Consider the following 115,343-nt stretch of genomic DNA (forward strand, 5'->3'; position numbering starts at 1 on the left):
GGGGTGACGCTATCAATAAACGGCAGTGATTGCAGCGCTTGGGCATCTTCTGCGGTTAACGTTCGAATTCGCCCTGAACGCCGATCGCCAAAGCCAGATCCGGGCATAATATCAATCGTATTGGTGCCCATGGCGGCAATGCTCTCTAAAATCGACTTTTGTGAGCCATTACCGAGCGCTACAACGGAAACTACCGAAGCAATTCCAATGATGATGCCGAGCATAGTCAAGAAGGTTCTTAATCGATGGTTTGACATGGCTAACAGTGCCATTTTTAACGCTTCCCAACAATTGTCGAGCCACTTTTGGTTACGACCGAGAGTTGAGGCTTTGAATGGCGGAGTATGATGGGCATGTGGCTGAAGTGCCGTGTCACTGGTCGAGTGGTTGATACGATCACTGAGAATTTCACCATCTTTGATCTCTATAATGCGATCGGCATACTGAGCTACATGCATATCGTGGGTGACGATAATGATGGTGTGCCCAAGGCTATGTAGCTCTTGCAGCAGTTGCATCATTTCTGAACCACTTTTACTGTCCAGTGCGCCCGTCGGTTCATCGGCAAGAATGACATCGCCGCCATTAACGAGGGCTCGAGCCACAGAAACACGTTGTTGTTGACCGCCGCTTAGTTGGTTGGGCTTATGATCCAGTCGATCGGCTAGTCCTAATCGTTCAAGCAGTTTGCGTGCTCGTTCATGGCGAGTCTGTTTATCGTAACCAGCATAAATAGCTGGGATTTCGACATTTCCTAAGGCGTCTAAATCCCCTAATAGGTGGTAGCGTTGAAAGATAAAGCCGAAATATTCACGGCGTAGCTCAGCCAGTTGATCAGAATTCAGTTGTGAGGTGTTTTGTCCATTCACCCAATATTCACCACAACTTGGTGTATCTAAGCAACCTAAGATATTCATTAAAGTCGATTTACCTGAACCAGAAGCGCCAACTATGGCAACCATTTCACCTCGTTCGATAGTTAGATCGATCTCTTTTAAGACAGTGAGCGTCTCATCGCCAGAAGTAAAGTGGCGGGAAACATTGACTATGTTTAATAAAGCTTCTGACATTAGAAACGCATCCCCGGTGGGCTCATACGACGGCTCGTGTTGTTATTGAGTGTATTTGGCATGCCTAAAATCAGTGTGTCGCCTTCATTAAGTCCCTCAAGAATTTCCACATTGACTTTATTATTGAGGCCGATTTTGACATCACGAAATACGGCTTGGTCATTTTCTAATACAGGAACTTGGTAGCGAGGCTTTGGTCCTGGCTGTCTGATCAGCACTTGAGCGGGGATCAATAGTGCGTTTTCTGAGCGGTGTAAAACAATGGTGACTTGAGCCGTCATACCGATGCGTAATAGCCCATCCGGGTTATCAATATCAAACAAACCATGATAGTAAATGGCCTCATCATTACTGATAGAAAGGTTACTGTCATTGCCAGTCATTAATGTTGGGCCGGGTTCAATAGCACGCAATGTACTGGAATAACGTTTATTCGGTTGACCTAGAATAGTGAAATAGATCGGTAATCCCGGAGTGACTTTAATGATGTCGGCTTCGGATATTTGAGCTTTTACGGTCATGGTATCGAGTACTGCTAGCTCAATAATTGTCGGGGTAGTTTGATTGGCATTGACGGTTTGGCCTTCTTCAACGGCACTGTAAACCACCGTCCCATCCATTGGCGCTCGGATGGTGGTGTAATTGAGGTCGAGGTTGGCGCTATCTACGCTAATTTTTGCTTGTTCTTGCTGAGCTTTGAGTTGTTTAAGTTCTGCAATATACACAGCAAGCGATGTCTGAGCGGCTTCGTAATCCGCTTGTGAGCTAGCGTTTTCTGCCAGCATGGCTTTTTGTCGGTTAAACTCAGCTTGAGCTTGACGAATCAATGCCTGTTTGGCTTGGTATTGGGCATTTAAACTGTTCAATGATGCTTGGGCTTCTTTGAGTTTATTCTGTTGGGTCAGGTTGTCGATTTGAGCCACTAAATCACCTTGTCGAATAGGGTCCCCTAAATTGACCGCCAGTGTCTCAATTTGACCTGATACCTGCGCGCCAACCGCCACTAGCTTTGAAGCTTGTAGCATTCCGGTAGCAAGTACGGTTTCTTCGATGTTACCGCGCTGAACGGTGTCGGTAACGTAGGTTGTCGCATTTTTTTTGGGGTACAAGATATAACCCACTGCGATAAGAATAAGAATGACGATCAAAAACGTAAGCGTCGTTTTTTTAGTAATAGAGAATGACATGGTAAAAATGAACCAGCATATAAAAGAGAATGATTATCACCATTTATAACGTTATCTGGAGATAAAACAAGCGGCGGTTCGGTAAAGCTAAGTAAAGATGGAGAAAGGGAAAATAAAAAGCCTGATGCATAAGTATCAGGCTTGGGAAGATCAATCGTTGAGGAAGATTAGCAGATCACTTTAATCGCTAATCCACCTTGGGAGGTTTCGCGATATTTAGCATTCATATCTTTACCTGTTTCAAGCATTGTTTCGATCACTTTGTCTAAAGAGACTCGGGGAGCCGATGAACGACGCATCGCCATACGAGTGGAGTTAATCGCTTTCACGGCAGCAATCCCGTTACGTTCGATACAAGGTACTTGAACTTGCCCTGCAACCGGGTCGCAGGTAAGACCTAGGTTATGCTCCATAGCAATCTCTGCGGCCATACACACTTGCTCAGGACTGCCCCCGAGGAGCTCAGCTAAACCAGCCGCTGCCATTGAGCATGCTACGCCCACTTCACCTTGACAACCCACTTCAGCTCCAGAGATAGAAGCATTACGTTTGTACAAACCACCAATAGCGCCTGAGGTCGCAAAGTAACGAATGTAATCTTTCTCGGTTACGGTTTGGATAAATTTGTCATAGTACGCTAATACCGCTGGAATAATGCCACAAGCCCCATTAGTTGGTGCTGTTACCACGCGACCGCCTGCTGCGTTTTCTTCATTAACGGCAAAGGCGTACATATTAACCCAATCGACGACCGCCATCGGATCATTGGTGGTTTTTTCAGAGGTTAATAATTGCTGGCGTAGTGCAGCGGCACGGCGCGGAACACGCAAAGGCCCCGGCAAAATGCCTTCAGTATTGAGACCACGTTCCATACACTCACGCATGGTGCGCCAGATATTGGCGAAATAAGTACGAACCTCTTCGTCTGAATGAAGGGTTTTCTCATTAGCCATCACTAAAGTGCTGATAGAAAGGCCATGCTCTTGGCATTGAGCAAGAAGTTGTTCGGCACTCGTGAATGGATAGGGAACTTGGACTGGAGATTCAATCTCTTTACCAAAATTTTCTTCATCGACAATAAACCCGCCACCAATAGAGTAGTAGGTTTTTGAGTAGACAGGATTATCATCAACCCAAGCGTGAATTTGCATGCCATTTTCATGTAATGACAAATTACTTTTATGAAAATTCATGCCGCCTTCACGAGGAAAATCAACGGTATGGCAGTGCATGCCAACAGGAAGGCGCTCCGTTTCAGTAACGCGAGCAATAAAGCTTGGAATCGCATCGATATCGACTTTTTCTGGGGTATTACCCGCTAAGCCCATAATAATGGCGATATCCGTGTGGTGACCTTTCCCTGTCAGTGATAATGATCCATAAACATCCACGGTGATTTTAGTGATGTCGCGCAACTTTCCCATTGCTCGTAAATCATCAATAAATTGTTTACCCGCTTTCATTGGGCCAACCGTGTGTGAGCTCGACGGTCCGACACCAATTTTATAGATATCAAATACACTAATCATATTGATTGCCTCAAAAGTAAGCCCCCCTTAGTGAAGGGAGGCTTTTATTGTTATATTTTACCTGTCTAGTTTGAGGTTACCGCGTGGTTGATCACGCTATTCTTCAAGCTTCAGGTATCTTTTCACTCATACGCGGATGTAGAGATTAAAGAGCGCCGTAGATTACAGAACTAATCGCGGCAAAACCACAAATAACTGTGAATATTTGTACGGGTAGTTTAGTTTTAAACTTGGCCATCGCTGGCACTTTCTGCATCGCAAAAACCGGTAAAATGAATAGGATAGCAGCAATCATTGGTGCGCCCATGGTTTCTATCATACCTAGGATGCTTGGGTTAACGATTGCAACAATCCAAGTGGTCAGCACGATGAACACGAGCGAGATTTTATCGATTTTACCAACAGACATTTGACTGCGTGATTTTACCAATCCCACTAAACCTTCATGAGCACCTAAGAAGTGACCAAAGTAGCTTGAAGTGATCGCCGCAAGTGCCACAATAGGACCAAGATAAGAAATCAGTGGTGATTCATGCACATTGGCTATGTATGAAAGCACACTGATGTTTTGCTCTTGTGCCATGGTTAACTGCTCAGGTGTTAAAGACAACACGACTGAGAAGACGAAAAACATCACAAATCCCATTAACATCATTGCTGCGCCAGCAGTGATCATATCGGTTTTCACGACCGCATGCTCACCGTGCTCTTGACGTTGTGATTTAGTAAATTGGCTGATGATTGGACTGTGGTTAAAAGAGAACACGATGATAGGAATAGCTAACCAGACAATCAGCGGAACGGTAGACCAATCTGGAGAGGTTTCGATCATGGAAGTGTTCCAATCAGGAATAAGGAACACAGATAAAGCCAGTAGAATAAATACCAGAGGATAAACCATCGCTGAAGTGGCTTTGAGCATTAACTCTTTACCAAAAACAACGCCAGCGGTCATTAATGAAATTAACGCGCCAGAGAGTAACCAGCGAGGAATGGATTCCATACCAAATTGGTGAACGAGGAAAGAGTCGACGGTATTAGTAATCCCGACGCCGTAAATCAGAACAATAGGGTAGATGGCGAAAAAGTAAGCAAAAGTGATAAGGTTGGCGCCAGTTTTACCAAAGTGTTCTTCGACGGTATCGGTGATGTCAGAGTCAGTGTTACTTGCAGAAAGAACAAAGCGAGCGAGACCTTTATGGGCAAACCAAGTCATTGGTGCTGCGATAAGCGCAAGAATGACAAGCGGCCAAAAGCCACCCGCACCAGCTTTGATTGGCAGAAAAAGAACGCCAGCACCGACGGCGGTACCAAAAAGGGAAAGCGACCATACAAAATCTTTATAGGTCCACTTGCCAGTGGATTGTGTGGCTGATGTAACCGTTGTGGTTGTATTCATGTTTAATTTACTCATTTTGGGAACAGGAAATAAGTCGAGCGCAATTTTGCAGGTTTTTTTACAATAAAAAATAGATCTAAATCATGAATTGTTTGCGCTTGTTGAATGATATGTCAAAAACCCCTGATTGATCACGAAAAAACTGTGCCACATGTGGGAATTGTTAATGGTTGGGTTGGTTAAGGTTATTTGAAGGTGTCATTTTATGATAAACTAGCAAGGCAAACGATTGCTTTTTTGGGTAAAAATAGGTCAGTGATAATATGAGGTGTACGTAAATTAATCATTTCAAAGGCTATCTATCACTATTAATGTGTTTTTGCAGCGCTTGGATGATTTGTGCTGTCATACCCCATATAAAATGATGTTTATATGGTAAGGCGAAGACTTTATGCAGGGAGTTTTTTATTAAAAAGGTATTACTGAGTAAATGTTTTTGATCGAAAAGATAAGCGGCTGGAACCTCGAAGACTTCTTCGACTTCGTTAGTATCAATTGACATTTCATAACGGGGATCAATGAATGCAATCACTGGTGTCACCGCAAACTGGCTGATGGTCACAAGCTCAGGCAATTGACCGAGGATCTTAATGTATTTGGCTTCTAATCCGATCTCTTCGTGCGCTTCTCTTTTGGCCGTTTGATAAAGTGTGCCATCGCTCGCTTCATATTTTCCACCTGGGAAGCTAATTTGTCCAGGATGATGCTTAAGATGGGCGGCGCGTTTAGTTAAAACAACACTGAGCCCTTGTGGCCGTTCGACAAACCCGACCAATACCGAGGCCTTTCTTAATGAGGCTGACTGTAAGTGAGCTGCACGGTTGAGTGACTGGGCATGGTAACCAACGGGGGTTTTGAGTAAAAAATCTTGCATCAGTTGTTGTTTACTGATCATGCCTCGTTCTCCTTAGGTAAAAGGTGTCCGATGGAATCATCCACCCTCATCGGTTTGCTTAATCATCATGTTCATTTACGACTTGAAGTGATAGTCGTGTTAGCGTCCGAATCACAGCGTAGTTCAATGCTGAGAGTAATCGATGGATTGGCCGCTTAGCTGCAACTCCAAGTCGTTTGATATCTCTTATAAATTTAGCCTATTGTTCAAGAATTGGCAGAATACGGCTGAGTTTATCTAACGTTTCTTGATATTCGGCTTGCCATTGACTGTCGGCGACGATACCACCACCGGCCCAAGCGTAAATTTTGTGTTGATGCGCAACCAAAGTCCGGATGGTAATACTGGTATCCATTTTGCCATGACGGCTGATATAACCAATTGAACCGCAATAAGCGCTACGTCGATGTGGTTCCAATTCTTCAATAATCTGCATCGCTCGGACTTTTGGCGCACCAGTAATCGATCCACCGGGAAAGCTTGCACGCAGTAAGTCCGTCGCTTGATATTGCTCATCAAGTTGGGCGCGAATCGTACTGACCAAATGGTGCACTGCAGGAAAACTCTCGATTTCAAAGAGCTTAGGTACATGAACACTACCTGGTTTAGCGACACGACCAATATCATTACGCAGCAGATCGACAATCATTAAATTCTCAGCTTGATCTTTGGCGGCTTGCGCGAGCTCATTAGCTTGTGCTTTATCTTGTTGAGGATCTTGATGGCGTGGTCGAGTGCCTTTAATCGGTTTAGTTTCAATCACTCGTTGATTCACTTGCAAAAAACGCTCAGGAGAGACACTAAGAATCGCGCCTTGTTCTAAGCGAATGAAAGCAGAAAAGGGCGCAAGATTGCTCTGTTCTAGTCGTTGATAGGCAAGCCATTCACTACCTTGATAATCCGCGCTAAAGCGTTGCGCTAGATTAATTTGATAGCAATCACCGGAAAGTAAGTACGCTTCGATTTGATTGAATTTCTGCTGATATTGTTGGGCGGTCATGTTCGATGACCAAGCACTGGTGAGCTGAAATAGCGGCTGAGAGAGAGGCTCGAACGAGGCAAACCAAGCCTGAGCTTGCTCAATATTGATGCCAGCCCAGCAAGCAGTTTGTTGTTGGTGATCGACGATCAATGCCCATTCATAAAGACCAATCGCCATATCTGGCATAGCAATGTCGTGTTGTGCTTGTTCTGCTAATGGTTCTATCCGACGCCCTAAATCATAGCCGAAATAGCCCAGCGCGCCGCCGACAAAAGGCAACTCACTGTGATAAACCTCAGCGGGTAAATAGCGTTCTTGCAGCTCGGCTAGCAGCGTAAAAGGGTCTTGTTGTGATGATGTCGCACCACTCGGTTGCTGAATGGTGGTATCGTTACCGACAGTGACTAGGGTCGCAATGGGATTGGCGACCAAAATATCAAATCGGCTATCGATATGTTGGGTCGAAGCAGAGCGAAGTAGCATTGCCCATGGTCGCTGCTCAATGCGATTAAAAAACTGTTGAGCGAGATCGGTTTGGTAAGTGATGGGCTGCACTTGAATAAGTTTTTTTTCTTCAACGTTCATTTGTGTAATTTGTGACAATGGGTCACTTCACTGCGTAGCACATAGAGGAAAGCAAGAGTATCATAAAAGCCTGAAAGAAAGCTGTTTCTTGATCGTAGCGCTTAATTCAGTCGTTTGTTGCCCTTTGGCTTTACTGACTTTACCTTGTGCTTTCGGTTTCAGCTAGTGAACACATAACAATAATGAGGCATGCAATGACGGTAATTCGCCAACAAGATGTGATCAGCAGTGTCGCTGACGCATTACAATACATCTCTTACTACCATCCCCTTGATTTTGTCCAAGCGCTAGAACAAGCCTACCATCGTGAAGAGAGCCAAGCCGCTAAAGATGCGATTGCGCAAATCTTAATTAACTCGCGTATGTCAGCAGAGGGTCACCGTCCTATTTGTCAAGATACCGGTATCGTCACTTGTTTCGTTAATATCGGTATGGCTGTGCAATGGGATTCTACCGATATGACCGTACAGCAGATGGTGGACGAGGGGGTTCGTCAAGCTTACACCAACCCAGATAACCCTTTACGAGCGTCAGTACTGATGGATCCTGCGGGCAAACGGATCAATACCAAGGACAATACCCCTGCCGTAGTGCACATTAATATGGTCCCCGGTGATAAAGTAGAAATCCAAATTGCCGCCAAAGGGGGCGGCAGTGAAAACAAAACCAAAATGGCAATGCTTAACCCTTCTGATGATATTGCAGAGTGGGTGGAAAAAACGTTACCGACCATGGGAGCCGGCTGGTGCCCACCGGGTATGCTCGGCATTGGTATTGGTGGCACGGCAGAAAAAGCGGCAGTGCTGGCCAAAGAATCTTTGATGGAACATATTGATATTCAAGATCTTATTGCGCGTGGCCCACAAAATGCTGAAGAAGAGCTACGTTTAGATATCTTCAATCGAGTCAATAAACTCGGTATCGGTGCTCAAGGGTTAGGCGGTTTAACTACGGTGGTTGATGTGAAAATTAAGTCGGCACCGACCCACGCGGCTTCTAAGCCAGTGTGTTTGATCCCTAACTGCGCAGCAACTCGCCATGTGCATTTTACATTAGATGGCCGTGGCCCTGCAGAACTCACCCCACCTAAGCTTGAAGATTGGCCACAAATTACTTGGGAAGCGGGCGCGAATACCCGTCGAGTGAATTTAGATACGGTGACTCGTGAAGAGACTCAGCAATGGAAAACCGGTGAAACCGTATTGCTGTCGGGTAAAATTTTAACCGGACGTGATGCGGCGCATAAACGCCTACAAACTATGCTACAAAACGGAGAGAAACTTCCTGAAGGCGTTGATTTAAGAGATAAATTCATCTACTACGTTGGCCCTGTTGATGCGGTTGGCGATGAAGTCGTAGGGCCTGCGGGACCGACAACCTCAACTCGCATGGATAAATTTACCGATATGATGCTTGAAGAGGTGGGCGTGATGGGCATGATTGGTAAAGCCGAACGTGGCCCAGCGACCGTTGAATCGATAAAGAAAAATAAAGCAGTCTATTTAATGGCCGTTGGCGGCGCGGCGTATCTTGTTGCTAAAGCGATTAAGAAAGCGCGCGTTGTCGCTTTTGAAGATCTCGGTATGGAAGCTATCTATGAGTTTGAAGTGGAAGATATGCCAGTCACGGTTGCAGTGGATTCGACCGGAGCCAACGCTCATCAGATTGGTCCGGATACTTGGCGAGTCAAAATTGCTGAAGCTACTCAGCAGAGCTAAATAAATGTGTGAGCAAATTGAGCTCAAGTGACTATTAGGTGTAGCATAACGCTACACCTTTTCTTTATCTGGTCTATGCATATCTTGTTGTGACTATCGAGGAACAATCGCCATTGACAAACGGACTATCAGTGCGATTTAAAAAGTAGTTCAGGATGAGAAATAACCGATAACCAGTATTGTTAATAGAGTTTCAGAGGAGAAACCATGCCACGTTTTATTCGATTGCTACAAATCGTCGTTGCTATCGTATTAGCCGCGTTATTAAGTTATGACCTGATTTTTCATGGTCTTTCTATTTTTTACAGTAAATATGTTATTACTAGTTGTGTTCTGTTTGTTTTGCTACAAATAAGCTTATTTGTCATTTACAAACTGATTGAAGACGATTAATTATCTTGATCTAAAATGGCAACATTTACTGAGGGAACCCACAAGCTATGCAGCGAATCAGTCAAGAGATGAGTGCACTTCTGCACCGAGGTTTAGACGCCCATGTTCGTCTTGCGGTCACTGGTTTATCGCGAGCAGGTAAAACTGCGTTCATTAGTTCGTTAGTGAATCAACTGCTGCATACGGCCACGCATGATCAGTTACCTTTGTTAGCCGCGGCGCGTGATAAACGGATTATTGGTGCTAAGCGTATCCCACAACGTAATCTTATGGTGCCTCGTTTCAGTTACGATCAGGCGATGGAGCAGCTTCATGCTGATCCGCCAAACTGGCCAGTACCTACCCGCGATGTCAGTGAAATTCGTTTAGCGATTAAATATCGCCCGCATAAACGCAGTAAAAAATTACTGGGCAGCACGGCAACCTTGTATCTGGATATTATTGATTACCCTGGTGAATGGTTGTTGGATTTACCACTGTTAAATTTGGATTTTTATACTTGGTCGGCTCAGCAGTTTAATGCGTTACATGGTCAACGTGCAGAGTTAGCGAAACCTTGGTTAAACGCGATAGATAAGCTTGATCTTGAACAAGAAGCGAATGAAGCGCAATTGGCCGAGATTGCTGCGCTTTATACTGATTATCTTCATCAATGCAAGTTGCATGGTTTGCATTGGGTTCAACCGGGACGTTTTGTATTACCAGGAGAACTTGCGGGAGCGCCGGTGTTGCAGTTTTTTCCTTGTCGTCATGTTGATCCACAAAATAAACCTGCAAAAAACTCGATGTTAGGATTACTGCTCTCACGCTATCAAGAGTATCAAAATAAGGTCGTTAAGGCGTTTTATAAACAACACTTTGCTACGTTTGATCGGCAAATTGTTTTGGTCGATTGTTTATCGCCTTTAAATGCGGGTCATGAAGCGTTTTTGGATATGCGTTGTGCGCTAGAACAGATTATGCACAGTTTTCGTTATGGTCGCAGTGGCTTACTCAGCCGTTTATTTTCACCGAAGATCGATAAAGTGCTTTTTGCGGCCACCAAAGCCGATCATGTGACGCCTGATCAGCATCCGAATATGGTGTCATTGCTGCAGCAGATGATTCATCCGGCTTGGCAACATGCCGCTTACGAAAATATTGAGATGCGTTGTATCAGTCTTGCGTCGATTCGAGCGACTCAATCGGGCTATGTTGAGAGTCATCATCAAAAAATTTCGGCTATTCAAGGGATCGATGTGCAAGGGCAACCGATCACTCTATACCCCGGAGATGTCCCGAAAAAACTGCCTCATCCTGACTATTGGCAGCATCATAAGTTTAAGTTTATTGCTTTTCGTCCTATGCCGAGTCTCGATGATCAACCTTGTCAGCACATTCGGATGGATAAAGCATTAGAGATCTTGATTGGGGATAAATTGACATGACGGATTTAAAAAATCAGCAAATTTTTAATCAACCACTCAAGCAAACCGAGCCTGAACCAGTCATCGCTGCATCTGCGACCTTTAATGATCAGCAGCGGTTTATTACCGAGTCAAGCATAGCGCCGGAAACCGAATTAGAGAGCCAGCTTGAACAAGTCATTCGTCCTAAGCGGAAGAAAAAATGGATGGTAGTGAGTCTATTGATTGCTTTTTCTACCTTACTCGGTTGGCAAGCAATAGAGAGTATTTATACCGCGATCCAATCGGCTAACTGGCTTGATCTGGCTTGGGTTATTTTGTTGATGCTCTTAGCGAGCTTGGGTATTGGGCGTTTAGGGAAGGAGCTGTGGACACTGCGTCGCTTACGTCAGCATTTTTCTGTGCAAGAGCAAGCCGAGCAATTGATCCAGCAAGATGGGCTAGGGCAAGGACAAGCTTTTTGTACGATGCTAGCCAATAAAAGTCACACTAATTTGCATAGTAGTGCTTATCAACGCTGGTTGAAGAGTATTGATAATAGCCACAGCGATGCTGAAATCATCGAGTTATATGATGCGATGGTGGTCAATGAACAAGATAAACAGGCCACTCAAATCGTCTCACGCTATGCCACTGAAGCCGCCGTATTGGTGGCGATCAGTCCTTTAGCCTTAGTGGATATGTTATTGATCGCTTGGCGTAATTTTACGATGATTGATCGTTTAGCAGACGTGTATGGCATTGAGCTTGGTTATTGGTCTCGTTTACAGCTATTTAAAGCCGTATTAGTCAACATGGCGGTCGCAGGAGCGAGTGAATTGGCCATTGATGCCAGTATGGATCTGTTATCGATGGATCTGACTAAAAAACTCTCTGCTCGTGCAGGTCAAGGGCTCGGAGTTGGGCTACTGACCGCTCGTTTAGGTCTAAAAGCCATTTCGCTACTTAGGCCATTACCGTGGCAAAAGAATCGAGTGGTTAAGTTGAGTGCAATACGTAAACAAATCGTGGCAAAAATTACTGCTTTGGTAAGCCAATAATTCGCTTTATGAAGCGCATTGTTGGCTTGGTTACAGAAAGTATTGGGGCAAGCCAGAGGATTTAACGAGAATCACTTGACGCTGTGCTGAGGTTGATAGAAACTACTGTCAACTTTTCGTGACACTTTCTGCTTAGGATAACATTCAGTGCGTCTAGAAGTCATTTGTGAAGATAGACTCGGCTTAACCCGAGAGCTTCTTGAGATCCTCGCTTCAAAAAAAATCGATTTGCGAGGTATCGAAATTGATGTGATAGGCATTATTTATCTTAATTGCCCAGATATTGATTTTGATACTTTCAGTGAATTAATGGCGGAAATTCGCCGTATTTCTGGCGTCAAAGATGTTCGTAAAATTCAGTTTATGCCGATGGAACGTCATAATACTGAACTGATTTCCTTGCTCAATAATCTACCCGATGCCGTATTAGCGATTGATTTAAAAGGCTTTGTCGATATGGCCAATCAAAGTGCCTTAGCACTCTTGAATAAGCCCAGTGAGGAAGTGATCGGAACGCCCATTTCTCAAGTGTTACCGCTGTTTAATTTTTCACGTTGGGTCGATGGCAGTAAAGCGCCGATTCGTGAAGCGGTTGTGATTGACGGGCTAGACTATACCATGGAGCTAATGCCAGTTTATATTGGTAATTCAGCCCATGATGCCACGTTAGCGAGCTCGATGATGATCTTACGTTCTAAGGTCACCACAGTACATGGCCACGATCGATTATCGATACACAATTCACTAGGTTTTGAGCATTTTGTTGGTGTATCTAATCGCCATAAGGCATTGATAAATCATGCTAAAAAATTAGCTATGCTCGATCAGCCGTTATTAATTGAAGGTGAAACGGGGACCGGAAAAGAGATGCTCGCTCGAGCTTGTCATCACCGTTCTCACCGCTCTACCGCTCCCTTTTTAGTGTTAAGCTGTGCCTCTATGCCGGATGATGTCGCAGAAACGGAGCTTTTTGGGCATGCTCCGGGCTCTTTTAATCATCAACAAGGGCATAAAGGGATTTTTGAACAAGCGAACGGTGGTACGGTATTTTTAGATGAAATTGGCGAAATGAGCCCTCATCTACAGATCAAATTGTTGCGCTTCTTACAAGACGGAACCTTTCGTCGAGTTGGCGAAGAGCATGAAATTCATATCGATGTCCGAGTGATTGCCTCTACTCGCCATAATTTGGCCGAATTGGCTGATTCAGGCACGTTCCGGGAAGATCTGTTCTATCGACTGAATGTATTAACCTTGCGTATTCCAGCACTGCGCGAGCGTCCTAGCGATATTCAACCGCTTTTGGAGCTCTTTGTAACCAAACACAGCCATAAATTAGGCATGGTGAAGCCGCAATACGCCGAAGGTTTAGTGGATCAGTTAATGCAATATCCATGGCCAGGTAACATACGCCAGTTAGACAATATGGTGTTGCGTGCGTTGACAGAAATGGATGGCGAACAATTGCAGGTCGATTATTTCCATTTGCCAGCGGTAGACAGTAGCGGCTTGAGTTTATCGACGGTAAACCTTGATGGCTCGCTTGATGACATTATGAAAGACTATGAATCACAAATTTTAGACAAGCTTTACCAGTCGTTTCCATCCAGTCGAAAACTCGCTAAACGTTTGAATGTTTCACATACCTCAATAGCCAATAAGTTACGTGATTATGGGATTAGGAAACGTTAATGGCTAAGGGAACAACAGCGATGTTGGTCAGTGATGGGGAGATTCTTGTACGCAGTGCTCAATTAGCGGATGCTAAAGCACTGGCTGATTATTTTGTGACTAATCGTGATTATTTAAAACCGTGGGAGCCTCAACGCGAAGCGGCTTTTTTTGAAGTTACCGGTTGGCAGCAGAGATTAATCAAACTGGAAGAGTTGCATCGTTTAGCTCTCGGATACTATTGCTTAATCATTGAGGTGAATAGTCAACAAATTGTTGGCACGATTTCGTTCAGTAACGTCACGCGTTTTCCCTTTTATGCTTGTCACGTTGGCTACTCGTTAGCCGAGTCTGCCCAAGGGCGTTATATTATGACTCGGGCACTTCATATGGCCTGTGAATCTTTGTTTAAACAACAAAATATGCATCGTATTATGGCGGCTTATATGCCAACGAATCATCGCAGTGCTGCGGTACTTGAGCGAGTTGGCTTTATCCGAGAAGGGTTAGCCAAAGATTATTTATTAATTAATGGTCAATGGCAGGATCATGTGCTGGTTTCGTTGATTAATCCAAACTGGCAAGCCAGTACTTCAATCAATCGATAAGTCACTTTTCATTCGCCGTTTATTTAGGTATCTCATTTTATTTATTACCAGCATGCGCTGGTTTAACGTCTAAGGACATCTCATGTCGTATTTGCCTTTGGAACAGTATTCAAGAAAATGGATTTTCACGCATCAATCAATGCCCGTGTCCGAGAGTGATCAAGCACAGATAAAACCGATGAGCCCGTCACGCTCAGCTCAGTTTTGGAAAGAAAACATCAGTGCGCAAAGTCCAGATGCTGAGCGTTTTAGCTCGCAAGACTGGCCCAAGAAAGCCGCGAGTTGGCAGCAAGACATCTCATGGATGGAAGCATGGGAAAGTGATGATCCTGCTTTACCAGCAGCGATACTGGAACACATTGATTGGCAAGATGATGTAACGGTTTATTTTTGTTATGAGAAATACAATGTGATTGAAACCAAATGGTCGGTGTTTAAAAACCATTGGAAGAACTTTTTATTCTACGACGATGGTCCGATTTTAATTGGCCGCCGTCGTGCGCAAGCATTATGGTTTCAAACTAACGGCTCAGTAAAAATTGGTCAGCGTTTGTAGACTCTGTTGAGTTCGTTTTGAGTTTCAAAAAAGGAGAGAGTGTATTAACAAAATAAATACGCTCTCTCTTTGTTGAGGGGTTACGAAGTGACGGTCTTCCTACGTTGAGCACTTAAGGTGCTGCCCATTGATGCACTGATGATCATACCGATAGCGAACCATTGTGATAGCGCTAATCTTTCATCTAAAATCATAAATCCTGCCATGGCGGCGACGGCGGGTTCTAGACTCATTAGTACACTGAAATGCTGGGTAGATAGGCGGTTTAACGCCATCATTTCCAAACTGTAAGGCAATGCACTAGATAGAATCGCGACGGTAATCGCCATCGGTAGTATTGACCAAGTAAAGATCGTGGATGATGCGCTATAAGCGCCAATCGGGAAAATAAACAGCGCCGCGACGGTCATACCGATAGCGACTGTCATGCCACCGGAACCAACCGTACCAGCTCGTTGCCCAAACCAAATATACCCAGCCCAGCAACCGCCAGCAGCCAATGCGAGCGCAACCCCAATGGGATCGAGGGCATCAACTCCCCGCATATCGGGCAGTAACAACGCCATACCAGATATCGCCAAAGCAACCCAAACCAAATCGAGCTTACGTTTTGAAGAAAATAGCGCGAGGAGTAGTGGGCCAGTAAATTCTAAAGCGACACCAATCCCTAATGGAATACGTTCGATAGCAAAGTAAAATAAGATTTGCATTCCGCCTAAACTTGCTCCGTAGATGATCATCGATCGCCACTGCGCAAGGCTTAACGATAATCGCCACGGGCGAAAAATGAGCAATAAAATACAAGCAGAGATACTCACGCGCAGGGCAACCGTTCCACCAGGACCGACGATAGGAAACAGTTGTTTAGCGATTGAGGAGCCTGATTGTATAGCCATCATTGCGATCAGTAGGCAACCTACCGCAAAAAGAACGGGTGATTTCTGGGTCATATACTCTTTTACTTGAAGTGGGTAATCTAAAAGGTTTCCCAGCGATATATTGGACAGACAGTCCGTTATTGCTGGAATTCGCTAGGATAGCGTGAGGCGATCGAGGTCAGCCTAAAGAAGGGTTATTCTGCCTGAAATAAAACAAATGGCAATGGTAACAGGATATGAATTTTCTTTTGCTACAAACGTCTAAACAACATTTGTTGGCAAGTTTCATCATGGTCGCTGAGCGTAATCGTCCCCTTATCGATAGAAATAAGGGGACTGGTAGTTGAGTGAATCTAGAAAAGGATCAACGCCTCAAAGACTCACTGGCCTGACAAGTAGATAAGATAGGTTTAACTCCACTACTTAACGTAAAAACGCGGATTAGCCGTGCCCCATATGGTGTAAAGCTCAGGGAAGATAAGATCGCTATGCGTTTCAATATCGTCGACACTGATTTGTTTTTTGCCTTGAGCTCCAAACAGTACTACCTCTTGTCCAGGTTTAACGCCTTTAATAGTAGAGACGTCAACCATGGTGGTATTCATTGAGGTAACTCCGACTACGTTTGCCCACTGACCATTGATCAGCACTTGCGCTTTATTGCCCATTTTTCGTGGATAGCCATCAGAATAACCCACTGGCAAATTGGCCAATACGGTGTCACTGTCGGTGATATGAGTGCTGTCATAACCTACGGTTTTACCTGTTGGTAGGTGATGCAGTGACGCGATGCGAGTTTTAAATGAGACAATAGGGAGGTATTCTGGATTGGTTGGTAAATCGCCATACAACACGCCACCAGGACGAACCATGTCCAATTGAGCTTCGGGTACATTGAGCGCCGTATATGAGTTAGCAACGTGAAACTGAACCTCTTCGCGTTTCAATGGCCCTTGCTCAACCAGCCAATTAGCATGTTGGTTAAAGGTGGCTAATTTGGCACGAATATCATCCGGATTATAATTGGGAAAATGTGTCATGATCCCAACAATTTGTAAGCCTTTTTGCTGAGTAATGCTGAGCGCTTCCTGTTTCCCTTTTTCATGGCTCATATCAACGCCATTACGGCCCATACCACCATCATTTAACGCTAAATGCGCTTTGATAGGCGTACCTAAACGCTGACCTAATTGAGCAAGATCCATCGCTTGTTGTTTGGTGCCGATCAACTCTTCAATGTTCAGCTCGGCGACAGCGGCAATTTCGTTAATGGTTGCAGAACGAACACGCATCAGTTGACCTTGAAAGCCACTTTCGCGTACCGCGCGGGCTTCAGCATTACTGGTGATGGCGACACAAGGAATGCTTTGTTCGATGATCGTCGGCATTAAACCACGGATGCCATTACCGTAAGCGTCAGCTTTCATCACTGCACAAATTTTACTGCTTGGGTTAATGTGTGATTTAAATAGTTCAATGTTGGTTTTAAATTGACCTAGGTTGATTTCGAGCCAAGCATTGGATTGCGCGATTTGCTCAGCAGAAGGGACGGTAGTATCAAGCGCTAATGGAGCAGAATGGCTGAGAAAAGAAGGTAAGGTGCTCGCCAAAGCGATAGAAAGTAGCGTAGCTTTAAAATGCATAATGTCTCCAAATCGGGGGGCATAAAATTTAAAAATCGAATTTCGCTTAACTTCATATGACAATCAGTATAGCGAGAATCTCAGAGTGTTTTGATAAGGCGTTAGAATAGGCGTTTAATCTGTGATGGGCGTTTGAAAAAACAAACGGAAGGGAAGTCCGCGAAGATAAACGACGCCCCAACAACACAAACGCCTACTGTCTGTTTAGAGAGTAGGCGTTTTATAGAGTATTCTAAACGGTTGTTAGAATAACGTATTTTACTGAAGTTTGAAACGCATCATCGAATTTTGTAATGATACCGATAGTTGTGCCAATTCGGTACACGCTTGTGCAGTTTGATTGGCACCTTGAGCCACTTCTTGAGAGGCGTGGTGAATATTTTCTATATTACGCGTTAACTCATCGGCCACCGAGTCTTGTTGGCTACAAGCGCTGGCAATTTGCGCCCCCATATCGGCCACTTGAGCAATAGATTGCTCGATAGAGTGCATGAGTTGTTGTGAATGGTTACCTTGTTCAACGCAGTTATCAATACTTGAACATGAGCGATCAGTACCTTCTTTGGCCTGTTTGGCCATGTTTTGCAGTTTTTCGATAATAGAGGTAATTTCACCCGTCGAATCTTGTGTACGTCCGGCAAGAGTACGAACCTCATCGGCCACCACGGCAAAGCCTCGACCAGATTCACCAGCGCGGGCCGCTTCAATGGCTGCATTGAGTGCAAGTAAGTTGGTTTGATCGGCAATACCACGAATAACATCGACAATCATATTGATTTGATTGGATTGTTGTTCAAGTTCAGAAACCGTTTGACCCGTTTGAGTAATGATTTCTGCGACTTGGCCGATAGCGTTAACCATCAGTTTATTGTCGCGCGCGCCTTCTTGAACTTGTTTATTGGTGGTATCAATTTCTTGCGCCGAGTTTTCGGTATTACTGGCAACATCAGCGACAGCCGCCTTCATCTCACTCATGGCCGTTGCCACTTGTGTGATTTGATCTTGCTGCTCTTGCATACCCTGAGCTGCTTGAGAGGAAATTTGTGACATTTCTTCTACTGCGCTGCTCAGTTGGGTCACTGCTGAAATGGTCTCTTCAATTAATTGACGAAGATTGTCTTGCATAACCATCGAGGCATCGGCCAACTCACCGAGCTCGTCATTGCCAATCGCTTGTCGATTGAGTTTTTGTGATAAATCACCTTTGGCAATTGCATTCGATTGTGCGACCACTAACTTTAATGGCCCGCAAATGATCTGCGTTATAAAATAGGTAACCAGCGCCATAATAACTAAGATCGCGATATTGATGATACTCGAACTCACATCAATCCGATTGACGGCTTTAAGGATGTAGTCTTTATTGCCGTCCATAGCCTGATTAAGGATAGCGCCGAGTTTTTCTATATTGGCTTCAATTTGACGAAAATCTTGATTAGAACGGTTTAAAATATCCAAGGCTTTAATCTGCTCGTTGGCTGCTAATGCCTGATTGAATTCAACCATGGTTTGATTGTAGCTTTGCCAATGACGCATCAGTTGACTGAAGATACGTTCTTCTTCACCGGGCCAAATATCTTGCCCGTATTTCTTTAACTCCGCCTCGATTTCTTGTTGAAATTGACGGCTTTGATTGAGTCGATTGGTAATATCGCTGCGATCGCTAGAAAGTAATGAAGCAAATTGAGTGCGACGCCAATAAGACAGTTTATCACCAATATTATCGACCGCTTCAAAAGCGGGGAAGGTGTCTTCGGTAAAGTTAATGAGTTGATTTTTAATCTCACGGTGTTCTGTATGTAAAAACCAAGCAAATAAAATGTTGATAAGAGCAATGAGCCCAAATCCGCTGGCTAATTTTTTGCTAATCGACATATTTTTTAAAAACATGAATAAGCTACCTTACATTGGGTGGATTGGATTGGCACCAAACACAACTCCCTTGCGCACTTATTATCCAACGATGATTTGTTAGATATCCATAATCTGTGACTTTGGTTCAATTAATCGTGTATTTTATCACTATTTTTATTACCTGTGTTGCTAGTTATAAAAATAGTCAATAAATCATCAAAAAGAGAGCTGGTGACTAAAAAATTTTTCCTCACAAGATGAGATCAGGACGAGGTTTTGCTGATTTTCCGCGCTAGTGATTGAAACTAATAGATATTCGTTGATCTACCCCTAAGTATTTCTTTCAGGTATAGGCATAATTCATGGTGGCTTCGAACTGTAACTATTTGTAATAGTTATTAACTTACAAGAGTTATTAACTAACAAAAGTTATTAACTAACAATAGTTATCAACGGGTCGTGGATAAGCGATCTGGCCATTATTCGTGGTTTTTATGCACATTGTCTCAGGAAGAGTAACTATGATACGCCCCTATATTAAGTACATTGTCCCGTTAGCGATTCCCTTATTGATCCTCCTTTTACCCCTCTCTGCGTTTCCTTTTGAGGGGCTGACCATTATTCAACAGCGAGTGATTGCGATTTTCCTGTTAGCGGCCTTATTGTGGGTATTTGAACCGATCCCGATTTATGCCACTTCAGTGGTGATCATTGTTTTAGAACTACTGATGTTATCGGATAAAGGCTTGTGGCTATTTAAAAGTAACCAGCATCTTCCGGAATTTGGTGGGTTATTAAAACATAGTGACATCATGGCGACTTTTGCTAGTCCGATCATTATGTTATTTCTCGGCGGGTTTTTCTTAGCCATGGCGGCGACTAAGTACCGTTTAGACGTCAACTTGGCAAGGGTATTACTCAAGCCTTTCGGTCAAAATCCTAAATTTGTGATGTTAGGTTTGATGCTGATCACCGGTATTTTCTCAATGTTTATGTCCAATACCGCAACCACCGCCATGATGCTCTCGATTTTAACGCCGGTTATCGCCGTTTTTGGCCCGAAGGATCCGGGCAGAATTGCTTTCGCCTTATCGATTCCGGTTGCCGCTAATATAGGTGGCATTGGAACACCCATTGGAACGCCGCCGAACGCAATTGCCTTAAAATATTTGGTGGGCGATAACTTAATCACGTTTGGTGAATGGATGGCTTTTGGTGTGCCTTTTGTGATCGTATTAATGGCGCTGGCTTGGGTGCTGATTGGATTTATGTATCGAGCAGAACAAAAAACCATTGAATTAAGTATTAAAGGTAAATTTCTTAAAACGCCGAAAGCGATGGTGGTTTATCTCACCTTCACACTGACCATTTTATTATGGTTAATGGGATCGACGCATGGCATGGACTCTTATACCGTGGCGTTAATTCCGGTTGCGGTGTTCTCGGTGACAGGGATCATCAATAAAGAAGATTTGAAAAAAATCTCCTGGGATGTGTTGTGGTTAGTCTCTGGTGGTATAGCGCTGGGTTTAGCGCTTGATAAAACAGGATTAGCGGAATTAGTGGTTAATAGCATTCCTTTTGATCATTACTCGCCTTATGTCGTGTTATTTGGTGCGGCGTTCTTATGTTTATTGATGGCGAATTTTATGTCGCACACCGCGACAGCAAACTTATTGATGCCAATTATGGCGGCATTGGGTACCTCTATGGTATCGCTTACCCCATTGGGCGGTGAGTTAACTTTAATTCTCGTCGTTACTTTTGCAGCTTCGCTAGGGATGTCACTGCCGATCAGTACTCCGCCTAATGCTCTCGCTCATGCGACCGGTCATGTACAAAGTCATCAAATGGCACGAGTTGGCGTTATCCTTGGTATTGTTGGTGTGTTGATGAGTTTTGTGATGATTTGGTTTTTACACTTTATTGGACACATTGGTTAATTAATGATGCTGGAAAACATGGATCCGCAGATGCAGGTATTAGTTGAGCGTTATTTTACTCATGCTCAGCGCTGCATCTGTTTACCCAGTGGCTCGATAATTCTTAAGCAAAATGGCTATAACGATCGCCTCTATTACGTAAAATCAGGTGAGCTACTCGGTCAATTTAGAGAAAAAGAGGGGAAGGCGATTCCGATTTTTTCGGCCTCAGCGGGTGCCTTTATCGGTGTACACAGTTTTTTTTCTGGTCATTGGATAGCGTCTTCCACAGTGATTGCGCAAACTGATGTTGAGCTCGGTTGGATTGACCGACATACGCCAGTGATTGATCCACAACAGTTCGGTCCGCTGAGTACCCAGTTTATGCCCGTGATTGTGGCTGAGCTTTCGCGTCGTCAACGACGCGCAATGCAAGAAGCGGTTGCCAAAGAAAAGGCGCTTGAGCGGTTACATATGGCGGAACAAATGACGACCTTAGGTCAGTTAGCCGCTGGTATTTCTCATGAATTGAACAACGCAATTGGCGTGGTAAGCAGTAAAACAGAACGGTTAGAAAGCTTATTTATCGAGTTGTTGCATGAAGTGCATCCCGAAGCCAGTCAGTTTTTTGATTTTGGTTTGCTGTATGGGCAAAAAGTGTCGTCGAGTGAAGCGCGCGAACGTGGCGCACACTTTGCGCAGCGCTATCAATTGCCGAAAAATCTCGCTCGTGAATTAGCTCGGGCAGTACCGGAGGAGACACTGTCCGCTCATTGGCTGGCCAATCCACATTTAGCGATTCGCTATTGGCAAATGGGGCGTGATTTACACGATTTACGTGTTGCCTCGAAACATGTGGTTGGGATCGTTAAATCGGTTAAACAATTAGGGCGTAGCGAGATCCATTTTGATGAGCAGTTGGATCTGAATGACACACTAAATCGGGCATTAGCATTATTGCAAAGTGATTTACGTCGAGTCTCGGTGCGGATGCGTCCCGGCGGATTACCAATCTTAAAGGGGTCGCAGACCGAATGGGTACAAGTATGGGTGAATATCATTAAAAATGCTTGTGATGCGATGCTCCAAACCGAGCATCCGGAAATAGATATCCATACTCGTTATGATAAACAACGCATTTTGATCACCATTGCCAATAATGGGCCAGAAATTGATGAAGCCACGCGGCGGAGAATATTTCAGCCCAGTTTTACCACTAAAAAAGAGGGGTTGTCGTTTGGTCTTGGGTTAGGGTTGGCGATTGTTAAGCGTATCGTGACCAGTTATGGCGGAACTACGGTTGTCAAAAGCAATCATGAGAAAACGATTTTCAGGATAAAACTACCAGTCGAGGATGGATATGGAGAAGCTTAATATTATTTGTGTCGATGACCAAAGGGAAGTGCTCAGTGCGGTGTTGCAAGACTTGCAACCGTTAGCGAGTTGGTTGCAGATAGAAGATTGTGAATCAGCAAATGAAGTACTGCAATTGATGGACGAATTAGACGCTGAAGGTGAGTTTATTGCTCTGATTATTTCCGATCATGTGATGCCAGGAAAAACGGGGATTGAACTACTCAGCGAGATCACACAAGATCCTCGTTTTATCGGCACGAAAAAGGTCTTACTCACTGGACAAGCGACCCACTCTGATACGATTAATGCGATAAACACCGCAGGCATCAACCGTTATTTTGATAAACCATGGAGTGCAGAAGCGTTGATCGCCTGTGTTAGACAACTAGTGACAGAATTTATTTTTGACAAAGGGTTGGATTACACGCAGTGGCATCAAGAGTTGGATCAAAACGTGGTGCTAACTCGCGTACGCTAAATTTAACCTCAACTCAGCGTGATGATTAGCTCACGCTGAGTTTGCTATTTTTGCTATTTCAGCTCGTCGGTTTGAGTCGATTTAGTGTGATCTTGACACGGTGTCTTACAATTACAGACTTTATCAATATCAACCTTTGCTAGACCGCCACAACTACCTTGAATCGGTTTTCGCCGAGCCATCACGCCAATGCTCATTAAGAGCACCATCAATAGAAAAACGCCAAAAGCGATCAAGTACACCATGTTTATGACTCCTTTTGTGTTTCGTATGGGTTAGCGGTGAATCGTAAAAATACGCTGTAACTTTTTTAACGTTGTTGGGTTGAGTTTAGTCCTTGCCTGCGAAGAATGACAACCTTGCTTTGTTTGGCAGGATTTCTGATTTTTATGAATCGAAGGACGAGCGTAAGCCAGCTCAGTGATTTCCTGAAGTTCAGTAAGAGTTAGCTGAGCCAATGAGCGGCGAGCTGGATAGGCGAAGACTTTGATACCTAGCTTAAATAGCGTCGATAGCATCGCCTGACCGATATTTTTTACGATTACAGCATCGACTTTATGTTGCCGTAACAGCTCAAGCAGCGCCGCTTTTTGAGCGCAGCGTTGAGCTGGGTCATGAGGTTCAGTGATGACAACACTTTGCTGCTCGGTCACAGAGTTAATCAATAAAAATTCGGATGCTTTGGAAAAATGGGGACTGAGTTTTTGACCTTGGCTGGGAATGGCATAGATCATATCAATATTCCTATTGTGGTGAGAGAAGAGTGAGAAGTGAATATTGTGCGCTAGTAATTAGCATATGCCAATTGCTTTTTGTATTTTCCCTGTTTGCTGATCTAAGAAATCGTGGGTTCATCTTTAAGTATGACTCATTGATTGTCGACAATGTTTCATTGGGATAAATCGACAATGCGATGTAATAATCAATAACAGTTAACTTCCCCTTAAAATAAGAGGTTTTTATTCGATTTTTTGATTGTTATTGCGATGTTTTTTTGTGCGACCTTAGTCTAAATTGTCGTCGATTTACTTGATTGTCGACAATTGGTTGTTTATGGTAAGCGGTATCAGCAAGTTGAGGTTGTTCGTATTAACCACCCATAAGCTTGATGAGCTCAGCGTAATGACTTATGCAAGGTAGAAGAGCCAAGTGAATAAACACGCAGATAACGAAAAAGAACATACTAAATCGGAAAGTTTAACTGAGTTTTTGATAGAGGCGATTGTCTCTGGCGACATTGCTCCTGGAAGTAAAATCTCTGAGCCTGAGTTAGCTAAACATTTTCAGGTCAGTCGAGGGCCTTTACGTGAAGCGCTGATGCGGATTGAAGGCTTAGGTTTAATCGAGCGTATTCCTCATGTTGGGGCCAGAGTGATTAAGCTTTGTCAAGAAAAGCTGGTGGATCTGTACGGCGTAAGAGAAGCGTTGGAAGGAATGGCGGCTCGTTTAGCGGCGCGTCATATTACCGAAGACGAATTGTCTAGCTTAGAGCAACTACTTATCACGCATTCTCGTCATATCGAACAAGTCGATGGGGCGGGCTATTTTCATCAATACGGTGATTTTGACTTTCACTATCGAATCATTCAAGCCAGTCGTAACCCACAATTGATTCGGTTGCTGTGCGATGAGCTTTACCATTTGCTGCGTATGTATCGATATCAATCGCCTCGTTCTCATTCTCGACCGATTGCCGCCCTTGAAGAGCATAAATTTATTCTGCAGGCGATACGTCACCGTGATGAAGAGTTGGCGGAGATGTTGATGCGTAGACATATTGCTTACCGCCGGCGTTTAATTGAACAGCAAATTCAGCTCGACAGCCATACTAAGGAGTGTTTATGAGCATCAGTCCGGGAGCTAAATTTAAGCTTGCCCTTCACCAGCAGCAACCTTTGCCCATTGTCGGTACGATTAATGCGTATTGCGCGATGATGGCTAAACAGATCGGCCATCAGGCTATTTATCTATCCGGCGCAGGCGTCGCCAATGCATCCTATGGATTGCCGGATCTTGGCATCACCGCATTAAATGACGTACTGATCGATGTTGAGCGGATCACGAATGCTTGTGATTTACCCTTATTGGTGGATATTGATACCGGATTTGGCGGCGCGTTTTCGATTGCTCGGACGATCAAGCTAATGGAAAAAGCAGGGGCGGCGGCGGTTCATTTGGAAGATCAAGTGGCTCAAAAACGTTGTGGCCATCGTCCAAATAAAGCCATTGTTAGCCAACAGGAGATGGTTGACCGACTCAAAGCTGCGGTCGATGCTCGTCACGATGATGATTTTGTGATCATGGCGCGTACTGATGCACTGGCCAACGAGGGTATGGACAAAGCCATTGAAAGAGCGATTGCTTATGTTGAGGCGGGGGCCGATATGTTGTTTCCCGAAGCGATGACGCAATTGGATCAATATCAACAGCTCGCTTTGGCATTACAATCGGCAACCGGAAAAAACGTACCGATTCTTGCCAATATGACCGAGTTCGGGCAAACCCCACTGTATAGCAAAGCGCAATTGGCGGAAGTTAACGTTGCCATGGCCTTGTATCCTCTCAGTGCGTTTCGTGCCATGAACCACGCTGCAGAAACCGTTTACCGCCACCTATTGGACAACGAGCATCAACAGGCGTTATTAGACGGGATGCAAACCCGTCAGGAGCTTTACCACTATCTCGATTATCACGCCTATGAGCAAACGCTGGATACGCTATTTTCAAAAGGCAAATCTTAAGCTTTTCTACGCTGGAATGATAAGCACAATGAGGTGGTTTATCGCGACAAGAGGATTGTCGCTTTAACCTCCAACCTTGAATCAACCAAACTTAATGCGAAAAGGAGTTCATCATTATGTCTTGTCCCTCATCCGCAGGCGCGGGATTACGTGGTCAAAGTGCTGGCAGCACGGCACTGTGTACGGTGGGTAAAACCGGTACTGGTTTGACCTACCGCGGTTATGACATTACCGATTTAGCCAACCATGCTCAATTTGAAGAAGTGGCTCACTTATTATTGATTGGGCACTTACCGACTCAGCGTGAGTTAGACAACTTTAAAGCGCGTTTGATGGATTTACGAAGTTTACCTCCCGCGCTCACCGAGGTCTTAGAGCGGATCCCCGCGACGGCTCATCCGATGGATGTCTTACGCACTGGCTGCTCGATGTTGGGTAATATCGAACCAGAGCAAGAGTTTGCTCAGCAGTTAGCCAGTGCCGAGCGAATGTTAGCTCTCTTTCCTGCCATCATTGCTTATTGGTATCGTTTCAGTCATCACGGAGTCAGGGTTGATACTCAGCAATACGATGAAGATTCTATCGGTGGCTATTTTTTGGCAATGCTCAGCGATCAAGCGCCGAGTGAGTTGTTTAAACAAGTTATGCATTGTTCCCTAATTTTATACGCTGAGCATGAGTTTAATGCGTCAACCTTTACTGCTCGCGTGTGCGCGTCGACCTTGTCTGATCTGCATTCTTGTATCACGGCCGCGATTGGTTCATTGCGTGGGCCACTACACGGTGGAGCCAATGAAGCGGCAATGGCGATGATAGAGCCGTGGACGACGGCAGAGCAAGCCGAGCAACATCTGCTGTGGATGTTGGCGGAGAAGCAGACCATCATGGGCTTTGGGCATGCGATTTACCGTGAATGCGATCCACGTAATGCCTTGATCAAGCAGTGGGCTAAGCGCTTATCCGAGCAGGTGGGCGATAGCCATCTTTATGCGGTTTCTGAACGAGTGGAAGCTGTGATGCAGCGCGAGAAAAATTTATTTTGTAATGCCGATTTTTTCCACGCTTCGGCCTATCACTTTATGGGAATTCCAACCAAACTCTTTACCCCAATTTTTGTGCTGAGCCGTTTAACGGGTTGGGCTGCACATGTATTTGAGCAGCGGGCTAATAATCGGATTATTCGTCCAAGCGCAGACTATATTGGGCCCGAGCCTCAAGACTGGGTTCCTATAGACCAGCGTGGCTAATCGTGACACTGTCACTCGCTGTAATGGATTATTGAGGATCAAAGAAAGAGAATGAAGAGTCGTTTTAGACAAACCTTACCCGGAACCGAGATAGATTACTTTGACGCTCGCGCAGCGATTAACGCCATCAAGCCTGATGCGTATCAGAGGCTGCCTTATACCTCGCGGATACTGGCCGAAAATCTGGTGCGCTGTTGTCCTGGTGAGCAACTTACGTCAGCATTAACACAGTTGATTGAGCGTAAGCAAGATCGGGATTTTCCTTGGTATCCTGCGCGTGTAGTGTGCCATGATATTTTAGGTCAAACCGCTTTGGTTGATTTAGCCGGACTACGTGATGCGATTGCTGAGCAAGGCGGCGATCCAGCGCAAGTCAACCCCATCGTCGAAACGCAATTGATTGTTGACCATTCATTAGCGGTCGAGCACGCTGGTTTTGACGCCGATGCTTTAGCAAAAAATCGTGCGATTGAAGACCGACGCAATGAAGACCGTTTTCATTTCATTGAATGGTGCAAACACGCGTTTAAAAATGTCAGCGTGATCCCCGCTGGCAATGGCATTATGCATCAAATCAATTTAGAAAAAATGTCGCCAGTCATCCAACTGAAGCAAGGCGTTGCCTTCCCTGATACTTGTGTGGGGACCGATAGCCATACCCCTCATATTAATGCTCTTGGGGTTATTGCCATTGGTGTTGGCGGCTTAGAAGCGGAAACCGTCATGCTCGGCCGACCATCGATGATGCGTTTACCGGATATTGTCGGGGTAAAGCTTATCGGCCAGCGCCAAGCTGGAATTACCGCGACCGATATTGTATTAGCATTAACCGAGTTTTTGCGTACGCAGCGAGTGGTCTCAGCCTATTTAGAATTTTTTGGTGAAGGAGCCCATCAACTGACGATTGGCGATCGCGCCACCATCGCCAACATGACGCCAGAATATGGTGCTAGCGCGGGTTTGTTCTATATCGATCAGCAAACGCTACGTTATCTTCAGCTCACGGGCCGCGAACCAGATCAAATCGCGTTAGTTGAGCAGTACGCTAAACAGACTGGCTTATGGGCTGATGAGTTGCTCGAGGTGCAGTATGAAAGAGTCTTAACCTTTGATCTCTCTCAAGTCGAACGCACCATGGCTGGGCCTTCTCAACCCCATCGCTGTTTACCTACCTCACAATTGGTTGAGCGCGGTATCGCCCATACGCTAAGACAAGAGAGTACTCAATTCGGCTTACCTGATGGGGCGGTGATCATCGCAGCGATCACCTCATGCACCAATACCAGTAATCCGCGCAATTTGGTCGCGGCGGGATTACTTGCTAAAAAAGCCAATCAGCGTGGCTTGATACGTCAGCCTTGGGTGAAAAGCTCCTTTGCGCCCGGCTCTAAAGTCGCCAAACTGTACTTAGAAGAAGCCAACTTATTAACCGAACTTGAAACGCTAGGATTTGGGATTGTTGGCTACGCTTGTACAACCTGTAATGGAATGAGCGGTGCGTTGGATCCGGCCATTGAGCGAGAAATTCTTGCCCGTGATCTCTATACCACTGCAGTCTTATCTGGTAATCGTAACTTTGATGGGCGGATTCATCCTCATGCCAAACACGCTTTTTTAGCGTCACCACCGCTGGTCGTCGCCTACGCGATTGCTGGCAGCATTCGCTTTGATATTGAGCGAGATGCGCTTGGTGTGGACAGTCAGGGCAACCCGATTTACTTAGCGGATATCTGGCCGAGTGATGAAGAGATTGATGCCGTGGTCGAGAGCTGCGTTAAGCCGCAGCAATATCAGCACGTGTATATTCAAATGTTTCAGCTACAGGATTCGACTCAGCCAACGTCCCCGCTTTATGATTGGCGTCCTCACAGTACTTATATTCGACGCCCTCCTTACTGGCAAGGTGCGCTGGCTGGCAAGCCGAGTTTAACTGCCATGCGTCCGTTAGCGATTTTAGGTGACAATGTCACAACTGATCACCTTTCTCCCTCGAATGCGATTTTAGCGAATAGTGCAGCCGGAGAGTATTTAGCCAGCATGGGCGTTCCCGAAGCGGACTTTAACTCTTATGCGACTCATCGCGGCGATCATTTAACAGCGCAACGCGCCACGCTTGCTAATCCCAAACTATTGAATGAAATGGTCAAAGAGAACGGCGAAGTGATACAAGGCTCGCTAGCGCGGATTGAGCCAGAAGGGCGAGTCACTCGACTATGGGAAGCAATAGAAACCTATCTAGAACGCCAACAACCGTTAATCATTATTGCTGGTGCCGATTATGGCCAAGGCTCATCTCGTGATTGGGCGGCGAAAGGGGTACGTTTAGCTGGCGTTGAGGCGATTGTTGCCGAAGGCTTTGAGCGCATTCATCGCACCAATTTAGTTGGTATGGGAGTATTGCCGCTGCAATTTATGACAGGGATGAACCGTTTAACCCTTGATTTAGACGGCAGCGAGTTATTTGATGTCCGCGGAGTGATCCAGCCAAATGCGAGACTCACGTTGACCATCACTCGCCGAGATCAGTCTTCTTTCTCTGTTTCAGTGATTTGCCGCCTTGAAACCGAAGATGAACTCGACGTTTATCAAGCGGGTGGGGTATTACCTCGTTTTGCCGAACAATTTTTAACTAAAGAGAAGCCGTTATGAGTCATGTTCATTCTATAGTCTCTACTGCCTCAGACAGTACCGTTGGTTCAGTGCGGCAAATAAAAATTCCCGCCACCTATTTAAGAGGTGGCACCAGTAACGGCGTGTTTTTTAAGCTCTCCGATCTCCCTCTTGATGCCCAATTATCTGGCGAGTATCGCGATAGACTGTTATTGAGAGTGATAGGTAGTCCTGATGCCTATGGCAAGCAGATCGATGGTATGGGAGGGGGAAGTTCGAGTACCAGTAAAGTTGCGCTGATTTCGAAAAGTCAGCAAGCGGATCACGATATCGATTATCTGTTTGGCCAAGTCGCTATCGACCAACCGCAGATTGATTGGAGTGGTAATTGCGGTAACCTTTCTGCGGCAGTCGGTCCTTTTGCGATAGAGGCGGGGTTGATTGACCCTGCTCGTATCCCTGAACAGGGCGTGGTGGAGGTAAAAGTATGGCAAACCAACATTCAAAAAACGCTGATCATTCATGTACCCATCGTCAACGGTCAAGTTCAAGAAATCGGTGATTTTCAGCTTGATGGCGTCGCGTTTCCTGCGCCTGAAATTCAGGTTGAATTTATAGAACCTGCTGAGGGGCAAGGCGCGATATTTCCGACGGGTAATCTACGTGACTGCTTATCCATCCCCGGTCTTGGTGATATTGAGGTGACGTTGATTAATGCAGGGATTGCGACCATTTTTCTTGATGCTCACCGACTGGGTTATCAAGGCGATGAAGGCCAAGAGGCGGTCAATACCGATCTTGAAATGCTCGCTAAGTTAGAAATGATCCGTGCGCATGGCGCGTTAAAAATGGGCTTGATTGAGCATTTAGAACAAGCTAAAGCGCGTCAACATACGCCTAAAATTGCTTTTGTCGCGCCATCGAAAGCCTACCTCACCGCTAGCGGAAAACAGATTGAGAGTGCTGAAGTTGATCTCCTTGTACGTGCACTGTCAATGGGGAAATTACACCATGCGATGATGGGAACCGCTGCCGTTGCCATTGCCGCAGCGGCGTGCGTTCCCGGCACGGTCGTCAATCAAGCCGCGGGAGGCGGTCAACGAAGTCAAGTTACTTTGGGGCATCCTTCTGGCCTATTAACGGTCGGCGCTACGATTGAGTCGACCGTTATTGAAGAAGACACACCACCTATTTGGCGGATCACTAAAGCGGTGATGAGTCGCAGTGCTCGGATATTAATGGAAGGCTCGGTGAGAGTTCCAGCGCCATAATCATTTTTTGGAGATAGCGTTCAGCTATCTCCATGGCCATACTAAGTGCAACAATTGATTTGATTGTCAAAAGGAGCCGTTGAGCGAAGATAAGTCGCATGACTCATTGAGCATTGACTGCAACTGAATGTCCTTTGGCGCTGAAATTTTATATTTTCTATATATCTCTCGTCTTGTTTTATACATTTTCTTTAAATCCATCTGATTAGTATGGGGATCTCTATTCAGATAGGATGCGCTGAAAGCGCAATAGGAAAATGAAACCATCACAAAAAAGTACGTCTTCGCTTGCTCTATTGGCTGTCGGTATTGTTTATGGTGATATTGGAACTAGCCCTTTATACGCATTGAAAGAAGTGTTTTTTAGCCATCATCCCCTTATTATTAATCCAACCAATGTATTGGGAATACTCTCGTTAGTCTTTTGGGCATTTATTATCATCGTGTCGGTAAAGTATTTATTGTTCATCACCCAAGCGGATCAAAATGGTGAAGGCGGTATCTTAACCTTAGCGAGTATTGCCAAAACTCATTGTCCTCATTCATTCAAACCCGTGGTTCTGCTATTGGGTTTATTAGCCGCAGGGTTCTTTTTTGGTGAAGCGGTGATTACACCAGCGATGTCGGTGCTCTCTGCGGTTGAAGGGATAGCCGTGGCTAAAGCCAGCTTAGCGCCTTATGTCTTGCCAATTGCCTTAGCGATCATCTGCGCGTTATTTGCTATTCAAGTATTGGGAACAGAGTTGATTGGCCGTTTTTTTGCGCCCATTATGTTGCTCTGGTTTATCACACTGGGCGTTTTAGGTTTCATCGCTATCATCAAGCAACCACAGGTTTTGGCTGCAGTAAATCCATATTATGCTTGGCATTTTATTGCTACTCACGGCGCTTATAGCTTAATTATACTCGGTGTTGTCGTACTGTCGGTGACTGGCGTTGAAGCGTTATACGCCGATATGGGCCATATTGGGATTACACCGATTCGATGGGCTTGGTTTACTATTGTTTTACCCAGTTTGCTATTTAACTACTTTGGGCAAGGTGCGTATTTACTTCAAACACAAGGCATAGAAAGGCAAACTTTCTATGGATTAGTCCCCCATTCGTTACTGTGGCCGTTGATTATTTTGGCAACGTTAGCGGCGATCATCGCTTCTCAAGCGGTGATCTCTGGTATTTTCTCATTGACTCGTCAAGCGATGAACTATGGTTATCTGCCACCATTAAAAATTACTCATACTTCAGCGCACTCTCAAGGACAAATTTATGTGCCAGCAGCGAATCTATTACTATTCGCTTCAGTGATGATGGTGATGGCGAGTTTTAAATCCTCGGCAAATTTAGCCGCCGCTTATGGGATTGCGGTAACTGCGATCATGACCATCTCTTCATTATTAATCTTGGTGGTGATGCGTTATGGCTGGCATTGGCGGTTACGTTACGTCATTGTCATGGGCGCTATTTTCATCTCTTTGGACGTATTATTACTGATCTCGACATCGACTAAATTTAGTCATGGTGGCTGGCTACCAATCGTGCTTGGTGGTGGTGTATTCCTTATTATGTATATCTGGCAGCAACAGAAACAGCGTTTATTGGAACAATCCGGGAGTGATTTATCGTTACCGGCAATGATCACATCACTCGAAGGGGAAACCTTTCAACGTACCCAACGTACCGCTGTGTATTTTTCTCGTTCGAGCGCTCATGTGCCTCGGTCACTGATCCATAACTTAAAATACAATAAGGTGTTGCATGAGCGTAATGTCTTGATGACTTTTCAAAGTGAATCGCAGCCTTATGTTCATCCCTGTCGTCGAGCGGAGATAACCCAACTGTCAGAGACGTTTTGGCAGGTGATCATTCATACGGGATATCAAGAAACCTTAGAAATAGACCAAGTGATGCACTCTTGTGCTTTAAAGGGGCTATTTCTCCATCCTAATGAAACGATTTTTTTCCTTTCTGCTGAGCATATCCAAGCACAAAAAATCGGCTTATGGCATGACTTTAAGGCCAAGCTATTTATTTTGCTGAGCAAGCATGCATTACGAACGTCTGAGCGGTTGAATATTCCCTCGGATCGATTAATTGAGATGGGCGTTTATCGGGAAATTTAACCTCTGTCATTAAGGTTACGAAAAAAGTAAAAGGCCAAGTAACTGTGTTTACATGGCCTTTTTTGATAATAGAGAATGAAAGCTTATTAATTTGATTCGCGATGAATAGGCGATATTTTTTGCTGAGCACGTCGGCGGACAGACCAACCAATGAGTAGGCTTACGACACCAATCAACAACGTCATCAACGGGGCGAGAATCAAAATATGATTGGCAATTTTCGATAAGTTATCAGGTAGTAATGACACGCCATAACCTGAAAAGACCAGAAAAAGAACCCATGCGATGGCACTCAAGGGGGTAACCAATAAAAAACGCGTTGGAGATATCGCATTTCTCAGGCCCATGACCATCGGCAATAAAGAGCGCACAACCGGTAAGAAACGCGCCATAAACATCGCCAGCATGCCGTATTTATGAATTAAACGATCTGTTGTATCCCATTGTTTAGCCGGAACTTTCCCTAACCAAGAAGCCACCATACGCCATTCTTTCAATTGATGACCTTGGTAAAATGCCATTGCTCCTCCTAACCATCCGGCGATGATCAGCACGCCAATCACGGCGTATAAATTCAAAATGCCGACAGCAGCAAGGCTACCACACAAGATAACGATGCTATCACACGGTAAAGGCGCAGCAGGCAGGAAAGCACTCTCAACAAAAATCAGTAACCCGATGCAGAGATACAATAACGAAAGATCGATGTGCTGTAATGCAATCAGATCTTGATGCCATAAGGCAGAAAAAATAGACAATAGCGTATTCACAATACCTTTCCTCAATCAAAAAAATAATAACGAACGGTTTGATTGAAAAAAGCTAAGCGTGAGCGAAACGTGAATAGAGGTTGGAAAATCGCAGAGCTTTGCGGATAAAAAACAGCGTGGATTGACTAAAGTAAAACCACAATATGATCGCCGCGACACTCAGTGCAAGAGCAAGATAAAAGGGAGCGTCTTTCTTTAGCTCGATATCGTCATTATCATCAGAGATTAGGCGAATGGGTGTTGCGCGGTTTGGCTCACTGCGTGCGATCACCGCGAGTGAATATTGTTCAGGATGCGCTTGTTCGCTAGCCAAGTGGTGATGAGTCTGAGTGGATACCGCCAGCGGTTTCTCTTGAATAGCATTTAAGTTAAGCCAGTCAGGAAAACTGACCAGAGCGATAAACAATGCAAACAGAGCAGACTGGATCATAAGACGATTGTGGGTAACTTGAAATTACCGAGAGTATGCGGTGTGTCAGCCATATCTGTAAAGCGTTTTTAACCGCCCGAGTGAGTGAGGACCGTAAATCATTCATTAATGACTGAGTAACCATTCTCATCGGTCACGGGTTGATGATGTTTTTTGAATTTTTTGACTTGATACATAGACTGATCAGCCAATTCGATAAGAGAATGTGCCGTAGGATTGTGTGAGGCATCTCGTTTGGGGGTATTCTGATGAATATAAACACCAGCAGATACCGTAACGTGGAAAGGCGTATTATCTACCCAAGTGAAAGGTGAACCTGACAATCTTTGCTCAAGGGCCGTACACCATCGTTGGGCTTTAATATCATCATATCCTGGTAACAACGCTACGAACTCATCACCGCCAAATCGAGCGATATCGTGATCGTCATTGCTTATTTCTTTGAGAATACGCCCGATGTGAGCTAAGGCTCTATCGCCAATCGCATGCCCAAACTGATCATTAATCATCTTTAAGTTATCTAAATCGATAAACACAATGGCAAGTGGCGATGTAGATTGACTTTGTAACCATTGTTCAAGGATTAACATGCCATATTCACGAGTATTTAAACCAGTTAAACCATCATGATTGAGCTGATATTCTAATCTGGCAATTTTAGCAAGCAGTTGCTGATTTTCTTTGATTAATGCCTGCATCGTGTGTTCAGCATGACGGTAAGCTTGATGATTAATCATAGGTTCGGATGTCTGACCCGTTACACAAGTCATTTTAGGTTCTAGATTTACCGTATCAGATAACACTTTGCTCATACTCGCTATTCCTTACTGGATATTCACGATTTAAATGCTTTTTAATAGCGATAGCTTAGCGAGTCTTGCGGCGTAATGTGTCGTAGCTAAGCGATATCTTCTTCTTGATTAAAAAGTAAGCAAGGATAGTGCCAGTATATATATCGTTGCCTTATTGATGTTTATTGACCGAGTTTAAAACAGTCATGGTGTTCAATAAGAGGTGGTCGAGTAAAGGTGGCACAGTAGCTAACTGATTGATTGCTATTTATACAATGTGCTGCGACGCAATTTGTCTTAGCTCACGTTATTCTTAATTCACCACTAAATGCACACTGGATTGCTTAACTTCTGTTTGCATATTGGGTATAACCAACATCAATGCAACAGAGGCAATATAAGGCCGCTATGATGATTGACCGTGCTTCGTTCTGCTTGCTTGGTTTGCAGTGTCAGCATCAATTTTGGAAATCCTATCCTCGGGTACTGTTTTGCCTCTTGGATTCAAGTACGAAGTGCTGCTCACTGAAAGTGATCAAACATTACCAAATCGTTAAATAACCCCTTAGTAAAGTGATACCAGCATGGCGAAACGAGCATCGACCCAAGAATCCTTACATATTGCGTTTGAAATTTTGAAGCGCATTCCAAAAACAGGCCAAGTGACCGCCAGTGAGATTCATCAGCAGTTACTGGGTTTAGACATTCAACGTGATTTGCGCAGTGTCCAGCGCACGTTAGATATGTTATCGCAACATTTTGATATTGAGCGGGATGAACGCAGCAAGCCTTATGGTTACCGATGGTGCAAGCACAGCCATGGTTTTCATTTACCGAAACTTTCGCCTAGTGAGGCGCTGCTGCTTAACTTAGCGGAAGATTATTTAGCCAATTTATTACCGGCCAATTTAGCTCTCTCATTAGAAAGTTTTTTCCGCGAAGCAAAACATACGTTAGCGCCGACGGCCAGCAGCCAAAAGGAGCGGGAATGGCTAAAAAAAGTGCGGGTAGTCAGTGAAACTCAGCCGTTATTGCCACCAACCATTAATAACCACGTCTTTCAGGCGGTGAGTGAAGCGCTGTTTCATGATCGCTTGCTGGATATTGAGTATCACAATGCCAAACAAGAACAAAAAAGCGCCACGGTCATGCCCCTTGGCCTCGCTCAGCAAGGTAATCGCTTGTATTTAGTGTGTCGCTTTAATGGCTATGCTAACGAGCGCAGTTTAGCTCTGCATCGGATTAATAAAGCGCTGGTGTCGACCTTTACTTTCTTGCGACCGGCAGAGTTTCGATTAAGCCAATACGACGGCGATGGTCGCTTTGGGTTTGGCGAAGGCCAGCACTGCCAAGTGCAATTTAACATCAGTAAAGTGGCGGGCTTTCATTTGCTGGAAACCCCTCTCGCCAGCGATCAGCAGGTCGAAGAATACGAAAACCACTACCAGATCCGCGCCACGGTGATTCACTCAAAACAGCTCGAACGCTGGCTAAATAGCTTTGGCGAGCAAGTGTGGGCGGTGGAGATAAGCAGCCAGCCACAAAAGCAATTAACAGCACAGGTATAAAATAGATATGGATACGCGTTTTAAATTGAAAGAATAAAGCTTAAATATAGATATATGCCAAACCATTCGGTGTTGTAGGTGGTAGCAAGCGAGTAGCACATCACACCAACGGATACACTGGCTCGCCCCACATGGCTTGTTTATTGTTCATCATAATGGTGATTAAGGTGGGGACAAGGTGTTGCAGTAGGCTGGTGCAATCGCGTAGTTGTTGGCGGTTAGCGGAACTGCCAAAGGTTGCGCCACCGTGAATCATTTGGTTTCTTAAGGTGTAAAGGCGAGCGAATACAATCGATAATACTGAAGCCGTATCATTTTGGCTCAGTGCTTGGTTAGCGGCGATTTTAGCTTTGCTGCACGCTTGTTTCCAACTTTCTTGGTCAATCCGGCCGGCTTGATAATCCCAATAAGCTTGTAAAATAAATTCATTGTCTAAAATGCAGCGAATAGGTCCAGAGTATTGCTCCCAGACAATCGCGCTTAATTGCTGCTGTTTATCTAACTCAACTAATTTGCTTAAAAACTCTTGAAATAAGCCGCGCTCACCAAAGCTACTTTTTTGTTCAAAATCTTGGGCGTAGGCAGAATTAAACGCTATCCATAAAAACAGAAAGGCGGAATCGTCATCGTTGCACTGTTCGGCTTTATTCAGCCAGCTGAGCGCGCGATGGACACGAATGGATAGGGCGCTAGGGTATTGATCTCGCTCTGCACGGTGACGCTGCTTTAAAGTATTAAATGTTAGCATTGGTTACCTTCCTTACCGAGTGTTAAAGTCCTTGATTATTGAATGCTAACCATAAAAATCACCTCACAGAGATACCTACTTTTAAGCATTCAGTTGATTATGTTGAGTATGCCGTTATTAACTAACAAGCTGCAAACAGATTGGCAAGGAAGTGTGAATCATTGACGGATTTGCTTAGTGCATATCATTTCTGTTGGATTTTTGCTAAGGTGCGCGGTTTGATTTTTCGTCGGGGAAAGTAATGAAGTTACTGTATTGGCTTAATGAAGCTTTATCGCTTTCTCATCCGGCGTTGCAGGCTAGGTTACCTTTTACAGGCTCGAACCTAATTGATGATGTATTTGTCCGTTACCAGCTTGTGGATATCGACCAGCCATTACTATTTCTATTTTCACCTTCGGGCAGTGATGTTCGTCAGCAAGAGTTGCATGCTGATTATGTTCCTTGGGGTTATGATTTCGCTCAGCAGCAACAGGTTAATGTGATTGCTTTTCAGCACCTAGGAATGACGAACTGGTTTCGAAGCCCGAGTTTGATTGAGTTCCTTGAGCAACTTGCGCCATTACTGGCCCGGTTTCCCCTGCGCTTAGGTTATGGCTTAAGTCGGGGTGGGTTTGCGATTGGGGCGTTTGCCAATTTACTGCAGCTTAATCATGTGCTGCTGTTTTACCCTGTGAGTACCAAAAATAAACAGTTGGTGCCGTGGGATACACGTGTCAGTACCGAAGCAGCCCAAAAATTTGATTGGCAGGGGAAATACCATGATAAAGATCTTGGCGCAGCCCAAGGCTATATTATTTACGACCCTAACGATCCCATTGATGCCCTGCATGCTCAACGTTACCCAGAGCTAATTCAAGTGCCGATATCAGGCATGGGGCATGGTATTCGTTCAAATGATACTGAAAAGTTAAGTTTTTATAACCATATCGCTGAGCAGTTTATTCATCAACAAAAGATAGCTGTTGATGATTGTTATCAACAAGCTCGGCAGTGGTTTTTCGAGAGGAAAGAGCCCGAATAAGCGGGGAAATTCACGGTATTTTTAAACACAATTGCGTAATGCAATTTAGATGGAGGATAAATGAAGTTACTGTATTGGCTGGATGAATGGGCGTCTCTTTCCAAAGACGAACAACAGGCCAAGTTACCGATGTCTGGTGAGGATTTACTTGATGACATTTTTGTGAAATATCAATTTGTTGATTTAAATAAACCCTTGTTATTTACCTTCTCACCAGCAGGAACGAATTTACAGGAACAGGACTTAGATTCGAATTTTTCGCCTTGGGGCTATCGTCTTGCCCAAAAGCAAGAGGTTAATATTATTGCTTTTCAGCATTTAGGGAAAAGTAATTGGTTTCGTAGTCGCAACTTAATTTTCTTTTTAGAGCAATTATCAACCTTATTGAGCCCGTTTAAGTCGCGGTTAGGTTATGGGCTGAGTCGTGGTGGCTTTGCGGTGGGCGCGTTCGCTAATTTACTAAAGCTAAATCAAGTTTTGCTTTTTTATCCGGTGAGCACCAAAAACCAACAAATTGTCCCTTGGGACGACCGATCCAGCACTCAGCTGGCGCAGCAATATGATTGGCAGGGTGATTATCACGATCTCGATTTAGGGGATGCGAAGGGGTACATCATTTACGACCCGACGAATCACATCGACCGACTGCATGCCAAACGCTACCCGCAATTAACTCACTTAAGGGTATTTGGTATGGGGCATGGCACTCATGCTAATTATCTCAATCAATTTGGCTTTTACAAACAGGTGGCGGTAGATTTTATTCGTCATCAACATATTGATATCGCTCAGTTTCGTAATCAAACCAGAGCGTTGCGTTTTAAAGAAGACTATTATCAGTGTCTGAATAAAGCCAATGCCAATTCTAGGCATCGTTTAGGGTTACTCAGTACCGCGCATCATGTATTGATGGCTGAGAAAAATGCGCATATTAAACAGCATCAAACCAATATTGATATCCAGCCTTTGGTGGATATTGCTATTAAGCATCAGCATGAAAACCCGCAGGATGCGGTGCAGTTATTAGAATTTGCTCAACAGATTGTCCCCGGCGATCCGATGGTTGAATATAAATTGCAGCAACTGCTTTGTTAAATACCTAGTTAGTTGATAGCAATTAGTTGACAGAAAAAAGCGCCAACGGCGCTTTTTATGATCTGGATGTCACGAAAGTTAACGGCAAGCTTAAACCGCCATCAAGCCATTCGTTTTTGAGCGTCAATATTTGCTGCGATTTGATCGCCCATATTGATTAACTTATCTAAAATTCGCTCACCATCGGCGCGAAGTCCGTTGTGTTCATACTCATTGGTGATCCACGCTGTTGAGTTGGCAATTTGCTTAAGGGTCGCGCGGCTAATATCCATATCAACAAACATATCATCAGCGTAAACCGCGCAACTGACCGGCACCTTATTTTGCGCCAGCACCTGCGGATGATACAGTGCAGGCCAATCACTTTTGGCGGCTAGCTGCTGTGCTGCCGCTTGCAGTGGTTTTAAGCAGGTGTATTGTTCAAACATCCAAGGGAAAACCATCTCTCCGGTAAATAAGAAAGTCTGATCAGGCTGATACTCAAAGACTTGATACTCTTGGCGAATACGTTGTGCGGACCAATTCGAAGCGCTGTGCTGACAGTAAATCGATTCATGCAAAATGGCGTAGATAGGGTTGGTTTGAAATGCTTGTTGCATGAGCATCTGATGAAGAAACTCATAGCTCAAGGTCTCTTGCCCATCGACCGTGATCAAGGCGTTTTCCAGTAGATAATAAGTAGGCAGAAAACTGTCACTTATACCAAAGTTGATGCCGATCTGCTGAAACTGCTCAACGGTAAACACTTGACCATTAGGCAAGCTGACACGGTTTTTTATTAGATGGTTGGCTATGCGCTGGCATAAGGTTTGCGCTTGGGGGAACTGGGCAAAAAAGGCGTGGTTTTTTTCTAAAGTACGAGCAAACGTCGCGCGGTAGACTTCATCAGCATGGGCGGTTAACGATGGCACGCCACCGGTAATATATGCGCGAGATAAGCTATCAGGAAACAAGGATAAGTAAGTCAGTGAGCAAAAGCCACCGAAGCTTTGGCCTAAAATCGCCCATTGCTTAACCCCGAGCGCTTCACGAATGGCTTCCGCGTCGCGTACGATATTATCAGCGCGGAAATGGCTTAAATATTCTGCTTGCTGATTGGCGTTCATGCTCGATAAGGTTTGGTGGGAGATCACCGTGCTATTTCCGGTGCCGCGTTGATCAAGCAGCAAGACTTGATAATCTTGTAGCGCGCGTTTTAACCAGCCGGATAAGCCATTAGGACGCGGCGCCGCAAAGCCCGGACCACCTTGAAAATAGACTAACCAGGGTTTTTGTTGCTCGCCATCAGAGACTAAGCGAATCGCCCGTGCAAAAACCGTAATAGTGCTTGAGTTCGGGTCGTTGTAGTTTAAGGGCAGGGAAAAAGAGTGCGGAGTGTAGTGTACTCCATTGTTAATAAAAGCAGTCAGGTGTTGCTGCATCACTATTCCTTGTTGATTATGGTTATTTTAAATGACAGTGTCACTTTTAACGAATGATTCAATCCATCAGCAAGGGTATAGCAGTTTACTGCTCGGTTCAAAGCGTCCGCAGCAGTCAGCCTGATCTTAATCACGCAGAAAATAAAAAAGCCAGTCGCAAAGGGCGGCTGGCTAAAAATGTGAACAAAATCTATTCACTAACAACGTCAGTTGGCTAGGTGATCCTCGGCTTAAAAGGATCAATCTATACAAAGCATTTAGCGTGCCAACTTTTCAATGCTACGAATGTCCATAAAATCAGTGCTTGTTTGAGTTTAATATCATTTAGTTTCATACTTTGCCTTGCAAAGTGCAATTTATTTTGCGTTTTGCGAATTTTAGTGGTGTGAGGGATAACTTAAGTCAGAGTCTGGTCATCACTTCACAGAGTGTGGGCGGCGTCCTTGCATGGTTCTTATGATCTGTTTATATCGGGGATTATCCCTGATAGAAAGAGAGTCCTTACCTTATGAATGAATTTGAAAAAATGACCTTAGGTTTAGCGCATGATTCTGATAGCCCTGAATTTGGTATGCTAAGAAACCAAGCATTTGATCTACTTAAAGAGATAAATTCTCGTCAGTTTGCCGCGGCTCAGCCTTATCTCGCGAGACTATTCAAACAGGTTGGTGAGAATACGGTGGTTTGCCCGCCGTTCTTTTGTGAGTACGGGAAAACGATTTCGATTGGCAGCGATACTTACATCAATATGGGAGTGACGATGTTGGATAATGCGCCGATCATCATTGGAAACAATGTGTTAATTGGCCCCAATAGCCAATTCTATACACCCACTCATTCGCTCGATTATCAGCAGCGACGTGGTTGGACCTTTCAATGTGCGCCAATTGTGATTGAAGACGATGTTTGGATTGGGGGAAATGCTGTTATTTGCCAAGGCGTGACGATTGGCGCTCGTTCGGTGGTGGCTGCCGGAGCCGTTGTGACCAAAGATGTTGCTCCTGATACCTTGGTTGGTGGTGTGCCAGCTAAATGGATCAAGGCATTAAATCAAGTTGAAGAATAAAAACAGGGAGACGAAAAGTCTCCCGTTTGGATCTGTCTTTTTCCTATCGGAAGCGACAGCGGTGTTAGCTACGTTGATTAATTAACCCAAATAACGCGACACTAAATGTGCCTTGAAGTGTACGGGGTTAAGCACTTCACCCGTCGCTTGTTTCACCAATTCGTCAGTCGTCAGCAGGCTGCCTTGACTCCAGATATTATCACTCAACCAAGTAAAGATCGGGCTGAGATCTTTACGAGCAATCGCTGCTTCTACATCAACACTGTGCTTCATGGTGGCCATAAATTGCGCGGCATACATAGCGCCAAGGGTATAGGAAGGGAAATAGCCAAAGCTGCCGTCTGTCCAGTGAATATCTTGCATACAGCCATTTTGATAGTTGCCAGCGGTGGAAAGGCCAAGATAAGCGCCCATTTTTTCATTCCATAACTCTGGTACATCAGTGTGTTTGATGTGGCCGTTCATTAGATCACGTTCAATCTCATAACGTAAGATAACGTGAGCTGGGTAAGTAAGTTCATCGGCATCAACGCGAATAAAGCCTTTTTCCACACGGGTGTAGAGTTTTTGGAAGTTATCAGCGGCGAACACGGCACTTTCATTCGCTGAGAAATGTTGCTGAGCTAGGGTGGCTAAATGTTCGATGAACGGTGCGCTGCGGCCCAATTGCATTTCAAAAAATAGCGATTGAGATTCATGAATCCCCATTGAGCGAGCATGACCAACTGGATTACCAGCAAAGGCTTTTGGCAAGCCTTGTTCATAACGCGCATGACCGGTTTCATGGACAATACCCATTAACGATTGAGTAAACTCGGCTTCGTTATAACGAGTGGTGATCCGTACATCACTGGGTACGCCACCGCAGAATGGGTGCGTACTTTGATCCAGTCGACCGTGATTAAAGTCGAACTGCAGTAGCTTCATTACCTCTAAACCAAGGGCTTTTTGCTCGTCTGCCGGATAATGAGCCGTCGGTAAAATGATCGGTTCGTGGCTTTGCTTTTCTAGAACCTGATCAATTAAAGAAGGTAACCAAGTTTTTACTTCATTAAATACCTTGTCCAGCGCTTGGCTGTTTGTCCCTGGTTCATAGAGATCAAGCATGGCATCGTAGCGACTAAGACCGGTGATATCAGAGCGAATTTGCGCTTCTTCTTGAGACAGTTTGACCACTTCGGCCCAATTTTTTTCAAAACCAGTCCAGTCGTTATTTTTACGTTGACTGCGCCAAGCATGCTCACACTGAGATCCTGCTAGGGATTGCGCTTTAACCAAAGATTCTGGCAGCGCATTGGCCAGTTGCCATTGACGATGCATTTCTCGCCAAGTCGCTTTTTGTTGTGCGGTTTCGAGCTGCTCTTGGCTGCGAGCGAACCACTCGGCCAGTTGTGGCTCAGTCAGTAACTGATGAATATGAACGGATAATTGTGCCATCGCTTCGGAGCGAGCTTGAGCTCCGCCCGCGGGCATAACCGCAGCTTGATCCCAACCACAAATCGAGCTGAGATGTTCAAAGTGGGCAACTTTTTTAAAATGTTCAATCAGAGCGGTAAAAGCCATGTTGATTTCCTTATTCGATGATGCGTTGGCTCACGATGGTGAATAGGTAGAGCCTTGATTGGCAGTGCTAGAAAACAGAGTCTATAGAATAGGGGATTCTGACTGTGCTGGCTAATCGTTGTTGTTTAGGCTCAATTAATGAGCCTGATACGCGCTAAATTTCTATCCCTAGTTGATGATCCGTCACTGTCCTTTATATGATGGAGTCTTGATTTGCACCCGTTATCTATTATTTTCTTTATCCACTTTTGCATAGGCTGCATGGAAGATCTTAAGGTTAATGCGAAAAAATTAACTGAGAAGTGGCTCACTAATAGTACAAATAGGTTGCGAAGATGTTCAAATTTGTTGTGTTTTTATTTCTGAGGTGAATGTAAAGGTATTACTATCTTTTCGTGCATAACAATAATGAACGCTACAGTGGAGGTAGACATGAATGCAATATTCCTGATGCTAATGGGCTTAGGCGCCATGGCGCTGGGTTACATTTTTTATTCGAAATTTATTTGTGAAAAAATCTTTAAAGTCGACCCGCATTTTCGAACCCCCGCTCATGAAATGAATGATGGAATTGATTATGTACCAACCAATAAGTATGTCTTGTGGGGGCATCACTTTACGTCGGTTGCTGGGGCAGCGCCGATTATTGGTCCTGCGATTGCTGTGATTTGGGGCTGGGTTCCAGCCTTTATCTGGGTTGTTTTTGGCACGATTTTCTTTGCTGGGGTACACGATGCTGGAGCGATTTGGGCCAGTAACCGTAATAAAGCTAAATCGGTTGGTGCGTTAACTGGCGACATTATCGGTCCTCGTGCACGCAGTCTATTTATGATCGTTATCTTTCTTGTACTACTGATGGTGAATGCGGTATTCGCTGTGGTCATTGCCCGTCAGTTAATCAGCTTTCCCAGTGCTACTATCCCTGTGTGGGGAGCGATTTTGGTGGCTTTGGTGATTGGTCAGTTGATTTATCGTCGTTATATCGGGCTTGCGATGGTCTCGCTATTAGGGGTTATTGCTCTGTACGCAATGATTTATGTTGGCCCTATGATGCCGCTTTCTTTGCCCGATACTTTGATGGGATTGAATCCTACACAGAGCTGGATCATCATTCTGTTTGCCTATGCAGCTATCGCTTCTTTATTACCGGTTTGGATGCTGCTGCAGCCAAGGGATTATATTAACGGCATTCAATTATTCATTGGTTTGTTTTTAGTTTACGGTGCGGTCTTATTCGCCGGTCCTGATGTGGTGGCTCCAGCGTTTAACACTAATTTACCAGAGGGAACGCCATCACTGATCCCATTGCTGTTTGTGACGATTGCTTGTGGTGCGATTTCTGGTTTCCACGGTTTAGTGGCGAGTGGTACCACGTCTAAACAGTTAGATAAAGAACCGGATGTCCGCTTTGTTGGTTACTTTGGTGCAATTGGTGAAGGCTCTTTAGCGTTAGCGGCGATTATTGCGGCAACGGCAGGTTTTGCGACCTTAGCTGATTGGCAGGCGGTTTATCATGGCTTTGGTCAAGGCGGCGTTGGTGCGTTTATTAATGGTGGTGCCAACATACTTCAGCAAGGTTTGGGGTTAGATACTACGCTGTCACAAACGTTATTAACCGTAATGGTTGTTCTTTTTGCAGGGACAACGATGGATACGGGGCTTCGTTTGCAGCGCTATATTTTCCAAGAGTGGGGGAATATTTATAACATTAGTTGGATGCAAAAAGCACTACCCGCGACGCTCTTAGCGGTTGGATCTTGTGTTTTGTTAGCGTTTGGTGCTGGTGGCGATGGTTCGGGTGGTCTACTGATTTGGCCGTTATTTGGTACCACTAACCAGTTATTGGCAGGATTAACCTTGCTTGTTATTACGGTGATGTTAGTACGTTTAGGGCGGCCAATGTATTACACCTTAGTACCGCTAGTGTTTTTATTAATTATGACTACCTTAGGTTTATTGATTCAGTTGAAAAGCTTTTACGATAAGCAAGATTGGTTCTTATTTACGCTCGATATTATCGTACTGATTGCTGCTATTTTGATCACCTTAGAGTGCGCTTCCGCCTTGAATAAATTGATTAAAAGTAAGAAGGAGGCGGTGTTGAATGAAACTGAGTAAGATCCGAGCTTGTTTTAAGCTCGCTAATCATTACGCAGAAGAAATTTATAACGCGCCATATCGTTCGGCCATTGCTCGCGCTAAGCGCGAGCAAGACGATTTGTTTATGTTGCTGATCTTCTCCGAGATGATGGGGGTACCTAATCCGGCGAGTTATTACACACTGGAGTTACAACCTCTATTAATGGAGCGTTTTCATGATTGGCATCTGCGCATGGGGATGGCTCATTCACCGCTCGATCAATTTAGATGTTGTTAAACACAAAAGCGGCCAGACATTCACAGAGAGGAGAGAGCGGTGGCGTTATTACTGAATAATCAACGAGTGATTTTAGTTGGCGGAAAAGGTGGGGTAGGTAAAACCACCACTTCAGCAACGTTAGCCTTGTTAGCAGCAGAAAGAGGTCGGAGAGTATTAGTGGTTTCCACCGATCCTGCGCACAGCTTAGCCGATGCCTTTGACCGACCGATCGGCGATAAAATCACCCGAGTTGCCCCGAATCTTGACGGTTTAGAAATTGACCCAGATGAAGAAGTGGTTCGTCATCTTGAGCAAGTCAGCCGCCAGTTAAAACGGTTTACTCGTCCTGAGCTTTATGGTGCCGTTGAGCGGCAAATTCGTTTAACGGGGCAATCTCCCGGCGCACAAGAAGCGGCGTTATTGGAGTGTATTGCACGTACATTAGAGCATGGTCTACAGCACTATGATTTAGTGATTTTTGATACCGCGCCCACCGGCCACACTTTACGTTTACTCGCTCTTCCAGAAGCGATGGCGGCTTGGACACAAGGATTGCTGAAAAGTAACCAACAATCGGACAAGTTTGCCAAGGTGCTTGATCACTTAACGCCAAATAGTGGTAAAGATATTGATAACCCACTGAGCAGTCCAGAAGAGCATGCTACCAGTGGTCTTGATGAACGACACAAAGCAATTGCGGAAATTTTACTTAATCGACAACGGTTATTACAGCGAACGCGAGAAACGTTTTTGGATGGTTCACAAACGGCGATTTTATTTGTATTAACCCCAGAAAAACTGCCAATTTTGGAAACCACGCGAGCGGTACGCTCACTGACCGATGAAAAGTTACCTGTCGCCGGGATTGTGATTAACCGCATTTTACCGACTCATGCGGATGGCGAATTTTTAGCCTTGCGGCGTCAACAGGAAAAACAACATTTACAGGAAATTGATCAGCAGTTTTCCCATCTCAAGCGTTATCCGATCCCTTTACAAGCGACTGATATTCAGGGGACCGACCAATTAATGGCGCTAGGAACGCAGTTTACCCAAGCTGGTTTCTAAGCCAAAGAAAATTGCTCAAAAGGTAAAAAAATATTACAGACAAGTGATTGACTCTCAGGTATAACGATTTTGTGATCTGAATCGTTATATCATTCAGAGCCGCAACAACCGCTAGGGAAGGCAGTGCAAAGAGGGCTTAGTCTGTTCTTTGTAAACTGTCTCTACGCAATTTGGTGTCAGTGACTTGTGTGAGAGATTATGTATATTCAGAATTTTGAAGCGTTTTTAATTGCGATAACTATTTTAACCTTAACGCCGGGTTTAGATACCGCGTTAGTGATCCGTAATACGTCCCGAGCGGGCATGGCTGATGGCTGTATCACCAGTTTGGGTATTTGTATTGGTCTATTTGTCCATGCCACGTTTTCAGCGATCGGTATTTCGGCGATTTTAACTCAATCGGCTGAGTTGTTTCAGGTGATGAAGATGATCGGTGCGGCTTATTTGATTTGGCTGGGCTTGTCTAGTTTACGTACTTTAATGAAGTCACCGAGCGGGATCGATATTGTTACCCTGCAACATACACAACTAAATCCTCGCCGTTCGCTACGAGAAGGTTTCTTATCTAACGTACTTAACCCGAAAACCGCGGTATTTTACTTGGCTTTTTTGCCGCAGTTTATCAATCCTGAATATTCTCCTTTGCTACAGTCGTTATTAATGGCTGCGATTCATTTTGTGATTGCAATGCTTTGGCAGTGTGGGTTGGCTGGAACGTTGAGTTCGGCAAAAAATTTGCTGAAAAATAGCGCATTTATGCGTTGGATGGAAGGGACGACCGGGGTGGTGTTGGTCGGATTAGGCTTTAAATTAATGACTGATGACACTGAATAGCTTTCAATTTTCGAATAGAAAAGGGCTTGAGAAATATCTCAAGCCCTTTGTTTTTTATTTTTAAAGTCAATAGTAGCAGTAAAAACAGTAAACTAGGCTTTGGCTTTAATGGTTTTTAAGGCTGGTAATTGTGCTTCAAAATAAAGCTTAGTCTCTTTGATGACGACATGACGTAAAGCGATTAAGCCGATCAGGTTAGGAATCGCCATTAATCCGTTAACGATATCGGCAATAATCCAAATCAGATCGAGATGAAGAAAAGCACCAGAGGCGACTAAGCCGATAAAAATCACTTTATAAGGCAGAACGGCCTTGGTTCCCCATAGGAACACTACGCAGCGTTCTCCATAATAGTTCCAACCTAAAATCGTGGTAAAAGCGAAAAAAATCAGCCCTACAGAAACCAGCAATGGTCCAAGGGTTTGGGCATTAAGGCCCGTGGCAAAGGCATGGGTCGTCATCGCCGCCCCAGCAAAATCGCTTTGCCATGCACCTGTCAAAATCAAGGCCAATCCGGTCATGGTACAAATGATGATCGTATCAAAGAAGGTGCCCGTCATTGAAATCAGGCCTTGTTTCACACAAGAGTCGGTTTTTGCTGCAGCGGCAGCCATCGGTGCACTGCCTAAACCAGACTCATTGGAAAAGACACCACGGGCAATACCCGATTGAATCGCCAACATGATACTTGCGCCTAAAAATCCGCCACTGGCTGCGGTTGGTGTAAAGGCGGAAACCAACACCAATTGAATCGCATCGAGTAGTTTATCCCCATTACTGATGATCACACTCAAACAAGCAACGACGTAAAAAAGCGCCATAATAGGCACAACTTTACCTGCGACTTTGGCGATGGATTGAATACCACCGACAGTGACAAAAGCGACTAGGATGGTCAGCACAACAGCGGACATCTCTCGGGGTACACCGAAAGAAATTTGAGTCGCGTCTAAAATGGCATTAACTTGTGGGAAAGTACCGATCCCAAAACAGGCAACGCCTAGGGCAAAAACCGCAAATAAAATCGCTAACGTGTTTGACCCAACACCATCGCGCAGATAATACATCGGTCCGCCGACCATTTGTCCTTTATCATCGACTTTACGGTATTTCACCGCGAGTAAGCATTCCGCGTATTTCGTTGCCATACCAAATAAAGCTGCCAGCCACATCCAAAATAATGCGCCTGGGCCGCCCAGTTTAATGGCAGTGGCAACCCCAACAATATTTCCAGTGCCAATGGTAGCGGAAAGCGCGGTGCAAAGTGCTGCGAAGCTTGATACATCACCTTGTTTATCGCCGGGTTCTTTACTAAATACCATTTTTATCGCAGAGGGTAGGTAACGAAACTGCAGTAAGCCTAAACGAAAGGTAAAGTAGATCCCGGTTCCTACGAGTAGGATCAGTAGTGGTGGGCCCCAAATAAAGTGGTCAATAGTTTGTAGCAGTGTTTGTAGGTTGGTCATTATTTCCCCTTAATAGTGTCAACATAAGGAGAAGAGGAAAGGGGCTGAATAATATATTCAGTCAAACTCACCGCGATAAAACAACACACAAAGAAAACCGTGCCACGATACCTGTGGTACAAAGTCACTGTCAGCGTTGTTTGCGTAAAGTGAGTAAAGCCATAAGGCTTAGAATCATAGAACCTTTCACTCCTCTGTCCTTTTGCCTGAGAGTTTCACTGTGCTGATATGATCAGCACAGCTTGCTCCTTCGGCGACCGATTGAACGGTTCTCTCCAGAGGTTCCTCCAACAACAGTCCTCGCTTTTCTCTTCAAAAAGAATAAAGCACCTGAAAGATTTACTTCTTCGGCGGGTATAGTTAACTAAGTGTTAGAATTTAGTTAATAACCACTCTCCTGCTGTCTTCAACGGAACAATTATCTAGTGTTACAATAATTTGCTTGGCGATATTACCCAAAATAAAGTGTGATGTCATCTGCAAATTTAGTGGTAAATGACTGGAATCAACAAGGGAGCGCAGTGCACGAGTCAGCGTAAAAAATCAGCGCTGTTTGAAAAAACGTCACTTTCAAAGTGAACTCAGTTAAATTATTGACATAACAGCAGGTTAATCCATTTTTCTTTGACCTATTTGGTGCGATAAATGGTATAAAATAGCAAGCAGCAACAGGCTTGAGAGCTACACTTGTCTTACCGAATGTCATTGAAGTAGGCAAAATAAAACCGGAGCATACTATGACCAGATTGATTTTTATTGGGGTATTGATTGTTCTCGCTTTTCTTTTAATCCGTTATGGAACTAATGAGAAACTTCAAAAGTGGGTAGTGATTGTTTTATTATCGGCTTTTGCTCTTTATACCGCTTCGCTTGTGGTCACTGAATTAATTCGCTGATGCTAAATTGGGAGTCAATGTGAATCAAAAAAAGGCAGATGAACACCAAGATGTTGTTGTCATTGAACAACGTGACAAACGCAGTTACCTCTATATTGGGTTAGCGGCAGCATTAGGGTTGGCATTAGGGGGATTAGTCGGTTCGTCAGTGACGGAGACTAAATGGCAAACCGCTTATGCTGGTTTGCAGGTCAATGTTCAAGCGTTACAAGAAAATGCGAAGGCATTAAATGAACGAACGGCTCAGCAGGCAGAGCGACAAGAGCAAGAGTGGCAAGTGAAACTGCAAGAGCATCTTGAGCAGCAAAAAACACAACATCAAGAGCAGTTGGATCAATTAGAACAACAGATTGCAGAATTAGAAAAAGTTAACTTATCGTTGGATCAGCAATTAGCAAAGCAAAACAACGCATTACAAAGTGCTGATGAGAAAAATGCACGATTACATCGTCAAGCGGACATGCAATCGATACTTTTTGAACGTTCACGAGAGTTATTTCAAAAAGAGCTAAAGATTAAGCAAGAAGTTGAACAGCTACAAAAAGAGCAAAAGCAGTTGAATGATGCTTTACCTATCTTGAAAAAAGAGTGTGATGTTTATTTAAAAGGCCAATCTTGGGATGCAAAATCGGATGCTTGTGATAAGCAAGATGCGGCGAGTTCAAGATTAAGCCAAGTAGAACAAATGTTGCGCGTTCATCAACTAGATTTACAAGAAATTAAATCATTATCAGCGGAAATAGGTTTATAGCACCACGCGGTTAAGCATCGAAAAATCCAGCCTCTAGAGCAATAGAGACTGGATTTTTTGTTATTCGCGAAAGTTATTATATTGGAAAGGTTGTTCTAGGTTACTTTCTTTTAAAAAGGCGATTACCGTCTGTAAATCATCGCGTTTTTTACCACTGACTCGAATTTTATCGCCTTGAATAGAGGCTTGTACTTTGAGCTTGGCATCTTTGATCATCTTAACCACTTTTTTGGCCAGTAATGATTCGATCCCTTGCTTAAATACAATATCCTTGTACCAGTTTTTACCTGAATGGACGGAGTCTTTTAGCTCCATAGCTCGCGCATCAACACCGCGCTTGGCTAAATTGCCACGCAGGATATCCAACATTTGATTAAGTTGAAAATCATCTTCAGCAGCTAATTTTACTGTCTCATCTTTGAGCTCGAAACTGGCGTCGACATTACGAAAATCAAAGCGTGTGGCGAGTTCACGATTAGAGTTATCTACGGCATTACGCAGTTCTACGGTATCAACTTCTGAAACAATATCAAAAGAAGGCATAACTTAAATTCCTTATTTTATTGAGTACGTCGAGTGGTTATCGCTTGCGCAAGGCGAGTGAGCATTGTTGCGGTATCATCCCAGCTTAAACAAGGATCCGTGATCGACTGGCCATAGGTTAAATTATTCAAGTCACACATGGATTGATTGCCTTCAATAAGAAAACTTTCAGCCATAATACCCGCGACCTTATGGCTACCGGATTCAATTTGACGACCAATCTCTTCAGCAACTTCAAGCTGTTTGCGATGCTGTTTTTGACAATTGGCATGGCTAAAATCAACCACTAATCGTTCAGGTAAATTAAATTCAGCCAGTTGAGCGCAAGCGCTATTAATTGAATCTACATCAAAGTTTGGGCCACTTTCCCCACCACGTAAAATGACGTGTCCGTAGGGGTTACCGCTGGTGCGATAGACGGTCATGCGCCCATTTTTATCAGGCGAATAAAAGTAGTGTGAGGCATGAGCGGCACGAATGGCATCAATCGCAATTTTGACATTGCCATTCGTGCCATTTTTAAAACCGACAGGGCAAGAAAGTGCCGAGGCCATTTCTCGGTGAATTTGCGACTCTGTAGTACGCGCACCAATCGCTCCCCAACTGATCAGGTCTGCAATGTATTGCCCCGTGATCATGTCGAGAAATTCGGTTGCCGTTGCTAGTCCGAGTTTATTGATATCGAGTAACAATTGGCGTGCTTTGTTTAAGCCAGCTTCTAACGCATAGGAGCCATCTAAATTAGGATCAGTGATCAGACCTTTCCAGCCAACCACGGTGCGTGGTTTTTCAAAATAGGTACGCATGACAATGAACAGTTGGTCACGATACTGATCTTGTATCTCACTTAATCGGCGTGCGTACTCAAGTGCGGCATGGGTATCATGGACAGAGCAGGGGCCGACAATGACCAATAAGCGGTCATCTTGACCCGATAGGATTTGTTCAATTTGTTGACGTGAGTGAGCAATGCGTTCGGCAACCTCATGGGTCACCGGATGAGCAAGGCTTAATTCAGCCGGCGTTGGCATTGGGCCAAGGGCTTGGGTTCTTAATTCATCAGTTTTTAATGGCATCATATTGCCTATTTTTTTATTGCGAAGCGCTAAAGATAACGAATTTAACTCAGAGAATAAACCACTTAGCATAAATGCAAGTGATGAAAACTGTAAACTTGATATTTTATTCACTTTAAATGAATTAATATTGATATTTGCCCTTGTGTTTGGTCAATGAACTCGGTATTTTCACCCTATACCAATCAAGAACAGATGGAGCCGTTATGAGTGTTGTATCACCCTCTTCAATAAATAAGCCGTTTGAGCAAGGGAATACCTTACCTCAATGGTCCCAACAAACATTGAGTTCGACGCTATTTGTTGTCATTTCAGAGTTGATCGCAGATAGCATTTTTTATCATCCTAGTTTGGTCACCGATCTGACTCAGCTATCTGAACGAGAGAAAAGCTCGCTGAATGCACTATTAAACGACCAGTCCATCGCTGAGCATTTTGTTGATACGTTAGTGGAGCGCATTGAACAAGCGATTAAACCCCATCACCAAAGCGTTCGTGTCTGTTTAAGTAATGAAGATAGTGCACAGAGTCGTGCTTTGCTTGGCGGAGAAAAAGTCACAGTTGAACCAAATCCGGCGCTTGGAGTGCGAGGTGTAGCTCGATTAACGGACAGTGAATACGCTGATGCATTTGAGTTGGAGTGCAACGTGATCAAAAGGCTGATCAGTAAAGGGCATCCTATTGAAATCGTCGTGCCTTTTGTTCGCTCGCTGAGTGATGCCGCTGGAATTATTGACGGCCTAGCTGAGCAAGGCTTGCCACGCGGTTTACATGGATTACAAGTGTCGTTTGTTTGCCAAGTTCCTTCCGCCGCGCTATTAGCTGAACGTTTATTGGCTTATTTTGATGGGATGCTGTTAGATTGGGACTCCCTTGCCCAGTTTACCTTAGCGACGGATAATACGGTAGAAAGTCTTGTTGAACGTTATCAGCCGACCGACAACGATGCCGTGTTTCAGTTAGCAGAAATGGCGATCAAAGCCGTTCATCAAACCTCTAAGCCGTTAAGTATATTAGTTAGTGAGCAGAGTGTGTCGACTAAAATTCAGCGCTTTTTGTCTGAGATTGCCCAACCAGACTCGGTTTACTATTACTGAGTCTTATCTTTAAGAAGCCAAGCAAAAATCGCTTGGCTTCTTATTTTCTGTAACATTCCGTTGACATTTTCTTGGCTATCGAGTGAACTGGTCTGACGAGATCACAAGGAAGTCTTAACTATGTTTTCTGCTTTGACTAAAGCTAATTTCTATCTTAATTATTTCGGTATTTTTAAAGTTCCGCTGATTTGGTATTGTCGCCCTAAAATTTTGCTGTTGAATGAGCAAGCGGTTGAAGTACGTATTCCGCTGAAAAAGAGGAATAAAAATCATCTGAATAGTATGTATTTTGGCGTACTTGCCGTAGGAGCGGATGTAGCTGGTGGATTTATGGCCATGCATAAGGCTCAGCAGCGTGGGGAAGTGATTTCTTTAGCGTTTAAAGCCGTTAAAGCGGAATTTTTAAAAAGACCCGAAGGGGATGTCCACTTTCACTGTGTTGATGGTGCTGCGATTGATGCCATGTTGGATGAAACCATTGCGACTGGTCAACGCGTCAATCACGAGGTCAAAATCGTCGCCACTTGCCCATCACAGCATGGTGATGAGCCAATGGCAGAATTTTGGTTAACGCTGTCTGTTAAAGCGGTGAAATCAAAATAATCAGAGTAAAGAGAGTGACTTAATCTAACTCAATGACTTCAATGTCGACAATTTTGCTTCGGTTAATCACGATTTTCCAACGGTAATAACGCGGTGTCTGTTGATGATCGTCTTCTTTAATGATCAAGTTAATTAAGTGACGTTTTTCGACAGATTCTCGGCTGACTTGACCATTGCTAAGCTGATAAATTCGAGTCGAGCTTTTATCAATTAAGCGTGTTAACGGGCGTAAATCGATCATCATCGCTTCACGGGTTTCTTCATAACCGCTCATAAAGCGTGATGTTGACATCTCAACTTCAGATCGGTAATGAAGGATTTGTTCTTCACGTTGAACAATTCGCTTTTTACGGATAGCTTGAATTTTTTCTGGTAACTGGGATAACGATTGGTAATCCAACCATTCATCTTTTTGTCCAACTTGAGTTCCGGTACTGGGATCAAAGTAGCGGCGACGCCATTTAGGTTTGCCTTTACGGATCCAACGCCACATCATGTCGCGCAAATCATCTTTAAAAATTTCGCGTAGCGCGTAAATAAATGACATCGCAATAATAAATGAAGCGGTAATCTCTCCCCAATAGTCACGTGCCACAATCGCGGTTAGCGTAACCACGACCATGACTAACCCCGTTGCGACCCCCTTAACCATCCGTTTGATGTTATTACCCAAAGAAGTCACTTTCTCGTTAAGAATGATCGGGTGTTCAATTAAACGACGTAATAAACGCATTTTATTACTCAGACGGGTCATGTCGGTTCCCGCTTTGGCTGAGTTGTAATGGTTTAAGGCACGATGCGCTTGTTCTTTTTCAACTAAGGTGATGAGGCGTTCTTTAATGGTTTTATAGTCACTGTCACGGGTGAGATGAGCGACAATCGATAAAAATTTTTGTTCGGTATACCAAGAGAGATAGTTATCAATATTGGCATAATAGCGCTTAAGGCTTTCATCGTAAGGGATGGTTCTGCGTAATCGTTTTAGAATATCGAGCGATAGCTCGATCACCGTATCGACCTCATCAGCTGTGACGGTGTCACTAGTCGCGTTGAGCTGATTAACGGCTCTATCTAAGGCGATCACATATTGATAAGCAAACAAACTCAAGCTTACCCGATACTGTGTTGATGACAGGCGACCTCGTTGTGCTAATCGGCTATGGACAAGAGGCAGGAGAATTTTATCACTATAATAGGAGCGCTTTTGATGAATGGAGCTATAAAAAAACTCCGACTCTGAAATGACTTCTGGGCTAAGGCCTAATTCTCCAGGAATAAAAAGATAAACATCCAAATCCAGTTTCTTACTGCCTGACATTTGAGTGGCAATCCTCAACGTGACAGCATCATATTTATCTACCGTGATCAACGAAAGCTCCTGAAAAAATTGCTGAATTTTATCGATACAATTGCGAGAAAGCATAGCAGAGATCACGTATAATCTCTGCAAATTTGCTGTGAGACAATTTTACATGATTAACATTGGCCAAATTAATAGCTTAGAAGTGGTAAAAATCACTGATTTCGGCGTTTTTTTAGATGCGGGAGAGTTCGGTACCACTTTGCTGCCTAAGCGTTACGCACCTCAAGGCGTCGAACTGGGGCAATTTATCGATGTGTTTCTGTTCTTTGATTCAGAGAATCAATTAGCAGCGACAACGGAGACACCGATTGCTCAAGTGGGAGAGTGGGGATTAATGAAAGTCGTTGGTGTGAATAACACCGGAGCTTTTGTTGATTGGGGCATTAAAGATAAAGACTTACTGATCCCCTACAGTGAGCAGCGTGCGCGTTTTAACGAGGGGCAGACAATTTTAGTTTATGTCTATACCGATAAAGCCTCGGGTCGTATTGTGGGTACCACCAAATTTAATAAATGGTTAGATAAAACACCAGCGCATTATACGATAAACCAACCTGTTGATTTGATTATTGCTGAGCGTTCAGAGCTTGGTTTTAAAGCGATCATTAACGGAGCGCATTGGGGGATGATTTTTCCCTCGGATGTGTTCGGAAAACTGTTTATCGGCAAAAAAATCAAAGGTTATATCAAAAGTATTCGTCCTGATGGCAAAATCGATCTGGCTCTTCAAAAAGTCGGTGTCGAAAAAATGGATGAGTTAAGTAGTAAAATCTTAGCCATGTTAGAGAAAAAACAAGGCTTTTTACCGCTGAGTGATAAATCGACCCCAGAAGAGATCTTTGCCACTTTCCGTACCAGTAAGGGCACGTTTAAAAAAACCATTGGTGGTTTATTTAAGCAAGGAAAAATTGTGATTGAAAAAGACGGCATTCGTCTTGTTTAAGCTAGGTTGAGTACTGTCAGCTCAAAAAATGGCCCAAAACAGCGTTAGGTTTTGGGCCTTGGGAAACGCGCCAGAAGGGGAGTTGAGCGCGATTTACGGCTATCCCCTTGGTTTGGCTATTATATGGGGATATTGATAAAGTATAGACTAGTGTCCACTGTTTGATACTTATCATTCCTTAACGCGCAGCAATGCTTTTAAATCCGTCTATTAATATCATCAGTGTGGAATGTTCATTGGTTTTAAAATAGATTTTTATCGCGCACTAAATCTCGTGGTAAGCCATTTTTGATCCGATTACCGACCCATTTCCCTAGACCGATGACATCGCCTTGATAACAAACAATCACCTCACCTTGGCCAGATAGGTTTTCTGGCCTGACATCACGTCCCATAAACCACTCACGAGCTTGAACCTTATCTAATTCGACCGATTGTGGCTCTTGTCCGGTTGCCAGTGTTGTAGCGACTTGATGTTGCCAACGGTAGCCCCGTTTATGTTGCTCAGCAATTTTTATCCCCATCCGAGAAAAACGGAGTTCGCTGAGTAACGGCTCTAAAGCTGAGGGAAAGAGCCAGATGTCATTATCCCGTGACCACACTTGGCTGTCTTCTGGTAAGCGAATGTTCAGTGCATGATATAATTGTTGCTCAATCTCAAGGCGTTGTGCAGGGTCGACTTTAGTGAATGGGAATTTGCCCAAGCGTTTTTTTACAGCGGGCGTTTTCACCGATGCCTGTTTGGTGATTTTGGCGACAAAAAATCCTTCACAGTCATAAACTTGTGGAAATATATGCAAAAAACCCTCTTCAGTAATGGCCTGTTCTGCACTCGGGAAAAGTTGATCAAGACGGGTGAATGTGACCGCGTCACCATAAGTCTGTTTCAAGTGCCAGCAGACGTCTTGGTTCTCTTCACGACTTAACGTGCAGGTTGAATACACCAAAACACCACCAACCTTGAGCGCCTGAAAAGCACTTTCAATCAACGATTTCTGAGTTTGCGCGATACTCATTACCGAAGCTTTGCTCCAGTTTTTCATCGCATCAGGATCTTTACGTACCGTGCCTTCTCCTGAGCAGGGAGCATCAAGTAATACGGCATCAAACTGCTCAGGCAGCCAACCACCAAAAATTTGGCCATCGAAATTGGTCAGAGCGCTATTACGAATACCACAACGTTCAATATTGGCGTGTAAAATTTTGACCCGACTGGCGGAATACTCGTTAGCGACTAATACGCCTTGATTATCCATTAAGGCCGCGATTTGTGTGGTCTTAGAGCCTGGTGCGGCGGCCATGTCTAATACATGTTCAAAAGGCGCTCCAGATTGCATAAATAGGGCAGAGACGGGCATCATGGAACTGGCTTCTTGGATATAGAATAAGCCCGCCATATGTTCTGCAGTATTGCCCAAAGGAACTTGTTCTTCATCTGCGGTAATCCAAAAGCCGCTCTCGCACCAGGGGATAGGTTCTAAGTACCAACCTTTGTCTGTGGCTCGGGTTTGAAAGTCAGCGACGGATATTTTTAAGGTGTTAACACGAATACTTTTTCTGAGTGGTCGTTGGCATGCAGCAATAAAGTCATTCAGATTGAGTGTTGAGGGCAATATTTCAGCGATGGTAGCGAGGAACTCTTCGGGTAGTGCGACAGTGGAATGCAAAACAGTGTCTCGATAAGCGGATTCTGGCCGCGATTATATACACATCGCGGCCAGACTTGAAGTTTATCTCAAGGTCTAGGTATCGCTGTTCGCCAGCGTTTCCATTCTTCTTGTGGTTTGGAGTGAAGATAAAAAGATTGGCCAGCTTGAGCAGGAGGAGCAAGCTGCTTTTGTTCTGGCGTTGCAAAAGTAATCCCACCGCGAACTATACTTTCCAGTGTTCCTGACTTGATATTCGCTCCAGTCAATCCAATTGAGACATCTACGCCCGACGTGTTCCAAAATAGGCTATTACGGCGAACTAAATAAGCATAGTCGGGATTAATATCGATTGTTGAGATAACCCGATCAGCAAGAGCGCCCAGTTGGATATCAATCACTCTGCCAACTTCAATATCACGGTAAAAGACAGGAGTTCCGACATTAATTGAACCACGGTATTCGGTTTGGAGTGTAAACCTGACACCACTCGGTGAGTAAGGCGCAGAAGCGAGGTGAAAAGTATGTTGCTTAGCACCTTGACCGGGATAGACTTCGATATTCGGTGAGACAAGATTCTCTAAATTAGTGATGCCTTGTAAACTGACATTGGCTTTGGCTACCCAAAACACGCTCGTTGCACGAGCAATAAAAGGGGCGTATTCGGGATGAATACGAGCAGAAAAAGTCACTTGTGATTGACTAAAACTCGGTGAAACGGCGATAACTTCACCGACTTGTACGCCTTGATATTTGATTGGAGTGCCTCGGTTGACTCCTTCATTGCTCTTTGCCAATAACGTAATGGCTTCACCAAACTGTTGTGCTTGTTGATAGTTGGCGTAAAGCTTCCAACGCCCATCGAGTTTATTTTCTACACCGGGTAAGGTATCAAAGGCAATACCACCTTGGAGCAGGCTTTGTAACGGTGCCGCTTGGATACGCAGACCATCGGTTAAAGAGGCATTTACTTCAATACCAGAATGATTCCAGAATACAGTTTGTTCATTAATTAAATGTTGGTATTGGTTATCAATACTGACTTCCACCTCAACACCTTCTTTTTGTAACTTAAATTGGGTGACATGACCAACGGGTAAATGACGAAATAGTAGCGGGCTACCAATTTGTACCGGAGGCAAGGTATCTGCACTGAGTCGCAAGGCGCGAGAACCCGATTGTTGATACGCCGCCAGCTCTGCCAGTGATGGGTTAGCATACAGAGAATAGCGTTCAAGTACGGTTTCTTCTCCTTCACTAATAAAGCTGATAGCCCCACTCAGTAGTTGCTTCACAGGAGGAAGTGAGAGATTAATGCCGGCGCGGCCAAGCTCGGCACGCATTGAACCATCAACATAAAAACGGTTTTTGGAACGAATTAATGATTGGTATTGTTGTTCAATAACGGCATGAAACTCGACTTGATCCGCGCTGAGTTGAACATCTTTGATGATGCCAATTCGTACTCCGCGATACAAAATCTCAGCCCCTGACGTCAAACCATAAGCATGTTCAGCGGTAAGGGTAATGGAGAAAGTATGTGATTGAGATTGTTGATACTCAATTTTTCTTAGCGCTGTAAATTGTCGAGTACGTTCACCTTCACCCGGTTGTAAAGTAAGGTAATTACCTTTGATTAAGTTCGATAAATTTTCTAAGCCAGATAGTGAAACTTTTGCTTCTTGTAAAATGAACTGGCTGCCTGTTGTGAGTAGTTCATTTAATGACGGTTGAATCGCGGCATGAGCAATAATTTGTGTCTTATCCTCATTCAGTTGTAGATGGGTGATCTGTCCTATCTCCAATCCTCGGTACATAATGGGCGCTCCCGAAGCATTAATGCCGCTGTCATCAGGCAGTGTAATCGTGATAGGGATCCCGCGTCCGGCTGTTTTGAGATCTCTGTAGAGACGAAATTCGCTGAATTGAGCTGCGGGTTCACCGCCATCGGGAGAGTCGACGGCAATCGCTCCGCCAATTAAGGCGCTTAAACTTTCTAAACGAACGTCAATTCCATCAAAGCCTAATGAGGTACCTATGCCGCTGACGTTCCAAAAACGACTGTCTTTGGTAATCAAGTGACGGTATTCAGATTCAATCGAGACTTGTAAAACAATCGATTGTGCATCTTTAGCAAGCTGATAGCTAAACACTTCACCAATCGGGATTTTTTTATAAACAATCGGTGAGCCAATAGAAATACCGCCAAGATCGTTGGCTCGCAAGGTGATTTGTAGCCCACCATTGGAAACCAAGTCAGATGGGGCGCGATCTAAGGCATGATATATCTGTGGATGATTTTCTTGTCCAGGACCACCTGGATGCAAGGCGATATAATTACCAGAGACCAAAGCATCCAATCCTGAAACACCAGACAAACTTGCGGTAGGTTTCACTAACCAAAATCGAGTAGCATCGGAAAGCAATTGAGTTGCTTCGGGATAGATATCTGCTTCGACATAGATACTGTCTAATTCGGGAGCAAGTTTTATTTCCCGCACCATACCGACTTCTAAACCCTGATAACGAATGGTGGTTCTGCCTGCGACGAGCCCCTGTGCATCAGAAAAATGAATTTGGATACGTTCACCAGCATCATGTATCGCTTTACCGACCAGCCAACCCGCGAGCAATAAAGTGAGTATCGGTAATATCCACAATGGGGAAATCCCTTTATTGGATTTGATTTGCGGAGAATAAGACGCTTGCGTTATTGTTGGTTTATTCATTACACGACTCGCTGTGTTTTGTCTCTTGCTGATAATTATCCCACAATAGACGGGGATCAAGGCTTTCTGCTGCTAACATGGTTAATACGACCACAAAGCCAAAGGCTAGGGCACCATCACCAGGGATAAAATTAAGTAACTGGCCCCGATCGACCAAGGTCAACATAATGGCAATCACAAATAAGTCGAGAACTGACCATTTTCCAACCCATTTTATCGCATAGAAAATACTCATTCGCTGCCGATGATAACGGCTGCGTCGATATTGAATCGCCAACAATAAATAGATAAGGCCTAAAATTTTAATCACAGGAACGACAATACTGGCTACAAAGATGATCGCTGCAATGCCATACATTCCTGAATTCATCAGCGAAGCAACACCCGATAAGATAGTATCTTCCAGACGTTGCCCATTGGTGATTAATATGGAGATCGGTAGCAGATTGGCGGGAATGATGGCGATACTCGCGGCGATAACATAGGCCCAAGTCCGTTCGATAGAACGTGGTTTTCGATGATAAAGTGGGTGATGGCAGCGAATACAACGGGCGTTTTCGTGTTGCGATAAGTGGCAATGATGGCAATGGACTTGTTTATCGGTTTGAGCAGGGTAATCTTGCTCGGGTTTCCACGCTTCCCAATAGCGGCGAATGCTAATTCGGCTGAGTAATAAAACAGTAAAAATTTGCAAGAGCACCAAACTAAATAGCGCCGGGCCAACAAAAATATCGGCGTAATCGCTTAATTTAAAGCTTGAAACGGCAACGCTGACCAAAAAGACATCAATCATTGCCCATGCTTTTAACAGCTGCATGACCCAGACCGAATAGCGTAAACCAATAAACCAACGATAACGTAGTGCTAGATGGGCGGTAATGATGGAAGCAAAGACCAGAAAAGGAGCTAGGGAGCTGCAAAAAAACACCAGCAAAGCCAGAATCACATAGCCCTCATTGGCGAGAGCGATAATCCCTCCAGATAAGGATGCAGGGATCATCACACCAATTAAGCGGATAGTTAAAAAGTCAAAGGCATGCGCCGGAAAAAACAGCAGTAAACAGGTGACCGCAATCGCTAAATTACCCGATAACGATGGGCTGCCACCTCGATAAAGTTGGGTCCCGCAGCGAGGGCAATGGGCACTTTTACCGCGCGGCACATCGACAACATCAACGGGCAATTCACATCCCTGACACAAACGAAGGTGGTTCGTGTTGGATGTATGTTGAGTGAGTGGCGTGCTAGACATCAGCGGTCACTCAATATTCGGTGACGATGTCACCGAATGGGTACATGAATTGCAGCTAATGACTGCCATAAGGCAAACGGAACTATGACTGAATAGCGCCATATAATGTTTGATAAAGTCCTTGCTGTTCAAGTAACTCTCCATGTGTACCAATTTGACTCACTCGCCCATCTTCTAATACATAAATCAAATCGGCTTGTTTCACGGCCGACAGCCGATGGGCAACAATCAGCGTAGTTCGTCCTTTTAAAAATCCACTTAATGCACGATGCAGTGCCGCTTCGGTTGCCGTATCGAGCGCGGACGTCGCCTCATCTAAAATTACCAATTTAGGATCACTTAATACCATTCTAGCAATAGCTAAACGTTGACGCTGGCCACCAGAAAGACGGATACCGTTACGACCAATGGGAGTATCCAATCCTTGACTGAGTTGGTGGGTGACATCTTGCAGTTGCGCGACTTCTAATGCATGCCAAAGCGAGGCGTCATCATAATCACCACCGAGGGTTAAATTATGCCTTAAAGTGTCGTTGAAAAGTATAGGTTGTTGTAACACCACCGCAATTTGACTGCGGATAATCTCAAAACCAATATCATCACACCGTTCGCCATTAAAATAAATTTCACCTGAATCTGCTCGATATGCTCCGAGTAGTAATTGAATCAACGTTGATTTTCCGCCACCACTGGCCCCGACTAAAGCGACTTTTTTGCCCGCGGGTATGGATAAAGATAGCTCATCAAGCACCTTTTTCTCGCCATCATAAGAAAAGTTAACTTGTGAGAGTGTCACCGCTACGGGTTGATGCTGAGTAAATGGGTTAACTTTACTGATCGGACGATACTCTTCTTCAAGCTGCAATAAGGTATTAATTCGTGTCAGTGCTGCTTTCGCGCTATACCAAGAAAATTGAATACCCAGCAGCTCTTGTACTGGTCCTAACATAAACCATAAGTAGCCAAAAACCGCAAAAATTTGTCCGATAGTCAGGTCGCTAAATAGCACCATTAACATTGCGACCGCGCGAAACAGCTCAAAGCCCAGTAGAAAGAGTAAAAAGGAGAGTCGCCCCGCCGCTTCAGCTTGCCAAGCGTATTTATCGGCATTGGCTCTCACTTCATTGGCATTGATTTTGAGTTGAGTTAAAAATTCCCGCTCTTTGTTGGCGGCCCTAAGCTGATAGATACCATCTAAGGTTTCGACTAAGCGATTTTGAAATTTCTCAAATGCTTGATTCTCGCGTTTTTTGAGATGTTTGACTTGACTGCCGAGTAGGCGAGAAAAATAGATAACAATTGGGTTAACCAATAGGATAAATAATCCTAATCGCCAATCAAGCCACAGTAGCACTAAGGCTGTGCCTAACACCGTCAGTAAACTGATTAAAAATTTACTCAATGTTGAGCCAATAAATTGATCGATGGTTTCAATGTCGGTCACTAAATGGGCATTAATTCCGCCACTGCCGCGCGTTTCGTACTGACGAATGCTGATTCGGCCTAGCTTATCAATCATCTTACAGCGCATTTGATAGGTAACCGTCTTCGATACCCGTGTAAATTGCCGACTTTGTACAATATTCAGCAGTTGGCTACCAGTGCGCATGAGCACCACCAGTAATAAAGTGAATAGGATATATCCAGTGGGTGTTTGCCAATCAGTTGGCAGGAGAGTATCCATTAAGGCTAGACCACCAGCGGGTTGATTAAGTAATACTTCATCGACCATCAATGGCATCAACAAGGGAATAGGCACACTGATTAAAGTAGCAACGATGGCAATAAAATTGGCATAAAGCAGCGGACGTTGATGTTTTTTTACTTGAGTTATCAACCAAGAACGGCTAATAGTGTCATGATTATTGGTCATTATAATGAGAATGCATCCTATTTAGTTAGATAGGTATTGTACGAAGAACAATAAGTGAAGTCTTTAATTTTATTGGGAATGAATATGAACTTAGCAGATTACCAACGTTTAACGAAGCAAGCCGTCGCTTTACTCGAATCTGAAACCGACTTAGTGGCTAACTTAGCGAATTTAAGCGCTCTATTAAATATGGAATTGAGCGACCTAAACTGGGTTGGGTTTTATCTCTTACAGAATGATGAATTAGTGTTAGGCCCTTTTCAAGGTAAACCCGCTTGTGTTCGTATTCCGGTAGGACGTGGAGTATGTGGGACGGCTGTTGCCACCAATACTGTACAACGTGTAGATGATGTGCATGCTTTTGTTGGTCATATTGCTTGTGATGCCGCCAGTAACTCGGAATTGGTGATCCCGTTCACCATCTGCGAGCAATTGGTCGGTGTGTTAGATATTGATAGCCCAACTATTGCTCGCTTTTCAGAAATTGACCAGCAAGGACTGGTATTTTTAATGACGGAAGTAGAAAAGGTGCTTAATTCACACGCGAACAAGGCATAAATTCGCCTTTGCCAGTGGTTTTTCGTACTCAGGTCACTATAATACCGAACATATTTTATTATTTATGCCCCGCGGACCAGCCGCATCAACCAGGAATCCTCATGGAAAACACTGAAAAGTTAAAAAACAGCAAAGAAGTGATTGCGTATATTGCTGAATGTTTCCCTAACTGCTTTACTTTAGAAGGTGAGGCTAAGCCTCTTAAAATTGGTATTTTTCAAGATCTTGCTCAGCGTCTTAATGAAGATCCTAAAGTAAGCAAAACTCAACTTCGTGCAGCACTAAGACAGTACACTTCGTCATGGCGTTATCTGCATGGTGTTAAAGCTGGTGCGGTTCGTGTTGATCTTGATGGTAATGCTTGTGGTGAACTTGAACAGCAACATGTCGATCATGCTCAAGCTGCGTTAGCAGAAAGCAAAGCTCGCGTTGATGCGCGCCGTAAAGAGCAAGCGAAGAAAGTGCGTGAAGAGGCCAATAAAGCCAAGCCAAAAGCGAAAAAACCTCAACCACGTCGTGCACAAGCAACCGATGTGACAGCAAAAACAGAGAAAAAACCAGTTGAAACGCGCGTGTTACAAGCTGACGAAATGAAAGTTGGCAAAGAAGTCAATGTGAACATGGGCAAAGGCAACATGGCTGCGACCATCGTTGAAATTAATAAGGAAGATGTGCGTGTTCAACTCGGTAACGGCCTGCAAATGGTTGTGAAGACGGAGCACTTGCGCGCTTAAAGGAGATATTCCTAAGCATGAAATGCCGTTCAAAATTAACATCAATTGCTGCTGGCCTATGGCTGGCAGCTTTTTCTGTTCAGGCGATAGAAGCCAATCTCAAGATAGAGGATCTTCCTCTTCTTACTCCACAAGCTCAACATGAAACCGCCAGTAAACGAGTAACGTCACGTTTTACTCGTTCTCACTATAAACACTTCTCTTTAGATGATGCGTTTTCTCAAGCTATTTTTGATCGTTATGTTGGCATGTTGGATTACAATCGTAATCTCTTTACTCAGGCCGATATTGACGCTTTTAAACCCTGGTCAACCCAGTTAGATGATCAGTTAAAAGCAGGCAATAATCAGATAGCATTTGAATTGTATAATCTTTCAATGCGTAAACGTTTTGAGCGTTTCCAATACGCGTTGTCGCTCCTTGACCATGAAATGACCTTTGATAACGACGAGTTTATTGAACGCGATCGCTCCAAAGCCGCATGGCCGAAAGATCAAGCGGAAGTCGATGAGCTATGGCGTCAGCGTGTTAAATTTGATGCATTAAACTTGAAATTAACGGGTAAAACATGGCCAGAAATTCAAGAAACGCTGGCTAAACGTTATAACAATGCGATCAAACGTTTAACTCAGACCAATAGCGAAGATGTTTTTCAAGTCTATATGAATGCCTTTGCTCGGCAGATCGACCCTCACACCAGCTATTTATCTCCTCGCAATGCTGCTCAATTTCAATCGGAGATGAATTTATCTCTTGAAGGGATTGGCGCGGTATTACAGATGACGGACGATTATACGGTGATTCGCTCATTAGTCGTTGGTGGCCCTGCGGCGACCAGTCGACAGTTGAGTGAAGGGGATCGCATTATCGGTGTCGGTCAAGAGAAAGGCGATATTGTTGATGTGATTGGCTGGCGTCTCGATGATGTCGTGCAGTTAATTAAAGGGCCGAAAGGCACTAAAGTGCAACTGCAGGTATTACCGGAAGGTAATGACGCAAAAAGTCACATTGTCACTATTGTCCGAGATAAAATTCGTCTTGAAGACCGAGCGGTGAAGTCTAAGGTCATTGAACAAGACGGCAAAAAAATCGGTGTCCTTGAAGTGCCTAGTTTTTATGTAGGCTTAGCACAAGATACCGATAAGTTACTGACGGAGCTAAAAGCCAGCGGAGTCGACGGTATCATCATCGATTTACGTAATAATGGTGGTGGCGCATTAACGGAAGCCACGGCACTTTCTGGTTTATTTATTACCAGTGGTCCTATTGTTCAGGTACGCGATAGTTATGGCCGAGTGAATGTTAATAGCGATACTGACGGCAAAATCAGTTATCAAGGTCCAATGACGGTTTTGATTAATCGATTTAGTGCTTCTGCGTCAGAGATTTTTGCCGCGGCCATGCAAGACTATGGTCGAGCGATTATTCTTGGTGAAAACTCATTTGGTAAAGGTACGGTTCAGCAGCATCGCTCTTTAAATCATATCTATGATTTATTTGAACAAGAGCTTGGTTATGTGCAATACACGATTCAGAAGTTTTATCGAATTGATGGTGGCAGTACCCAAAATCGCGGTGTGATCCCTGATATCGTTTTCCCGAGTGCTATTGATGCGAGTGAAACAGGGGAAAGTGTTGAAGAGAATGCACTACCTTGGGACCGGATTGATCCGGTTAAATACCAAGTATTGCATGACTTTAGTGCGACGATTGCTAAGCTCGATCAGCGTCATCAAACTCGGATCCTAGCGGATCAAGAGTTTGGCTTTATCTTGCAGGATATTGAAAAATATCAAGCAGAAAAAGACGATAACTTATTGTCTTTAAATGAAAAGCAACGCAAGCAAGAGATGGAACAAGCGGATAAACAGCGATTGGATAGAATTAATCTTCGCCAAGCATCCCTTGGTAAAGAACCTTTTGCGGCCTTGAGTGATGTTCCCAAAGACTATGAAACTCCTGATGCTTATTTGAATGAATCGGTATCAATCATGGTGGACATGCTCAAGATTTGAGCTTTTCTATCTTGAAGAGTGAAAGCGAGCCAATGGGCTCGCTTTTTTATAACTGTTTGTTTTATCGTTGTTAATTTGAAATAAGTGTGCAGATAAGAAGAATTTATAATGTGATTTTCATCGAAATTTCGCATTATAAATTGAAACCGCCTAAGCTTAAAATAAAAGCATTAGGGGGCACGATGAAATGGATTGCACTATTTATTGCTTGCTTCAGCTTAACGGCAACGAGCCCACAGTTAGAAGCGCGTTATCACTCAAGACAAGATCTGACTCAGTTTGACGTGCCTTTCTTGCTTGGCGATTGGTTTTTGTTTAACTCTGCACCAGAGGCATCGAAAGAAAACTTTCTCGTCGTTCGCTTAACCCTCAAGTCGGATTATTCATTTTTAATCGATATACAAAAGAAAGACTACAGTATTGATCACTGGCAAGGGCAATATTCGCTCAATCAAGATAGCTTGATCCTTGGTATCGATAGCAGCAAACCACAGCACTATTTTTATCAAGCGAATCATAATCAATTAATGCTTAATGGCGTTATTTTTACCAAGATGTTAACTAGCCCGTTAGCGGGAACTTGGTCAGGAGACTCATTGGCTGGCAGCGATCAATCGCTTCTCAATTTACAAAGCCTCGATTTGATTTTACAGCCCGATTTCATCTTCTTTTTTCGTGCAACGGGTCAAAATGGTAATCAAACCGTACAACAAGGGGTGTTTTATACCGAAGATGAACAATTGGTCCTGTTGTACCCCCATGGTGAACATAATACGCGCTTTCAACTCAACCAAAATCGCTTAACGTTAGACATTGAGCAGGGCATGCTTTATGCCGAATTAAAGCGAATTCGCTAGTCGCTTTTTTCTTCATCATTCCATCATATTGCAGATTGACGATTTTCTTTGTTCTTTAGCGCTGTCAGCGTGACGCTTTATCGTTTTAATACCTTTATTTTTGACCTTATCGTTAAAATCCCATATCGCGTATCTGGGATACATCGGGCGAAAATCTCTCATTTTTTCGGTCTAGGGGTTGTTATTGGTGAAAACAAGATTAAGATCAGTTGATTAACATCAAGGTTTCTCAACCTTGCTCTTCATCTGTTTACGTCAAAAAGGATTCCGACCATGGCGACAAGCCCATTAGCCAAGTATCGTAAAGATTATCAGGCTCCCTCTCATTATATTGATCGTATTGATCTAACCTTTGATTTGCACGATCACGCGACTGTCGTTACGGCGGTTTCTCACGTTGAGCAACAGGCTGACAGTTCAACACTATTGCTGGATGGTGAAGGGCTAGTATTAACATCATTAAAAATTAATGGTGAAGAGTGGCAACACTTTACCAAGTCAGAGGCTCATTTAGAAATAACTCAACTACCTCAGCAGTTTGAGTTAACCATTGTGACGGAAATCGATCCTCAAAGTAATACTGCATTAGAGGGACTCTATAAGTCCGGTGGCGCTTTCTGTACTCAGTGTGAAGCGGAAGGGTTTCGTCGCATCACTTATTTCCTTGACCGTCCAGATGTCTTAGCCAAATACACCAGTACCGTGATTGCCGACAAAGCCTTATACCCATACTTGCTAAGTAATGGCAATAAAATTGCTCAAGGTGAGGCTGACAATGGTCGTCATTGGGTCAAGTGGCATGATCCCCATCCTAAACCAGCGTATTTATTTGCTTTGGTCGCGGGAGATTTTGACGTCTTGCGTGACCAGTTTATCACTCGTTCTGGTCGTCACGTTGGTTTGGAAATTTTCGTTGATAAAGGTAATTTAGATCGCGCAGGCCATGCGATGACGTCACTAAAAAATTCGATGAAATGGGATGAGCAGCGATTTGGTCTGGAATACGATCTGGATATTTATATGATCGTGGCTGTCGACTTTTTCAATATGGGAGCGATGGAAAACAAAGGGTTAAATATTTTCAACTCAAAATTTGTGTTAGCCAATGAGAAGACGGCGACCGATACCGATTATCTTGGTATTGAAGCGGTGATTGGCCATGAATATTTCCATAACTGGACGGGTAACCGAGTTACTTGTCGTGACTGGTTTCAATTAAGCTTAAAAGAAGGCTTAACGGTATTTCGCGATCAAGAATTCTCTTCTGATCTTGGTTCGCGAGCGGTGAATCGCATTCATAATGTCCGGATTATTCGTGGTCCGCAATTTGCAGAAGATGCAAGCCCAATGTCTCATCCTATCCGTCCGGATAAAGTAATAGAAATGAATAACTTCTACACACTGACTGTTTATGAAAAGGGCAGTGAAGTGATTCGGATGATGCATACCTTATTAGGTGAGAAAGCGTTCCAGCAAGGGATGAAGCTTTATTTTGAACGCCATGATGGCACCGCAGCAACTTGTGAAGATTTTGTTTTAGCGATGGAAAAGGCAAGCGGTATTGATTTAACTCAATTCCGTTTATGGTATAGCCAATCGGGTACACCATTACTTAAAGTGACGAGTCATTATGATGACCAAGCACAAACGTTCGCATTAACGGTTGAACAAAGTACAGAGCCAACGCATGATCAGCCAGAAAAATTACCATTGCACATTCCGTTTGATATTGAACTGTATCGTGAAAATGGTGAAATCATTCCGTTACAGTGTAATGGAAAGGCCGTATCTAATGTACTCAATGTAACTCAAGCCAAGCAGACGTTTGTCTTTGAGAAGGTGACCAGCCAACCGATCCCATCTTTATTACGTGAGTTTTCTGCTCCGGTAAAACTTGAGTATGACTACCGTGATCAAGAGTTAAGCTTTTTAATGAGGCATGCGACTAACGCTTTTGCACAATGGGATGCTGGGCAGATGTTGTTGGCAAAATACATTCGAGCGAATGTCGAGGCCGTTCAGCAACAACAAAAGGTCACCTTACCTGAAGCGGTTGTCGATGCATTTCGTGGCGTGTTGCTCAGTGATAAGCTAGAGCCAGCCTTTGTGGCAGAAATGCTGGCTTTGCCGAATCATAATGAAGTATCGGGTTGGTATAAGCAGGTGGATGTCGATGCGATTGCCAAAGTGTTACATGAACTGAAAGTGATGTTAGCCACTGAGCTAGAAGATGAACTCAGTGCCACTTATCATTCATTAACTCAGGCTGAATATTCGATTGAGCATGCGGCGATTGGTCAGCGTACTTTACGCAATACCTGTTTAGCTTTATTGGCTTTCACTGAGCAAGGCAACCGTTTGGTCCAACGTCAGTATCAGCAAGCCAATAATATGACCGACACGATTGCCGCAATGAGCGCGGCGAATAGTGCTCAATTGGCTTGTCGAGAAACGCTGATGGCTGATTATAGTCTGAAATGGCAACACGATGGGTTGGTGATGGATAAGTGGTTTGCTTTGCAAGGTTCGAATCCTGCTGAAGATGCCTTGAGTGTCATCCAGGCTACGATGCAACACTCCGCTTTTAGCTTGAAGAATCCTAACCGCATTCGTAGCTTAATTGGTTCATTCTTTACCATGAACCCGGTTAATTTCCATGCACTTAGTGGTGAAGGTTATCGCTTTGCGGGGCAGATATTGCGTGAGTTAAACAGCAGTAATCCTCAAGTAGCTTCTCGTTTAATTGATCCGTTACTCAAGTTTCGACGTTATGACGAGCAGCGACAAGCATTAATGAAACAGCAGTTAGAAGCGTTACAGTCACTGGATGATCTTGCGCGTGACTTATTTGAAAAAGTCAGCAAAGCGCTTGAACAAGCCTAACTTGTTCGATATTTACTCATTGATCGGGTGCTGGAAGGGAACCTCGTTTCCAGCACCATTTAAAGCACAATTATGAACTACTATTTTTTCTCTCTTAACATCTCTTATCAAACTTTCCTTGCTCATTATTCTGGGCTAGCCAGCCACATTCTAGTCACTACCGAACATGGCTTACGTTTACAATTACCGGCTGCAAAATTTCGCCCATTTCTTAGCCAAATTGGAGTAAAAGGTCGATTTCGTCTAACAACTGACCAAAACAATAAGTTTATAAAGTTAGATATGCTGTCCTGAGGTAAATTTGTGGTGATTTGAATCGCTACGCCTGTCACATTATTAAACATTTCACTATCAATTGCGTCCAAATGCGTTAACGAACGGTTAGCAAAGCACTACAATAGGCCTCGCATTACCGTAAGTTACAACTATGCTTAGCGCATACCCTACCAGCCTATAATTCTAATATTTGGAGTCGCATATGACCGCGCGTGAAAGTTTGATGCCGGTTCTACTTGAAAAAGTATACCAGCTAATTCAAGACAAACTTGAGCTTGCTCACCAACCTCTTGTTACTCAACTCGGCCAACACCTATTTAGTAATGTTGCGCAAGACGATCTTAGTAAACGTAATGAATCTGACTTATACGGTGCCGTAGTCAGTCTTTGGCATCATATTAATGAGAAGAAAGCCGACCAACGTTCGGTACGTGTATTTAACCCAACCGTCAGTAAACATGGTTGGCAATCGACTCATACGATCGTTGAAATTGTCGTACCCGATACTCCTTTCCTTGTTGATTCAATCAAAATGACCTTAAGTCGTCTCGATTTAACATCGCACTTAATGCTAAACGGCCCAACGCACATCGAACGAGACAATAACGGTGCGGTGCTTAGCATTGGTCAAGGCGCTGGCGCGTTGCAATCACTCTTTCATATTGAAGTGGATAGACTCAGCAGCAAAGAAGAGATGACGGCGCTAAAAGAGGAGCTATTGGAAATCCTCAGTGATACGGCTTTGGTCGTTCAAGACTGGAAGCCAATGGCGAGTAAGCTTGAGCAAGTGATTGAGGAGTTAGAGTCGCATAAAAACCATATTCCGGTTGATGCTGAACATTATCAAGAAACTCTCGTTTTCTTACGCTGGCTTGGCGCGCATAATTTCACTTTCATGGGTTATAAAGAATTTGATCTGGTTAATCATGATGATGACACCGAGCTTCGACCTACGCCAGATGCAGGATTAGGCTTATTTTCGGATCCGAAACGGGTTCGTGGTGTTAAATTATCACAGTTTTCCGACTCTGCTCGTTTAGAAGCGAAGAAGCCTTTCTTACTGATCCTGACTAAAGGCAACAAACAGTCGCGCATTCATCGCCCTGCGTATACCGATTACATTGGTATTAAGAAATTTGATGCCAATGGTAAAGTGATTGGTGAGCATCGTTTCACGGGTTTATACACCTCAGCCGTTTATAACCAAACGGTCGAAAGCATTCCACTGGTTCGCGAGAAAGTACAACGTATTCTTAAAGCAAGTGGCTATCGTGAGGGCTCTTATGCCTATAAAGCATTACACAATATTTTAGAGAACTATCCTCGCGATGAGCTTTTGCAAGCGAAAGAAGAAGAGCTTCTTGAAGTGGGGATGGGGGTTGTGCAGATGCAAGACCGTGACCTGATCCGTCTGTTTGTTCGCAAAGACCCCTTTGGCCGTTTCTTTAGTTGCATGGTTTATGTTACTAAAGAGCGTTACAACACCGAACTACGCCGTCAAACACAGCGCTTATTAAAGCAGTATTTTGGTTGTGAACAAGAAGTGGAATTCACCACCTATTTTTCTGAAAGCCCGCTAGCGAGAACGCATTATATTGTGCGGGTAGAAAATAACAGTGCCAATATTGATGTTAAGAAGATAGAGCAAAATTTAATGGAAGCATCCACCAGCTGGGATGATCGTTTATCCGAAGCAATTATTGCCAATTTTGGCGAAAGTTCAGGTTTATCATTAGCCAAAGAGTATCAACGCGCTTTTCCTCGTTCTTATAAAGAAGATGTTATGCCCGGCTCCGCGGTTGCGGATATTGAACGATTAGAAGCCCTGAATGAAGATAACAAACTCGGCATGCTGTTTTATCGTCCTCAAGAAGAGGCGAAAGATTCTAAGGCGGTGCGCTTAAAACTGTATCATCGTGATGAGCCGATTCATCTGTCCGATGTGATGCCGATGTTAGAAAACCTTGGCTTACGTGTCATCGGTGAATCGCCATACGAAGTGACGAAGACCAATGGCCAAGTCTATTGGATTCTAGATTTCTCTATGTTGCATAAGAGCGAGAAGCAAGTTGATTTGCGTGAAGCACGCGATCGTTTCCAACAAGCATTTTCAGCCATTTGGCATGGCGAATTAGAGAGTGATGGTTTTAACCGCTTAGTGCTTGGTGCTTCTTTGACTGGACGTGAGATTTCTATTTTACGCGCTTATGCACGTTACATGCGTCAAGTCGGTTTCCCATTCAGCCAACACTATATTGAAGATACCTTAAGTCATTATCCCGACCTAGCGAAAGGGTTGGTTGATCTGTTTGTACGTCGTTTTGATCCTAAATTTAAAGGTTCGCAAAAAGGCCAAGCGGAGCTGATTGCTCAGTTAACCGAGCAATTGGATCATGTCGAAAGTCTCGATGATGACCGTATTCTTCGCCGTTATATGGAAATGATCTGCGCAACGCTACGTACGAACTATTTCCAAATGGATGAAGAGAAACAACCGAAACCTTGGCTGGCTCTTAAGCTAAAACCACGGGAAATTCCAGATATCCCAGCTCCCGTACCTGCCTTTGAAATTTTTGTCTATGCGCCGGATATGGAAGGGGTCCACCTGCGTGGTGGTAAAGTTGCCCGCGGTGGTTTACGTTGGTCTGATCGCCAAGAAGATTTCCGAACCGAGATTTTAGGCTTAGTAAAAGCTCAACAAGTAAAAAATACCGTGATTGTTCCCGTTGGAGCGAAAGGCGGTTTTGTTTGTAAAAAACAGCACTTACTGACGGGACGAGATGAAATCTTTGCCGAAGGACAACGTTGTTACAAGCGCTTTATCCAAGCATTATTAGATGTCACGGATAACATTGTTGAAGGTGAAATTGTCCCGCCACGTAATGTGGTTCGTCATGATGAAGATGATCCTTATTTGGTTGTCGCTGCGGACAAAGGGACAGCGACCTTCTCTGACTTAGCAAACTCGGTATCGGCGGATTACCAATTCTGGTTAGGGGACGCGTTTGCCTCTGGTGGCTCTAATGGTTATGACCATAAAGCCATGGGTATTACTGCTCGTGGTGGTTGGGAATCGGTTAAACGTCATTTCCGAGAACTCGGTATTAACTGTCAAACGACGGATTTTACCGCGGTCGGTATCGGTGATATGGCGGGCGATGTGTTTGGTAATGGTATGTTGTTATCGCAACATATTCGTTTACAAGCCGCTTTTAACCATCTGCATATCTTTATTGATCCAAGTCCAGATGCTCAAACAAGCTGGCAAGAGCGGCAACGTCTGTTCCAATTACCACGCTCTAGCTGGGAAGATTACAATCCAAGCTTGATCTCGCAAGGTGGTGGCGTTTTCTCTCGCAAAGCGAAATCAATCGCGCTTAGTCCAGAAATTCAAAAAATGCTTGGTACTAAGAAAGCGTCAGCCGCCCCGAATGAACTGATCAAGATGATCCTGAAGATGCAGGTTGATCTTCTGTGGAATGGTGGGATCGGCACTTACATCAAATCATCGAAAGAATCGCATGCCGATGTCGGTGATAGAGCGAATGACGCACTGCGTATTGACGGTCGTGAAGTCAAAGCCAAAATTATTGGTGAAGGCGGTAACTTAGGTATGACTCAGCAAGGGCGAGTAGAGTACGCGCTCACCGGTGGTCGAGTGAATACCGATTTCGTTGACAACGTAGGCGGAGTAGATTGCTCGGATAATGAAGTCAATATTAAGATCTTCTTGAATGGTTTAGTCGCCAATGGCGATCTAACCGTAAAACAGCGCAACCACATTCTAGAGTCCATGGAAGAGGAAGTCGGTGAAATTGTTATTGAAGATGCTTACACTCAGTCAGAGTCTATTTCGGTAACTGAACAATTGGGTGTTGAGGTGGTTAAAGAGCAAATTCGTTTCATTCATCACATGGAGAAAACGGGTTATCTTGACCGCGCCTTAGAGCATATTCCTGATGACGAAACGTTGTTAGAAAGAGAGAAACAAGGTTTTGCATTAACTCGACCAGAGCTTGCCGTGCTGGTGGCCTATGGAAAAATGGCCTTAAAAGAGGAGTTGGCTTGTGATGAGATAGCTAATGATCAGTTCCATGCGCAGCAATTGATTCAGTACTTCCCATCAAAGTTACGCGGTGACTATTCGCAACAGATGCACAACCATCCACTGCGTAAAGAAATCATTGCCACCGCGTTAGCTAACCAAATGGTTAATGAAATGGGCTGCAATTTTGTGACGCGTTTGCAAGAAGAGACTGGAGCTAGCGTAACGGATATTGCTCATTCTTACGCGGCTGCCCGTGAAATTTTCGAGCTCGGTAACGTATTACAGCAAGTTCGCTCACTGGATAATCAAGCGACAGCGAGTGCTCAATATCAAGTGATGTTCCAAGTTCGTCGAACGTTGCGTCGTCTATCTCGTTGGTTGCTGCGTAATCGCACTGGAAAACAGTCTGTGCAAACGCTCATTGATCAGTACCAATCGGACGTACGCAGTATTACTCGTCAGTTAGATAGTTTGCTGGTGGCTGATGAAGTTGCTGAACATGATTTGCTGGCGAATAGCTGGATAGAACAAGGCATCAATTCGGACTTAGCGCATTATGTCGCTCGTCTATCCAGCCTTTACTCAGTACTGGATATCTCTACTGTCTCTCATGAGAAGGCGATTCCAGTTGAGCATGTCGCTAAATTATATTTTAATTTGGGCGATCGTTTATCGATTCATTGGTTCTTGAAACAGATAAATAATCAAGCGGTTGAAAATAACTGGCAGGCATTGGCAAGAGCGGCATTTAGAGAAGATCTCGACTGGCAGCAACGCCAATTAACCGCACAAGTGCTTAATGCGATCAATGGGTCAGAGACTACGGATGTGATTCATGCTCTGCAACGTTGGATGGACAATAACAGCGTTTCACTACAGCGTTGGGAAAACATTCTTAATGAATTTAAAGTGGGCTCGGTACATGAGTTTGCTAAGTTTTCCGTTGCGATGCGTGAATTGATGTTGCTCAACTTAAATTGTGTGGCGACCGAATAAGCATTGAATTGTGCGACAAATAGGTCAATAATAACGCCCCGTTTATACGGGGCTTTTTTTTCGGAGGCACAATGCTTTACCGCTTAGCCAGAGCTGGCTTTTTTCAATTGGATGCTGAAAGGGCGCATGATCTCGCCATTCAAAATTTCAAACGCTTTACCGGTACACCGCTTGATCTCTTCTATCGTCAACACCTTCCTCATCGTCCTGTCGAATGCATGGGACTCACGTTTAAAAATCCTGTTGGTTTAGCCGCTGGCCTTGATAAAAATGGCGAATGCATTGATGCGTTTGCCGCGATGGGCTTTGGATTTATTGAAGTGGGCACAGTGACACCTCGACCGCAATCAGGTAATGATAAACCTCGTTTATTTCGTTTAGTGCATGCTGAAGGGATCATTAATCGAATGGGGTTTAATAACCTTGGTGTTGATCACTTAGTGGAGAAGGTAAAGCAGGCGAATTATGATGGCATCATTGGGATCAATATTGGTAAGAATAAAGACACGCCAATTGAAAAGGGTGCTGAAGATTATTTAATTTGTATGGAGAAGGTGTATCCCTATGCTGGTTATATTGCGGTGAATATTTCTTCACCCAATACCCCTGGGTTACGAACGTTACAATATGGTGAAGCTTTAGATGAGTTACTCTGCGTCTTAAAACAGAAGCAGACCGTGCTCGCTGAGCAACACAACAAATACGTACCTCTAACTTTAAAAATTGCACCAGACCTAACGGATGATGAGTTGCAGCAAATTTGTCAATCGTTACTCAAGCACAATATCGACGGGGTGATTGCTACCAATACCACTTTAGATCGTACTTTAGTGGAAGGAATGAAATTTGCTAATGAGGCAGGGGGACTGAGTGGCCGTCCACTGCAATCACGTAGCACTGAAGTCGTAAAACTATTATATCAACAGCTAGGTGAACAAATTCCAATCATTGGTGTTGGAGGAGTGGATAGCTATGTGGCAGCGAAAGAAAAATTACTCGCCGGTGCTAAGTTAGTCCAAGTGTACAGTGGCTTTATTTATCATGGCCCTAAATTGGTCAGCGATATTGTGAAGAATTTATAACGTATTGAATTAAATTCTGATTTTTAAAAAGTGACAAGGTGACATGAAGAGGAAGTGAGTAACTCATTTCCTCTTTTTTTTTATTCCATGCTTCCTAGAATGGCACTAATAGGTAAGAAATTTTTATCTGATTGGTTTGATCATCAGCAAATAGAGAGCCGGAATAATGCTAAAGCCCAGTGATAAATGGAGTTGGTACTATTCAGATAGTGAAGGCTATTTGATGCTGGACCTTGGACAAGAGATGGTCTTTCGCACTAATCTGAGTCGCAATCTGTTGGTTGATTCCGCTTTCTCGAATCCTTCATTTACGGTCGATGATGCTTCCGATTACCAAACGTACAAAGAACGGATCAGCGGCCTTCAACTCACCGAGCCACGTCAGGTTGAATTGGCACTGTATTGCGTGGCTGCGAAGCGTTTCCATAAGCCTGTGCAGCCCAAGAGCTGGTTTTTTGATTATCAATCAGTCACGGATACTAAACCTGAAGAGGGTGATATTGTGGGTTTAGTAAATGGCTTCAATCAAGGTTTTTTTATCGTACTTGAGGTTGGAGAGAGTGCGAGTTTGTGTGCATTAATTGAGCTAGAACCGTTTATATTAAGTACGACGAAACAGTTAGAATTCGGTCAAGTGATTAAAGTGATGCATGACCGAATGTCCATAGCCAACCACATCCTTCAGCCAGAGCGAGTTGCTTTGGTTAGTTAGTTTCCCTCATCATTTCGTTCCTTTGTTTTATTTCCTATCGGCGTTCTGCCGATTTTTTTTGTCTCTATGTTGCCAAAACTCCCAGCGAACATTGTTAATCAACGGAAAGAGCGCGATATTCTGCGCAAAATTTAGAGATTAATTTCCAGAAACGTGACACAGCAAAGCCTTGAAAACGGAGGTTAGGAGTGTCAAAAGTTCCCGTTTTACCGTTAAATGGTGTTTTATTACAACCGTTATTTGTGTTTGGTATAGTCCAGTTTTGCTGTGAATAAATACTCACTTCTTTGTTGGCGCAGGGAATTGAACCTTGATTAAGGTGGGTAAGGAGGCTAATAAGAAGTGTTAACAGACAGCGGCAATAGTTTTGTAGTAAGTTTATAACGGCTTTGGAGCCAATCCATCGTCCTATCCAAAGGGTTAATTAGCTATTCGATTTAGGCTTCTAAGCTGCAATCGTGTTGGCTGCGTTCGTATCTCATTGTTTAACGATGCTCATTGGATGACAGGCTTGTCGCCGAGCTGCAGCGCCACGTTGTTTGGGTACAGATAAAGTGCTAGGGGAGTTATAACGATGATTTTTTGTAAAAATGGTCGGTTTAACTTTAGGAATGGCCTTTAATGTCAGTTATAATCTGAGGCCATTTTTACCAGTTAAAGAACCCTATGAATCAATATCTAGCAGTAACCTCAAATGGCCTTGAAAATCTATTAGCCGAAGAACTCACACAATTAGGCATCACCAATGTAAAACCCGTTCAGGCCGGGGTGAAATTTACCGCTTCCAATGAACAGATTTACCGTTGCTGTTTATGGAGTCGATTAGCTTCTCGATTTGTTCGTGTTGTTGCTGAGTTTGCTTGCCAAAATGATATGGACTTATATCTTTCGGCTAGCGCAATTAACTGGGTCAATCATTTCCATAGTTCGAAGCAATTTGTGGTCGATTTTAATGGTACTAACCGCGAAATTCGTAATAGCCAATATGGTGCGATGAAGGTTAAAGATGCCGTTGTTGACTGCTTTACTAAGAAAAACTTACCACGCCCTTCGATCAATAAAGAGCAACCGGATGTAAGAATTCACGTTCGTTTACATAAAGATAAAGCGCTGCTTGGTATTGATATGGTCGGAGCGGGTTTACATATTCGTGGTTATCGCCCGGAATCGGGCCGAGCTCCATTGCGAGAAACATTGGCTGCAGCGATTGTATTACGTAGTGGCTGGGAAAGTACCAAGCCTTTACTCGATCCAATGTGCGGTTCTGGTACCTTATTGATTGAAGCTGCGATGATGGCGGCGAATATTGCCCCAGGTTTAAAAAGAGCCAAATGGTGTTTTGAAGCATTAGAAGATTTTCAACCAGAGCTGTGGGCAGAAGTGAAAGCTGAAGCAACAGTGCAAGCGAGAAAGGGCGTCAAGAAAACTGACGCAAGGTTTTTTGGCTTTGATAATGACAGCCGTGTTTTACAAATGGCTAAAGACAACGCACGTCGAGCCGGTGTAGAGAGCTTAATTCAATTTGACGTTGGTGATGCTGCGAAGTTGACTCGTCCTGCAGAGTTTACTCAGGGGGTGATTATTTGTAATCCACCTTACGGCGAACGTTTAGGTACTCATCCCGGTCTTATTGCTTTATATACCGCTTTCGGCGCTCAATTAAAAACCGAGTTTGGCGGCTGCCAAGCGTCCATTTTCTCTGGATCGGATGAGCTATTAAGCTGTTTACGCATGCGAGCAGAAAAACAGTTCAAATTAAATAACGGTGCGTTACCATGTCACCAAAAGAATTATCTGATTGCGGAGCGCGAACAGGCTCAATTAGAGGGAATGCAGCAAGCTCCGACGCAGCAGATTGCGCCTGATTTTTCCAATCGTTTGAAAAAAAATCTCGCGAAAATTGCTAAATGGGCTAAGCGTGAAGGCTTAGATTGTTATCGTATTTACGATGCCGATCTACCTGAATATAACGTTGCGATTGACGTTTATGTTGATCAATTGGTCATCCAAGAGTACGCGCCACCGAAAACCATTCCTGAAGAAACGGCTAAACGTCGTCTGACGGATATTATCCGTGCTGCGATTCAGGTAACGGGCGTTGATGCCAACAAGGTCGTATTAAAAGTCCGTGAACGTCAAAAAGGCAGTGCTCAGTATCAAAAGATGGCTCAACAATCTCAAACCTTTACGGTTAACGAGTATGGTGTCAAATTGTTGGTCAATCTGCATGATTACCTCGATACTGGCTTATTCCTCGATCATAAACTGACGCGTCGCCGTTTAGGTCAAATGGCGAAAGGATGTGATTTCTTAAATCTCTTTGCTTATACCGGCTCAGCAACCGTGCACGCTGCGTGTGGTGGGGCGAAGTCGACAATCACTGTTGATATGTCCAATACCTACCTAGAATGGGCAAAAGAGAACATGAAACTCAACGGTCAAGTGGGAAGACAGCACCAATTTGAACAAGCCGACTGTCTGAAGTGGCTAGACAATGCCAACGGCCAGTATGATCTTATCTTTATTGATCCGCCGACTTTTTCTAATTCGAAACGAATGGAGCAGTCGTTTGATGTACAAAGAGACCACATCTTGTTGATGAAGAATCTTAAGCGTATTTTGCGCCCAGGTGGCACGGTGGTTTTCTCAAATAATAAGCGTCATTTCAAAATGGACATGGACTCGCTGCAAGAACTTGGCCTATTGGCGCAAAATATTTCGGCTCAAACACTGCCAATGGATTTTGAGCGTAATAAGCAAATCCATAACTGTTGGTTAATCACTCATCAACCGCAACAACCAGGTTTAGTGTGACTTTAAGTGACAATGTAACTAAAGTTCAGCTTACTTACCAAGGTGGAGACATCACTTCACCTTGTTGTTTTAATCAATTAACTCAATGGTTTGAAAAAACATGGCATTAATTACCATTCATAATGGGTTGCTGGCGTTCGGTGATCATCCTTTACTTGATCAGGCTGATTTTGCACTGCAGGAAAACGAACGTGTGTGTCTTGTAGGGCGTAATGGGGCGGGTAAATCAACATTAATGAAAGTGTTGGCAAAAGAAATCTTACTCGATGACGGTAAGATGCAGGTCATGCAAGATGTGGTAGTCTCACGTTTAGAGCAAGATCCTCCTCGTGATCAACAAGGCACAGTGTATGATTATGTTGCCGGTGGTTTAGCTGAAGCAGGAGAACAGCTTAGGATCTACCAAGATCTTTTGGATCTTGTCACGCATTCACCCACCGACGCCAATATTAAAAAATTATCGGCGGTTCAAGAGCAGTTGGATCACACCGGTGCGTGGCGCTTTGAAGATAGAATCAATAATGTGCTGACCGCTCTGAAATTGGATGGGCAAACTAAGCTTACCGATTTATCCGGTGGATGGCAGCGTAAAGCCGCTTTAGCTCGCGCCTTAGTGTGCGAGCCGGATGTGTTATTGCTTGATGAACCCACTAACCATTTGGATGTGACGACCATCGAATGGTTAGAAGGCTTTTTGAAAGATTTTCGTGGTTCGATTATTTTTATTTCTCATGACCGAACCTTTATCAAATCGATGGCAACGCGCATTGTCGATTTAGATCGCGGCAAGTTGAATTCTTTCCCCGGTAACTATGATCAATATTTAGTTGAAAAAGAAGATCAATTACGCGTTGAAGAAATGCAAAATGCTGAATTTGATAAAAAATTGGCTCAAGAAGAAGTATGGATCCGCCAAGGTATTAAAGCACGTCGTACTCGTAATGAAGGACGAGTGCGAGCCTTGAAAAAACTTCGTGAAGAACGCAGTCAGCGACGTGAAGTGCAGGGCAAGGTTAACCTTAAGATTGATGATGGTTCTCGCTCAGGCAAAATTGTCTTCGAAGCGGAAAATCTGTGTTATTCGATTGATGGCAAATCGATTGTTAACGATTTCAGCTTTAATATCATGCGTGGCGATAGAATCGCCCTCATTGGTCCAAATGGCTGTGGTAAGAGTACCTTATTAAAGCTGTTGCTCGGTGAGCTGACCGCTGACAGTGGCCGTTTGCATTGTGGCACCAAACTTGAAGTCGCTTACTTTGATCAATATCGAGAGCTGCTCGATCCTGAGAAATCGGTGATTGATAACCTTGCTGATGGTAAACAAGAGGTGATGGTTGCAGGGCGACCACGTCATGCGTTAAGTTACCTGCAAGATTTTCTCTTTGCGCCTAAACGGGCTCGAACGCCGGTGAAAGCCTTATCTGGTGGTGAGAAAAACCGCTTACTACTGGCGCGGATTTTCCTAAAACCCAATAACTTATTGGTGCTCGATGAACCAACCAACGATTTAGATATCGAAACATTGGAACTTTTAGAAGATTTGCTTGCCAATTACCAGGGTACATTATTATTGGTGAGCCACGATCGTGAGTTTGTCGACAATACCGTGACCACCAGTTGGATTTTTGAGGGTAATGGCGTTATTGAAGAGTTCGTTGGCGGATATCATGATGCGCAGCAGCAGCGACAGCAGGTCTTACAGGCTCGCCTTGCGGATGTTGAGCCGATAAAGCCAGTTAAAGCTGTTGATAAACCAGCTAAAGCCAGCGAAGTAAAACCGAAACTTAAAAAGTTATCTTATAAGTTGCAGCGTGAGTTAGAAGAACTGCCTGCCAAACTAGAACAGTTTGAAACTGAGATTGAGACGCTACAGCTGCAAATCAATGACGCTGATTTTTTCAGCCAGCCTGTAGAGCACACACAACCGATATTAGATAAGCTAGCGGCCACTGAGCAGGCGCTCGAAGTAGCTTTTGAGCGTTGGGAAGAGCTTGAAGCGATGCAACAGGAAAGTTAATGAAACCAATAAGTAGTAACATGTTTAAGCTGACTGCGATCAGCGCGATGATTCTGTCAACCACATCAGCCTCAGCGGCACTGTATCAAGTGATTGAGGTTAAACCTCAAACTACTTTTGCTTTTGAAAGTGTTTATGGAGTCGCGATTCAACCGGGTAATGTTGCCGATGGTAATTCATTAGGTTGCTTTGCCGATGGGACAACAGATTGTGAATCGTCGTTTAAACTTGCCAGTGAAACTCGCCTTGTCGCCACCCATGCTGGACAAGCTATCGATGGTCTCAGTTACCGTGAAGAAGCACCATTTGGGATAGATAACGGATTTATCTATGTACAAGATGACGAAAGAGATTTTGAGCGTTATTGCCGTACGGATCTACGCTATGCCATTTGTGAAACTTGGGCAGACATTCGTTGGAATGTTTGGAAGAAAGAAATTAATGGCGATCAAACGCCAAACGCTATCGCTTTTATTGAAGGTCAAGCGACACCCATTGATGAAACTAAGAATGTCGTCGTCAATAGTTTAACGGCTAACGCAGAGCCAATTGGCATTACTCTGACTCCTGGCGATGTTACTGGTTCACGACGTAACTCGGTGAAAGCATTAGTTGCCAATACTAGTATTAATATCGATGCTGGCTTGCAAACTCGCGCTTGGAAAACCGATGGAACTTACACGGTCGGAAGTGTCGCTCACGAAAAAACAAATAACCAAGGTAACTTTTACACCTCTAAAGGCGCGATTTGGGACAGCTTAGGTACAATGACGGAAATCCCTTGGCAAACGACAAATCCAGAACGAGATAATCGTTTAGCTCAAGGTAGTTTGCGAGATGTTACGGTCAAAGACGGTCATATTTACGCGGTAGGTTATAACACCTTCTATGATGACCGTAATTTTATGCAAGCCAGCGTTTCTTCGGTAAAAGTGGGAGAAAGCAATTGGATTACTAAGCCGGTTACTGGAGCAACCGTGCGAGAAAACGGTACTGGCGGTGATTTTATTCACTCTCATTCGCTGTTAACGGCAGTCAATGAGCATGGTATTGCGATTGGTGAGGCTAAATTATCTCGCGCTGAAAGTGGAGCTTACGCAAATCGCTTATTTGTTGTTCCAGATATTAACGATCCTAAAGCCAATTTCTTAAATGGCAGTCTCTTTTTTGCTGGAGCAGGAGGCAAAGCGGGAGCCATTAATAACTTTAATGAAATCGTCGGTCAGATTGATACCGAAGAAACCCGTGAAGTGGGCGGAAAACCGCGTCGTAAGCGAGGATTTATCTATCCTTATGGCACTGAGCTTCAAGGTAGTGTTCCTGAGCGTCAAGCCATTTTCAACAATCGGGCGTGGTTATTGGATGATTTAACCAATGGTAGTGAGTTTTCTGATAATAACCAATATCGAATTATTGCGGCTAACGATATTAATGATGCCGGTGTAATCGCGGCCACTGCACTAAAATGTACGGGTGGTTATGACTCGACTGCGCATAATGCCCAATGTGGCGCAGGGAAAGGACAAGAGAAAACGGTCGCGGTTAAATTGGTGCCAATTGCAGGCAAGACCCATGAGGACATCTCTCCTCGAGGTATGGATGATCTAGTGGTAGAGCGTAATGGCGCTGGACTGGGATTGTGGTCTTTGATTCTTGGCGGCTTACTTTGGTTCCGTAGAAAATAGTTAAAATTTGTCAAACGAGGCATAGGTTCACAATTTTGGACTTATGCCTTTTTTATTGCTTGAGAAAGGGACGCTTTTGGTCGATTCTTAATGATGTGGTCATAAAAACACCACATCATTTTAATAGTTGTACGTTAGAAACAAGTTACTGTATGAGGACTGCACTATGAAGAGACAAAAGCGTGATCGCCTGGAAAGAGCGCAATCTCAAGGATACAAAGCAGGATTGAACGGACGTTCTCCTGAGGAGTGCCCTTATCAACAAACAGATGCTCGCTCATATTGGCTAGGTGGTTGGCGTGACGCCAGAGATGATAAACACTCAGGTCTCTACAAATAATTTGCCACATACAACATGGTTCTAAGCCCCGAAAGGGGCTTTTTATTACGCTATACAATAGAACATCATTTTAAACCATCCATCTAATGCACTATAACTTAAAATATTTGTTAAGAATAAAACAGCCATAAGAGCTGCTTCATTCTTAAACTACCTAGATAAAAGTGGCTTTAAAAAGCTGACGTATCTTGGAAAAGACCTACTTTTAAGTCTTTGGCAACGTAAATTTCTTTGCCATCAACCAAGACTTTACCATCAGCGAGGCCCATGACTAACTTACGATTGACGACGCGCTTCATGTGGATCTCATAGGTCACTTTCTTTGCCGTTGGTAAGATTTGTCCGGTAAATTTGACTTCACCAACGCCCAACGCTCTTCCTCTGCCTTTTCCGCCAACCCAGCCGAGAAAGAAACCAACCAATTGCCACATGGCATCTAGACCTAAGCAGCCGGGCATTACCGGGTCACCAGGGAAATGACAATCAAAAAACCAAAGATCAGGAGAGATATCCAATTCAGCGAGAATGAGTCCTTTTCCAAAATCGCCTTCTGTTTCTGACATTTTACTCACACGATCCATCATCAACATATTAGGGGCGGGCAGTTGAGGATAACCTTCACCAAATAGTTCACCACGGCTTGAGGCTAGAAGATCTTCACGATTATATGAGTCACGTTTATTGTGCATAGTACTACTCCAATTTCAGATAGGAAGCATGTTAGTGAACGCATGTACGCTAAACAACTCCGATCAGTGTTAGATAAACCAATTTTTTATTCTTTCGACTATTCCGGGTGTTTGAATATGTTTTTCAAAAAATTCAATACGTTCGGCAATTTTGCTGATCACGCTTTCTTGATCATCGCCTCTAAATGGCTTGTTCATCAAAATAGGGATAGCTTCATCCACCGTAGAGACAGGCCAGATATTAAACTCACCGTTCTTAATACTTTCTACGACTTGAGAGTGCAGGGCGAGATGTTTTAAGTTACTTTTAGGAAGAATAACCCCTTGCTGCCCCGTAAAACCATGATGCTGACAAACTCGGTAAAAGCCTTCAATTTTTTCATTCAAACCGCCCACGGCTTGAACTCGGCCAAATTGGTCAACAGCGCCAGTGACAGCAATTTGTTGATCAATCGGATATTCTGATAACGCACTGACTAAAGAACACAATTCGGCCAGCGAAGCACTATCGCCATCCACCTCACTGTATGATTGCTCAAAGACCACGGAAGCAGAGAAGGGTAATGGCACATCAAGATGAAGAGCACTGCTGACAAAGGCTTGCATAATCATCATTCCTTTAGCGTGTAAATTACCGCCCAGTTCAACTTTACGTTCAACATCAGCAATATCACCATCGCCAAAATGAATCACACAAGAAATTCGCGCTGGCTCGCCGTAAGATGTCGGATGGCCAGCAACATCAATAACCGTAAGTCCGTTGACTTGTCCAACATGTTCACCTTGTGTTTCAATAATCACTTGCCCATCAAGAATGTCATCTAATGCTCGTTCTGGAAGATAAGAGGCACGATAGTAACGTTGATGGATAGCCTGTTCCACGTGCTGCTGTTCAATCGTTTGCCCTTGAGACTCAATAGCAGACTCTTCGAGTAGTGAGCGATGCCACATGACACAGAGTGGCGCATAATGCTGATCCTCTGTATAACGAGCGCCCGCAGTCATCACTGTTTTAATCGCCTCTGCGGTAAGTAAAGGTAAATCATAGCGTTGAATTAACCAACGTAGATAACCTAAATAGGTCAGCATGCGATCATTTTCAATTTTAATGTCGAGTTCCATTTCACTAAACAGACATAATCCAGCATGAATGTCTGAATCGAGAAAATCGATATCACCGAGTTGATGACGATCACCGACAACAATCAATTTAATGTTATAAGATTGATTGATAGGAGTCTGCAGCAGCGATTTTTTACTCACGTTAATAGGGGATACGGGTTCACCGAGTACCGCCGCTTTTAACATTGGCCAGCAGAGTGGGTTAGCAAGCAATAGATTCGCTGAAATGATCAAATAACCATTATCCGCTTGTGCTAATAACCCATGAGTTTGATCAATAACTTGACCATTTTTAGCGGTGACTTGCCCAAATAACATGGTCATGTCGAGCGTTTCAGTTCTGACTACTGGTACACGATGAGTATTTTCAAGATGCTCTTGAATCAAACAACGATAAATGGAGTTATCTGGCGCATTGATCAGCAGAACTCGGCTAAAACCCTGTATATGTATGAAACGTTCAATCGCTTGTAACAGTCTTGGTTGAGTGTCGAAAAACGGCACCGCCGTTAATTGCGCAAACTGAGCCAGCGGTTCATTAAAATCGTCATACTGGGGCGTTACTAAACGCCAGATATCTTGTGTCATTGAGTCATCGAAGTGATTAAAAGGATTGAAATTATATAGAAAAACCCTGACTACGAATAGCTTTGTTATCAGGAATACTCATTAGAGCATTTTTATTGCTATGATTGAAACTCAGTAAAGGTTGGGTTACCCTGTCACTATGCTTTTATATGGACTTTGCCGACTATGAAATATCAACAACTCGAAAATCTGGAATGTGGTTGGAAATGGCAGTATTTAATAAAAAAATGGAAAGATGGTGAGCAAATTACTTGCCATATTGATCGTAGTGAAGTGGAAAACGCGATAGTAAAGCTCAAATCTATTGAGTATGAACCCACCTTAGTACTCGATTGGATCGCACAACATATGGCTCCCGAGCTAGAAAACAAGTTAAAACAAGCCATTCGTGCTAAGCGCAAAAGGCATTTTAATGCTGAACAGTTGCACACTCGTAAAAAGTCGATTGATCTCGATTATCGCGTATGGGAAAAATTATCCTCAAGAGCTAACGAACTCGGTTGCACTTTATCAGATGCGATTGAGTATCTACTCAGTGAAGCATCACGTAGTGAAAAAGCAAGCCGCGCGGTGAGCAGTTTAAAAGAAGATCTTAATAAGTTGTTGTCCAATGAGGAGTAAATGAAATGCTGTATGTTATTGTTATTGCGGCAATCGTCATTTTTTGGTTAGTCGCGGTCGATAGACCAATTTTAAAAGTTATCTTCAAATCAGGGCACATAGTAGCAAGCAAGGGGCATTTTCCCGCTACTTTCAAACATAATGTCTGTGAGATAGCAGAGACAACGCCATTTGATGGTCAGATGAAGGTTTACCATCAAAGAACCGGCATGAAACTTATCTTCTCCAAACAAGTACCTAAAAAAGTTCAACAACGGATTCGCAATGTATTTCCTCATCAAGGCTTTAAGATCTCAGGACCCAAAGCCAAAAAAGGTCGATAGCTTTTTACGCACGAAATACGGGGCTAATACACAGGAGTAGCTAATGGAGAAAAAACTGAGTCGAAAATTGGGTGTTCAGGGTCAATCCACGATTGAATGTTCCCTTTTAACACTCATCCTTAAGTGCGCATTATGTATATTATGTTAAATGTAATACATTTAGATACACGAGACTTATCCTTACAGCGCTCCTATTCTTCCTTTTACTTATTGTATTAAACATAAGTCTATTTACCATAAAGTATATAATTACCATATTGGTTCATGTTTGCACATTGAACAATATGGTAATTATTCTTGAGGATTTAAATACTGTTTAATAATGCGTTGTAATTCTTGGCTACGAATGGGTTTTAAAACCACATCATTCATGCCTGCCTGTCGAAATGTCGCGTGATCATCTTGCATTGCATGGGCCGTGAGCGCGATGATCGGTATCTGGATATTCTTACTACGCAAGATTTTCGTCGCTTCAATTCCATCCATCACTGGCATCGAGATATCCATAAGAATCAAATCAAATGCATGGCTAGTTTCTGTTAATGATACGGCTTGTTGTCCATCACTCACCATGGTGACGTTGTAACCCATGCGCGATAAGATTAACTGGATGACCATTTGGTTAGTTTTGGTATCTTCAACAACTAAGATATGTCCTTGGCTACTCTGACTACTGGAGGCTTGTTTTAAAATAGGTTCAAGGGGATCAATCTTAATGCTATGTGTTTGTCGTGAATCGACGGGAAGACGGATGGTAAAATGGCTGCCTTGTCCTAAAGAACTGCTGACTGAAATCGTTCCTTTCATCAATTCTACAAGGTGTTTAGTAATCGCTAAGCCAAGCCCTGTGCCACCATAATGACGAGTAATAGAGCTATCGGCTTGAATGAATGGAGAAAACAAGTGTTCTATTCGCTCAGGCTCAATTCCAATTCCGGTGTCTTCGACATGGATGACCAACTCATTTCTTGCGGTACTTAACCGGACATCAACAGAGCCTGCTTCGGTGAATTTGATCGCATTACCAATCACGTTGAACAGTATTTGCATTAAACGTACAGGATCAACCCAATATTCATAATGATCACAAATTGATGTTCGAACATTAAAGCGGATCCCTTTAGCAACACACGCTTTATGATGATAAGACAGAGCATGAACAAGCTTCTTGTGCAAATGAACCCAGTGACGATGTAACTTAAAGTGCCCTGATTCTATGCGACTCAAATCAAGAATATCATTGATGATCACTAACAGAAGTTCTGCTGAATTTTCCATTTGTTCTAATAACTCAAGTTGAGAGTGATTAGAGTCTTCTCGCAAAATATCAATTAACCCTAAAACAGCATTGAGCGGCGTTCTCAACTCATGACTCATCATCGCTAAAAATTGCGACTTAGCTTGGTTAGCATGTTCTGCTTGCTGCTGTGCAATATAGAGTTCATGAGTTTTTATACGCACTAAGCTTTGCAATTCTTCTTTATGTTCAATATCGTTAATGGCCCGCTCGAGGAGTGGACGAAAACGTTGCAACGTTGCTTTAGTCTCTAAACTAAACTGCCCTTTCCTACTGCCTAAAAGCAGTAATACGGAATCGCTGGTTTGCGTTTGGATACCCGTGATTAACGCGGAGTTTATTGTTTTTTGAAGAAATGGATTAAGATTTTGAAATTCGGCAAGCTTGGTGGGCTCAAATAGGATAATACACTCGCCTTGTAATACTCGTTGAAATTTATCACCATTAATCCACTGCTTGCCTTGAAACGCGATATTCGAGGACAGAAATGTTGAAAATAACGAATTTGGCGTGTTTTTAGCAATAACAATAAAATCATTAAAGTTAATATATCGATGAAGGACGTTTTTAAGCTCTTCAAATATCTGATATTTATTATCAGCATGACTAAGCGCCGATATGGCGCTGAGAATAACACGGTTCTCTTCCGCTAAGCGAAGCTCTCTCTCTTTACTTCTTTCTAACTCAAGTAGCACCTCACTCAGCTGCTCATTTTTGTCTTGTTCTATCATCTTTGTCTATTCTGACTCATAGAAGATAACCGATGCTATCATTAAATTTCCGTGGGCATTCTCGCCACCAATAAAACGCCCCTGTTCACCAAAAGTGAATGGACAAATAAAAGGCTGACCATGCATTTGCTCGACCAGTTTTTTATGAACGAGTTGTACATCTTCTCCTAGACGGAGCATTGCCCCTGCACAATAGATGATAATCGAGCCGAGCAGTAATGACTCATGATAGTTTTGTGTATTTGCATCTTGGATCACTCGTGATGCTCGATTGAGTAGCTGTTCTTTTGAACCGGTCATCAATCTTATTTTTTCGCCTTCATTAATCGTAGCAAATAGTTCAAGCGATCCATCATTGAGCATTTGAATAGGATGACACAATTTATAGTAAGGCTGTTGATTAACATATCCGGCCACTCTTCCTAAAGGAAATCGAGTCACATGCTCAAACAGATGTCGATCATTAAATTGAATATTGGAGTGATCGCTGATCCACTCTTTATAAATAGCCGAGGCTGGCTCACCATCAATACTCTGAATACATCGATGGCTAGCTTGGGTAATTTCGCCTTCAAACTCAGTCGGTGAATAACCAGCACTAAAACCCGAGGTTAGTGGCTTAGATGGAAAAAATAGCTGCAAAGCTATGCCATTAGAGCTCCATCCCTGTTGGGTAATGATAGACCATTGTTTTTGAATATGATTATCAGCTGCGCTCCCACCGATAATAGGAACGTGAGTGCCAAAGGTGGCATCAATCGCATCAATAAATGCCTCTTCATGGCCGGGGGTCGAATGCAACAGAATTAAGCTTGGTACTTCACCAATTCTATTCGCTTGTCGCAAAGCTTGTTGAATAGCGACATAAGCGGCTTGCCGATCATCCTCTTGACCTAACTCGACTAAACCAGTGCCATACGCACTATAAGAGCAGTCATAAATAGCCATTAAAGCCACAACAGGCCCGATATGAAATCCTTTATCAGTCATGATCGCTTGGCATGAAGAACAGCCAATAAATGGGATTCCTGGAAAATGTAGGCGAAGTTCTTGCTGTATCTGCTTCGCGGAATACTCTTGTGAGTAGTAGCAAATTAGGTTGGACAAGCCATCTTTTTTCAATGTTTCTGCTAACTGCCCTATTGCGTCTTCAGGTCTCGTGGCATGAGTAAAAGTGGTAGTAAATTGCATATATCAAACTAATAAAGATGCGTTAATGATGGAATATTACCACGATACTTTTTTATTGACTGTCTTTGTACTGCAAGGATTGGGTGTTTTCGTGATCGATAGACTCATTTTTTAACGTTGGGTGTTCTTTAGTTGCTTCTTTATCTGTTGAATAATGAGTTATAGTGCGCCAGGTGAATGCCGATATCAGAATAGTTAACATAACGATTATTTGAATCAGCTTGTTTTTTGTCAGTTTTTCTGCTGGCATTATGGGGTGTCCTTTATCATCAATGACTAACCGAATCAGTAACTTGGTCTTGCAGTGCTCATCGTGGGTATGTAAATAGAAAGAAGAGAGTACTACATCCGCTTTTAAATGTTAACGTCCGTGACCATGATACCGATTACCAATATTAACTGTGCTTACTCTCTTTAGTTGTTTATGGATCACTATCCTTTGACGATAATGAATGCTAGAATTCTTGATGTGCATCAATTTAGTGAAAGGTTGTTATGATTTCTGAAAAGCCTGCGACAAAGCGTATTCAATCTGGTGGCTGCGCCATTCATTGTCAAGACTGTAGTATCAGTCAACTTTGCATTCCGTTTACACTGAACGAATCAGAACTGGACCAGCTTGACCAAATTATTGAGCGTAAAAAGCCGATTCAAAAAGGACAAGCGCTCTTCAAAGCCGGTGATGAACTTCGCTCTCTGTACGCGATTCGTTCAGGAACCATTAAAAGTTATACCATCACTGAACAAGGTGATGAACAGATTACCGCTTTTCACCTTGCCGGTGATTTGGTTGGGTTCGATGCCATCACTGGCGACTCTCATCCAAGTTTTGCTCAGGCATTAGAAACCTCAATGGTTTGTGAAATACCGTATGAAATCTTAGATGACCTTTCTGGAAAAATGCCTAAGTTACGCCAACAAATTATGCGTTTGATGAGTAACGAGATTAAGGGCGATCAAGAGATGATCCTATTACTCTCAAAAAAGAATGCCGAAGAGAGATTGGCGGCCTTCTTGTATAATCTATCAACGCGTTTTTCTCAACGAGGATTTAGCCCTCGCGAATTCCGTTTAACCATGACTCGTGGTGACATTGGCAATTACTTAGGCTTAACCGTAGAAACTATCAGTCGTTTACTGGGACGTTTTCAAAAATCAGAAATGCTTAGCGTGAAAGGCAAATACATCACAATTTTAGATCATGACGCTTTAATGCAATTAGCGGGTGTATCGAAAGACAGCAAGTAATTCTTGATTCATGGCGATGATGCAGCACTTTGATGAGCTGCATCATACTTTTCTTAAAAAACTGACTCTCTTCACTAAAACTCTCTCTCCAACTGCGTTAAAGTATCTCTAAGGTCTGTGAGTTATTGACCTCCTCCACAAACAAGGAGTTTGTTATGAGTATCTATAGCAAAATATTAGTTGTTGCAGACATTAATCACGATGAACAACCGGCATTAGCCAGAGCAGTTCAGCTCGCAGCAAAAAGCCAATCCCCGAGTCATATCACTTTCTTTATGTCGATTTATGATTTTTCTTATGACATGACTTCGATGCTTTCTATTGATGAACGAGATGCGATGCGCAGAGGCGTGATTCAACAACGAGAACAATGGATGAGAAGCGTTGCTGAACCTTATATCGATTCATCCATTCAATTTGATGTAAAGGTGGTTTGGCACAATCGTCCTTACGAGGCGATCATTGCAGAAGTCTTCTCTGGTCAACATGATATTCTTATCAAAGGCACTCATAAACATGATGTATTGGAATCAGTAATATTTACTCCTACTGATTGGCATCTACTGCGCAAATGCCCGACTCCTGTTTTACTGGTTAAACACAGTCACTGGCCTGAGAATGCGAATATTATCGCCTCTGTTCACGTGGGGTCAGAGGTTGATACTCATATTCAGCTCAACGATATCATGGTCGAACAATTACTCAATTTAACTCAACGTCTTGGGGCATCGCCCTATTTAGTTAATGCTTACCCGGTAACGCCAGCCAATATTACGATTGAGCTACCTGAGTTTGACCCGACCACTTATACTGATGCCGTTCGTGGCCATCACCTCACATCGATGAAAGCACTAAGACAAAAACATGGTTTAGATGAAAACCAAACTATTGTTCAACAAGGTTTACCTGAAGATGTTATTCCCGAGGCAGCCAAAACGCTTGATGCGGCGATGGTCATTTTAGGAACGACAGGGCGAACAGGACTTTCAGCCGTCTTTATTGGTAATACCGCTGAACAAGTCATTGATAAAATCAACTGTGATGTCCTTGCCCTAAAACCCGCTGGGTATATTAGTCCTCTTGATCCTAACATCGCTAGCTAAACACTCTGTTTGCTATTTATAAGTCCCCATCCCCTTGGTTGGGGATTTTTTGTTATCGGGCATGCTTAATACTGGCATCTTGTCAGTAGATCCGTATTATACGCACTTCATTTTGTGTGGAAGATTAAAGAACGAAAGCCAATGACAGAGCAAACTCAAGAGTTGACTAAAGCCCAACATTATAATTTCAATAAGCTACAAAAACGTATTCGTCGTAATACGGGGCAAGCTATTGCTGACTTTAATATGATTGAAGATGGCGACCGAATCATGGTCTGTTTATCGGGAGGCAAAGACAGCTTCACGATGCTCGACATTCTGATGAGTTTGCAAAAAAGTGCACCGATCACCTTCTCACTCATCGCTGTCAATCTTGATCAAAAACAACCCGGATTTCCTGAACATATTCTACCTGAATACCTTCAAGAATTAGGCGTTGAGTATAAGATCATTGAAGAAGACACCTATTCCATCGTACAAGATAAAGTTCCCGAAGGTAAAACCACGTGCGCTCTGTGTTCTCGCCTACGCCGTGGTATTTTATATCGCGCAGCGAAGGAGTTAGGGGCCACTAAAATTGCTTTAGGCCATCACCGTGATGACATTATTGAAACCTTGTTTTTGAATATGTTCTATGGCGGAAAAATGAAAGGGATGCCACCTAAGTTAGTCTCTGACAATGGCGAGCATGTGGTGATTCGCCCTCTTGCTTACTGCAGAGAAAAAGACATCATCAAGTACGCAAACCATCGCGCTTATCCTATCATTCCCTGCAATTTATGCGGTTCACAGCCCAATATGCAGCGCCAAAATATTAAGCAGATGCTTAATGCTTGGGATAAACAGTTTCCTGGTCGTATAGAAACCATGTTTAGAGCCATGCAAAATGTCGTGCCTAGCCATCTTGCCGACTTTGAATTATTTGATTTTAAATCGATCAATCGTGATTCTGGCGTCATTAATGGTGGTGACATTGGTTTTGATAAAGAACCCGTCCCACAGCCTATTCTCGATGAAGACGATACAGTGATACCGTTTGATCCTGCATTAAAATTAGACGTGACTAACTTGTAGCATGTTGTTGATAACCAGTTGAATGGATACCAATAAGGCTGCCACTGGGCAGCCTTATTGGTATTTTCAGGTTATTGCTCTACCCAATAAACTTGATTATGGCGAATCATCGCTTGTACATCTTGCACATAATCTGCTCCACGCTCAGAGTAACGCAATAACCCATTACTCAAAACCAATGCACTATCAACACTCAGTAGATTGGCATCATTCTGACGCAACTGTTGACGAATCTTACGTAAATCACGATAAGCCGCATTACGATTCACATTCATAAAATAACGATGAATCGATTCTTGGACCGAAGAGAATTTCGCCACCTCATGGGTCATTCCTGCGCCTCTTGCTGCTGGTACTACCCCACAGCCCGGAGAATAACACCACTGACCAAAATAGTTATTCGCTTCAATAGCAAAACGCGAGGTTCCCCAAGCGGACTCATTGGCAGCTTGAGTCAGTACTAATGCTTCTGGTAAAACGTCAACACGCTGTAACATACCATTCAACCATTCACTACTCAGGCTATTTCCCTTATTCAGAGCTAATCCGTATTGTTCAGCCAATTGAGCCGCCAGAGTCTTATCTTTGCCTGACAGTTTGCCTTGCTGAAAACGGGTAGCTAGCCGTTGCAATTGTTGCCTTTCTTGTAAAATACGTTGGTTCTCAAACGCAACCCCCGGTCTTAAGTAAGAAAAAAACGCCTCTTTTTTCTCTGCTATATCTGTTATCGATGAAAAGTCAGGGGCTGCTGATACCGCATGGCCGGTTAACTCAACCGAAGGGTGATCAGCAGTCCGGGTTGAGTAATAAAGACTCAATCCAATCAACACCATCGCTAACCCTATGAGGATAAAGCGCTTACGCATTAAAAATTTGTGAATTTGCATCATGATCATCATCGCTATTGGTTTTCTTCGTGGCAACGATTTGTAAACGAATACCAAACATATTACGGTAAATAATGCCTTTCACATGAAAAAAGAAAGGCAGAACAAAGATTAAGCCAATACCATAAAACAGGACGGCAGCTACGAACATCAACATCAGTAAAGCGTAGATGCCCGCTAAAGGTAGCAGTTTTTTGTTCACTGCACGTAATGATAGCCACAGTGCTTGCATCGGGGGAACTTTCTTTTCACAGATCAGTAAAATCGAATTACTAAAAGCCAGTGAAAAATACATCGAGAGGAGTGGGAAAACCATCCCGGCAACCCCTTGTAGTACTAGGCTCAATAATGAAGCAATAATTACTGGTATGGTGAACTGCAACCCTTTAGTAATATGATTGGTCCTAGTTTTAAGCCCGGCAGCATGACTCATGGCCATTAAACTCACGCCAGCATAAATCGGAGCACTGACTACTTCGTAACTAAAGTTAGCAATCAAAATCCCTTGAATAACGCCCGGAGGGATATTGCCCTCTTGAGCAAATAAAGAAAAGATGACCGACGGATCGCCGACCATTAATCTGAAGGCAATGATAAAAATCGCCAATTGGATCACGACCAAAATAACAATGGCAGGAGAAAAAGACAGAAAGTGTTTCAGGGTACAATCCCATGCTTCTTTTAGTACCTCACCTATCTTAAGTTGGTAATCACCAGAAAGAGCGCGTTCCAACGTTCCCCCTAAGTTAAAATCTTTCTCGATATTATTGCTCATAATTCGCCCTAGTTTGGCCTGTCAAAAATGCTTTCGAAACAAATGGAGATAGTTTTTCATTATACTGAAATAACGTCGAGTCTAAAATCTTACTGTCAAACTCAGCTTGCTTTATGCTTCATATGGCTGATAATTGACCACTTAAAAGCCTTTATTATTCGTTAACAGGGCATGGTAAAGAATCATCACTCAACGATGCAAAATTTTTTCTGTTTCAAGATAAGAAAATACTTTGATTTCGTCGGGTATGCTAATTATGATGCGCCCTTTGAAAAGGTATAACCAGTGTATAAATTGGATGTATAAGTACACCAAGTATGATTCTGATTTATGACTGGTTTTCGTGTTATACCCGAACAACCGAGAGTGATGGCAACGTCTGCTGCCACTTTAAGCTAAACGGGAATAATAATGCACTGTATATCACGCTCCTATACTCAAAAAAGTTAAGGACGATTGTTTGAATGAACCATTAGCCATTCAACGACGTTTTTGCCATTTTTTGGGTATACAACCACTGTGGGAGAAAAACAGACGTTGAACAAACAACACTCGGTAGGAAAGCCAGTTATTCGTCTATCTGGCATTAGCAAAAGCTTTGATGGTAAAGAGATCATTTCTCACCTGAATTTAGATGTCAATCACGGTGAATTCTTAACTATACTTGGCCCATCAGGGTGTGGGAAAACCACCGTACTACGAATGATTGCTGGTTTTGAAACGGTCGATAATGGCCAGATCTTACTTGATGGTCAGGATGTGACTCAAGTTCCTGCTGAGCAGAGACATGTCAACACGGTCTTCCAAAGTTACGCCTTGTTTCCTCATATGACCGTGTTTGATAACGTAGCCTTCGGATTGCGTATGCAAAAAGTACCGAGCGCAGAGATTGAACCACGAGTAATGGAAGCCCTACGCATGGTTCGCTTAGAGCAAATGGCGCAGCGTAAGCCACATCAGCTTTCTGGTGGTCAGCAACAACGTATTGCGATTGCTCGTGCCGTGGTCAATAAACCTAAAGTGTTATTGTTGGATGAATCTTTATCCGCTCTCGATTATAAACTGCGTAAACAGATGCAAATCGAGCTGAAGCAACTCCAACGTCAACTGGGCATTACCTTCATCTTCGTGACTCACGATCAAGAAGAAGCTTTATCCATGTCGGATCGAATCATTGTTATGCGCGATGGATGCATCGAGCAAGATGGTTCACCACGTGAAATTTATGAAGAGCCCAAAAACCTATTTGTTGCCCGATTTATCGGTGAGATCAACGTATTTAATGCCGTCACTCAAGATCGTATCGATGATAAATGCATTAACGTACAGATCGAAGGCGTTCCTGCGATTGTCTATTATGATCAACCCGTGACTAGCGGCGATAAACTGCAAGTCTTACTGCGTCCAGAAGATTTACGCATTGAAGAGATCAAAGAATCAGAAAGTGCGGGTATTGTTGGTCATGTTATCGATCGTACTTATAAAGGCATGACGTTAGAGTCAGTGGTTGAATTAGAGTCAGGCATGCGCGTTATGGTGAGTGAATTCTTTAACGAGGATGATCCAGACGTAGACCACTCTATCGGCCAGAAAGTCGCCATCACTTGGGTTGAAAGCTGGGAGGTCGTCCTCAATGATGAGCAACAAGCTTAATCTACAAAACGCAATTATTGTTTTGATTGTCGGCTGGTTAGGGCTGTTTGTTCTGATCCCCAATCTGATGATCATTGTGACCAGCTTTTTAACGCGTGATGAATCGAACTTAATCGCTTTTACCTTTACGTTCGATAACTATCTTCGTTTAATGGATCCGATTTATGCCAGAGTGATGCTGCACTCATTTTACATGGCTATCGTGGCGACCTTAATTTGCCTTGTGGTCGGCTATCCATTTGCGTATATCGTTGCCAAAATGCCACAAAAATGGCGCCCTATTATGCTGTTTTTAGTGATTGTTCCATTTTGGACTAACTCACTGATCCGTACCTATGGATTAAAAATTGTTTTGGGCACTCAAGGTATTTTGAATAAAGCATTATTAAGCATCGGCATCATCGATACTCCGATCCGTATCATGTTCACCGAAACCGCGGTAATGATTGGTTTAGTGTATATCTTGTTGCCATTTATGATTCTGCCTCTCTATTCTGCGATCGAGAAGCTCGATCATACTTATATAGAAGCAGCACGAGATCTTGGTGCGAACAAGTTGCAAACGCTGATTAAAGTCATTTTACCCTTAACCATGCCCGGCATTATTGGCGGTTGTTTACTGGTACTGCTACCAGCATTAGGAATGTTCTATATTTCTGATTTACTGGGAGGGGCGAAAAACTTATTGATCGGTAACGTCATTAAGAGCCAAGTGCTCAACGCCCGAGACTGGCCATTTGGTGCGGCGACAAGTATTGCCCTCACCTTAGCCATGGCCGTCATGCTCTATGCGTACTATCGAGCAGGAAAACTCTTGAATAAGAAATCGGAGCTAAGCTAATGGGAAAGACAGTTCGATTTAGCTTTATGAGCTTAGTGTACTTATTTTTGTACCTACCGATTATTGTTTTGATTGTGAACTCTTTTAACGACAACCGCTTTGGGATTCGTTGGGGTGGCTTCACGACCAAGTGGTATCATGCTTTGATTAATAATGACAGCTTAATGCAAGCCGCCTGGCACTCTATCAATATTGCGGTCTTTTCAGCGACCGCAGCGACAATTATTGGTAGCTTGACGGCTGTTGCCCTATTTCGTTACCAGTTTAAAGGTAAGAAAATGGTCAATGGCATGCTGTTTGTTGTCATGATGTCACCAGATATCGTAATGGCAATTTCATTACTGGCGCTGTTTTTAGTCCTCGGCTTTCAATTGGGCTTTCTAACCCTTTTGATTGCGCACATCACCTTCTGCTTACCCTTTGTGGTCGTCACGGTTTACAGCCGTTTGAATGGTTTTGATGTGAAGATGTTAGAAGCGGCAAAAGATCTCGGAGCAAGCGAATGGGTTATATTGAAAAATATTATTTTCCCACTTGCTAAGCCAGCCGTTGCGGCTGGTTGGTTATTAAGTTTTACCTTGTCACTCGATGATGTCATCATCAGTTCTTTTGTGACAGGACCAACCTATGAAATTCTCCCTTTAAAGATTTACTCTATGGTTAGGGTTGGGATTTCACCGGAAGTGAATGCGTTAGCGACTGTGATGTTAGTGGTTTCATTAATCCTTGTGATCACTTCACAGTTGTTAGCCAGAGAAAAAGTGAAGTAATATACTCACTGCATGTTAAAAACACGAAACAGAATGGCCACCATGACCATTCTGTTTCTCTATGTAACGCCCTAATGGGCAACGTTTGGTTTGGAGCTAACGTCGATGAAAAAATGGGCTACTTTATTAGCTGGTAGTGCATGTGCGCTTTCACTGTTGTCAAATTCAGCTATCGCGCAAGATAAAGAATTGGTTTTCATGAACTGGGGACCTTACATTAACAGTAATATCCTTGAACAGTTTACTCGTGAAACCGGTATCAAAGTCATTTACTCAACTTATGAGTCAAATGAAACTTTATACGCCAGACTAAAAACCCATAATCAGGGCTACGATCTTATTGTTCCTTCGACCTATTTCGTATCCAAAATGCGTGATGAGGGTATGATTCAGAAAATAGATAAGTCTAAGCTGTCTAATTTCAGTAATTTAGACGCTAACTACCTGAATAAACCTTATGATCCGAACAACGACTACTCGATTCCGCATGTGGTCGCCATTACCGGTTTAGCGGTCAATACCGATATGTATGACCCGAATGATTTCCAAAGCTGGGGTGACCTATGGAAGCCAGAGCTGGCGAGACAATTGATGTTAATGGACGATACTCGCGAAGTGTTCCATATCGCTCTGCGTAAACTCGGCTATTCCGGTAATACCACTGACGATAAGCAAATTGATGAAGCCTACGCTGAATTGCGTAAATTAATGCCGAATGTTTTGGTGTTTAACTCTGACAACCCTGCTGCACCCTATCTTGCTGGTGAAGTCGGTTTAGGGATGTTATGGAATGGCTCTGCAGCGGCAGCGCAAAATGAAGGATTACCGATCAAACTGATCTTCCCGAAAGAAGGCGGTATTGGTTGGGTCGATAACTTCGCCATTGCTTCAGGAGCGAAAAATGTCGACGCCGCCCATAAGATGATCGACTTTTTACTGCGCCCTGAAATCGCTGAGCAAATCTCTCGTGATACTGGCTACTTAACAGGTGTGGCGGAATCGAACGCTAAGTTCAAAGATATCGCCCCCCTATTCCCATCTCAAGAAGATTTAGATCGCGTGGAGTGGCAAGATGCGGTGGGAGACAAAACCATTAAGTATGAAAACTACTTTATGCGTTTAAAATCAGGTTTATAAACCTACGAGCTTAAGTAAATGGGCAGCATTAGCTGCCTATTTTTTTGTGAGCTGGTATACTTGGCGGCTGATTTAGCTAATCTCTCTAGCCTATTTGGGCTTTTGCTACCAAAATACGGAATTGTAATGAAGAAAAGTAAACTGTATGCGGGCGTACTATGCGCAGCGACTCTATTCACTACCCACGCGATGGCCAACGATACCGAGCTGTATTTTTATAACTGGTCGGAATATATCCCTAGCGATGTACTAGAAGAATTTAGTAAAGAAACCGGTATCCGAGTTATTTATTCGACGTACGAATCAAACGAAAGCATGTACGCGAAGTTAAAAACCCAAGGTGCTGGTTATGACTTAGTGGTTCCTTCAACTTATTTTGTCTCTAAGATGCGCAAAGAAGGCATGCTGCAACCCATCGACAAAAATCAATTAAGTCATTTTGCGGATCTTGACCCTAATTTTCTCAATAAATCTTTTGATCCCGAAAACCGTTACTCAATCCCTTATATCTGGGGAGCGACAGGTATTGGCATTAACACCGACATGCTTGATAAATCAGCACTGACCAATTGGAACGATTTATGGGATGCCAAATGGCGTGGTCAGCTTATGCTGATGGATGACGCTCGTGAAGTGTTCCATATGGCTTTAAGTAAATTGGGTTACTCGCCAAATAGTACCAATCCAGAAGAGATTGAAGCCGCTTATCAAGAGCTAACCAAACTGATGCCAAATGTCTTGGTCTTTAACTCTGATTTCCCAGCCAACCCGTTTTTAGCCGGAGAAGTTTCGCTTGGGATGTTGTGGAATGGGTCTGCCTACATGGCGCGTCAAGAAGGAGCCAATATTGAGATTATTTGGCCAGAAAAAGGCGCTATTTTCTGGATGGACAGCATTGCGATTCCTGCAGGAGCGAAAAATATCGAAGCGGCACATAAAATGATCGACTTCTTATTGCGTCCGGAAAATGCAGCAAAAATTGCGCTGGAAATCGGCTATCCAACACCAGTCAAAACGGCCCATAAGCTATTACCTGCCGAGTTTGTCAATGACCCGAATATCTTCCCACCACAATCAGTCATGGATAGCGGTGAATGGCAAGATGATGTCGGTGAAGCATCAATATTATACGATAACTACTTCCAACGCTTAAAAGTGAAGTAATCAGCGATTCTATCAATGTGAAAAAGCGGCTGATGCCGCTTTTTTCTTGCCTGTTTTCTGTGCTAGATGAAAACGATGTGACGTTAGCAAAAAATGAGGTTCTTTTCCTCTTATCGAGGGGAATCTTGCAGCATTAATAGCTCGTTAACTAAACGAGGGACCTCAAGCGTCGCTTTGCCATAACGTTTTTCAGCAAACTCACTTTCAATCGCGCTCGGCTCTAAATTAATTTCAATCGTATGTGCGCCGTGCATTCTCGCATCATGCACAAAACCAGCCGCCGGATAAACCACACCAGATGTACCAATAGAGACAAATAAATCGGCTTTTTCTAATGCGCTATAAATCTCCCCCATCCGCAAAGGCATTTCCCCAAACCAAACAATATGAGGCCGCATTTGTTGCGGAATTTGACAGCAATGACACAATTCACCGGTCAATAAATCGCCCTTTTGTTCAACCACTTGATTAGACATACTACAGCGAGCTTTAAATAACTCGCCATGCATATGAATGATGTTTTGACTACCGCCTCGCTCATGCAGATCATCAATATTCTGGGTAATGATGGTTACTGAACCATTCAGTTGTCGCTCTAGCTCGCCAAGAGCAAGATGAGCCGCATTGGGTTGAATCTCAGGAGAGCCTAGTTTTCTGCGGCGCTGATTATAAAAGTCTTGCACCAAATCAGGATCACGAGCAAAACCTTCTGGTGTGGCAACATCTTCAATCCGGTGGTTTTCCCATAATCCATCTTGGGCCCGAAAGGTTTGAATACCCGACTCGGCAGATATCCCCGCGCCGGTCAATACTACAATATTGCGATAGGGGAAATTCATCATCCATTCCTTATTTTCAATCTTTACACCAGTTTAGCATTGATAAACGAGCGTCCCTAATTTCAAGGCTTAGACAATAGTCGAAAAAAACACCCAGACTCGCTGGGTGTGATGCTTAAAGATTCGGACCTTTCGTCGGACGATGAGCGATATCGGCTCGCAGCTGCTTCATACCTTGCACCATACGCCAAAACCATAAGGTAATGGCACCTAAGGCAATGATCGCGCCAAGGTAAGGGATAGCGTAGCCAATCGTACTTAACCAAGTATTACTAAACCAATAACGGTTGACTCCCATCAGAACGCCATTTGCCGTAGCAACGGTGACAATTAGCACCACAAAAAAGGTTAAGAATAAGAAAAAAGTACGAATTAATCCGTAATAATGGGAATTCGCCACCTCGCCATCTTGGTTTTTATCCAACCGATAGCCAGCATAGATAATGCCAATCACCCCAGAAAGTAACCCAGTAAATGGGGTCAGCAAACTGGCGATATACACAAACCAAACGGATTTATTTTTACTGGCGGGGATCATCATGACTCTCCTGTATCTTTGGAACTTGATGGTCAGCCGCTTCAATTTCGCCTCGCGCTTTGACTTCTTCATACCATAAATCATGATGTTCTTTGGCCCAGGTCTCATCTACTTTACCTGTCACCATCCCTTCTAATGCTCCTTCCATACCAAATAAACCGATATAAATATGGAAAATAAAGCCACAAATAAGGATTAAAGCAGAGAACATGTGGATCAAATTCGAGAGTTCCATATCGCGGCGTGTTTGCCCAAAAATCGGAAAGTCTAAAATAAGTCCACTGATCGCAGCAAAGCTACCAAATACGATCAACAGCCAATAGATCGCTTTTTCACCACCATTGGAAAAGCCAGCCGAAGGATGGGTTCCTTTGTGCTTGCCCGCCATTCCTCCCAATTTTAAAAACCATTGGAAATCAACCTTGTTGAATAAGGATTTTCGCCACCATTTCAGCAACATAAAAATCAGCAACACAAAGAATAAGGGGCCAACGTAATTGTGGTATTGCTTAGCGGAATAAATGACCATTCCCCACCAATCGGTAGGAATGTAAGGTTTAAGAAAGTGTTTACCATAAACCAACATTAAACCACTGAACGCCAAGGTAAGAAAAGTAAACGCCATACTCCAGTGCAACGCTCGATCCAAACGCGACCAACGTTTTAATTTTCGCCCCGTTCTTGGCTGACTAAGCATGATTGGGCCCATCAACCAATAGGCCATCACAACCATCACAATACTACCAAAAATCGCCACTGCCCCAGCAGGAGACATCCATTTCTCTTTTAAGACAAACCACATTTCACCCGGTGTACTGATTAACACGCCATGCTCAGGAGAACGTGATGTGGTATAGCCTTCTTGACCTTGCCTCACTTGACGCCAAAAGTCGGCACCCGCTAATTGAGAGATCTCTTTTTGCGCCACATTATGATTAGTGGACTCGCCCTCATTGGCTAATAATGGGAGAGATAAACAACTAAGAGTTAAGATCAATAGCACCAAGACCTGCTGAAACGCATGCTTTATCTGATATTGCATCGCTACTTAACTCCTTGTGGCATCGAAAGCGAGATCTTCGCCATTGGTCCACCCAGCATTTTTAGCACCGCGCTCTACCACTCGCTGACGGAAAATATCTGAAACCACCGCGGCATCACCAGCCAGTAGTGCTTTAGTCGAACATAAGGAAGCACACATCGGTAATTTGCCTTCAGCAATCCGGTTAGCACCATATTTACGACGTTCTTCGGGGGAACCCGGTTCTGTTTCAGGTCCACCAGCACAGAACGTACATTTATCCATTTTCCCACGCTCAGCAAAGGCAGACTGCTTAGGAAACTGCGGAGCACCAAACGGGCAAGCAAATAAGCAATAACCACAACCAATGCAAAGATCTTTATTGTGCAGCACGATGCCATCTTCCGTTTTGACAAAACAGTCCGCCGGACAGACCGCCATACAAGGCGCATCCGTACAGTGCATGCAAGCTACCGAGATCGAGTTTTCTCCCGGTTCGCCATCATTGAGTGTGACCACTCGACGACGTTGGATTCCCCATTGCAGAGCATCGTCATTTTCATTTTTACAGGCCGTGACACAGCCGTTGCATTCGATGCAGCGTTTGGTATCACAAAGGAATTTCATTTTAGCCATTGGTTTACTCCTTACGCTTTACGGATGTTACACAAGGTGACTTTAGTTTCCTGCATTTGAGTAACAGGATCGTACCCATAAGTGGTCGCGATATTCGCTGACTCACCAATCACATAAGGATCGGTACCTTGTGGGTATTTATGACGAAGATCTTCACCTTGAAATTTGCCGCCAAAATGAAAAGGAATGAACGCCATACCGGGTTTAACGCGACGTGTCACCATGGCTTTAACATGAATACGCCCTTTTTCTGCCCCTTCAACCCAAACCATGTCACCGTCTCTGAAACCAAGATCATTGGCATCTTTAGGGTTCACCTCAACAAACATCTCTTGCTGCAGTTCGGCTAACCAAGGGTTTGAACGGGTTTCTTCGCCACCACCTTCGTACTCGACTAAGCGCCCAGAAGTCAGAATGATCGGATATTCTTGAGATTTATCGATATCTTGAATCGATTTATAGAGCGTCGGCATTCTAAAAATCGCGTCTTTATCTTCCCAAGTAGGATAATCAGCGATGAGATCGCGTCTTGGCGTGTACAGTGGCTCACGATGTAGTGGCACTCGATCCGGAAATGTCCACACAATTGCACGAGCTTTCGCATTGCCGAAAGGAATACAGCCATGCTGAATTGCCACTCGTTGAATACCACCTGAAAGATCGGTTTTCCAGTTTTGTCCTTCTGCTGCGACTTTTTCGGCCTCGGTCAGATCGTCCCACCATCCTAAATGTTTGAGCAATTTATCGGTGAATTCCGGATAACCATCTTCAATCTCACTGCCTTTTGAAAAGCTATCTTCTGCGAGTAGTGATTGACCTTCAAACTCAACGCCGTAGCGAGCTCGGAACGTCCCTCCGCCCAGAGCAACCGGTTTAGAAGTATCATACAAAATATGCGTTCCGGGATGCTTCATCTCTGGAGTCCCCCAGCAAGGCCAAGGTAGACCATAAGTCTCACCATGAATTGGCCCACCTTCTGCTTCTAAAGTGGTTTTATGGAAAGTATGCCAATGCTGTTGATGCGCTTTTAAACGTTCAGGGCTTTGTCCGGTATAGCCGATGGTCCACATCCCTTTATTGAATTCACGGGTAATGTCTTCAATAAGTGGTTGATCATTCTCAACTCGAATGTGTTTACAAAGTTGCTCGGCAAAGCCGAGTTTTTTACTCAGTAAGTACATGATTTCATGATCAGGTTTGGAATCAAACAACGGTTCAATGACTTGATCACGCCATTGCAAAGAGCGATTCGACGCAGTCACACTGCCGTAAGTTTCAAATTGGGTCGTGGCAGGAAGCAAATACACGCCATCGCTGCGCTCATTCATGACTGCAGCAACAGTTGGATAAGGATCGACAATCACCATCATGTCGAGTTTTTGCATCGCTTTTTTCATTTCTACGCCACGGGTTTGCGAGTTAACCGCATGACCCCAATAGAACATAGCGCGAATATTTTCTCGTTGCTGGATATTGTCTTTATTCTCCAGTACGCCATCAATCCAACGAGATACCGGAATTCCGAAACTATTCATTGGCTTAGTGCCACCGTAAGTCCCTTGATCAAAGCGATTCGCTATCCAATCAAAATCAACATCCCATACCTTGGCCCAATGACGCCATGCCCCTTCTGCGACCCCATAGTAACCAGGCAACGAATCAGAAAGTACCCCTAAATCCGTTGCTCCTTGAACGTTATCATGACCACGAAAAATGTTCGCCCCGGAACCCGGTTTACCCAGATTCCCCAAAGCCAATTCAAGCACACAGTAAGCACGAGTATTGTTATTTCCTGTTGTGTGCTGAGTGCCGCCCATACACCAAATAATACAACCGGGGCGATGTTCAGAGAGTAGCTTCGCGGTTTGATAAACATCCGACTCACTCACTCCGGTGACCCGCTCCACCTCTTGAGGTGTCCATTTCGCCACTTCTTGACGAATTTCATCCATGCCAAACACACGTTGGCGAATGAATTCTTTATCTTCCCACTGATTTTTAAATACGTGCCAGAGCACGCCCCAAATAAAGGCAACATCCGTTCCGGGACGCAATGACACATAGTGATCCGCTTTGGCTGCGGTGCGCGTACGACGAGGATCGGCAACCACAATTTTGCAATTATTCTTCTCTTTGGCGATCAAGATATGTTGCATCGCGACCGGATGCGCTTCCGCAGGATTCGAACCAATGAACAACATCGACTTACAATTATGCATATCATTAAAGGAGTTGGTCATCGCACCGTAACCCCAAGTATTGGCAACGCCTGCTACGGTCGTGGAATGACAAATTCGCGCTTGGTGGTCAACGTTATTGGTTCCCCATAATGAGGCCATTTTACGAAAGAGATACGCTTGTTCATTGCTGTGCTTAGCACTGCCAAGCCAGTAGACTGAATCTGGCCCCGACTGTTGACGAATCTTTAGAACTTCATCGCCGATTTCATCGATTGCCTGTTGCCATGAGAGTTTTTTCCATTTTCCGCCCTCAAGCTTCATCGGATATTTCAAGCGTCGCTCACCATGACCATGCTCGCGTAAGGCCGCGCCTTTTGCACAGTGCCCACCCGCGTTAAAAGGGTGATCAAAAGCTGGCTCTTGGCCTGTCCAAACCCCGTTTTGAACTTCAGCATAAATACCGCAACCAACGGAACAGTGTGAGCAAATGGTACGCTTTATTTCCGTTTTGACCTGATTAGGTCGCGAGGTTGCTTGAGCTTTTTTAATCATTCCAGGAGCAAATAAAGCAGAACCAACAACCGCACCACCTGCGGCTAATGAACTGTTGCGAATAAAAGCTCGACGACTGAGCCCTAGTGCATTGGGCTGTTCGGCCTGCTCTGAACGTTTGGTCAGTTTCATTATCAGCTCCTATAAACTGGCGTAGTAATCGCGAATATGTTGAGTTTCGTGATACCCTTTTTGCAATGGCTGTGGCGTCGCCTCTTCCACTGTCTCTACCGCTAACGCCGACGAACTCGTCGAAGCCACCACACCTCCGACAACGGCGGCACCAGCTATACTTTTTAATATCGTGCGCCGACTCTGATTAATATCTGATTGTTTTTTCATCGCTCTCTTCCTTTTTCCATATAACCGCAGTGATGATTCCACTGCCGTTGTAGGACGCTGGTTATAATTCGCTGACATTCTGCTCAATGGTATTTTTTACATGCATAACATGGGTATTACATTGACTAGCAATGCTAGCTGGTGTCATCTGAATGCTCTCTAAGCTTAAAAAAGCCTTAAATACTTGAGACACCGCTCGATAAAAATTCGCATGTTCGGCTTGCTCAATTTGTTGCGCTAAGTGATTAAACCAAGAGCTGATATGACGATGAAAAAATTCACCTTGCTGCTCAGGCATATCACTGATCAACCACGCCATACTTTCACATAAGGCGGCAATATGATCCTCTGGCTCTTTCACCGAGTCTGAACGCTGCAAACCAAGCTGCGCCATATGCTGGCGAAGATCCGCTAGAGGTTTTTCCATCAATGATCCCGTCAGATGCCATGAAGCAAAGGGCACCACTTCGCCTCTTCCGATACCAATAAATAGCCATTGATATTCCTCTTCAAGGCTATGAATATCAGTATGTTGTGCAGCATGCCTTAAGGCTAACCAACACTGACTCATCACGCTTGAGTTATCTTCAATCTCTAAGTCAGCTAAAAACTGCAATTGTGACTGACGAGGAGGAGCGCGAAACAGGGAGGCCAACATCAGATAAATATCGGTACGTATAGTGTCGGTAACTTGCATAAACATCGCCTTAATAGTGAAGTTGCTGCTCTGGGTTTTCAGCCATCGCTTCAAAAATATCAATCACTCGACAGTCTTCGCACATGGCGATTCGATTGAGAGAAATGGGATCCGAAAAATGAGAGTGACCGCGTAACTTATTTTGCAGCATGGTGATCATTGATTGAGGTGCAAATGCTTTTTGGCAACGTAAACAGCGGGCGGGCTCTTCTTGGTGTAACACCTGCGCCGCTTGTCGCTCATCATGGTCCCAATTAATTCTTGGTAGCGCCGTCAAGGCTTTTTCAGGGCATGCAGTGACACATAAACCGCACTGCACACAATCTTGTTCAATAAAATGTAAAGCTGGGATATCACCGCTATGATGCAAAGCTCGTGTAGGACAGACCGCGACACAGCTCATGCACAAGGTACAATCTTGACTGGCGCACTCAATTGAGCCAAAAGGAGCCGAGCTATTCAGCGCTTGAATCATCGAATTTGGTTGATATTGAGCGGCAAGTGCATCTAATGCCTGATACAAGCGTTGGCGTTTATTACCAGAGAGCTCACCCAATCGAAGCGTCAAATCATCTTCACACAGAACTGGAAGCCCTTCGCCTAGCGATTCCAAATACAAAATATCAATCCGCTGCTTGTCTAATCCTAATGACGCTAATAGTGTTTGTGCTAACGACACTTCTTGATGAAGAATACGCAATACGGTCGCAGGCATATGATGGCTAGCTGCAAACAGTACCTGAGTCGCGCCATTAACTAGCGCGGCAAACCAAGTATCCATACCGACAGAAGGAAGCTCCTCTAACATCACTGGAATGACATTATCGGGTAAGGCTTTAAGCGCCATAAGATGATGAGTTTCGTGGCGATCACTGCAAAAAAGAATGATCGGTGTTTCGCCTTGGGCCTGAAAATAATGGTTAAGTAGTCGCTCAACAAACTTTTGTGTATCGGTAGGGTTAGGTAAAGCGTAGTGGATCGCTTCCGTTGGGCAAGCGGTCGCGCACGTTCCAATACCTTGGCAAAGATAAGGGTTGATTTCGATTCGGTGGCCTGTTTGTGCTGTTCCTTCACTAGAAAGCGCACCCGCCGGACAAGCATCAACACACCGCTCACAACCTTTCACACCTCTTGAACTGTGCGCACACAAATCGGTATTGAGACGAAAATATTTCGGTTTATCAAAAGTCCCGATTAATGTGGGAATGGTTTCTAACGCTTCAACGAGTTTATTTTCGCCTCTCCCTACTGGAAAGTATCCAGGAACAGGCACCTCTTCACTCATAATCCCGTTGAGTGAGAGATCCAACACAATATCAAAACATGCTTGTCCGATTGCCGCTTGGGCTAAATTGATGGTTTGACCATGATTGAGCACCTGAATATCGAATGCCCCAAGATAACCACTGATTTGTACCGAATCGGCAAAGTAAAGTGTCCTTGAATGCCCCTGATGGCCGTCAATCGATAAGAGCGTCAAAGAGCTCATCGAAGGCAGTTGTTGGGCCGCTCGTTCAATCAAACTGGTGGGACCGATCAACAGCGTATGCCCACCACTTTGATAGCTAACCGTTGGTGGGATCAAATTCTGCAGCTCAACAGTATGTTGCAGGGCAAACCAACGCGCTTGACCAGAAGTGCTACTGGCTTGTTGTAGATAGTCGTTTAACATTGCTCAATTCCATGCTGAAAGCAGGCTCATTGTCCTACCCTTATTTATTACATGGATTTAGCAAATAACGTTCCAACTTAAAATACCATCTATCTTATTGATTTATTAGGAATTTAAACATCCCCTTCATCACAAGTTATTCAGTAAGACATTTTGTCTCATTATGAAACTGAGTAGTGAGACAAAATGTCCCTACTTTTTGTCCAACAATGCTGTCTCATCTTCATCCATCCGATCACGCGGCATAATTGACTGATGGTGAGCGAAGTGGTTATGGTTATTTTGGTGTTCAGATTGGTGTTCAGGTATCAGGTCTACATTCGATGGGTCGACATCAATAAGCCATTCACGGACACTTTGTGCTAGTTCACTCGCCAAGGGTTTTAACGCATGATAATCACCATCATAATCATCTAGACCATCAACTTGATTGAACTCGCCATTGAAAAAAAGCTGCCGTAACGCCTTTTTTTTCAACTCAGCAGAGGCCGAAACCAATAGTGTGGAAAGCGCATTCTCGGTAGCAATGCTCTCATCTGCCACTAAGCCTGTCGGACACGCTGTCTGATCGCGAGTTAAGGTCACCGGCGGTTCAGAAAGGCTCTCTGGTTGTAAAGCACTCGGTAATGTTTTATCGTCACTACCCGACTCATCAATAGATACGTCTTCTGATATCGTTGCTTGATGTAATTTACGCTTTGACCATCGATTAAAGAAAGAATCAGTTGCCACATGACCTCCCGGCACCTTTACGCTTTTTAGAACGGTAGTCGAGCAATTCACCTTCTCGACCAATGAAAGCTTCAATCCACGCTTGTACCGCTAAAGGCATGGGTTCAGAAAGCACCACGTAGTCGCTATCCATATAACGAGCCGCCACACCTTGCGAGGCGGTAATGCACACCAGTTTGGGTTGATCGTCATCGGTACTATTTTCCACGATCACGAATAACTTAGGCTCTCGCGAACTGAGGTTAAATCGATAATCACTTCGCTCATCGCGAAAGAGCTCCAATACGGCTCGTGCTTTGAAGTCCGCCTGAGGCATTAATTCAAAACCGCTTAATTGCCATTGGCTCGTTACCCAACGTCCAACATTAAACGAGCGTAAATGAAGTAGACAACCAATGGACCATTGAAATTCGTTTTTGATCAACGGTACTAAATGTGAAATGGGGAAAGCCATGAAGAGTAAATCCTTGCTTGAGTCAATACCATCAACAACATCTGCTCATTTAAGCAATTATTACGCCATCCGATTAATCGACATAACATACAACGAAAAAGAGAATATGGAATGATATTTGCTGCTCTCTTTATATCTCTGCCTAACTCGTATCATCGATCACGATTGGCGATTAACGCACTTTTAGCATCGGTATAGGAACAATTTGTGTCAGCATTCTCTCTTATTCAAGCTACTGAAAACCCAAAACAAACCATAGAAGTAACGGTGTATGATCAGTATGGTGAGCCATTAACCAAATCCATCGCCTGTGAACGCCCCTTAACCGTACTATTAAATTGGCAAGAAGTGGTGACGTTAATGACTCTAGGCTCTCGCCCTGAAGCGTTAGTGCTCGGTTATTTGAAAAACCAAGGTTTTATTGCTGAGCGAGAACAACTTCAATCAGTGATCATTGATTGGCAAACGCATTCAGCCGCCGTGGTGACTAAAGAGAATACCGACCGCGTTCAACCGGCGCTTAAGAAAAAAACCGTTACCTCTGGATGTGGTCAGGGCACGATGTATGGCAATGTGATGCAACAATTAGAAGGCTATCAAGTGCCTCAGACACGCTTGAAACAGTCACAGATCTACGCAACGTTAGAGGCGCTGACTCATCATAATCAAACCTATAAAAAAGCCGGTGCTGTTCACGGTTGTGCGATTTGCCAAAATAACCATGTGCACTCTTTTGTCGAAGATGTGGGTCGGCATAACGCTGTCGATACATTAGCTGGCGAACTCTGGCTGCAAGGAGATTCAGGTGATGACAAACTGTTTTATACGACGGGACGGTTAACCTCTGAAATGGTGATTAAGGTTGCGCAAATGGGTATTCCCGTCCTACTTTCTCGCTCTGGGGTCACTCAAATGGGCTTAGATTTGGCCAATCAGTTTGGTATTACCACCATTGCGAGAGCAAAGGGTCTGCGTTTTGAAATCTACAGTGGCGCAGAAAAAATTGATTTTGATGTCAAAAGCTAATCTTACGCGAAGAGATTGATGTTCCTCTCTGAATGAGTGCAATCACTCATTCAGAGAAAAAGATTATTCAGAAGATGAACGCGTTGTCGTGATCAATAGCGGGCTCTCCGCCTTCGCCAACAAATAAATACTAAAAGTGCTACCTTGCCCCTCAACAGAGTGAACCCGAATTTCACCGCCAACTTGACTGAGTAAACTCTGTGATACCGATAAACCTAACCCAGTTCCTTGCCTCTTGGTCGTATAAAAAGGGGCAAATATTTTGCTTAATTGCTCAGGCTTAATTCCACAACCATGGTCTTGAACATGAATGAGCGCGCCGAGTACTTTTCCGTCTTGTTGCCAATCTTCACTACGAATGATCAGTTGACCTTTGCCTTGCATAGCGTGAATGGCATTGATCTGTAAATTGACTAAAATTTGCAACAAATGATGATGATTCACTTCAACGGAACAGCGCGCTTGCAACTGCGTAATAAACTCAACTTCATGCTTCTTACTGCCCGCTTTGACCAGCGTAATACTCTCTTCAATAATCGGATTAACGCGCTGCCAGGTAATTTTATCTTGCACACCACCATGACGACTGTACTGCAACAAACTGCGAGTAATATTACGGATCCGATCGACTTGCAGCAAAATCGCCTCAATTTCCTCAGCCACCCGTGGGGCTTGGTCAGCAAGTTCAAAGCGGATAAGCTCAGTATTGCCAAGAATCACGGCGGTAGGATTATTAATTTCATGGGCGATACCCGCGGTCAGCTCACCAAGCGCGGCCAGTTTTTCATGGGCAATCAATTTATTACGAGTTTGATTCAGTAATTGAATATGGTGTTCTAATTGCTGCGTCTTTTCATGCAAACTGGCGGTGCGCGATTGAACCTTTGCTTCTAACTGATCGGCGGCATGCTGAATTTGTTGGTTGTGTTGTTGCAGTAAATCCAGCATATGATCAAATTGCTTGGCCAACTGAGCGAGCTCATGTTTTTCATCCAACCCTAATGAGCCAATTCGTTGATTTTTATCGACTTGTACCCGTTTGACAACATGGTGAATGCGTTCAATTGGACGAAACAGATCACGAGAACCTCGATAGACAAAGAGCCCGGAAACGATAAGTAAAATCAAGGTCATGCTACCCATTTCAATAATATTCGTTAGGTAGGTTTTGACCAATGGCCACAGTAGATAGCCAGTATAAAGCATACCAATGACTTGATCATATTGATCGCGAAGTGGCTGATAAGCACTGACATACCACGCATCATAGACATACGCCTTATCTACCCATTGTTCACCTTGTCTTAATACCTTATCCGCTACCGGTTGAGAGACTCGCGTACCAATAGCTCGTCCAGCTTGAGTACCACTATGAAGCGGTACATTGGTGCTGACCCGTAAATCATCTAAAAATAACGTTAACGTGCCTGCTGGACTTAATCGATTGGCTTGTACGGGATAGATTAAGTCTCGAATTTGGTCAACGAGTAACGTGCTATTATTCAGTAGCAATCCACCTTCTAAAAAACCGATCACCTTGTGATCAATCAAGATCGGAACGACGGTTCGACTGACTAATCCACGCGATTCTACCGAGCGATCATTTAACATCGGGGTCTGTGCGCGAATCGCCAAATCGGGATCCAATTGCTGTAATTCAGCCGCACTCAGCACATCAAAAAAAGACTCTTTTCGCGTCAGATCCAAATAACGAAACTGCTGTTCTAGCGTGTTAACCAATTGAAAATGGAGGAAGTCTAATTCGTAACGTTTTTTTTGTTGTTGAACCCAATCCATAAACTCTGGCTGGTAATAATACCCCTCTCGAAGCCCATGTTGAAAATCATAGGAATCGGCGAAGGCATGAACATAACTGGCCTGTTTTTGTTGCAATAGCGTCACGCTGTTTTGAGCAACCCCCAACCGTTCTGAGACATCGACCAAGGCACTTTGCCATGTATAATGCAAAGACCAATAAAAACTGATGCCGATCAAGGCCATTAATGTGACGGCAATCGGTACGGAAGTCAGAATCAACAGTCGGTAGCGGACCATACTTCGGAAACGATGATGCCACGTTCCCCACCATGAGGGCTTAACGCACCTTGATTTGCTCATCACTTTCCCACTCTTTGAATTTTCGTTCTAATGTTTTGCGAGCAACGCCTAAATCCCGAGCCGCCGCCGATTTATTACCTTGATGAAAGGCAACGATTTGTTCTATATGGGCTTTCTCTACTTGTCTTAAACTCCAATGTACAGGATACCCATAAGACTCGATTCGAT

General features: G+C 43.8%; 97 protein-coding genes and 1 riboswitch (2 of these 98 only partly in view). Of the genes, 53 read left to right on the plus strand and 44 right to left on the minus strand.

What is annotated here, in order from left to right:
* From FKN88_RS01625 to pabB, 6 genes are all read right to left on the minus strand, one after another.
* Window positions 1–1,070: the 5' portion of a MacB family efflux pump subunit gene (locus FKN88_RS01625; RefSeq protein WP_170905836.1), read on the minus strand. It extends 895 nt beyond the left edge of the window; the window shows 1,070 of its 1,965 coding nt (coding positions 1–1,070); it begins with the start codon at window positions 1,068–1,070; its stop codon lies beyond the left edge, outside the window.
* Entirely contained in the window at window positions 1,070–2,257 is a 1,188-nt protein-coding gene (locus FKN88_RS01630) for an efflux RND transporter periplasmic adaptor subunit (protein ID WP_154168290.1), read from the minus strand. Before FKN88_RS01630 ends, FKN88_RS01625 begins: the two co-directional genes overlap by 1 nt.
* Window positions 2,258–2,424: 167 nt before the next feature.
* A complete protein-coding gene (locus FKN88_RS01635) occupies window positions 2,425–3,786 on the minus strand; it encodes an L-serine ammonia-lyase (RefSeq protein ID WP_040904335.1) in 1,362 nt (453 codons plus the stop codon).
* Window positions 3,787–3,931: 145 nt separating this feature from the next.
* Complete coding sequence (locus FKN88_RS01640; RefSeq protein WP_115152728.1) at window positions 3,932–5,185, minus strand: aromatic amino acid transport family protein; 1,254 nt, start codon at window positions 5,183–5,185, stop codon at window positions 3,932–3,934.
* Window positions 5,186–5,480: 295 nt separating this feature from the next.
* Window positions 5,481–6,080, minus strand: a complete 600-nt coding sequence (locus FKN88_RS01645; protein WP_040904333.1) for a CoA pyrophosphatase — start codon at window positions 6,078–6,080, stop codon at window positions 5,481–5,483.
* 199 nt (window positions 6,081–6,279) lie between these two features.
* Window positions 6,280–7,647 carry an aminodeoxychorismate synthase component 1 gene (gene pabB / locus FKN88_RS01650; RefSeq protein WP_306687179.1) on the minus strand — a complete coding sequence of 456 codons (1,368 nt, stop codon included), beginning with the start codon at window positions 7,645–7,647 and terminating at the stop codon, window positions 6,280–6,282.
* A gap of 194 nt (window positions 7,648–7,841) precedes the next feature.
* Here pabB and FKN88_RS01655 point away from each other — a divergent pair, with 194 nt between their 5' ends.
* From FKN88_RS01655 to FKN88_RS01685, 7 genes are all read left to right on the plus strand, one after another.
* Window positions 7,842–9,365, plus strand: coding sequence for a fumarate hydratase (locus tag FKN88_RS01655; protein ID WP_158143921.1), 1,524 nt, complete (start codon window positions 7,842–7,844; stop codon window positions 9,363–9,365).
* Between the two features lie 207 nt (window positions 9,366–9,572).
* The gene (locus FKN88_RS01660; RefSeq protein WP_040904331.1) at window positions 9,573–9,758 is read left to right on the plus strand and encodes a hypothetical protein; all 186 of its coding nucleotides are present in this window, start codon (window positions 9,573–9,575) and stop codon (window positions 9,756–9,758) included.
* Between the two features lie 47 nt (window positions 9,759–9,805).
* Window positions 9,806–11,185, plus strand: a complete 1,380-nt coding sequence (locus tag FKN88_RS01665) for a YcjX family protein (protein WP_306687147.1) — start codon at window positions 9,806–9,808, stop codon at window positions 11,183–11,185.
* Window positions 11,182–12,204 (plus strand): YcjF family protein, encoded by a 1,023-nt coding sequence (locus tag FKN88_RS01670; protein WP_306687148.1) that lies wholly within the window; start codon window positions 11,182–11,184, stop codon window positions 12,202–12,204. Before FKN88_RS01665 ends, FKN88_RS01670 begins: the two co-directional genes overlap by 4 nt.
* Window positions 12,205–12,351: 147 nt before the next feature.
* Complete coding sequence (gene tyrR / locus FKN88_RS01675; protein ID WP_004395334.1) at window positions 12,352–13,896, plus strand: transcriptional regulator TyrR; 1,545 nt, start codon at window positions 12,352–12,354, stop codon at window positions 13,894–13,896.
* The gene (gene rimJ, locus FKN88_RS01680) at window positions 13,896–14,483 is read left to right on the plus strand and encodes a ribosomal protein S5-alanine N-acetyltransferase (protein ID WP_040904330.1); all 588 of its coding nucleotides are present in this window, start codon (window positions 13,896–13,898) and stop codon (window positions 14,481–14,483) included. The genes tyrR and rimJ overlap by 1 nt, the downstream gene beginning before the upstream one ends.
* 82 nt (window positions 14,484–14,565) lie before the next feature.
* Window positions 14,566–15,039: a DUF2947 domain-containing protein gene (locus FKN88_RS01685; RefSeq protein WP_040904328.1), complete on the plus strand. Its 474-nt coding sequence runs from the start codon at window positions 14,566–14,568 to the stop codon at window positions 15,037–15,039.
* Between the two features lie 80 nt (window positions 15,040–15,119).
* Here FKN88_RS01685 and FKN88_RS01690 read toward each other — a convergent pair whose 3' ends face one another.
* From FKN88_RS01690 to FKN88_RS01700, 3 genes are all read right to left on the minus strand, one after another.
* Window positions 15,120–15,989, minus strand: a complete 870-nt coding sequence (locus FKN88_RS01690) for a DMT family transporter (protein WP_004395331.1) — start codon at window positions 15,987–15,989, stop codon at window positions 15,120–15,122.
* Between the two features lie 347 nt (window positions 15,990–16,336).
* On the minus strand, window positions 16,337–17,560 hold the full coding sequence (gene alr / locus FKN88_RS01695; RefSeq protein ID WP_306687149.1) for an alanine racemase: 1,224 nt from the start codon (window positions 17,558–17,560) through the stop codon (window positions 16,337–16,339).
* A gap of 258 nt (window positions 17,561–17,818) precedes the next feature.
* Window positions 17,819–19,450: a methyl-accepting chemotaxis protein gene (locus FKN88_RS01700; RefSeq protein WP_306687150.1), complete on the minus strand. Its 1,632-nt coding sequence runs from the start codon at window positions 19,448–19,450 to the stop codon at window positions 17,819–17,821.
* A gap of 488 nt (window positions 19,451–19,938) precedes the next feature.
* Between FKN88_RS01700 and FKN88_RS01705 the strand changes: the two genes are divergently transcribed.
* Genes FKN88_RS01705 through FKN88_RS01715 form a run of 3 tightly spaced genes read left to right on the plus strand, consistent with a single transcriptional unit; the run spans window position 19,939 to window position 23,170 of the window.
* Window positions 19,939–21,357 carry a DASS family sodium-coupled anion symporter gene (locus tag FKN88_RS01705; protein WP_170905962.1) on the plus strand — a complete coding sequence of 473 codons (1,419 nt, stop codon included), beginning with the start codon at window positions 19,939–19,941 and terminating at the stop codon, window positions 21,355–21,357.
* A 30-nt stretch (window positions 21,358–21,387) separates the two neighbouring features.
* Window positions 21,388–22,710, plus strand: coding sequence for an ATP-binding protein (locus tag FKN88_RS01710; protein WP_154170653.1), 1,323 nt, complete (start codon window positions 21,388–21,390; stop codon window positions 22,708–22,710).
* On the plus strand, window positions 22,697–23,170 hold the full coding sequence (locus tag FKN88_RS01715; RefSeq protein ID WP_154168276.1) for a response regulator: 474 nt from the start codon (window positions 22,697–22,699) through the stop codon (window positions 23,168–23,170). Before FKN88_RS01710 ends, FKN88_RS01715 begins: the two co-directional genes overlap by 14 nt.
* A 53-nt stretch (window positions 23,171–23,223) precedes the next feature.
* Here FKN88_RS01715 and nqrM read toward each other — a convergent pair whose 3' ends face one another.
* Complete coding sequence (gene nqrM / locus FKN88_RS01720) at window positions 23,224–23,415, minus strand: (Na+)-NQR maturation NqrM (protein WP_161425768.1); 192 nt, start codon at window positions 23,413–23,415, stop codon at window positions 23,224–23,226.
* A gap of 30 nt (window positions 23,416–23,445) precedes the next feature.
* Complete coding sequence (locus tag FKN88_RS01725; protein ID WP_306687151.1) at window positions 23,446–23,904, minus strand: NifB/NifX family molybdenum-iron cluster-binding protein; 459 nt, start codon at window positions 23,902–23,904, stop codon at window positions 23,446–23,448.
* A gap of 415 nt (window positions 23,905–24,319) precedes the next feature.
* Between FKN88_RS01725 and FKN88_RS01730 the strand changes: the two genes are divergently transcribed.
* From FKN88_RS01730 to FKN88_RS01755, 6 genes are all read left to right on the plus strand, one after another.
* Window positions 24,320–25,015 carry a GntR family transcriptional regulator gene (locus FKN88_RS01730; protein WP_306687152.1) on the plus strand — a complete coding sequence of 232 codons (696 nt, stop codon included), beginning with the start codon at window positions 24,320–24,322 and terminating at the stop codon, window positions 25,013–25,015.
* The gene (gene prpB, locus FKN88_RS01735; RefSeq protein ID WP_306687153.1) at window positions 25,012–25,911 is read left to right on the plus strand and encodes a methylisocitrate lyase; all 900 of its coding nucleotides are present in this window, start codon (window positions 25,012–25,014) and stop codon (window positions 25,909–25,911) included. The genes FKN88_RS01730 and prpB overlap by 4 nt, the downstream gene beginning before the upstream one ends.
* A 116-nt stretch (window positions 25,912–26,027) precedes the next feature.
* Window positions 26,028–27,158, plus strand: coding sequence for a 2-methylcitrate synthase (prpC, locus tag FKN88_RS01740; protein ID WP_306687154.1), 1,131 nt, complete (start codon window positions 26,028–26,030; stop codon window positions 27,156–27,158).
* A gap of 51 nt (window positions 27,159–27,209) precedes the next feature.
* On the plus strand, window positions 27,210–29,807 hold the full coding sequence (gene acnD, locus FKN88_RS01745) for a Fe/S-dependent 2-methylisocitrate dehydratase AcnD (protein ID WP_154168266.1): 2,598 nt from the start codon (window positions 27,210–27,212) through the stop codon (window positions 29,805–29,807).
* Entirely contained in the window at window positions 29,804–31,039 is a 1,236-nt protein-coding gene (gene prpF / locus FKN88_RS01750) for a 2-methylaconitate cis-trans isomerase PrpF (protein WP_306687155.1), read from the plus strand. The genes acnD and prpF overlap by 4 nt, the downstream gene beginning before the upstream one ends.
* Window positions 31,040–31,296: 257 nt before the next feature.
* Window positions 31,297–33,159 (plus strand): potassium transporter Kup, encoded by a 1,863-nt coding sequence (locus FKN88_RS01755; protein WP_158138418.1) that lies wholly within the window; start codon window positions 31,297–31,299, stop codon window positions 33,157–33,159.
* Window positions 33,160–33,245: 86 nt separating this feature from the next.
* On the opposite strand, the gene FKN88_RS01760 is transcribed toward FKN88_RS01755, so the two are convergent.
* The 3 genes from FKN88_RS01760 to FKN88_RS01770 all read right to left on the minus strand — a co-directional run bounded on the left by FKN88_RS01760 (window position 33,246) and on the right by FKN88_RS01770 (window position 35,171).
* Window positions 33,246–33,929 carry a DedA family protein gene (locus tag FKN88_RS01760; RefSeq protein WP_004395317.1) on the minus strand — a complete coding sequence of 228 codons (684 nt, stop codon included), beginning with the start codon at window positions 33,927–33,929 and terminating at the stop codon, window positions 33,246–33,248.
* A 52-nt stretch (window positions 33,930–33,981) separates the two neighbouring features.
* Window positions 33,982–34,359: a hypothetical protein gene (locus tag FKN88_RS01765; RefSeq protein WP_154168262.1), complete on the minus strand. Its 378-nt coding sequence runs from the start codon at window positions 34,357–34,359 to the stop codon at window positions 33,982–33,984.
* A gap of 98 nt (window positions 34,360–34,457) precedes the next feature.
* The gene (locus FKN88_RS01770) at window positions 34,458–35,171 is read right to left on the minus strand and encodes a GGDEF domain-containing protein (protein ID WP_306687156.1); all 714 of its coding nucleotides are present in this window, start codon (window positions 35,169–35,171) and stop codon (window positions 34,458–34,460) included.
* A 563-nt stretch (window positions 35,172–35,734) separates the two neighbouring features.
* Between FKN88_RS01770 and FKN88_RS01775 the strand changes: the two genes are divergently transcribed.
* Window positions 35,735–36,718 (plus strand): YafY family protein, encoded by a 984-nt coding sequence (locus tag FKN88_RS01775; protein WP_154168258.1) that lies wholly within the window; start codon window positions 35,735–35,737, stop codon window positions 36,716–36,718.
* 100 nt (window positions 36,719–36,818) lie between these two features.
* Here FKN88_RS01775 and FKN88_RS01780 read toward each other — a convergent pair whose 3' ends face one another.
* On the minus strand, window positions 36,819–37,466 hold the full coding sequence (locus FKN88_RS01780) for a HEPN domain-containing protein (protein ID WP_154168256.1): 648 nt from the start codon (window positions 37,464–37,466) through the stop codon (window positions 36,819–36,821).
* Window positions 37,467–37,707: 241 nt separating this feature from the next.
* On the opposite strand from FKN88_RS01780, the gene FKN88_RS01785 reads away from it, so the two are divergent.
* On the plus strand, window positions 37,708–38,490 hold the full coding sequence (locus FKN88_RS01785; RefSeq protein WP_154168254.1) for a cytosolic protein: 783 nt from the start codon (window positions 37,708–37,710) through the stop codon (window positions 38,488–38,490).
* Between the two features lie 60 nt (window positions 38,491–38,550).
* Window positions 38,551–39,585, plus strand: a complete 1,035-nt coding sequence (locus FKN88_RS01790) for a cytosolic protein (RefSeq protein WP_154168252.1) — start codon at window positions 38,551–38,553, stop codon at window positions 39,583–39,585.
* Between the two features lie 101 nt (window positions 39,586–39,686).
* Here the strand turns inward: FKN88_RS01790 and FKN88_RS01795 are convergent, their stop codons facing one another.
* The gene (locus FKN88_RS01795) at window positions 39,687–41,006 is read right to left on the minus strand and encodes an alpha/beta fold hydrolase (RefSeq protein WP_154168251.1); all 1,320 of its coding nucleotides are present in this window, start codon (window positions 41,004–41,006) and stop codon (window positions 39,687–39,689) included.
* A 508-nt stretch (window positions 41,007–41,514) separates the two neighbouring features.
* Between FKN88_RS01795 and FKN88_RS01800 the strand changes: the two genes are divergently transcribed.
* Window positions 41,515–42,072, plus strand: coding sequence for a sugar O-acetyltransferase (locus FKN88_RS01800; protein ID WP_154168249.1), 558 nt, complete (start codon window positions 41,515–41,517; stop codon window positions 42,070–42,072).
* Between the two features lie 81 nt (window positions 42,073–42,153).
* Here the strand turns inward: FKN88_RS01800 and FKN88_RS01805 are convergent, their stop codons facing one another.
* Window positions 42,154–43,635 (minus strand): carboxypeptidase M32, encoded by a 1,482-nt coding sequence (locus FKN88_RS01805; protein ID WP_306687157.1) that lies wholly within the window; start codon window positions 43,633–43,635, stop codon window positions 42,154–42,156.
* A 432-nt stretch (window positions 43,636–44,067) separates the two neighbouring features.
* Here FKN88_RS01805 and FKN88_RS01810 point away from each other — a divergent pair, with 432 nt between their 5' ends.
* The 4 genes from FKN88_RS01810 (at window position 44,068) to FKN88_RS01825 (ending at window position 47,896) form a co-directional block, all read left to right on the plus strand.
* Window positions 44,068–45,753 (plus strand): carbon starvation protein A, encoded by a 1,686-nt coding sequence (locus FKN88_RS01810; protein WP_040904322.1) that lies wholly within the window; start codon window positions 44,068–44,070, stop codon window positions 45,751–45,753.
* Complete coding sequence (locus tag FKN88_RS01815; protein WP_040904321.1) at window positions 45,740–46,012, plus strand: cory-CC-star protein; 273 nt, start codon at window positions 45,740–45,742, stop codon at window positions 46,010–46,012. The genes FKN88_RS01810 and FKN88_RS01815 overlap by 14 nt, the downstream gene beginning before the upstream one ends.
* Before the next feature lie 39 nt (window positions 46,013–46,051).
* Entirely contained in the window at window positions 46,052–47,062 is a 1,011-nt protein-coding gene (locus FKN88_RS01820) for an ArsA family ATPase (RefSeq protein ID WP_154168245.1), read from the plus strand.
* 198 nt (window positions 47,063–47,260) lie between these two features.
* Entirely contained in the window at window positions 47,261–47,896 is a 636-nt protein-coding gene (locus tag FKN88_RS01825; protein ID WP_154168243.1) for a LysE family translocator, read from the plus strand.
* A gap of 92 nt (window positions 47,897–47,988) precedes the next feature.
* Here the strand turns inward: FKN88_RS01825 and FKN88_RS01830 are convergent, their stop codons facing one another.
* Window positions 47,989–49,362: a sodium:alanine symporter family protein gene (locus FKN88_RS01830; RefSeq protein ID WP_154168241.1), complete on the minus strand. Its 1,374-nt coding sequence runs from the start codon at window positions 49,360–49,362 to the stop codon at window positions 47,989–47,991.
* Window positions 49,363–49,546: 184 nt separating this feature from the next.
* Window positions 49,547–49,651, minus strand: a riboswitch (glycine riboswitch).
* A gap of 448 nt (window positions 49,652–50,099) precedes the next feature.
* On the opposite strand from FKN88_RS01830, the gene FKN88_RS01835 reads away from it, so the two are divergent.
* Together FKN88_RS01835 and FKN88_RS01840 are read left to right on the plus strand one after the other, a co-directional pair.
* Complete coding sequence (locus FKN88_RS01835) at window positions 50,100–50,258, plus strand: hypothetical protein (RefSeq protein WP_167363644.1); 159 nt, start codon at window positions 50,100–50,102, stop codon at window positions 50,256–50,258.
* Between the two features lie 19 nt (window positions 50,259–50,277).
* Complete coding sequence (locus tag FKN88_RS01840) at window positions 50,278–51,009, plus strand: chromosome partitioning protein ParA (RefSeq protein WP_154168239.1); 732 nt, start codon at window positions 50,278–50,280, stop codon at window positions 51,007–51,009.
* A gap of 60 nt (window positions 51,010–51,069) precedes the next feature.
* Here the strand turns inward: FKN88_RS01840 and FKN88_RS01845 are convergent, their stop codons facing one another.
* Both FKN88_RS01845 and FKN88_RS01850 read right to left on the minus strand, forming a co-directional pair.
* Entirely contained in the window at window positions 51,070–51,552 is a 483-nt protein-coding gene (locus FKN88_RS01845; RefSeq protein WP_154168237.1) for a YajQ family cyclic di-GMP-binding protein, read from the minus strand.
* Window positions 51,553–51,569: 17 nt separating this feature from the next.
* Complete coding sequence (locus FKN88_RS01850; RefSeq protein WP_154170651.1) at window positions 51,570–52,628, minus strand: 3-deoxy-7-phosphoheptulonate synthase; 1,059 nt, start codon at window positions 52,626–52,628, stop codon at window positions 51,570–51,572.
* Between the two features lie 206 nt (window positions 52,629–52,834).
* Here FKN88_RS01850 and FKN88_RS01855 point away from each other — a divergent pair, with 206 nt between their 5' ends.
* Together FKN88_RS01855 and FKN88_RS01860 are read left to right on the plus strand one after the other, a co-directional pair.
* Window positions 52,835–53,725: a putative PEP-binding protein gene (locus FKN88_RS01855; protein WP_154168235.1), complete on the plus strand. Its 891-nt coding sequence runs from the start codon at window positions 52,835–52,837 to the stop codon at window positions 53,723–53,725.
* A gap of 120 nt (window positions 53,726–53,845) precedes the next feature.
* The gene (locus tag FKN88_RS01860; protein ID WP_040904318.1) at window positions 53,846–54,328 is read left to right on the plus strand and encodes a DUF4442 domain-containing protein; all 483 of its coding nucleotides are present in this window, start codon (window positions 53,846–53,848) and stop codon (window positions 54,326–54,328) included.
* Between the two features lie 19 nt (window positions 54,329–54,347).
* Here the strand turns inward: FKN88_RS01860 and FKN88_RS01865 are convergent, their stop codons facing one another.
* Window positions 54,348–55,697: a hypothetical protein gene (locus FKN88_RS01865; protein ID WP_040904829.1), complete on the minus strand. Its 1,350-nt coding sequence runs from the start codon at window positions 55,695–55,697 to the stop codon at window positions 54,348–54,350.
* Between the two features lie 103 nt (window positions 55,698–55,800).
* On the opposite strand from FKN88_RS01865, the gene FKN88_RS01870 reads away from it, so the two are divergent.
* Window positions 55,801–56,634: a S1 RNA-binding domain-containing protein gene (locus FKN88_RS01870; protein ID WP_154168233.1), complete on the plus strand. Its 834-nt coding sequence runs from the start codon at window positions 55,801–55,803 to the stop codon at window positions 56,632–56,634.
* 242 nt (window positions 56,635–56,876) lie between these two features.
* Here FKN88_RS01870 and rsmF read toward each other — a convergent pair whose 3' ends face one another.
* The 4 genes from rsmF to FKN88_RS01890 form a co-directional block, all read right to left on the minus strand.
* Window positions 56,877–58,301 carry a 16S rRNA (cytosine(1407)-C(5))-methyltransferase RsmF gene (rsmF, locus tag FKN88_RS01875; protein ID WP_154168231.1) on the minus strand — a complete coding sequence of 475 codons (1,425 nt, stop codon included), beginning with the start codon at window positions 58,299–58,301 and terminating at the stop codon, window positions 56,877–56,879.
* A 68-nt stretch (window positions 58,302–58,369) separates the two neighbouring features.
* Window positions 58,370–61,009: a PqiB family protein gene (locus FKN88_RS01880; RefSeq protein ID WP_154168229.1), complete on the minus strand. Its 2,640-nt coding sequence runs from the start codon at window positions 61,007–61,009 to the stop codon at window positions 58,370–58,372.
* The gene (locus FKN88_RS01885) at window positions 61,002–62,261 is read right to left on the minus strand and encodes a paraquat-inducible protein A (RefSeq protein WP_306687158.1); all 1,260 of its coding nucleotides are present in this window, start codon (window positions 62,259–62,261) and stop codon (window positions 61,002–61,004) included. Before FKN88_RS01885 ends, FKN88_RS01880 begins: the two co-directional genes overlap by 8 nt.
* Window positions 62,262–62,343: 82 nt before the next feature.
* Window positions 62,344–64,134, minus strand: a complete 1,791-nt coding sequence (locus FKN88_RS01890; protein ID WP_217510496.1) for an ABC transporter ATP-binding protein — start codon at window positions 64,132–64,134, stop codon at window positions 62,344–62,346.
* Between the two features lie 84 nt (window positions 64,135–64,218).
* Between FKN88_RS01890 and FKN88_RS01895 the strand changes: the two genes are divergently transcribed.
* The 13 genes from FKN88_RS01895 (at window position 64,219) to rmf (ending at window position 85,154) form a co-directional block, all read left to right on the plus strand.
* Complete coding sequence (locus tag FKN88_RS01895) at window positions 64,219–64,692, plus strand: GAF domain-containing protein (RefSeq protein WP_217515638.1); 474 nt, start codon at window positions 64,219–64,221, stop codon at window positions 64,690–64,692.
* A gap of 101 nt (window positions 64,693–64,793) precedes the next feature.
* Complete coding sequence (gene proQ, locus FKN88_RS01900) at window positions 64,794–65,426, plus strand: RNA chaperone ProQ (protein WP_154168225.1); 633 nt, start codon at window positions 64,794–64,796, stop codon at window positions 65,424–65,426.
* 17 nt (window positions 65,427–65,443) lie between these two features.
* Window positions 65,444–67,441: a carboxy terminal-processing peptidase gene (prc, locus tag FKN88_RS01905; RefSeq protein ID WP_154168223.1), complete on the plus strand. Its 1,998-nt coding sequence runs from the start codon at window positions 65,444–65,446 to the stop codon at window positions 67,439–67,441.
* Window positions 67,442–67,623: 182 nt separating this feature from the next.
* A complete protein-coding gene (locus FKN88_RS01910) occupies window positions 67,624–68,298 on the plus strand; it encodes a hypothetical protein (RefSeq protein WP_154168221.1) in 675 nt (224 codons plus the stop codon).
* 273 nt (window positions 68,299–68,571) lie between these two features.
* Window positions 68,572–71,181 (plus strand): aminopeptidase N, encoded by a 2,610-nt coding sequence (gene pepN / locus FKN88_RS01915; protein WP_306687159.1) that lies wholly within the window; start codon window positions 68,572–68,574, stop codon window positions 71,179–71,181.
* A gap of 72 nt (window positions 71,182–71,253) precedes the next feature.
* On the plus strand, window positions 71,254–71,475 hold the full coding sequence (locus FKN88_RS01920) for a DUF2835 domain-containing protein (protein WP_040904316.1): 222 nt from the start codon (window positions 71,254–71,256) through the stop codon (window positions 71,473–71,475).
* A gap of 184 nt (window positions 71,476–71,659) precedes the next feature.
* Window positions 71,660–76,501, plus strand: coding sequence for an NAD-glutamate dehydrogenase (locus tag FKN88_RS01925; RefSeq protein WP_306687160.1), 4,842 nt, complete (start codon window positions 71,660–71,662; stop codon window positions 76,499–76,501).
* Window positions 76,502–76,572: 71 nt separating this feature from the next.
* The gene (pyrD, locus tag FKN88_RS01930; RefSeq protein ID WP_158138438.1) at window positions 76,573–77,583 is read left to right on the plus strand and encodes a quinone-dependent dihydroorotate dehydrogenase; all 1,011 of its coding nucleotides are present in this window, start codon (window positions 76,573–76,575) and stop codon (window positions 77,581–77,583) included.
* Between the two features lie 166 nt (window positions 77,584–77,749).
* Entirely contained in the window at window positions 77,750–78,295 is a 546-nt protein-coding gene (locus tag FKN88_RS01935) for a cell division protein ZapC (RefSeq protein ID WP_040904315.1), read from the plus strand.
* Window positions 78,296–78,961: 666 nt separating this feature from the next.
* On the plus strand, window positions 78,962–81,109 hold the full coding sequence (gene rlmKL / locus FKN88_RS01940; protein ID WP_306687161.1) for a bifunctional 23S rRNA (guanine(2069)-N(7))-methyltransferase RlmK/23S rRNA (guanine(2445)-N(2))-methyltransferase RlmL: 2,148 nt from the start codon (window positions 78,962–78,964) through the stop codon (window positions 81,107–81,109).
* A gap of 100 nt (window positions 81,110–81,209) precedes the next feature.
* Window positions 81,210–83,129, plus strand: coding sequence for an ABC transporter ATP-binding protein (locus FKN88_RS01945; RefSeq protein ID WP_306687162.1), 1,920 nt, complete (start codon window positions 81,210–81,212; stop codon window positions 83,127–83,129).
* An 8-nt stretch (window positions 83,130–83,137) separates the two neighbouring features.
* Window positions 83,138–84,814: a DUF3466 family protein gene (locus tag FKN88_RS01950; RefSeq protein WP_306687180.1), complete on the plus strand. Its 1,677-nt coding sequence runs from the start codon at window positions 83,138–83,140 to the stop codon at window positions 84,812–84,814.
* A gap of 166 nt (window positions 84,815–84,980) precedes the next feature.
* Complete coding sequence (rmf, locus tag FKN88_RS01955; protein WP_040904313.1) at window positions 84,981–85,154, plus strand: ribosome modulation factor; 174 nt, start codon at window positions 84,981–84,983, stop codon at window positions 85,152–85,154.
* A gap of 170 nt (window positions 85,155–85,324) precedes the next feature.
* Here the strand turns inward: rmf and fabA are convergent, their stop codons facing one another.
* A complete protein-coding gene (gene fabA / locus FKN88_RS01960; RefSeq protein ID WP_004395285.1) occupies window positions 85,325–85,843 on the minus strand; it encodes a bifunctional 3-hydroxydecanoyl-ACP dehydratase/trans-2-decenoyl-ACP isomerase in 519 nt (172 codons plus the stop codon).
* A 69-nt stretch (window positions 85,844–85,912) separates the two neighbouring features.
* The gene (locus tag FKN88_RS01965; RefSeq protein WP_004395284.1) at window positions 85,913–87,553 is read right to left on the minus strand and encodes a Lon protease family protein; all 1,641 of its coding nucleotides are present in this window, start codon (window positions 87,551–87,553) and stop codon (window positions 85,913–85,915) included.
* A 165-nt stretch (window positions 87,554–87,718) separates the two neighbouring features.
* Here FKN88_RS01965 and matP point away from each other — a divergent pair, with 165 nt between their 5' ends.
* Together matP and FKN88_RS01975 are read left to right on the plus strand one after the other, a co-directional pair.
* On the plus strand, window positions 87,719–88,174 hold the full coding sequence (matP, locus tag FKN88_RS01970; RefSeq protein WP_154168209.1) for a macrodomain Ter protein MatP: 456 nt from the start codon (window positions 87,719–87,721) through the stop codon (window positions 88,172–88,174).
* 5 nt (window positions 88,175–88,179) lie between these two features.
* Complete coding sequence (locus tag FKN88_RS01975; protein WP_217521357.1) at window positions 88,180–88,497, plus strand: DUF3634 family protein; 318 nt, start codon at window positions 88,180–88,182, stop codon at window positions 88,495–88,497.
* A gap of 291 nt (window positions 88,498–88,788) precedes the next feature.
* Here the strand turns inward: FKN88_RS01975 and FKN88_RS01980 are convergent, their stop codons facing one another.
* From FKN88_RS01980 to FKN88_RS01990, 3 genes are read right to left on the minus strand one after another with little or no spacing between them, the layout of a single operon-like run.
* Window positions 88,789–90,522 carry an ATP-binding protein gene (locus tag FKN88_RS01980; RefSeq protein ID WP_306687181.1) on the minus strand — a complete coding sequence of 578 codons (1,734 nt, stop codon included), beginning with the start codon at window positions 90,520–90,522 and terminating at the stop codon, window positions 88,789–88,791.
* Between the two features lie 9 nt (window positions 90,523–90,531).
* Window positions 90,532–91,716, minus strand: a complete 1,185-nt coding sequence (locus tag FKN88_RS01985; protein WP_154168203.1) for an FIST N-terminal domain-containing protein — start codon at window positions 91,714–91,716, stop codon at window positions 90,532–90,534.
* A 52-nt stretch (window positions 91,717–91,768) separates the two neighbouring features.
* A complete protein-coding gene (locus FKN88_RS01990; protein WP_154168201.1) occupies window positions 91,769–91,966 on the minus strand; it encodes a hypothetical protein in 198 nt (65 codons plus the stop codon).
* A gap of 245 nt (window positions 91,967–92,211) precedes the next feature.
* On the opposite strand from FKN88_RS01990, the gene FKN88_RS01995 reads away from it, so the two are divergent.
* The 3 genes from FKN88_RS01995 to ttcA all read left to right on the plus strand — a co-directional run bounded on the left by FKN88_RS01995 (window position 92,212) and on the right by ttcA (window position 95,141).
* Window positions 92,212–92,964, plus strand: a complete 753-nt coding sequence (locus tag FKN88_RS01995) for an FNR family transcription factor (protein WP_154168199.1) — start codon at window positions 92,212–92,214, stop codon at window positions 92,962–92,964.
* Between the two features lie 155 nt (window positions 92,965–93,119).
* Entirely contained in the window at window positions 93,120–94,067 is a 948-nt protein-coding gene (gene uspE / locus FKN88_RS02000) for a universal stress protein UspE (RefSeq protein WP_186462963.1), read from the plus strand.
* 141 nt (window positions 94,068–94,208) lie between these two features.
* Entirely contained in the window at window positions 94,209–95,141 is a 933-nt protein-coding gene (ttcA, locus tag FKN88_RS02005) for a tRNA 2-thiocytidine(32) synthetase TtcA (RefSeq protein ID WP_004395278.1), read from the plus strand.
* A gap of 71 nt (window positions 95,142–95,212) precedes the next feature.
* Here ttcA and FKN88_RS02010 read toward each other — a convergent pair whose 3' ends face one another.
* Together FKN88_RS02010 and FKN88_RS02015 are read right to left on the minus strand one after the other, a co-directional pair.
* Window positions 95,213–96,007, minus strand: coding sequence for a glucosaminidase domain-containing protein (locus FKN88_RS02010; RefSeq protein ID WP_306687182.1), 795 nt, complete (start codon window positions 96,005–96,007; stop codon window positions 95,213–95,215).
* Entirely contained in the window at window positions 96,000–96,803 is an 804-nt protein-coding gene (locus tag FKN88_RS02015; protein ID WP_004395276.1) for a hypothetical protein, read from the minus strand. Before FKN88_RS02015 ends, FKN88_RS02010 begins: the two co-directional genes overlap by 8 nt.
* Window positions 96,804–97,322: 519 nt before the next feature.
* On the opposite strand from FKN88_RS02015, the gene potA reads away from it, so the two are divergent.
* The 5 genes from potA (at window position 97,323) to FKN88_RS02040 (ending at window position 102,368) form a co-directional block, all read left to right on the plus strand.
* Window positions 97,323–98,456, plus strand: coding sequence for a spermidine/putrescine ABC transporter ATP-binding protein PotA (gene potA, locus FKN88_RS02020; protein ID WP_040904817.1), 1,134 nt, complete (start codon window positions 97,323–97,325; stop codon window positions 98,454–98,456).
* On the plus strand, window positions 98,440–99,297 hold the full coding sequence (gene potB / locus FKN88_RS02025) for a spermidine/putrescine ABC transporter permease PotB (protein ID WP_004395274.1): 858 nt from the start codon (window positions 98,440–98,442) through the stop codon (window positions 99,295–99,297). Before potA ends, potB begins: the two co-directional genes overlap by 17 nt.
* On the plus strand, window positions 99,297–100,067 hold the full coding sequence (gene potC / locus FKN88_RS02030) for a spermidine/putrescine ABC transporter permease PotC (RefSeq protein ID WP_004395273.1): 771 nt from the start codon (window positions 99,297–99,299) through the stop codon (window positions 100,065–100,067). Before potB ends, potC begins: the two co-directional genes overlap by 1 nt.
* Window positions 100,068–100,172: 105 nt before the next feature.
* Window positions 100,173–101,204 (plus strand): extracellular solute-binding protein, encoded by a 1,032-nt coding sequence (locus FKN88_RS02035; protein ID WP_040904305.1) that lies wholly within the window; start codon window positions 100,173–100,175, stop codon window positions 101,202–101,204.
* Between the two features lie 126 nt (window positions 101,205–101,330).
* Complete coding sequence (locus tag FKN88_RS02040; protein WP_154168197.1) at window positions 101,331–102,368, plus strand: extracellular solute-binding protein; 1,038 nt, start codon at window positions 101,331–101,333, stop codon at window positions 102,366–102,368.
* 110 nt (window positions 102,369–102,478) lie between these two features.
* Here the strand turns inward: FKN88_RS02040 and cobB are convergent, their stop codons facing one another.
* The 10 genes from cobB to FKN88_RS02090 form a co-directional block, all read right to left on the minus strand.
* Complete coding sequence (gene cobB, locus FKN88_RS02045) at window positions 102,479–103,207, minus strand: Sir2 family NAD+-dependent deacetylase (protein ID WP_154170645.1); 729 nt, start codon at window positions 103,205–103,207, stop codon at window positions 102,479–102,481.
* 115 nt (window positions 103,208–103,322) lie between these two features.
* Complete coding sequence (locus FKN88_RS02050) at window positions 103,323–103,745, minus strand: hypothetical protein (RefSeq protein ID WP_040904303.1); 423 nt, start codon at window positions 103,743–103,745, stop codon at window positions 103,323–103,325.
* Window positions 103,729–104,787 (minus strand): formate dehydrogenase subunit gamma, encoded by a 1,059-nt coding sequence (locus tag FKN88_RS02055; RefSeq protein WP_187985779.1) that lies wholly within the window; start codon window positions 104,785–104,787, stop codon window positions 103,729–103,731. The genes FKN88_RS02050 and FKN88_RS02055 overlap by 17 nt, the downstream gene beginning before the upstream one ends.
* 6 nt (window positions 104,788–104,793) lie before the next feature.
* On the minus strand, window positions 104,794–105,402 hold the full coding sequence (gene fdh3B / locus FKN88_RS02060; protein ID WP_004395267.1) for a formate dehydrogenase FDH3 subunit beta: 609 nt from the start codon (window positions 105,400–105,402) through the stop codon (window positions 104,794–104,796).
* Between the two features lie 11 nt (window positions 105,403–105,413).
* A complete protein-coding gene (locus tag FKN88_RS02065) occupies window positions 105,414–108,266 on the minus strand; it encodes a formate dehydrogenase subunit alpha (protein ID WP_154168191.1) in 2,853 nt (950 codons plus the stop codon).
* Between the two features lie 9 nt (window positions 108,267–108,275).
* Window positions 108,276–108,476: a transcriptional initiation protein Tat gene (locus FKN88_RS02070; RefSeq protein WP_154168189.1), complete on the minus strand. Its 201-nt coding sequence runs from the start codon at window positions 108,474–108,476 to the stop codon at window positions 108,276–108,278.
* 61 nt (window positions 108,477–108,537) lie between these two features.
* Window positions 108,538–109,173, minus strand: a complete 636-nt coding sequence (locus FKN88_RS02075) for a molecular chaperone (protein WP_154168187.1) — start codon at window positions 109,171–109,173, stop codon at window positions 108,538–108,540.
* A gap of 10 nt (window positions 109,174–109,183) precedes the next feature.
* Window positions 109,184–110,845 carry a 4Fe-4S binding protein gene (locus FKN88_RS02080; RefSeq protein ID WP_154168185.1) on the minus strand — a complete coding sequence of 554 codons (1,662 nt, stop codon included), beginning with the start codon at window positions 110,843–110,845 and terminating at the stop codon, window positions 109,184–109,186.
* Between the two features lie 192 nt (window positions 110,846–111,037).
* Entirely contained in the window at window positions 111,038–111,577 is a 540-nt protein-coding gene (locus FKN88_RS02085; RefSeq protein ID WP_187985777.1) for a DUF3306 domain-containing protein, read from the minus strand.
* Complete coding sequence (locus FKN88_RS02090; protein ID WP_154168181.1) at window positions 111,567–112,031, minus strand: DUF3305 domain-containing protein; 465 nt, start codon at window positions 112,029–112,031, stop codon at window positions 111,567–111,569. The genes FKN88_RS02085 and FKN88_RS02090 overlap by 11 nt, the downstream gene beginning before the upstream one ends.
* 207 nt (window positions 112,032–112,238) lie before the next feature.
* On the opposite strand from FKN88_RS02090, the gene fdhD reads away from it, so the two are divergent.
* Window positions 112,239–113,057 (plus strand): formate dehydrogenase accessory sulfurtransferase FdhD, encoded by an 819-nt coding sequence (fdhD, locus tag FKN88_RS02095; RefSeq protein WP_154168179.1) that lies wholly within the window; start codon window positions 112,239–112,241, stop codon window positions 113,055–113,057.
* Between the two features lie 63 nt (window positions 113,058–113,120).
* Here fdhD and FKN88_RS02100 read toward each other — a convergent pair whose 3' ends face one another.
* Window positions 113,121–115,175 (minus strand): HAMP domain-containing sensor histidine kinase, encoded by a 2,055-nt coding sequence (locus FKN88_RS02100; RefSeq protein ID WP_154168177.1) that lies wholly within the window; start codon window positions 115,173–115,175, stop codon window positions 113,121–113,123.
* Window positions 115,153–115,343: the 3' end of a sigma-54 dependent transcriptional regulator gene (locus FKN88_RS02105; RefSeq protein WP_306687163.1), read on the minus strand. Its footprint extends 1,255 nt past the window's final position; only the last 191 of its 1,446 coding nucleotides appear in the window; the start codon falls outside the window, past its right edge; it ends in the stop codon at window positions 115,153–115,155. Before FKN88_RS02105 ends, FKN88_RS02100 begins: the two co-directional genes overlap by 23 nt.

The sequence above is a fragment of the Vibrio sp. 2017_1457_13 genome (genome assembly GCF_030851525.1).
GTDB classification, from domain to species: Bacteria; Pseudomonadota; Gammaproteobacteria; order Enterobacterales; family Vibrionaceae; genus Vibrio; species Vibrio metschnikovii.

Bases quoted from the DNA above. Each gene is read 5' to 3' on its own strand.
- FKN88_RS01690 (WP_004395331.1), bottom strand. From the start codon at position 15,989: ATGACCCAGAAATCACCCGTTCTTTTTGCGGTAGGTTGCCTACTGATC.
- FKN88_RS01655 (WP_158143921.1), top strand. From the start codon at position 7,842: ATGACGGTAATTCGCCAACAAGATGTGATCAGCAGTGTCGCTGACGCA.
- FKN88_RS01995 (WP_154168199.1), top strand. From the start codon at position 92,212: ATGATTTCTGAAAAGCCTGCGACAAAGCGTATTCAATCTGGTGGCTGC.
- FKN88_RS01755 (WP_158138418.1), top strand. From the start codon at position 31,297: ATGAAACCATCACAAAAAAGTACGTCTTCGCTTGCTCTATTGGCTGTC.
- FKN88_RS01790 (WP_154168252.1), top strand. From the start codon at position 38,551: ATGAAGTTACTGTATTGGCTGGATGAATGGGCGTCTCTTTCCAAAGAC.
- FKN88_RS01985 (WP_154168203.1), bottom strand. From the start codon at position 91,716: ATGCAATTTACTACCACTTTTACTCATGCCACGAGACCTGAAGACGCA.
- potB (WP_004395274.1), top strand. From the start codon at position 98,440: ATGAGCAACAAGCTTAATCTACAAAACGCAATTATTGTTTTGATTGTC.
- FKN88_RS02055 (WP_187985779.1), bottom strand. From the start codon at position 104,787: ATGCAATATCAGATAAAGCATGCGTTTCAGCAGGTCTTGGTGCTATTG.
- fabA (WP_004395285.1), bottom strand. From the start codon at position 85,843: ATGCACAATAAACGTGACTCATATAATCGTGAAGATCTTCTAGCCTCA.
- FKN88_RS02090 (WP_154168181.1), bottom strand. From the start codon at position 112,031: ATGGCTTTCCCCATTTCACATTTAGTACCGTTGATCAAAAACGAATTT.
- prc (WP_154168223.1), top strand. From the start codon at position 65,444: ATGAAATGCCGTTCAAAATTAACATCAATTGCTGCTGGCCTATGGCTG.
- proQ (WP_154168225.1), top strand. From the start codon at position 64,794: ATGGAAAACACTGAAAAGTTAAAAAACAGCAAAGAAGTGATTGCGTAT.
- FKN88_RS01935 (WP_040904315.1), top strand. From the start codon at position 77,750: ATGCTAAAGCCCAGTGATAAATGGAGTTGGTACTATTCAGATAGTGAA.
- FKN88_RS02065 (WP_154168191.1), bottom strand. From the start codon at position 108,266: ATGAAACTGACCAAACGTTCAGAGCAGGCCGAACAGCCCAATGCACTA.
- FKN88_RS01715 (WP_154168276.1), top strand. From the start codon at position 22,697: ATGGAGAAGCTTAATATTATTTGTGTCGATGACCAAAGGGAAGTGCTC.
- pepN (WP_306687159.1), top strand. From the start codon at position 68,572: ATGGCGACAAGCCCATTAGCCAAGTATCGTAAAGATTATCAGGCTCCC.
- prpF (WP_306687155.1), top strand. From the start codon at position 29,804: ATGAGTCATGTTCATTCTATAGTCTCTACTGCCTCAGACAGTACCGTT.
- FKN88_RS01810 (WP_040904322.1), top strand. From the start codon at position 44,068: ATGAATGCAATATTCCTGATGCTAATGGGCTTAGGCGCCATGGCGCTG.
- pabB (WP_306687179.1), bottom strand. From the start codon at position 7,647: ATGAACGTTGAAGAAAAAAAACTTATTCAAGTGCAGCCCATCACTTAC.
- FKN88_RS01890 (WP_217510496.1), bottom strand. From the start codon at position 64,134: ATGACCAATAATCATGACACTATTAGCCGTTCTTGGTTGATAACTCAA.
- FKN88_RS02075 (WP_154168187.1), bottom strand. From the start codon at position 109,173: ATGCAAGTTACCGACACTATACGTACCGATATTTATCTGATGTTGGCC.
- matP (WP_154168209.1), top strand. From the start codon at position 87,719: ATGAAATATCAACAACTCGAAAATCTGGAATGTGGTTGGAAATGGCAG.
- FKN88_RS01910 (WP_154168221.1), top strand. From the start codon at position 67,624: ATGAAATGGATTGCACTATTTATTGCTTGCTTCAGCTTAACGGCAACG.
- FKN88_RS01855 (WP_154168235.1), top strand. From the start codon at position 52,835: ATGAGTGTTGTATCACCCTCTTCAATAAATAAGCCGTTTGAGCAAGGG.
- FKN88_RS01775 (WP_154168258.1), top strand. From the start codon at position 35,735: ATGGCGAAACGAGCATCGACCCAAGAATCCTTACATATTGCGTTTGAA.
- FKN88_RS01885 (WP_306687158.1), bottom strand. From the start codon at position 62,261: ATGTCTAGCACGCCACTCACTCAACATACATCCAACACGAACCACCTT.
- FKN88_RS01765 (WP_154168262.1), bottom strand. From the start codon at position 34,359: ATGATCCAGTCTGCTCTGTTTGCATTGTTTATCGCTCTGGTCAGTTTT.
- FKN88_RS01920 (WP_040904316.1), top strand. From the start codon at position 71,254: ATGAACTACTATTTTTTCTCTCTTAACATCTCTTATCAAACTTTCCTT.
- FKN88_RS01785 (WP_154168254.1), top strand. From the start codon at position 37,708: ATGAAGTTACTGTATTGGCTTAATGAAGCTTTATCGCTTTCTCATCCG.
- FKN88_RS01640 (WP_115152728.1), bottom strand. From the start codon at position 5,185: ATGAATACAACCACAACGGTTACATCAGCCACACAATCCACTGGCAAG.
- FKN88_RS02035 (WP_040904305.1), top strand. From the start codon at position 100,173: ATGAAAAAATGGGCTACTTTATTAGCTGGTAGTGCATGTGCGCTTTCA.
- FKN88_RS01945 (WP_306687162.1), top strand. From the start codon at position 81,210: ATGGCATTAATTACCATTCATAATGGGTTGCTGGCGTTCGGTGATCAT.
- FKN88_RS01630 (WP_154168290.1), bottom strand. From the start codon at position 2,257: ATGTCATTCTCTATTACTAAAAAAACGACGCTTACGTTTTTGATCGTC.
- FKN88_RS02015 (WP_004395276.1), bottom strand. From the start codon at position 96,803: ATGAGCAATAATATCGAGAAAGATTTTAACTTAGGGGGAACGTTGGAA.
- rmf (WP_040904313.1), top strand. From the start codon at position 84,981: ATGAAGAGACAAAAGCGTGATCGCCTGGAAAGAGCGCAATCTCAAGGA.
- FKN88_RS01870 (WP_154168233.1), top strand. From the start codon at position 55,801: ATGATTAACATTGGCCAAATTAATAGCTTAGAAGTGGTAAAAATCACT.
- pyrD (WP_158138438.1), top strand. From the start codon at position 76,573: ATGCTTTACCGCTTAGCCAGAGCTGGCTTTTTTCAATTGGATGCTGAA.
- nqrM (WP_161425768.1), bottom strand. From the start codon at position 23,415: ATGGTGTACTTGATCGCTTTTGGCGTTTTTCTATTGATGGTGCTCTTA.
- FKN88_RS01795 (WP_154168251.1), bottom strand. From the start codon at position 41,006: ATGCAGCAACACCTGACTGCTTTTATTAACAATGGAGTACACTACACT.
- FKN88_RS02050 (WP_040904303.1), bottom strand. From the start codon at position 103,745: ATGATCCCCGCCAGTAAAAATAAATCCGTTTGGTTTGTGTATATCGCC.
- FKN88_RS01815 (WP_040904321.1), top strand. From the start codon at position 45,740: ATGAAACTGAGTAAGATCCGAGCTTGTTTTAAGCTCGCTAATCATTAC.
- FKN88_RS01780 (WP_154168256.1), bottom strand. From the start codon at position 37,466: ATGCTAACATTTAATACTTTAAAGCAGCGTCACCGTGCAGAGCGAGAT.
- rimJ (WP_040904330.1), top strand. From the start codon at position 13,896: ATGGCTAAGGGAACAACAGCGATGTTGGTCAGTGATGGGGAGATTCTT.
- FKN88_RS01895 (WP_217515638.1), top strand. From the start codon at position 64,219: ATGAACTTAGCAGATTACCAACGTTTAACGAAGCAAGCCGTCGCTTTA.
- FKN88_RS01665 (WP_306687147.1), top strand. From the start codon at position 9,806: ATGCAGCGAATCAGTCAAGAGATGAGTGCACTTCTGCACCGAGGTTTA.
- alr (WP_306687149.1), bottom strand. From the start codon at position 17,560: ATGCATTTTAAAGCTACGCTACTTTCTATCGCTTTGGCGAGCACCTTA.
- uspE (WP_186462963.1), top strand. From the start codon at position 93,120: ATGAGTATCTATAGCAAAATATTAGTTGTTGCAGACATTAATCACGAT.
- FKN88_RS01660 (WP_040904331.1), top strand. From the start codon at position 9,573: ATGCCACGTTTTATTCGATTGCTACAAATCGTCGTTGCTATCGTATTA.
- cobB (WP_154170645.1), bottom strand. From the start codon at position 103,207: ATGAATTTCCCCTATCGCAATATTGTAGTATTGACCGGCGCGGGGATA.
- potC (WP_004395273.1), top strand. From the start codon at position 99,297: ATGGGAAAGACAGTTCGATTTAGCTTTATGAGCTTAGTGTACTTATTT.
- FKN88_RS01965 (WP_004395284.1), bottom strand. From the start codon at position 87,553: ATGACACAAGATATCTGGCGTTTAGTAACGCCCCAGTATGACGATTTT.
- FKN88_RS02040 (WP_154168197.1), top strand. From the start codon at position 101,331: ATGAAGAAAAGTAAACTGTATGCGGGCGTACTATGCGCAGCGACTCTA.
- FKN88_RS01725 (WP_306687151.1), bottom strand. From the start codon at position 23,904: ATGATCTATGCCATTCCCAGCCAAGGTCAAAAACTCAGTCCCCATTTT.
- ttcA (WP_004395278.1), top strand. From the start codon at position 94,209: ATGACAGAGCAAACTCAAGAGTTGACTAAAGCCCAACATTATAATTTC.
- FKN88_RS01800 (WP_154168249.1), top strand. From the start codon at position 41,515: ATGAATGAATTTGAAAAAATGACCTTAGGTTTAGCGCATGATTCTGAT.
- prpC (WP_306687154.1), top strand. From the start codon at position 26,028: ATGTCTTGTCCCTCATCCGCAGGCGCGGGATTACGTGGTCAAAGTGCT.
- FKN88_RS01990 (WP_154168201.1), bottom strand. From the start codon at position 91,966: ATGCCAGCAGAAAAACTGACAAAAAACAAGCTGATTCAAATAATCGTT.
- FKN88_RS02070 (WP_154168189.1), bottom strand. From the start codon at position 108,476: ATGAAAAAACAATCAGATATTAATCAGAGTCGGCGCACGATATTAAAA.
- fdh3B (WP_004395267.1), bottom strand. From the start codon at position 105,402: ATGGCTAAAATGAAATTCCTTTGTGATACCAAACGCTGCATCGAATGC.
- prpB (WP_306687153.1), top strand. From the start codon at position 25,012: ATGAGCATCAGTCCGGGAGCTAAATTTAAGCTTGCCCTTCACCAGCAG.
- FKN88_RS01805 (WP_306687157.1), bottom strand. From the start codon at position 43,635: ATGGCTTTTACCGCTCTGATTGAACATTTTAAAAAAGTTGCCCACTTT.
- FKN88_RS02100 (WP_154168177.1), bottom strand. From the start codon at position 115,175: ATGAGCAAATCAAGGTGCGTTAAGCCCTCATGGTGGGGAACGTGGCAT.
- FKN88_RS01670 (WP_306687148.1), top strand. From the start codon at position 11,182: ATGACGGATTTAAAAAATCAGCAAATTTTTAATCAACCACTCAAGCAA.
- FKN88_RS01830 (WP_154168241.1), bottom strand. From the start codon at position 49,362: ATGACCAACCTACAAACACTGCTACAAACTATTGACCACTTTATTTGG.
- FKN88_RS01925 (WP_306687160.1), top strand. From the start codon at position 71,660: ATGACCGCGCGTGAAAGTTTGATGCCGGTTCTACTTGAAAAAGTATAC.
- FKN88_RS01635 (WP_040904335.1), bottom strand. From the start codon at position 3,786: ATGATTAGTGTATTTGATATCTATAAAATTGGTGTCGGACCGTCGAGC.
- FKN88_RS01845 (WP_154168237.1), bottom strand. From the start codon at position 51,552: ATGCCTTCTTTTGATATTGTTTCAGAAGTTGATACCGTAGAACTGCGT.
- FKN88_RS02080 (WP_154168185.1), bottom strand. From the start codon at position 110,845: ATGTTAAACGACTATCTACAACAAGCCAGTAGCACTTCTGGTCAAGCG.
- FKN88_RS01850 (WP_154170651.1), bottom strand. From the start codon at position 52,628: ATGCCATTAAAAACTGATGAATTAAGAACCCAAGCCCTTGGCCCAATG.
- FKN88_RS01880 (WP_154168229.1), bottom strand. From the start codon at position 61,009: ATGAATAAACCAACAATAACGCAAGCGTCTTATTCTCCGCAAATCAAA.
- FKN88_RS01710 (WP_154170653.1), top strand. From the start codon at position 21,388: ATGCAGGTATTAGTTGAGCGTTATTTTACTCATGCTCAGCGCTGCATC.
- FKN88_RS01645 (WP_040904333.1), bottom strand. From the start codon at position 6,080: ATGATCAGTAAACAACAACTGATGCAAGATTTTTTACTCAAAACCCCC.
- FKN88_RS01835 (WP_167363644.1), top strand. From the start codon at position 50,100: ATGACCAGATTGATTTTTATTGGGGTATTGATTGTTCTCGCTTTTCTT.
- FKN88_RS02010 (WP_306687182.1), bottom strand. From the start codon at position 96,007: ATGCGTAAGCGCTTTATCCTCATAGGGTTAGCGATGGTGTTGATTGGA.
- rlmKL (WP_306687161.1), top strand. From the start codon at position 78,962: ATGAATCAATATCTAGCAGTAACCTCAAATGGCCTTGAAAATCTATTA.
- FKN88_RS01975 (WP_217521357.1), top strand. From the start codon at position 88,180: ATGCTGTATGTTATTGTTATTGCGGCAATCGTCATTTTTTGGTTAGTC.
- FKN88_RS01770 (WP_306687156.1), bottom strand. From the start codon at position 35,171: ATGAGCAAAGTGTTATCTGATACGGTAAATCTAGAACCTAAAATGACT.
- FKN88_RS01860 (WP_040904318.1), top strand. From the start codon at position 53,846: ATGTTTTCTGCTTTGACTAAAGCTAATTTCTATCTTAATTATTTCGGT.
- FKN88_RS01825 (WP_154168243.1), top strand. From the start codon at position 47,261: ATGTATATTCAGAATTTTGAAGCGTTTTTAATTGCGATAACTATTTTA.
- FKN88_RS01685 (WP_040904328.1), top strand. From the start codon at position 14,566: ATGTCGTATTTGCCTTTGGAACAGTATTCAAGAAAATGGATTTTCACG.
- acnD (WP_154168266.1), top strand. From the start codon at position 27,210: ATGAAGAGTCGTTTTAGACAAACCTTACCCGGAACCGAGATAGATTAC.
- FKN88_RS01700 (WP_306687150.1), bottom strand. From the start codon at position 19,450: ATGTTTTTAAAAAATATGTCGATTAGCAAAAAATTAGCCAGCGGATTT.